Source organism: Providencia sp. UF-183 (assembly GCF_058246155.1).
Map to the genome: position 1 here is coordinate 115,343 of NZ_JBSICD010000003.1, position 115,343 is coordinate 230,685.

Consider the following 115,343-nt stretch of genomic DNA (forward strand, 5'->3'; position numbering starts at 1 on the left):
GAACTGTACCGTTTGTGTCAAAAGCAACAGGTGTGCCTTTAGCGAAAGTCGCTGCCCGTGTCATGGTTGGTCAAACATTGACTCAACAAGGTGTGACGAAAGAAGTCATTCCACCTTACTATTCAGTCAAAGAAGTGGTTCTGCCATTTAACAAGTTCCAAGGTGTTGACCCAATTCTTGGCCCTGAAATGCGTTCAACGGGTGAGGTCATGGGGGTTGGTCGTACATTTGCAGAAGCGTTTGCTAAGGCGATGTTAGGTAGCAGCTCAACCATGAAAAAATCGGGTCGTGCGCTTTTATCAGTACGTGACGGTGACAAAACTCGCGTTGTGGATTTAGCGGCGAAATTGCTAAAACACGGCTTTGAGTTAGATGCTACACATGGTACAGCGATTGTCCTTGGTGAAGCAGGGATTAACCCGCGCTTAGTCAACAAGGTGCACGAAGGTCGCCCACATATTCAGGATAGAATTAAAAATGGTGAATATGATTATATCGTGAATACAACCGCAGGGCGCCAGGCGATAGAAGACTCGAAGCTTATCCGTCGCAGTGCATTGCAGTATAAAGTTCACTATGACACGACGTTAAACGGTGGTTTTGCAACCACAATGTCACTGAGTGCAGACCCAACTGAAAAAGTGATTTCAGTCCAAGAGATGCACGCGTTGATTAAGTAATTAACGTGTATTGAATTGAGCCCCAGCGGTAATCTGCCGACTGGGGCTTTTTTTGTCATATATTGCTTGAAAGGCTGTGGCGCAAAAAATTAAAAAAATGCAAAATGCCCATTGACTCTCACGTTACGTGAGGTCGTAACCTCAGTCGCACTTACAGGAGGAACTATGCTATTTCAAGTGGGTGAAATTGCGGAAAAAACAGGATTAACCATCCGAACGCTTCATCATTATGAGGAAATTGGCTTATTGCTTCCAACTGCAAGAACCGATGCAGGTTACAGGCTCTATAATATGCAGTGCATTGAACGTTTAACTCAGATTCAATTGCTGCGCCAAGTTGGAGTCAAACTGAAAAACATCGGTGAAATACTGGATGGTCAGAGTGGGGATATGGCAAGCCTTCTGCAAGAACGGATTGCTTTGTTAACCGAACAAATGCAGCAAATAGCAACATTGCGTTTTCGGTTGGAGCAACTCCAAAAGCAAATGCAAGTGGGCGATCCCTTAACTCAGACTGATTGGTTCTCTGTATTGGAGATGATGACGATGTTTGATAAATATTTTACACCGCAAGAGCTAGAACAATTACCGCTATATACGGCTCATACGTTGAAAAACCAAGAATGGCAACAACGAGTGCTGGCGGTGAGCGAGTTAATGCAACAAGGTGTAATGCCTCAATCGATTGAAGCACAACGGCTCAGCCATGAATGGATGACTGCATTGGAAAGAGACACGGGAGGCAACCCTGATTTCTTTGCAAGGCTGAATAAAATTCATTTAACTGATAATGCGTTAGCGAATTCATCAGGTATTACTGAATCTATGATCCAATTTGTTGCGCAGGGGTTTAGTGAGTATCAATTAGCGCTATTTAGGCCTCATTTAACAGAAGAACAGTTTGCATTTGTGCGCCAACATTATTTTTCTGCAGGGCAAGTTTGGCCTGAACTTATTGCAGGTCTGAATAACGCATTAAAAATACATAAATCTCCAGATTCCCCTGAAGTACAATCATTGGCTCGTGTATGGTTAGATATGTTTAATCAATTTACGGGTGGTGACCCAGAACTTCAGGAAAGGATCCGTACGATTTATCGGGAAGAGCCTAAAATATCCCAAGGAACTTGGATGACAGCGGAAATAGGGCAATATTTGTTTTCTGCGGTGAGTATTTTGATGGAAAAATGATGCTTATGGCCGCAATGTTGCGGCCATAAATATTAGTTCTCTTTATTACCACTTAATGCTTTGCGGTGTTTCCAATACATCACAATGGAACCAATCAACCCACTGATTAATAAGATAACAGGAATGATCATTAACGCGCTAATGACAACTTGCTCATGCTCTTTCACAAAAGGAATTTGGTTCAAGGCATAACCTAAAGAAACAATAATACCAACCCATAGAAGCCCACTTAGCCAGTTGAAAAACTGAAAGCGGCGGTGGCTCAATTCGGACAGCCCTGCCAGTAACGGTAATAGGGTACGAACAAAGGCTAAAAAACGGCCAATAAGCAGAGCGTATAAACCTTGCTTATTAAACATATTGTTTGCTTTTGTATGATATTCCTCAGGAATTTGGGCTAGCCAACGCTTGACCATTTTGGTTTCACTGAGCCATCTACCTTGCATAAAGCCTAACCAGCAACCCAGACTCGCCGCTGTAGCAAGTAATAAAATGGTTGGAATAAAGTGTAAAACACCTTTGGCGATTAATGCGCCAGAAAGGATCAACAAGGTATCTCCAGGCAGAAAAGCTGCGGGAAGAACCCCATTTTCTAAAACGATAACAACAAAAAGTACGGTATAAATAACCCAAAGTACTTCGGGGTTGGAGAGTTTTAGGAAATCGTGATCCCAAAGTGCCAATACGATTTCGCGTAGGACTTCCATAATCATTCCTGTATTTGTCTAAATGCGAATTTCTTTATTTATATTACAGGAAAAAATAAGATTGGGTTTGATTTGTTTGGGGGTATTCGCTCATCAATCAATAAATTGCAGAAAATATCTCGTATTTTCTGCAATTTGGCTCCCTAACCTTTAAATCCGTTCAAAGGCCAATTGCAAATCATCAATTAAATCTTGTGGATGCTCAAGGCCAATATGCACGCGGAAAAATGTCCCTTCATTTGGATTAAAATCATATTGTCTCATACTGATTAAATCTTCTTTCTGATAACCCAAAATCAGTGATTCAAACCCACCCCATGAATACCCCATTTTAAAATGCGCTAAATTTTCGATAAAAGCAGCGAATTGTTCAGCGGATAGGCGTGACTTAAGTTGGAAAGAAAATAAGCCATTACAGCCTGAAAAATCACGGATAAAAAACGCATGACCAGGTGAAGTTGGCAAGGCAGGATGGAAAACGTGTTCCACTTCAGGGCGAGATTGCAGCCAGTTTGCCACTTGTATACTGTTTTCTTGGTGCTGTTTTAATCGAGTGGCTAAGGTATGTAATCCTCGATTGGCCATATAAACGGTATCAGGATCTGCAGTTTGCCCCAGGAGATACGAATTTTCACGTAAGGTTTCGATACAGCGCTCATTTGCTACCGCGACGCCTAACATGCCATCAGAATGCCCATTAATGTATTTCGTGGCAGATTGTATGGAAATATCCACATCGAACAATAATGGTTTGAGTAACACACCTGCCGCCCATGTATTATCAATCATAATAATGATATCAGGTGATTTATTACGTACGGCTTTCACGATAGCTGGTAAATCATGGACTTCCATCGTGATTGATCCAGGGGATTCTAAAAAAACAATACGCGTATTCGGCTGAATTAAGTCTGCGATGCCTTCACCAATTAATGGATCAAAATAGGTGGTTTCAACATTTAGCTTAGTTAAAATATGGTCGCAAAAATTCTGGGTTGGGTCATAAGCTGAGCCCGTGACGAGGATATGCTCGCCTGCAGAAATAAACGATAAGATTGCATTGGTGATGGCGGCAGCACCTGATGGGTAAAGTACAGAGCCTGCCCCACCTTCTAATTCAGTCATGGCTTCTTGAAAGGCAAAATGGGTTTGTGTACCTCGGCGACCGTAAAAAAGTACACCATTAGCACGGTGTCGCGTTGCATGACGTTTTTCTTCAAGTGTATCGAAGATGATAGAAGATGCCCGTTGAATTACAGGGTTCACGCCTTTTTGTGTAAATTTAGGGTTTCGACCAATGTGCACTAACTGGGTTTCTGGTTTTGTGTTTGCCATGCGCTTTCCTTTATCATTTTAAATTTAGCCTACCCAAAGGCGTGGATACTATGAAGTTAAAGCATTCGCAGGGAAATGTAACTTGAGTTTTCTTCAGTATTACAAAGTTCAATTAGTTCCATCGATATAGGAGAAGGGAGGTTGCATTTATCTACCAAATGCCTTCGTTGTATTAATAAGAATAAAGAAGAAATACCCGTGTAATAGACGTGGACTTCATTGTCTAAGAACAAAAAAAATGAAAAAATTCGTGAATACTAATGATAATTACTATCAATTCGCGCTGTCTTTGATATCATCAGCACCGTCTTTTTTAAAAGAGACGAACAGCGCGAGTTAAATTTCGCTTTTAAAGGTTAGTCGATGAATGGCACAATCATCGATATGAATTTTTTTATACAACACTAAAAAGAGAGTAAAGGCCAACTGATGCGTAAACTAACAGCTTCTATTCTATTGGCGTTCGGCTTGATGGGCACGGCAGTCGCTGAAACTACACCTGCAACAACACCCGCTGCGTCTCAAAATACACCATCGACACCTGCGGCTCCAACTACAACACCAAATATTGAAGCTGCTCCCGTATCTTCTGAGCCCGCAGTAAATACTGCCGTTGTGAATGAAAATATTGAAATTGCAACTGAAGTCCCAACAGGCGGCTTTGATCAGGACTTATCCGTTTGGGGGATGTACCAAAATGCGGATAATGTGGTGAAGACAGTAATGATAGGCTTGGTCATTGCATCTGTCATTACATGGGCACTCTTCTTCTCTAAAGGTCTCGAAATTTTAGTCGCACGTCGCCGTTTAAAAGACGAAACCAATGCGATTGCTGACGTGAAATCACTTGATGAAGCCGTGAAAATTGCAGAAGGTTTCAAAGGAAACAGTATTACACGCATGCTGCTTAATGAAGCGGTAACAGAAAGAGCGTTATCTGCGAACAGCACCGATTTGTCTGGTACAAAAGAGCGTACGTCATTCCGTCTTGAAAGAGCCGTCGCTGCAATCAGCCGATATATGGGCCGTGGTAATGGTTATTTAGCGACTATCGGTGCGATTTCTCCCTTTGTCGGTTTGTTTGGAACGGTATGGGGTATCATGAATAGCTTTATCGGGATTGCCCATTCGCAAACGACTAACTTAGCGGTCGTCGCACCGGGTATTGCAGAAGCACTTCTTGCAACGGCAATTGGCCTTATCGCTGCGATCCCGGCGGTTGTAATTTATAACATTTTCGCCAGAATGATTAATAACTACCGTGGTCAGGTAGGGGATGTGGCTGCACAGTCTGCGTTATTATTAGGGCGTGATCTTGATCTGGCAAATAGCAAAGCAAGGTAATTATTATGGCAATGCGTTTAGGTGACGAACAAGATGATAGCGGTGAAATGCATGAAATTAACGTGACACCGTTTATCGATGTGATGTTGGTTCTATTGATTATCTTTATGGTCGCGGCACCATTGGCTACAGTTGATATTAAAGTCGACTTACCTGCCTCAACCGCGAAGCCACAGCCACGGCCAGAAAAACCCGTGTTCTTAACGGTTAAAGCTGATAGTCAACTCTTTATTGGCGATCAAGCGGTGTCGAAAGAACAGCTTTCCGTAACTCTTGATCAAGCAACAAGTTCAAATAAAGAAACAACGATTTTCTTCCAAGCGGATAAAAGCGTTGATTATGAAACGATGATGGATGTGATGAATGCATTACGTCAGTCAGGGTATTTGAAAATTGGCTTAGTTGGGATGGAAGCAACGACCTCTAAATAGTCAGTGTTAACAGCAAAAGCCGACATAACGCGTTTTATCTTTAATGGTAAAGCGCGTTTTTTTATTAATAAAATCAAATCGCAACAAAAATTAACACTGTAGCTGTCTGATTTTTCCGCCCTATGTTATCTATCCTGCATAATGTTATATTTATTTGTATGATTTAATCATTATTAATAGATTTTTATCCTATTTTCACGCTTTTTATTGGTATTCATTTGAAGGTGGACGTCTGAATTACATACTCAATACTCTTATAAGGGGTATTGAGTGCTAATATAAGGCAATAAATCAAAATTAACATTAAGATAACTGATGTTTTATTGGTGTTTTTTCTCTAAATCGAAATAGAAGAGTTGAGTAAAGCCGCGTTTTAAGGCTACGTTTTTAACGTAAATATAAGCTCAGCTTCTTTTTTTAAATGCAATTTTTTATTAAAAATGCAGCTTAATACAGCTTGAAATAGCGGATATTTAACTATTTTTGATGCTATTGAATCGAAAAAACATAACCAAAAATAAACCATTATGTTTGAATGGTTTTGTTAATTATCACTATTTTGGCAAGATAATAATATTACCATGGAAATTATATGGATAATTTTAAAGGTAAAAATATCGACAAGATGATTGTTTTTTATGAGAAAATTTAAAATTCACAGAAAGAGTATGGTAACTGAAATAAAAAAATGATTATTTTTTTTCAGACAAAAAATAAAAACTTTATAAAGGTTTTTAATGAAAATGTCTTTTTGAGAGTGAGTTAAATAAGCTTTGCTCATAATAGGAAAAATAAAATTATATAAATATATTTAATTTAAATATAAATCAAATAGCAAATTAGAAATAAATACGTATAAATGTAAATAGTTTGTAATATCTTAACAATAGGTGTTTTATTTTGCTGTAAAATGATAACTTTTTGATTTTAATTATATTTTTGGTTTTTCTTGTACTTTTTAAGTTAAACGAAAAAACACTTGCGCAACCTAAGTCTTGGGTTATAATGCAATCAATAACATTTAGAAACACTTTTAAACACTTTATTATATCGAGTTATTTATTTTTAAAATTGATTAATACTAGGGACCTAATAAAGCCAGTTTTGATTTTCAGTATTATTTTTGAATAAGTGAAAAATCAGGCTTTATATTAAAAATAGATATAATTACGTAATTGGGTAACTCAGATAAGATATTGTGTTTTTAAGTTAACGTGAATGTTATTACTGGAGTCAAATGGGCTGACTACAGACTACGCATAGCAAGCGAAGCCGGAAACGGCAATTTCATATTATACTCCTCTATAGATAAAATAAGACTACATTTCCAGCGTTATCATTAAGATAACGCTTTTTTTTTATTGGTACATTGTGCTACGTAATGAGTGTGTTTTTTATACATAATTTGAAGAGTTCAATAAATGTATAATAAATCAGCGTTCACAACATCCTACTATGCATAAAATCAATATATCCTTCAGTTCTATACAAAAGGACTTCACGAAAAAAAATATCAGCGTATGATATTTCCACTTCGCTGTGGGGCATCGATATAACAGATTATAAAGATAATTATACAACGGCGAATTTCTCTGCCAGGATCTGGCGTGAATCAATTGGATGTTACAATGACTTGGTCTGATTTCAAATCTCACTATCTCATCGGTTTTTGGAAGCCTTTACCCGCAGTAATTGCCGCAGGTATTTTATCAACCTACTATTTCGGTTTAACGGGCACATTTTGGGCTGTTACTGGCGAATTTACTCGCTGGGGAGGGCACATTATGCAGCTGTTTGGTGCTCATCCAGAAACTTGGGGTTATTTCAAAGTGATTGGCTTTGAAGGCACACCTCTAGATCGTATTGATGGTGTCATGATTATCGGTATGTTTGCTGGTTGCTTTGCTGCTGCACTTTGGGCAAATAATATTAAATTACGTATGCCTCAACACCGTATTCGCATTTTCCAAGCCATTCTTGGCGGTATTATTGCAGGGTTTGGTGCGCGCTTAGCGATGGGATGTAATTTAGCGGCATTCTTTACTGGGATCCCTCAATTTTCTCTACACGCATGGTATTTCGCTGTTGCGACTGCGGCAGGGTCATATTTTGGTGCTAAGTTCACATTGATGCCAATGTTTAGGATCCCTGTCAAACTGAAAAAAGTCAGTGCGGCATCTCCGTTAACGCAAAATCATGATGTGGCAAAACGACGCTTTAAGTTAGGAATGGTTATTTTCACCCTCGCATTGGCGTGGGGTTTTTATACCTTACTTGACTCTCCAGTGATGGGCTTTGCTATCCTCTGCGGAATTGGCTTTGGTTTATTAATTGAGCGTGCTCAGATTTGTTTTACCTCCGCTTTTCGCGATTTGTGGATCACGGGCCGTACCCATATGGCTAAAGCCATCATTATTGGGATGGCAGTCAGTGCGATCGGTATCTTTAGTTATGTCCAGTTAGGTGCGACACCTAAAATTTTATGGGCAGGCCCAAATGCCGTGATTGGTGGCTTACTCTTTGGTTTTGGTATAGTCCTTGCTGGTGGCTGTGAAACGGGTTGGATGTACCGCGCAGTGGAAGGGCAGGTTCATTATTGGTGGGTTGGTTTTGGGAATATTATTGGCGCAACCATCCTAGCTTATTATTGGGATGATTTAGGCCCTTGGTTAGCAACCGATTTTGACAAAGTGAATTTACTCGAAACCTTTGGGCCACAAGGCGGCTTGTTGGTGACGTATGCATTATTAGCAGTGGCGTTTGTGCTGATGTTAGTTTGGGAAAAACATTTTTTCCGCAAACGTACACAAAAATCGACACAAGCATCAATGGAGGCAATATGAGTAAAAAAGACATTATTCCTGATTACCGTTTAGATATGGTCGGGGAACCTTGCCCATATCCAGCGGTAGCAACATTGGAAGCGATGCCATCCCTAAAAAGCGGCGAAATATTAGAAGTGGTAAGTGATTGCCCACAATCAATTAATAATATTCCGTTAGATGCAAAAAACTATGGCTATACGGTTTTGGATATCCAGCAAGATGGGCCGACTATACGTTATCTTATCCAAAAATAACGGATACCCGAGATACCCGTCATACTTTGCGCCGCAGCGTTGTTGACTGCACTCACAGGCTCTAGTCACATACTTTAGTATGCTCCTAGAGCCTGTTCGATTGTCGCCTAGCTGCAACACAAATTATTTAGGGTATATTGGCGGCATAATAGGTCATGTTATTGATTGATAAAATAGATTTTTGCCGCAGCGTTGTTGACTGTACTCACAGGCTCTAGCCACATACTTTAGTATGCTCCTAGAGCCTGTTCGGTTGTCGCCTAGCTGCAACACAAATTATTTAGGGTATCTTGGCGTATTGATGGATGAGAAAATTTTTGCCGCAGTGTTGTTGGCTGCACTAGAACCCCCTAGCTATGACTTAAATATAGGGCTAGGGGTTTTTAGGCTATTCGTCTTGCCAGTTCGCAATATCTAAAACTAGCTCACATTCATCATCGATATATCCGCCAGTCGGAATAAACCCCAGCTTTTTATAAAACTCAAATGGGCTTTCTTCCCCCTCACCGCAGCTATTATAGAGTCGTGGGTAACCTTTCTTTTTTAGATAACGTATAACTTGGATTAATGCTTCGCGGCCAAAGCCTAACTTTTGATAAGGTTCTGCTATCATGAAGCGCCATAGCATAATGCCATCATATTCGAGTTCGTCATCATCTAACCCAGAATGCAGCATAATGAACCCAACAGGCGTATCATCTGCATAAATCCCTCTGTACCACGCACAGTCTGAAAATTGCGCCTCTACCATAGAGTAAGCATTGTCAGCGACCATATTACGCTGCGCCTCACTCAATGTATGACTAAGTAGGCAGATTTCAGAGAAGTTATCCGCAGTGACTTTTTGTAAGGTCACTAATGAATTTTCATCCACTTCAGGTTCGATAAGCTCTTTCATGACTATTCCTTCGATAGAATATTGACCAAAACTCCAATAATGGAGGCTGCTATTTATTATTTTTATTTAACAAATTTCAAACTAACGTAAATTTGTTACAGGGTTGTAATTTAATCAACCAGAGATTTCACAACCAGTCAATGACTTAATTGTGGCTATGCAGGCGAGGTCTAAAAAGAAATGGCAACTTACTTTTTGGTAAGTTGCCATCGTGAGATAAGGAAGGAAATTCAAGATGTGTTAGTGTTCTGCTTCGCCACCCAGAACATCAATTAAGCGAGCGATTAAGGCGCTCAGTTCGCTTGTCATTAGCACATAATCTGCATCAAATTTTTGCGCATAATCTTCTTTAGCGATATCGTCGTTTTGGTCTTTTAATGTATCACTGAATTTAAGTCTTTTTAGCGAACCATCATCAGATAACATAAATTGGATACGCTCTTCCCAATCTAAAGCAAGCTTCGTGACGAGCTTACCTGCTTCAATATGGGTCGCAATTTCATCAGAGATCAGATCTTGCTTCTTACAGCGAATAATTCCGCCTTCTTCTAAGATAGCTTTTAGCTCCGCTTCATCCATCACCGCAAAGCCTTGAGGAAGTGAGCCTGAACGGATCCACTCGGTGAGAGTGAGTTCAATTGGGTCTTTGAATGTGAGAGGAACGACAGGCAGGGAGCCTAAACTCTTGCGTAATAAGGCTAGATTATCTTCAGCACGTTTCGCGCTTGCCGCATCCACAATAATGAGTTGATTGACGGTATCAATCCAAATATAGGTTTTGCTAAATTTACTGAATGCACGAGGCAATAAGGTGTGCACGACCTCATCTTTTAAGGCGTCTTTTTCAGTTTTTTTAAGTTTGCGGCCTTGGTCTGCTTCTAGTTTTTCAATTTTGTCCTGTACTTCTTGCTTGATGACAGGAGATGGCAGCATTTTTTCTTCTTTTTTAGCGCAAATTAGAATTTGGTTGCCAGCTGCATGGGTTAAGGCATCGGCACCGTTCATCGGCGCGACCCAACCTGTTTGCATCATGTCTTGGCTGCCACAAGGGTGATAGGCAAGTGCGGCAAGTTGTTTTTCCAGATCATCTGCAGAGAGTGCCAAATCCCGATTCAGGCGATAGACCAATATATTCTTGAACCACATGAAAAACCTACCTTTGTTGATAAATAGCCAGTTAGAGCAGGGGGCTATGATAACGAATTGTCGGTTATTAAGCGAAAAAAATATATTTAGCCTAAGGTGCCTATTAAGGAAGTTAAGTGATCCCTCAGTTTTTATCTCTTATACTTGAAAAAAGCGCCCTAGGCAGGTCATGATGGGAAGATAAACAATAAAATCAAAGAGAGCAGCGCAATGAGAATAGGAATTGACCTTGGTGGCACGAAAATTGAAGTGATTGCATTAGATGACGATGGTGAAACCTTATTTCGTCAGCGTGTTTCAACACCTAAAGGTGACTATATTGCAACACTCAATGCTATCGCCGGTTTAGTGAATGACGCAGAAACCGCAACAGGGCAAACGGGCAGCGTAGGGGTTGGGATCCCAGGAACTTTATCTCCTGTGACTGGAAAAGTGAAAAATGCCAACTCAACATGGCTGAATGGGCAGTTTTTTGATGCCGATTTAAGCAAGTTATTAGGGCGTGGCGTTAAAATTGCTAACGATGCCAACTGCTTAGCTGTATCTGAAGCGGTAGATGGTGCAGGTGCAGGGAAAAAGGTCGTTTTCGCAGTGATAATCGGAACAGGCTGTGGTGCAGGTATTGCACTCGATGGCCAAGTGCATTCAGGTGGAAATGGCGTCGCAGGGGAATGGGGGCATAACCCATTACCTTGGCAAGATGATTGTGACAGGAAATTCTTATCAAACGAACACTGCTATTGCGGCTTAACGGGTTGCACAGAGCTGTTCGTCTCAGGAACAGGTTTTATGGCCGATTACGCAAAGTTATCAGGTGAGAAAAAAATCGGCACAGATATCGTTAAACTGGCGCAAGAAGGAGATAGATTTGCCAAAATAGCGCTGGATAATTATTTGAATCGATTAGCTAAAGCGTTAGGGCAAGCGATCAATATGCTCGACCCAGATGTCATCGTGTTAGGGGGCGGCATGAGCAATGTGGATTGCTTGTATGAAGAACTGCCAGCGCGAATTCGTCAATGGGTATTTGGGCGTGAATGCGATACACCTATTCGTAAAGCGGTGCATGGAGATTCGAGCGGGGTGCGTGGCGCGGCTTGGCTATTTTCGTCCTAATTTGCGCTGTGGCGGTGTTGGCTTCACTCGGCTTCTCATTTTTTCGTCATACTTCAAGTTGTGGCTGCGTTGGCTTCATTCAGCCGCCTTGCCACAACTCGAATTATTTAGAAAAAGGTGCGCATGTAATAAAAAATAGAGTTTTAGTTTTCATGTTTAAATAATCATCCTTTATCACTTAAATTAAATTTATATTAATTAAAAATAAAATAATAAGCATATTTATAAAGCAAAAAATTTGAGTTAAATAAATTCTCTAATGTTAAGTGATATAAATCACAATTCTTTTTTTCCTACGAAAATTATTCACAAAACATAAAAAAAATAATTTCAGTTATTTGGCGTGAATTTGTCATGAATAATTCATTTTTGTGACAGATATAAAAATCAGACTCGATAAAAAGATGAAAACCGTGATTTAGTCACAGAAAATGGTTACTGTTTGCAGTGTATTATCATTAAAAATTGATGTCATGCACATAGTGTAAAATTTTAATGCCATTTTTGTTGGTTATTTGTTCAATGGCATAAGGTGTGTATGCGGATTCGAGAGGCAACTTTCTCTCAATAAAGGCAACTAAGGGGATCTAATGAATAAAGTATTGAAGCTCTCGACACTTGCTATGTTAGTCGCATTTAATGCGAACGCAGCAACGGTTGATTTACGTGTTATGGAAACATCAGACGTTCACAGTAACCTTGTAGACTTCGACTATTATAGAGATAAACCAACTGAACAATTTGGTTATGTTCGTACTGCGACTTTAATTAAAGCCGCAAAACAAGAGGCCACTAACTCCGTACTCGTGGATAACGGAGACTTAATCCAAGGTAGCCCACTGGCTGACTATATTGTTGGTGAAGGCCTAAAAGATGGCGAATCTCACCCAGCACACAAACTATTGAATACAATGGGTTATACCGTAGGTAACTTTGGTAACCATGAGTTTAACTTTGGATTAGATTTCCTGCATAAAGCCATTGATGGGGCAAAATTCCCTTATATCAATGCCAATATTATTGATGCAAAAACCGGTAAAAACTACTTCAACCCATACATTATTGTAGATACTCCAGTTAAAGATAGAGATGGAAAAACACATACAATTAAAGTGGGCTACATCGGTTTCGTTCCACCACAGATTCTTATTTGGGATAAACCAAATTTAGAGGGTAAAGTTTTAGTTAACGACATTACTGAAACGGCGAAAAAATTTGTACCGCAAATGAAAAAAGAGGGCGCTGACTTAGTTGTTGCAATTCCTCACTCAGGCTTCTCTCAAGAACCTTACAAGGCAATGGCGGAAAACTCCGTGTATTACCTCAGTGAAGTTCCGGGAATTGATGCAATCATGTTTGGTCACTCACACGGTGTATTCCCAAGCAAAGACTTTAGTGATATCAAAGGTGTTGATATTGCGAAAGGAACCGTCAATGGTGTTCCTGCTGTCATGCCTGGTCAATGGGGTGACCACCTAGGGGTTGTCGATTTAGTGGTAAGCAATGATGACGGTGCATGGAAAGTGGTTGATGCAACGGCTCATGCACGTCCGGTTTATGACAAGCCAAATAAAAAAGCCCTTGTTGAACGTGATGGCGACTTAGCGAAAATCATCGAAAAAGAGCACCAAGATACTCGTAAGTTTGTGGGTAAACATATTGGTAAAGCTTCTGAAAATATGTACAGCTTCTTAGCACTGGTGCAAAGCGATCCTACTGTACAAATCGTTAATGATGCACAAATCGACTACACCAAAAACTTCATTCAAGGTGACCCTGATCTGGCTGATTTACCTGTATTAGCCGCGGCGGCACCGTTTAAAGCGGGTGGTCGTAAGAACTCACCAACAGAATTTATTGAAGTTGAAAAAGGTGATTTAACGTTCCGTAATGCGGCGGACCTTTACCTGTACCCAAATACATTGGTTGTCGTTAAAGCAACGGGCGCGGATGTTGTTGAATGGTTAGAATGTTCTGCGGGTATGTATAACCAAATCGACCCACAATCAACGGCACCACAAAGCTTATTGAATTGGAGCGGTTTCAGAACGTATAACTTCGACACAATTAGCGGCGTGGATTACCAAATCGACCTGACTCAGCCAGCAAAATATGATGTTGATTGCCAAACCGTAAATAAAGATGCTAACCGAATCAAAAATGTCACTTACCAAGGTAAGCCGATTGATCCGAAAGCGACTTTCTTAGTGGCAACCAACAACTACCGTGGTTACGGCGGTAAATTCGCAGGGACAGGTGATAACAATGTTGCATTTGCTTCCCCAGATGAAAACCGTTCAATTTTAGCGGCTTACATTGCGAAAGTGTCTAAAGAAAAAGGTGAGATTTCGACTAAAGCGGCAAATAACTGGTCATTTACACCAATTAAGACAGACAAAAAACTGGATGTTCGCTTTGAAACTGCACCAAGTGAAAAAGCAGCTAACTTTATTAAAGAAAATGCACAGTATCCAATGAAAAAAGTGGGCACTGATGAAATTGGCTTCGCTATCTACCAAGTAGATTTAACCGCTAAGTAAGCATTTCCATTTTTATTGAAGTTATCCTGAGCCTGCCCAATTGGGTGGGCTTTTTTATGCCTAAAAATGAGAAAGAAATGGGGGGAGATATTTGGATGGTAAATAAATAACGCTCGGCGCATTTAACTAGCAACTTACTAAACACGTCGAGCGGTTATTGATTTTTGACGACTAATAAACTATTCATAAAACACATTCAACATAGGTAATTTACTAAACTTATCGTATTCAACTTTAACATACTCAGATTCTATTTTTTTGCCATTTTTTAAAGAGCCCGTCATTGAAATATCCTTACCATTTCGGTAGCACATAACATTGACACGTTCTTGGTTGTTGGCATTTATAACACATTGTGGTTCATACACTGAACCCGTAAATGTGATTGTCCCTCCTGATGAGTTATTACTTGCATAGGTGAAAGAACAACTTGAAATGATTATAGCAACTACGGATGTCAGTAATGATAAACGTTTCATAGTCCACCTCCGGAATAACACTGAGAACAGTGTTTTTTGCCTTCACTTTTAGTGTAGTTCAATTATTGACAATGCAAACTAAATTTTGAAAATATACTTAGATTCTAGTGTGAAAGTGGTTTAGTTCATTGATAAGCATCAAAATTTATTTGATGTTTATATCATTCGATTGATTGTTAATCATTAATTTTTTGTGAATAAATAACAAATGGGGTAGGTGTGAAATTATCTTTTTATTTAAGTTAAATTTCATTTGTAAATATGTTTTTTGAATTTTTTGTTACGTTAAATAAATTTTAAATAATAACGTATTTCGTAATTTTATTTTTTAAATGGAAGTCATCATTAGTGATGCTTTGTTTTGCGAAGGATTTTAAAAAGTGGTTAAAATAGAAATGCCCTTATAAAAAGTTTTATAAGGGCATTTCGTTTAAAATCTTACTGTTTCATTTTATTTGAAAACTTTGAAACGTACATCATCATCCATAAAGGCTTTATCACCCGCTGGTGAATTAATGGAACCAAATACCATTTGAGCGCGTAATATCCAATTTGCAGGGATGTTCCACGTCTTTTGTACATCATTATCCACTAAAGGATTGTAGTGTTGTAATGAAGCTCCGATATTTTCTTGTGATAATGCAGTCCATACTGCAAATTGTGCAATCCCGCTGGCTTGCTCAGACCAAATAGGGAAGTTATCTGCATATAAAGGAAATTGTTCTTGCAGACCTTTTACAATGTCTTGGTCTTCAAAAAACAGGATAGAACCTGCGCCTGCTGCAAAACTATCAATTTTTTGTTCTGTAGCAGCAAAAGCTTGCTCAGGTACGATTTTGCGCAGAGCTTCTTTGGTCATATTCCATAATTTCTTATGTTCAGCACCAAACAAAATTACCACACGTGAGGTTTGCGAGTTAAACGACGATGGTGAGTGTTTTACGGCTTCTTTAATTAGTTTTGTAACGTGTTCTTCAGATACAGGTAAAGCATCGCCTAGATTATAAATAGTACGACGGTTTTTAATCATTTCGATAAATGCGTTAGACATTTTAGTCTCCTAGATCTTCATTAGCGCACGGCATTTTATAGAATATATCTTAGAAGCCGCAGTTCGTTTCAATGGTTATTACTATAGCGGGGGAAAGTTAAAATCATAGAAAAAAAATTTAACCGTAAGGTTCAAAATTTTACGCTAAGATTGATTTTTTAAAATTATCAATAATTTCAATTTGTTGTATTTGTTAATTTATGATATCTAGTTTTTGATTATTCCAAATAGGGCGCTATGCATAAAATGGAGAGAAAAAAATTGAGGGTATTAAGGCGTAGAGTAGAGGTTAAAGAGTCTAGCGGGGGGCGTAATCCCGCTAGACAAGAATGATAACCAGTTTTACTTAATTGAGTTCATTAACATCTTTGGTAATTTCAATTTTAGTCCCACCAAAGTTATCAATGATATATTTTCTGACAGTTTCAGTGTGGTACAACTGCGCTAATTTTGCAAATTTAGGGTCGTCTTTATTATCTGTTTTTACGACTAATAAATTAATATTATTTTTAATGGAATCATCATTTTGCTCTCTAAATAAAGAGTCGTTTAATACATTAAGTCCACCTTCTTGCGCCGCGGTGTTACCAATAACAGCGATATCGACATCGGGTAAAGCCCTTGGGCCATGTGCATATTTTATTTGCCTAAAGACCAAATCTTTTGGGTTGGCAATAATATCGTTGGTTGACCCAGTTGCTTGGTTAAAGTCAGGCTTTAGTGTAATTAACTGGGCCTTTTCAAGTAATTTTAGGGCACGTATATGGTTAGCTGCATCATTAGGTATGGCCACAATGGCTTGCTTCGGTAAATCTGCAAGGTTTTTATGTTTTACCGAATAAACGCCCATCGGCTCAAAATAAGTGGTGGAGATTGCCGCCAATTTATTATTATGACTTTTATTAAAATCTTTTAAAAACCCCCAGGACTGAAATGCATTGACATCAACATCCCCATCAATCGTTGCCACATTAAGGGTGATCCCGTCATCAATGATTTTGACATCAATATCTAAGTTTGCTTCTTTCGCACTTGGAGACTGCGCAATAAACTTCCATATATCGGCATCACTGCCATGGCTGCCAATAATAATTTTTTGCGATGCTTGCCCTTGTTGATTTGATTTCTCTGTTGAACTTTCCTCTTGTGAACAAGCGGTTAGCGTAGAAAATGACAAAGCCAATAATAATGCAGGTATTTTTTTCATTTGATTATCTCTAATATTTTTTTGTTGATGATATCTAACCAAACAAAAATGACTTTTTATAAATAATATTTTATTCACCCTATAGTTTTTTAGTTATATACAGAAAATACACGTAGTCTCATTCGAAATTGTTATATCGATATAGTTTAAAATTATTTTTAGCAATATTTATTGTGGTATCTAATCAAGCATTAAATATAAACGTGAAAATTCTTCACTATCTAAAAAATAATTTAAAAGGTTGATTCATTATGTCTTTAACACAATTGCCTATTATTGATTTAAGTGAACTTGATAACCCTGAAACCAGAGATGACTTTTATAAAAAGCTACGTTTTATTGCTCGTGAAATTGGCTTCTTTTATTTAGTCGGTCATAACATTACACCCGAATCTCGAGAGCAGTTATTAACCACGACAAAACAGTTTTTTGCCTTACCAAAGGCGGAAAAAGAAGCCATTTCTATGGAGCACTCGCGCCATTTTCGTGGTTATACGGCTTCTACCGAAGAAAGCACACGAAACCAGCCTGATTACCGTGAACAAATAGATATTGGCGAAGAATTACCCGCACTCGAACTGACCGATAATGACCCTATTTGGTTTAACTTACATGGACCAAACCAATGGCCGCAAGCCTTGCCTGAATTGAAAAATCAAGCGCTTGCATGGCAAAGTGAGATGCGTGATATTGCCGTGAAACTCATCAAAGCGTTTTTAGTGGCTTTAGATCTTCCTGAAAACAGCTTCGAACACATTATCGCTGAACCTGCTCAACATTTATTGAAACTTATACATTATCCAGCGAGAGAAGATAATAACGATGGAGAACAGGGCGTTGGCGCTCATAAAGATGCCGGTATTTTGACCCTATTATGGCAAGACAACAGTGGTGGTCTGCAAGTCGAGACGGATAATGGCTGGATTGATGTCGCGCCACTGGAAAATGCATTTGTGGTGAATATTGGTGAGGTTTTTGAATTAGCGACGAACGGATATTTGCGTGCAAACGTGCACCAAGTGGTGAGAAAGAAAAATAGCGATTCCCGTTATTCTATTGCTTATTTCATTACCCCAAGTGTTTTTGCCGATGAAGTACCATTATTAACCTTACCGAGTTATTTAGCGCAGCAAGCTTTAGGGCCAGATAGTGATCCTCTCAATCCGTTATTTACTAACTTAGGAAAAAATGTGATTAAAGGCCGTTTACGTTCACATTTAGCAGTAACACGCAGATTTTACCCTACGGAATATGCGCAAATAATAAATAACAGTAATATCCTATAACGAATAGAATAAATTGATATTGATAAAAGAAAATCAGTTGGAGCCAAGTATGTCAGATCAAAGTTATAAAAAGGACTTAAATGGAAAGGCATTATCGCCTGAAACCTTGATGATGAGTTATGGGTATGACCCACAGCTTTCAGAGGGGTCGATTAAGCCTCCCGTTTTTCTGACATCAACGTTTGTCTTTAAAACGGCTCAGGAAGGAAAAGACTTCTTTAATTTAGTGAGTGGGCGCACACAAGCGCCAAGTGGCCAGAAGCAGGGGCTTGTCTATTCTCGGTTTAATCATCCAAACAGTGAAATTGTTGAGGATAGACTAGCATTGTACGAGGGGGCACAAAGTGCCGCACTGTTTTCATCGGGCATGTCAGCAATTACGACGTGTTTGATGGCGGTGTTACAACCGGGGGATGTATTGCTGCATTCACAACCCCTTTATGGCGGAACAGAAACCTTGTTTCTCAATACGTTAAAGCGATTTGGGATTACGTCAGTGCCTTTCCAAAACGGCTGTGATTTAGCGGCCGTCTTAGATGTGGCAAATAGCGTCGAACAAGGCCAAAAAATTGCGGCGATTTATATTGAAACGCCGTCAAACCCGTTAAATACATTGGTTGATATTGAATTACTCAGCCAAGCAGCGAAACAAATTGGGCAAAAACAAGGTGGGGAAGCGCCATTACTGATTTGTGATAATACGTTGCTGGGACCTGTATTTCAAAAACCACTCGCTTTAGGTGCAGATTTAAGTGTGTACTCACTAACTAAATACGTGGGTGGGCATTCAGACTTAGTGGCTGGGGCGGTTGCTGGCAGCCATGAATTGGTGAAAAAAGTTAAAGCACAACGTAATGCTATTGGAACGCAATTAGACCCACATTCAAGTTGGATGTTAGGGCGCTCTTTGGAGACGCTACAGTTACGGATGGAGCGGGCTAATGACAGCGCTCAAACGCTGGCGGAATTTTTACACCAGCACCCAAAAGTGAGCAAAGTGCATTTCCCTGCATTTTTTCCGAAAGACAGTGTGGAATACCAAGTTTATCAAAAACAGTGTACTGGTGCGGGTTCTACTTTCTCCATTAATGTCGGAAATAACGAAGAAGATGCGTTTCGTTTTTTAGATAATCTCGCGATTTTTAAACTTGCGGTGAGCTTGGGGGGGACGGAATCATTAGCTAGTCATCCTGCATCGACAACGCATTCAGGCGTTGCACAAGCAGTACGTGAGAAAATTGGTATCAGTGATAACTTAGTGCGTTTATCTATTGGTATTGAGAATGTAAACGACCTAAAACATGCGTTAGAACTCGCATTAGACGCTATCTAAGTACTTAATGTTGTGGAGAGGAAGCGGTTTATTCCTCTCCATTTCCTTGATTAATTGAGCCGATATTGAGTTGGAAGTTCGCTAAAACCTAGCCCATTGGCTTTTTTCACATTAATTTGCACTGGGATGCGCTCTTTCATTGCTTCCACATGGCTGATAACACCGATCATTTTTCCTGATGCATTCAGGCTCTCAAGGGCATCAAGGGCAATATCGAGCGTTTCGGCATCCAACGTGCCAAACCCTTCATCTAAAAATAATGATTCTAATTGTGTGCGGTTGCTGACCATGTCAGAAAGTGCCAGTGCTAACGCTAAACTAACGAGGAAGCTTTCCCCTCCAGATAACGTTTTGATATCCCTGACAGAATCTGCCTGCCAGCTATCGATAACTTGTAACTCTAAGTTAGCTTGATGACTACGTTGCAATATATAGCGGCCATGCAGTTTATCGAGCTGTTGGTTGGCTAATGTCACCAAACAATCTAGGGTTAGGCCCTGTGCATAGCGGCGGAATTTGTCCCCTTCAGCGGAACCAATTAAGGCGTTTAAATAGCTCCAATCATCGTAACTGAGTTGGCTTTTTTCTATTTCTTGCAGTAAATCTTGTTGCTGATAGCGCTGTTGTTTATCGGTATCTAAGCGATTAATAATCTGCCCTTGCTGCTGGTTGCGCTGTTTGATTTCTTCGTCGAGGGCGGTGACGGCTTCATGTAATTGTGCCTCAGAAAGTGATGAGAAGCCTGTGGCACGTTGCTGATTGAGGGCTTCGAGTGATTGTAAGCCTTCTTGATGGCGAGTTTCACTTTGCAATAGTTTTTGGCTTACACCTTGTTTTAATGCCTCTAATTGTTGTTTTTCTTCGAGGGTTAATAGAGCCTCAAGGAAGATTTTTTGCGTGCTAAATGGGCTTTGTGCCAGAGCATCGTTAAATTGACCTTGCACTTGTTGATGTTCGAATGTGGCTTTATTAATTGCTTCGATGATTTCTTGCAAGCTACCAGTCAGTGAGGCAATCATTTTATCAGTTTCATTAAGCTGCTTACTGAGTTGTTCTTGAGCTTGCGAAAGCACCTCTTGTTGAGTGTTAAGCTGTTGAATAAATTGAGGGACTGATAACCCTGAAAGCAGTGTTTTGCGTTCAGTTGTTTTTTGTTCAAGGGTAATATGTGCCTGTTGAAACTGTTTTTTTTCTTTCTCAAGCTGCTGATTAAGTTGGTTTAATTGTTCAGTTTCAGATTTAAGCGAAGCACTCGATACCTCGATTTTTTGACTCAGTGTTTGTGCTGTTGTTTTTTGAGTATTATAAAACTCACCACGTTGAGTGGTGTCACTCACCCATTTATCAAAGTCTTCGCTTTCAGGTAATTTTAGTTCAAAAGGCGCTAAAGCTGTTTGAAGTTGCTCAGTTTGTTCATTTTTGCGTTGCTGTAATTGAGCTAGTTCTTTTTGTGATTCATCAAATAATTGAGTTTGATATTTTAATCGCTCCTCAACGAGTGAAAGGTCTGCTTGTTGTTGATTTAAATGGGTTTGTTTTTCATGCTGTAACTGCCTAGCCTGCTGATAATCACGTTCTAATATCGTAAATTCATTGATGATTTTTTGTTGTTCTGTGAGCTTTGTCGTTAGCTCATTGATAAACGCAGTGGTGGCCTGTTCGTTCAGTGCTAATTCAGGTGTAAGTGCTTGCTCACATGTTGTTTTCCAGTTGTGATTTAAGCTATCTAGGTGTGCAGTGGCTTGCTGTAATTGTTGTGCTTGTTCTTTTTGGCGCAGTTGTTGTGTTTCGGATAGCGTGGTTAGTTTTGCCTGTTGCTGTTTAAGGTGATCAAGTTGCTCAGTTAATTGAATGAGTTGTTGTTGTGTCTCGCTCAGATGAATGGATTGGTATGCCTGTACGGCTGGGTGCTCGGTTGAACCGCATAATGGGCACGGTTTCCCTGAAACAAGTTGCTGGCGCTCTTGCTCTAAACTGACGATTTTCTGTTCTAATTGAAACTTTTCATTGATGAGTTTGGTGCGTGGCGCCAATTCATTGATTTGAAATTCGGCCAGTTCGCGCTCTTTTTGTGTTTGGGCGCTCTGTTGTTGCAAATCAGTGTATTGCTGGCTGAATTGCTGCAATTGGGTTTGTGCACTAAGGTACTGAGACAAAATTAACGGCAAAAGTTTGGCATGCTGTAAACGTGTTTGTAGTTGCTCAATTTGTTGATTAACAACATAAATATCATATTTTTCTTGGTTGACTTTGCATTGTTGTTCTTGTTGTTTAAACGCGAGGGTGTGCTTTTCTAAAGCAGAGCGAGTTTGTGTGAGTTCTGTTGTGCGTTGTTGTTTATCCGCTTGCAGTTGCTCAATTGTGTTTGAGTGGTTTTTCTGTTTTTGTGACAGACTATTGAGCTTGTCTGTCAGTTCAAAAATAAAGCGCCCTTGCTGCTTCCAGCCCCCTATTTGAGCACTTATCTGTGCATCTTTTTGCTTTTCTTCTAAGAAAACATTCAACTGATAAAGTTGATGATTAGCCAGCTGGATCTGGTTTTGTGTTTCATTCACCCATTGCTGTTTTTGTTCAAAAACCGCCTGTTTTTCTGCTATTTGTTGTTTTAATTCATGTTGCTGCTGCGCTAACTGAAAAATTTGGTTATCGAGGGGGCGAACAGTTTCATCAATCAGCTGGTTTTGTTGTTTTACAAAATCAATGTGTTTGCGGTAATCATCCTGCGATTGAATGAGCGCTGCTTGTAGCGGAGTTAGCTCAGCCTGTTGTTTTTCCAGATTGCGTTGCAACTGTTGCTGTTTTTCTGTGTATTCAGTAAGTTGCCGCTGTAGGCGTTCAATATTTTGCCAAAGCGGGCGTAGAGATTCCGCCGGTTCGCTATCCGACAGTTTTTTCAGTTGAGGTTGCGCCGCGTGGTATTCAAGCTGGGCATTTTTGAGTTCATTTTCAAGGGATTGTACCCGCAGTGTGAGCTGGCGGTGCTGCTGCCACCAATTGAGTTCGTGTTGATGTTGCGTGCGTTTTTGTTTTATTTCAGTTTCTTGTTTTTGTAGCGTACTTTGTTGCTCTATCAGTGCTTGGTGTTCGGATTCTGTGAGTAAATTAATGCTCTGTGCTCTAGCTTTTAGCAGGTCTAAATCCGTTTTTGCTTGCTTGTGCTGATTAAAAATATATTTGGAGATTTGGCTATAAATTTCGGTGCCTGTAATTTCTTCAAGCAGATCTGCACGCTCTTTCTCTGAGGCATTTAAAAAAGCCGCAAAATCCCCTTGTGATAACAAAATTGATTTTGTAAAACGGCCGAAATCTAACCCTGTAATTTTGGCAATTTGGTCGCGAATTTCAGAGACCTTAACGGTAATGATTTTACCATCAGCGACTTGGGCTAGCTCAGCTTTCGGTGATTGCAAATTGCCATCGGGTTTATTCCCCGCGCGGCGTTGGCTCCAAAATGTGCGATAGGCCGTACCTTTAACTTCAAATTCTACTTCAGCAAGACAGTCACCTGTGTGGCGGGTCATCAATTCATTTTGGCTTGCGGAAATTGAATCTAACCGTGGTGTACGGTGATATAACGCGAGGCAAATGGCATCCAATAAGGTGGTTTTTCCTGCCCCTGTCGCACCGGTGATGGCAAATAACCCCTGACTGGCAAACGGTTCTTGCGTAAAATCGATTTTCCATTCGCCTTTGAGAGAGTTAATGTTTTTTAGGCGTAAGCTTAAGATTTTCATGTCAATTACCCTTGCTCGTGGCGTAATGCGTCATAGGACTGTTGGAAAAGTTGGGTTAGACGCTGTTCACGTTCAGGGTCTTCAAGGGTTTCTTCACTTAGGCGGCGTAGGAAAACCTCTTCTACGGTAAGTTCATTCAGGGTTTCATTCGCTAGCGCAAGGTTTTGCCCTTGTTTTTGTTTTCTTGCACGGCGCAGTAATACGACTTCAACGGGAAGGTTTTGTGTGAGTGTTTCGATGCGCTGTTGAATATCCGCCAGATAATCTTGAGACGCGACTTCGATATCTAACCAAACCGCATTTTCACCTTGGTAGTCCTGCCATACAGTAAGTTGTTGCTCTATCTCTTTTAATGAGCCTTTAAGCGTTTGTAAAGGCTGAAAAATAGGGATCGCTAACGGGGTTATTTTGCTTAATTTGCTACCTGTAAACTCAACTAAACAGACACTTTTATGTTGGGCAGTTTCATCAAAACTGAGGGCAATAGGGGAGCCGCAATAACGAATCTGTTGTTTTCCACCAATGACTTGAGGGCGATGAATATGACCAAGTGCAATATAATCCGCAGGGGGAAATGCCCCTGAAGGGAAGGCTTCTAATGTGCCGATATAAATATCGCGTACGGAATCTGTGAGTTCCGCTCCAATCACCGTTAAATGCCCTGTGGCAATAATCGGAATATCCAGGCCGAGCATTGCCCGTTGCTCGAGGGCGAGTTGATAGCTGGCTTGGTAGTGATCATGAATGGCAGTTTGGAGGGAAAGTTGTTTTTCTTCAACACTTTGCCCTGCAACACTCTGTTGGATATCTCGAGGACGCAAGAAAGGGATCGCGCACACGAGACCAATGGGTTGCGCTTGTTTATTGTGCAGAGTGATAACATTCGGCTCACTGCCAGAGGTGACCACTTGGGTATTAAGGTAGCTTAATAATGAGCTTGATTCATTCAGAACAGAGACGGAATCGTGATTGCCGCTCAAAATGACCAACTGGCAACCGGTTTTTTGCAAATCTACAATAAATTTATTATATAACTCGCGGGCATAGCTTGGCGGTGACCCTGTATCGAAAATATCCCCTGCCACAATGACGGCATCGACTTGATGAATTTCGACTTGGTTCACTAGCCAATTTAAAAAGTGTTGGTGCTCAGGCGCACGGCTTTTGGTAAAAAAGTATTGGCCAAGATGCCAGTCAGAGGTGTGAATAATGCGCATGAGCCATCAGTTCCTGTCTTCGATAAAGGGCATAAATTACTGCTATCCAGTATACCTTATCCTATCAAAACCTCGTGTTTTTCTCGTGTTATGGCGGAATTATTTCACTTAGATGACATTTACCCGCTAATATAAGGAGAAATATTTGATTTGCGAATAGACATTCATAATTCTGTCATAAAAGTGACGCATAATGCGTTCACATTAACAATGTCTTCTTATTTACAGGAACAATCATGGCAAGACGCATTCTAGTGGTTGAAGATGAAGCGCCCATCCGAGAAATGGTTTGTTTTGTATTAGAACAGAATGGTTTCCAGCCGATTGAAGCTGATGATTATGACAGCGCAATTGCACAGTTAGTCGACCCTCTACCCGATTTGGTGTTATTAGATTGGATGATCCCCGGTGGGTCAGGGCTCCAAGTGATTAAACATATGAAGCGTGATAGCGCCACTCGCGATGTCCCAGTGATGATGCTAACGGCTCGTGGGGAAGAAGAGGATCGCGTGAAAGGCCTAGAGGTCGGTGCGGATGATTATTTGATTAAGCCGTTTTCCCCGAAAGAATTAATTGCTCGTGTTAAAGCGATTCTCCGTCGAATCTCTCCAATGTCGACGGAAGATATCATCGAAATGAATGGGTTAACCTTAGACCCAACCTCCCACCGTGTAACCAGTAACGAAACCCCAATTGATATGGGGCCAACGGAATATAAACTTCTGCATTTCTTTATGACGCACCCTGAACGTGTTTACAGCCGTGAACAGCTCTTGAATTATGTCTGGGGCGCGAACGTTTATGTTGAAGACAGAACGGTGGATGTACACATTCGGCGTTTAAGAAAGGCGCTAGAAACTGAAGGTCATGATAAAATGGTGCAAACAGTACGCGGTACAGGTTACCGTTTCTCTGTTCGTTATTAACGACACACTAGGGAGAGACATGCGTGCTTGAACGCTTATCGATTAAACAGCTGATTTGGGGGCTGTTTTTATTTATCTTACCCGCGCTGATTTTGTCCGTTTTTATCGGGCACTTACCTTGGCTGCTAGTGGTTTCTTTACTGGCCGCCTTAGTGTGGCATGCGTATAACTTGCTGAAATTGTCTTATTGGCTTTGGTTGGATAAAAGCATGTTACCACCCGAGGGGCGAGGGGGCTGGGAGCCGATATTTTACGGCATTTACCAGATGCAGCAACGTAACCGTAAACGCCGTCGCGAATTAGGGCAACTGATTAAGCGCTTTCGTAGTGGGGCTGAATCTTTACCGGATGCCGTCGTGATGATGACCACGGAGGGCAATATTTTCTGGTGTAACCGCCATGCGCAGGCGTTGTTAGGTTTTCGCTGGCCAGAAGATAACGGCCAACATATTTTCAATCTATTGCGTTACCCTGATTTTAGCCGCTATTTTTCAATCAAAAGTTATGACCAAGCATTAACCATTGAGCTTAATAGTGGGGAAATTGTTGAGTTTCGTATTTTGCCTTATACGGAAGGGCAATTATTGATGGTGGCGCGAGATGTCACTGAAAAACGTCGGTTGGAGAAAGCGCGTAGAGATTTTTTTGCCAATGTGAGTCATGAACTACGCACGCCACTTACCGTTATTCAGGGATATCTTGAGGTGATGGATGACCAAGAAGGTATGCCTGCTGTCAATAAAAAAGCGCTGAATGTGATGCAAGAGCAAGCTCACCGAATGGATAATTTAGTGAAACAACTTTTGCAGTTATCCCGCATCGAAATTGCCCCGCAAATCAACCTTGATGAGCAAGTAAATATTCCCGTGATCCTCAAAATGATTGAGCAAGAGGCGTTAAGTTTAAGCCACGGTCGCCAGCAATTTGAGTTTAACATCGATGAATCACTGCGGGTGCATGGCAATGAAGAGCAATTGCGCAGTGCGGTGGCGAACTTAGTGTATAACGCCATTAATCATACGCCAGAAGGCACAAAAATTTGTGTTGATTGGCAAAGAACCAGCAATGGCGCGCGGTTTAGTGTGAAGGATAATGGCCCCGGGATCCCGTCGGAACATCTTCCTCGCTTAACTGAGCGTTTTTATCGTGTGGATAAAGCGCGTTCACGCCAAGGTGGCGGCGGTACAGGGCTTGGGTTGGCTATTGTAAAACATGCCGTTCAACACCATAGCAGCCAGCTGGTGGTTACTAGCCAAGTGGGGAAAGGGAGTGAGTTCTCATTTACCTTGCCGCCAGTGCTAATTGTTGATGATAAAAAACTCAAAAAAGCTTAGAAAATTCCACTTTATTAATAGAATCAATTTATTAATAAAGTGGATCCTGCTTCTATTTCGATTAATTAATTCTATTAATGCATTGTTTTTTTATATTATCCCACCAACTAATAATTTTAAAATAATATATCCTACCTGTTATCAAAAAAAGTGAATGATAAAATGAGGAGTTGATTAATTTTCAAGCAAATCATATAACGGGTATTGTGATTTTACTGAAATGAATCACTGGTTCTGAAAATTAGTTTAGTTATTTCCTCTTGTTTTCGGGTTTGCTATTGCCTTTTTGCCCTATAAAAGTTCTACTTGTTGTCAGTTATTGGCGATTTTTTCTGTTTTTTGATTTTTCGTTTTGTCATCGGCAAGCAAGCATACTTTTTATATTGTTAACAGTATGTTTATCAGAATTCTATCTCGCTATATATATTTCAAAGGGTTGCTAGGTGCATACCCGTAATTTTCTATTTCCGCTACTAAAAATTAACATAATATGGCTCATCGTTTATCATCAAGAGATATCATCGCATTAGGTTTTATGACCTTTGCGTTATTTGTCGGGGCAGGAAATATCATTTTCCCTCCGATGGTTGGCTTACAGGCAGGGGAACAAGTTTGGACCGCCGCACTTGGCTTTTTAGTCACAGGTGTAGGTCTACCCGTATTAACCGTTATCGCATTAGCGAAAGTTGGGGGCGGAATTGAAGCCCTGAGCACACCAGTGGGGAAAACCGCGGGTTTACTGCTCGCGGTTGTCGCTTACTTATCTGTTGGCCCATTATTCGCAACGCCTAGAACCGCAACCGTATCGTATAAAGTGGGTATCGCCCCGTTATTTGGTGGCGAGTCTGACATGTTACTGCTTATCTATAGCGCAGTTTATTTTGTGCTAGTGATAGGTATTTCGCTGTATCCGGGCAAATTACTGGATAGCGTAGGGCACATATTGGCGCCTGTAAAAATGCTCGCACTGGCTATTTTAGGCGTCGCAGCCGTAATGTGGCCAGCAGGTGACCCAATTCCATCAACGGTAGAATACCGCGATATGGCCTTCTCAAATGGCTTTATTAACGGCTACCTCACAATGGATACCCTTGGGGCGATGGTGTTTGGTATTGTTATCGTGAATGCAGCGCGTTCACGGGGTATCGAAAATTCATCATTACTCACTCGCTATACCATGTGGGCTGGCTTAATTGCTGGGGTACTGTTGACGCTGGTGTATCTATCCTTATTCAAACTGGGTGAAAATAGCGGTTCACTGATCCCGAATCCAGAAGATGGCGCGGATATCCTGCACACTTATGTTCAGTATACGTTTGGTGGCTACGGCAGTTTCTTCCTTGCGGTATTGATTTTTGTGGCTTGTATGGTGACTGCTGTTGGGTTGACTTGTGCTTGCGCTGAGTTCTTTAGCCGCTATGTGCCGATTTCTTACCGTAAGCTTGTGCTGATCTTAGGGGTTTTCTCCATGATCATCTCAAACTTAGGTTTAAGTAAGTTAATCGCCTTCTCATTACCTGTGTTGGTTTCAATTTATCCACCTTGTATTGTCTTGATATTAATGAGCTTTACATTGAAATGGTGGAAAAATCCAACAGTGGTAATTGCGCCAACAATGCTAGTCAGCTTTGTCGTAGGCTTAATCGGCGCGGTGAAAGCGTCCGATCATTTGAAGGTCTATATCCCAGAGTGGATGACGGCGATGCCATTGTATAAACAAGATTTAGTTTGGGTATTGCCAACACTTGTTGTTTTGGTCGTCGCGATTGTCTGTGACAAAGTGGTGTCACCATCAGTGCAGCATAAACAAGCTTAATTATCTGAATTATCAAACAAAAGGGAGCCAATTGGCTCCCTTTTTCTTTTTGAGTGTTTTCAAAACTGAAATGTATTTATCAGATAAATATCGAGTTTTTTTGGTTGAAATTAGTACTTGGTACGAATAAAGTGGTGATGTGCGCAAGGAGGTGCAGATGAACTACTTAGAGCTTATTGAAACGACGGTATTTAGCCGTGAGCGACAGTTATTAATGGACGATGATGAGTTTCAATTATTTCAGACATTTTTGTTAGAAAACTATGAGTATGGCGATACGGTAAGTTGTACTGGTGGATGTAAAAAAATACGTTGGAGCCTATTAAATAAAGGCAAACGTAGTGGTATTAGAGTGATTTATTATACAAGAGCAATCAGTGGTAGGCTGTACCTGCTTCTGATTTACGCTAAAAATGGAAAGGATGATTTAAAAGAGCAAGAAAAAACAGTCTTAAGGTCTATTATTCAAAAGCTTGCTTAATTTGAGACTAAATGGAATTAAACCTTTCTATCATGGGAATAACGGTATGGAAAAAAAACTTTTTGATGACTTAGTGAGTAGTTTGGAAGAAATGGTCGCTATTGAAAATGGCGAACTGATTCCAGATAGCGAAAATGTTCATCGTCTCGAATTACCTGATGTCAAAGCGATTCGTAAGCATGCTGGAATGAAGCAACAAGAGTTTGCTGAGGCGATTGGCTCAAGTGTGGATTTAGTTCGTAGTTGGGAGCAAAAGCGAAGATTCCCATCGGGCATGGCACTCAAAATTTTATTTCTTATTGAAAAGAAACCCAGCATTATTGATGAGTTAAGGGATATTCGGGTTTAACCAAGCCCGTGGTAGTACAGGGCTTGGTTTTATTATTCTAAATTAATCCACGCCGACGGCACTACCCGCTGGTCGGCGAACATCATTAGAACCGTAAATAAAGCCTTCGCGGACTTTGCCTGAAACGGCTGAGTCATTACCCGATGATTTGGCACTGACGCCCGCACCATCAGGAATAGCAACCATAATTAGCTCAGCAGCACCCCAAGGGGTTTGCTCAACCATCTTATAACCCATCTTATCGAGAAGGGCTAAGCTGTCTTTCGACACACCGCGCTCTTCGTAATACACCTCATCAGGTAGCCATTGGTGATGAATACGAGGTGCATTGACCGCTTCTTGTGGTGGCATTCCGTGGTCAATTATGTTTAATGCGGTTTGCAACGTGATAGAAATAATACGTGACCCCCCTGGGGAGCCCAGCACTAAGAACACCTTGCCATCTTTGGTGACAATGGTTGGGCTCATTGATGAGAGTGGGCGTTTACCCGGCGCGATAGAATTTCGTTCACCTTGGACTAAACCATAAAGGTTTTTTTCGCCAACTTTTGTGGTGAAATCATCCATTTCATCATTAAGGAAGAAACCTGTTCCCGGTGGGATAACCACGGAACCAAATCGACCGTTGATCGTGTAAGTAGTTGAAACGGCGTTTCCTTTTTCATCAACAACTGAGTAATGGGTTGTTTCTGGCTTTTCATGAGGCCCCATTCCCGGCTGAACTTGGGTTGAAGGTGTGGCTTGGTTTGGTTTGATCTCTTTGCGCAGCTCTTCGGCGTAGGCTTTACTTAACAATTTTTCGGTTGGGTTATCCACAAACTCAGGATCACCAAGAAACGTATTTCTGTCCATATAGGCGTGGCGCATAGCTTCGGTTAGGGTATGAATATACTCAGCAGAATTAAAGCCCATCTTTTTAAGGTCATAACCCTCTAAAATATTTAAGGTTTGGCAGATAGTTACACCACCAGAGCTTGGCGGTGGTGCAGAAATAAATTGATAGCCTCTATAGGTACAGCTAACTGGTGCTGTGTCCGTGATAGTAAAATCAGCAAAATCTTTCGCGGTGAGTATGCCGCCATTTTTCTTTGAGGCTTCCTCGACGGCTTTCGGTATTTCCCCCTCATAGAAAGCGGATGGCCCATTTTTAGCAATTTTTTCAAGGGTATTGGCTAAATCGGTTTGCACCAATAAATCACCGGGTTGGAATGCGCTACCGTCAGGTTTTAAGAAAATACGTGCGACTTCAGGATCTTGCTTAAAGCGCTCGGTGGTTGTATCCAGTACATCCGTATCTGCACGGGTTAAGATAAAACCTTCTCTGGCAAGCTTAATTGCAGGCTCCATCACTTGTTGGCGGCTCATCGTGCCGTATTTTTCTAATGCGTAATCGAGGCCTTTAACGGTACCTGGCACACCCGAAGCGAGGTAGCCATATAAGCTTGCGTCTTTGATTAACTTACCGTCTTTATCGAGATACATGTCAGCGCTTGCTGCGGCAGGGGCGGTTTCTCTAAAATTGATGAATAGGTCTTTGCCATCAGCCAGGTGAATGGTCATAAAGCCTCCCCCGCCAATATTGCCACAACACGGGTTAACAACGGCTTGGGCATAGCCAACTGCCACTGCAGCATCCACAGCGTTTCCGCCTGATTTCAAGATATCTGCGCCAATTTGTGAGGCTAAATGTTGAGATGAAACGACCATGCCTTTTTTGGCTTCAACGGCAGGTTCTGATGCAGCAAAGAGTTGGCTTGAAAATAATAAGGAAAGCAATAATGCAGCAGGGCGTAATGATGTTCTGATCATTCGTATCTCCCAGTTAAGGTAAGGTTTGATATAACACAAATTAATAATTTGTTAATTATTTGTGTTTTTAATGTATAGCATACAATAGTGTGGAGTGTTGAATATTTGAGTTAAGAAGTGTTAACTGGGTAGGGTTATTTATGAATAAGCAGGCGTTAAATATGGGTAGGGAAAGGGCTCAAAAAGAGCCCGTAAAGTATATTATTTTTTATTAAACAATGACATGTGAACCCAACCATTATTGGTTAAAATGAGAGGGCTTTGCTGTGCACGTTCAGCATGTGTTTGTGCTGATTGAATTTGAGGATAAGCCGCAATCACTTTTTCATTTTTCGCCCACGCAGCAATATCTTCCAGTTTTTGCGTGTAGTTGGCGATAGAAATTTGTTGCCCACCGCGCTCTGCTGGCTCAGTAAAATTAGTGACTTCGTTAACAACGAGCTTACCTGTGCAGAAACTGCCACGACCGGAAGATTTAGCTTGTTTCTCGTCATAAAATTTTTGCCCTTCACTGGTCAGCGTATATTCGACACCATCTCCTGTTTGTTCACCAGTCCATACGTCTTTCACCGTGATTTGTTTTTCACTTTTAGCCAGTAACCCCGCACCAACTAGCGTATCCAGCTGCTCAATATTGCGGTAGCTGAATTTAGTGATAAAGCCTGCTGGTATTGGATCTACATTGATACAAATCGCTTTTTTAGTATCGAGATAGTCTTGGATGGATTTTTTGAAGTTACTTTCTGATGCAGTTTGGCTGCTATCGCATCCAGCAAGGAATGCACTGATAATAGTCATTGAGGCGATGAGTTTTAAGTTCATTTTCCGATACCTAGCTTTGTTATTTATTTGTAATTAAATGATTCTAATTGTAACAATAATATAAATAAGGAAAGGTTTACAGTCTAAGAGAAATGATAAGGGGGATATATTGTGTTGTTTGGGATGTTTCTTAAAGGGGGAGAAGGTGAAAAGAAAAAAGCGGGCAATAAGCCCGCTTTCGAAAAACTAAATCGATTGATTACAGTTTTGCAGAGTTTTTGGTCAGGTAGTCAGCAACGCCTTTTGGAGATGCGTTCATACCTTCTTTTCCTTTTTCCCACTGAGCTGGGCAAACATCACCGTGCTCTTCGTGGAATTGCAGTGCGTCAACCATACGCAGCATTTCGTCGATGTTACGGCCTAATGGCAGGTCGTTAACGACTTGGTGACGAACAACGCCGTTTTTGTCAACGAGGAAAGAACCACGCAGTGCAACGCCTGCTTCTGGGTGTTCAATACCGTAAGCTTTCATGATTTCGCGTTTGATATCAGCAACCATCGGGTATTTAACTTCACCGATACCGCCGTTATCAACAGGGGTTTTACGCCATGCGTTATGAACAAACTCAGAGTCAAAAGAAACACCAACAATTTCAACACCGCGTTTTTTGAATTCTTCATAGCGGTGGTCAAATGCGATCAGCTCTGAAGGACAAACGAAAGTGAAGTCCATTGGCCAGAAAAAGATCACAGCTGGACGGCCGTTCAGGTGGGTTTTCAGGTTGAAGTTTTCAACAATTTCACCGTTACCTAAAACAGCAGCAGCAGTAAAGTCAGGGGCTTGACGTGTTACCAGAACCATAATTTACTCCTATGAGTTTGATTTTTGTCCGAGAGATTTCACAAAAATTGTGTATTTTCGAACATAGACTTCCAAAAGGATAAAAAATTATCTTTTGATAATAAAGACATTTAAACCAATTATTGTGATAGGTTTTAACTATCAATTATACTGATTTAATAAATTAATATCAATAAGATAGTTTTATTCTGCCAAAGTGCAAGCATTAATTTATCCCTTTGCCTGTATTGTGACATCTTGTGCAAAAATTTGTTGCAGCGCATTCGCCATCATTTGTGGGTAAAATTGAAAGAAAATATTTTCCAGCGCATCATACTGCAATAAAAAATCATCAAATGAACCACTTAGCGCACTGAGCCTTGGTCTTCTTTTGGCCATTCCATTCAGGGATTTACCAATATAGTTTTTATCTGCATAACGAATTAACCACTGTTGCGGCCAGAGAAACTCATTTAACTCCTGAAATTTTTCAGGGGTATGATAAAGCTGAGGTTCGATAATATTTCGGCAATAACGCACGAATTCAGGCAGTGAAGTGTCGGGCTCAATTGTCGACCAATGCAAAGACAAAAAATGATCCCACACTAAATCCAATGTAATCGGGGCAACGCGGCGATATTCCTCACGAAACAGTAACTTGGCCTCTTTGACCAAAGGGTGAGTGTCAGTAATACGATCAACTGCGCGGTGCATCATAATGCCAGAGACGACTTCAGGCGAGTAAAGGCCCGCAGGGTTGCCGCGAACGTAGTCAGCCATTGTGTTGCCGAGCAGGGAGCTGTCAGCGAGGTGGGCTAGGTGGAGGTGTGCTAGATAATTCATTCTTTTATAGTATACCTGATGCCTTTCAAATTATAGCTGTGTTAGCGGCGCAAACCGACCCTAGTCACATACTTATGTATGCTCCTAGGGCTCAATTTGCTTGCTGCCTTGCTCTAATTCGAAATTCATGAGGTATCAGTATTGAGATGAAAACCAAAATAATAGAAATCAATTTGTCATGAAAGGTAAGTAAAATTGAAATAATTTATTCATCGAATGGATAAATAGCGTACAGAATTTTTTGCTAACAAAATATTTGTTAAATAATGGTGGTTTTTTGTGCGATTTTGCGCTTATTTCTTGCGCCAAAGGCGGTGCGGCACTAGACTAGTTGCCTGTTTTTTTTAGATTGATGTCAATACAATGCGTGTTTCTGATTTTACTTTTGAATTACCTGAAGAACTGATTGCTCACTACCCACAGGCTGAACGTAGCGCTTGCCGCTTATTAAGTCTGGATGGTGGATCGGGGCAGCTAACGCATGGTGTTTTTACGGATGTCCTAGAAAAATTGGAGAAAGGGGATTTACTGGTATTCAACAATACCCGCGTGATCCCTGCAAGGCTATTTGGTCGCAAAGTTAGTGGCGGCAAAATTGAAGTTCTTATCGAACGTATGTTGGACGAACACCGTGTATTAGCACATGTTCGTGCCTCAAAAGCACCGAAAGAAGGCACTGAATTGTTACTGGGCGAAGATGAAAGCGTCAACGCCACGATGGTCGCGCGTCATGGTGCTTTATTTGAGCTGCGTTTTGATGATGAACGGGATGTGTTGAGCATTTTGAATCAAATTGGTCATATGCCATTGCCACCTTACATCGACCGACCTGATGAGGAAGCAGATAAAGAGCTTTATCAAACGGTGTATAGCGAAAAACCGGGGGCTGTCGCAGCGCCAACGGCGGGCCTACACTTTGATGAGCCTTTGCTTGACGCTTTGCGCCAAAAAGGTGTCGAAATGGCGTTTGTTACGTTACATGTTGGCGCGGGGACATTCCAACCTGTTCGTGTTGATACCATCGAAGACCACATCATGCACTCCGAATATGCGGAAGTGCCACAAGATGTGGTTGATGCGGTATTAGCGTGTAAAGCGCGTGGTAATCGTGTTGTTGCTGTGGGAACAACGTCAGTTCGTTCATTAGAAAGCGCAGCTAAAGCCAGCCAAGATGCCTTAATTGCTCCATTTTTTGATGATACCCAAATTTTTATTTATCCAGGTTATGAATATCAGGTGATTGATGCATTAATCACTAACTTCCATCTGCCTGAATCGACATTAATTATGTTGGTTTCTGCATTTGCTGGATATAAAAACACAATGAATGCGTACAAAGCGGCGGTTGCTGAGCAATACCGTTTCTTTAGCTATGGTGATGCGATGTTTATCACCCCCAATGCGAATGCAAAATTCGAAAAAATTGGCGAATAATCAGTGATAAGCGGTGGCATCGGCTGCTTGCTTAGCAAATTAATACTATCGATAACATCAGACTGTTTTTCTGATGTTTGGAGGCAAACGTGAAATATGAATTACAAACGACCGATGGCAATGCACGCCGCGGCCGTTTAGTATTTGAGCGCGGTGTGGTTGAAACCCCTGCATTTATGCCAGTGGGCACCTACGGTACCGTAAAAGGTATGACCCCAGAAGAAGTGAAAGAGACGGGCGCTCAAATCCTGTTAGGCAATACTTTCCACCTGTGGTTACGTCCTGGGCAAGAAATTATGAAGTTACATGGTGACCTCCATGATTTTATGCAATGGCAAGGCCCGATTTTAACGGACTCTGGCGGTTTCCAAGTCTTTAGTCTTGGCGCGATGCGTAAAATTAAAGAAGAAGGCGTACATTTTCGTAACCCAATTAACGGTGAGAAAGTTTTCTTAAGCCCTGAAAAATCGATGGAAATTCAGTACGACCTCGGTTCAGATATCGTGATGATATTTGACGAATGTACACCATATCCAGCAGATTGGGACTATGCAAAGACCTCAATGGAAATGTCGCTGCGTTGGGCAGCACGTAGCCGCCAACGTTTTGACGAGTTAAACAATAAAAATGCCCTGTTTGGTATCATCCAAGGCAGTGTTTACGAAGATTTACGTGATATTTCGGTTAAGGGACTGGTGGAAATCGGCTTTGATGGTTACGCTGTAGGCGGCCTTGCCGTTGGCGAACCGAAAGAAGACATGCACCGTATTTTAGAGCATGTTTGCCCACAAATTCCGGCAGAAAAACCGCGTTATTTAATGGGTGTCGGTAAGCCGGAAGATTTAGTGGAAGGCGTTCGTCGTGGTATCGACATGTTCGACTGTGTGATGCCAACACGAAATGCACGAAACGGCCATTTATTTGTCACGAATGGCGTGGTAAAAATCCGTAATGCGAAGTATAAATCTGACACATCAACGCTCGATGCGGATTGTGACTGCTATACTTGTCGTCATTATAGTCGTGCTTATTTGCATCATCTTGATAGATGTAATGAAATTCTTGGCGCAAGGCTCAATACCATCCATAATTTACGTTACTATCAGCGTTTAATGGCGGGTATCCGACAAGCCATTGAAGATGGTAATTTCGAAGAGTTTGCGAAAGATTTCTATCAAAAGATTGGAAAACCTGAACCTTCGTTAAATATCGAATGAATTTAAGTGCGAAATCACGCTAATCTGTGTAGCATAGTTAGCTTGGTAAACGCACTGAATTAGTTAGAGTCTGTACTTAAAAATTGCTTTCAATAAAACAATGAGGAAAGTTTAATGAGTTTTTTTATTTCTGAAGCAGCGGCATCAGCAGGCGCACCAGCGCAGGGTAGCCCATACACTATGGTTATCATGCTTGTTGTTTTTGCGCTGATCTTCTATTTCATGATTTTGCGTCCACAGCAAAAACGTGCGAAAGAACACCGTAAATTGATGGAATCTATCACGAAAGGTGATGAAGTTTTAACAACTGGCGGTTTAATCGGACGTGTTACTAAAGTGTCTGAAACAGGTTATGTTGTTCTTGAACTGAGTGAGAACACTGAAGTAACCATCAAACGTGATTTCGTTGCTGCTGTTTTACCTAAAGGCACAATGAAAGCAATTTAATTCTGATTTTCCCGAAGGGAACTGCCGTGCTAAACCGTTATCCTTTGTGGAAGTATCTGATGTTGATCGTTGCGATCCTCATCGGTCTGCTTTATGCACTTCCAAACCTATATGGTGAGGATCCGGCTGTTCAGATCACTGGCGTGCGGGGAACCGCCGCCAATGAACAAACGCTGGTCCAAGTCCAAAAATCGTTACAAGATGACAAAATTGAGAGTAAGTCTATCTCTCTGGAAAATGGGGCAATTTTAGCCCGTTTCAACAACTCTGATGTTCAGTTACGTGCTCGTGAAGTCATCATGAATGCACTGGGTGACCAGTATGTTGTTGCATTAAACCTTGCACCTGCGACGCCTAAATGGCTCGAAGCTGTCGGCGGTGAGCCGATGAAGCTGGGTCTTGACCTGCGTGGTGGGGTTCACTTCCTGATGGAAGTTGATATGGACACTGCATTAGGTAAATTGCAGGAACAAAACATGGATGGTTTGCGTAATGACCTGCGTCAAGAAGGCATTGCGTACTCTTCTATTCGTAAAGGCAATGATTACAGCGTCGAAGTTCGCTTCCGTAACGCTGACGATCGTAGCCAAGCAGAAAAAGCACTAGCACGTAAATACCCAGACCTCGTGTTTAGTGATGGCAGCGACAACACCATGATCGCTGTGATGACCGACGAGCGCTTACGTGAAGCTCGTAACTATGCTGTTTCTCAGAACATTACCATCATTCGTAACCGTGTAAACCAATTAGGTGTTGCCGAACCTTTAGTTCAACGCCAAGGTGCAGACCGCATTGTGGTTGAGTTACCGGGTATTCAAGATACAGCACGCGCTAAAGAAATCTTAGGCGCAACCGCGACATTAGAATTCCGCCTTGTGAATACTAGCGTGGATTCATCCGCCGCAGAAAGTGGCCGTGTTCCGGGTGACTCTGAAGTTAAATACGACCGTGAAGGGGCGCCGTATGTCCTGTATAAACGCGTTATTTTAACCGGTGACCACATCACTGACTCCACCTCTGAAGCCGATGAAAACGGCGCACCGCAAGTGAGCATCAGCCTTGATAGTTCTGGTGGTTCTATCATGTCTGACTTTACACGTGATAACCAAGACAAGTTGATGGCAACGCTGTTTGTTGAATATAAAGACAGCGGCAAAAAAGATGCGACAGGCCGTTCAATTTTGGTGAAAGACGAAAAAGTTATCAACGCTGCACGTATTTCTGCACGTTTTGGTAGCAAGTTCCGTATCACTGGTATCAATAATGGTAATGAGGCACGCCAGCTTTCATTATTATTACGTGCGGGTGCGTTGATTGCGCCAATTCAAATCGTTGAAGAACGTACTATCGGTCCAACGCTGGGTATGCAAAATATCGAGCAAGGTCTGAAGGCGTGTATCGCGGGTCTGTTAGCGTCTATCCTGTTTATGATTATCTACTATCGTAAATTTGGTTTGATTGCGAGTAGCGCGCTGTTAGCGAACTTGGTGTTAATCGTGGGTGTGATGTCGTTGTTGCCGGGTGCAACACTCACCATGCCAGGTATTGCAGGTATCGTACTAACCCTTGCGGTTGCGGTCGATGCTAACGTACTTATCAACGAACGTATCAAAGAAGAGCTGAAAAACGGGCGATCCGTTCAGCAAGCGATTCATGAAGGTTATAAAGGCGCCTTCTCAAGTATTACCGATGCAAACTTAACGACATTGATCACCGCTATCATTCTATATGCAGTGGGTACAGGGTCGATTAAAGGCTTTGCGATTACGACAGCGATTGGTGTCGCAACCTCTATGTTTACAGCGATTGTAGGTACACGTGCGATTGTGAACCTGCTGTACGGCGGTAAACGTATTAACAAGCTGTCAATTTAAGGAGCACGTTGTGGCACAGGATTATACTGTTGAACAATTGAACTATGGCCGTAAAGTCTATGACTTTATGCGCTGGGACAACGTTGCCTTCACGATTTCAGCTCTGTTATTGGTTGCATCGGTTGTCATTATCGGACTAAAAGGTTTTAACTGGGGTCTGGATTTCACAGGGGGGACGGTTATTGAGATTAGCCTAAGCCAACCTGCTGATTTGGACAAAATTCGTGATAGCTTGTCTAACTCGAACCATAAAGACCCATTGATTCAAAACTTTGGTAGCAGCCGTGACATCATGATCCGTATTCCGCCAATTGAAGGCACTGCGGGTCAAGAAGTTGGCAAAGAGATTATTACGGTTATCAACCAAAACGTGGATGATAAAGCCACTGTTAAACGAATCGAATTCGTGGGGCCGAGTGTTGGTGCAGAATTGGCGCAAACGGGGGCATTAGCCCTGTTAACTGCGCTTATCTGTATCTTAATTTACGTTGGTTTTCGTTTCGAATGGCGTTTGGCGGCGGGTGCCGTGTTATCGCTTGCCCATGACGTGGTGATTACCTTGGGTATTCTGTCTCTGTTCCATATTGAGATAGATATGACCATCGTAGCATCATTGATGTCGGTTATTGGTTACTCGCTGAACGACAGTATCGTTGTTTCCGACCGTATCCGTGAAAACTTCCGTAAAATTCGTCGTGGTACACCGTACGAAATCATGAACGTCTCTTTGACGCAAACATTGAGCCGTACCATCATGACATCAGCCACCACATTATTAGTGGTTCTGATGCTGTACCTGTTCGGTGGCGCGATGCTGGAAGGCTTCTCACTGGTTATGTTAATCGGTGTAACTATCGGTACTATCTCATCTATTTACGTGGCTTCTGCATTAGCACTGAAGATGGGAATGAAACGCGAGCACTTGATGCAAGCGAAAGTCGAGAAAGAAGGCGCAGACCAAGAGTCATTACTGCCTTAGTGTTGTAGCCCAGCGGCAAGTGTTATTAATCTCTAGAGGCATTCAACAATATGTCACTAAGGTGAATAAACTAAGCGAACACCTCTACAGCGCGGAATATGCAGCGTTACAAGCACCCTAGAAGGCATCTTCTAGGGTGTTTTTTATTGCATAGTAGGGTAAACTATCCCTCCGTAAATAGGACTCAGGAAACGCTATGCATTGCCCATTTTGCTCAGCTGTAGATACGAAAGTCATCGACTCGCGTCTGGTTGGTGAAGGTGCTCAAGTCCGTAGACGCCGCCAATGTTTACTTTGCCATGAACGTTTTACCACATTTGAAGTGGCGGAACTGGTCATGCCTAGGGTCATTAAAAGTGATGAAGTGCGTGAGCCGTTTGATGAAGAAAAACTCAATCGCGGTATGCAAAAAGCGTTGGAAAAACGCCCTGTTAGCTCTGATGATATTGAGCAAGCTATCATTTCCATTAAGTCCCAACTCCGAGCAACGGGGGAACGTGAAGTTCCGTCAAAACTGATCGGTAGCTTGGTGATGGATGAGCTGAAAAAGCTCGATAAAGTTGCCTATATTCGTTTTGCCTCGGTTTACCGTAGTTTTGAAGATGTGCGTGAATTTGGCGAAGAAATCGCGAAATTACAGGATTAGCACCAATGATTGAACAAGATAACATTTACATGGCTCGTGCCTTTGAATTGGCACATCTCGGCCGATTTACCACATCACCAAACCCGAATGTCGGGTGTGTGATTGTGCGTGATGGCGAAATTGTAGGTGAAGGCTACCACCAAAAAGCCGGTGAACCCCATGCAGAAGTGCATGCACTGCGAATGGCAGGCGAGAAAGCAAAAGGGGCAACGGCGTATGTCACCCTTGAGCCTTGCAGCCACCATGGGCGCACGCCGCCTTGCGCAGAAGCGTTAATTAACGCTGGCGTGAGCCGTGTTGTTGCGGCGATGCAAGACCCTAATCCGCAAGTTGCTGGTCGTGGTCTGTACATGTTGTCTCAAGCGGGAATTGAAACTCGCAGCAATGTTTTATTAGACGAAGCCGAAGCGGCAAACCGCGGTTTCTTAAAACGCATGCGTACGGGCTTCCCGTATATTCAGTTAAAACTTGCCGCCTCATTGGATGGCAAGACGGCATTAGCGTCAGGTGAAAGCAAGTGGATCACCAGTGCTGCGGCGCGTAAAGATGTCCAAGAATTCCGTGCGCAGGCCAGCGCTATTCTAAGCACCAGTAGCACCGTGATTGCGGATGACCCTTCACTGACGGTGCGTTGGAACGAGCTCCCCGCGGATATCCAACATGTTTATCCAGAAAGCCAAGTACGCCAGCCAATTCGTATTGTGCTGGATAATCATAACCGTGTGACGGCTGACCATAAAGTCACTCAGCTTGATGGTGAGTGTTGGTTAGTTCGTGCAAACCCAGATGCAAGCGCATCATGGCTAGGGAAGGTTGAGCAAATTGCTGTTCCTGCTGATGATAACGGCACTGACTTGGTTATTTTGATGATGCAACTGGCGAAACGTAACGTCAACAGTATCTGGGTAGAAGCAGGGGCTAAATTAGCAGGCTCGTTACTCAAACTGGGTATTGTTGATGAACTGATTGTGTATATCGCCCCTAAATTACTGGGCAATAGTGCACGCGGTTTGGTTGATTTCCCTGCATTAAGTGCTTTAGTTGATGCACCACGATTTGAATTTACAGATGTGACGAAAGTCGGTGATGACCTGCGTGTCAGGCTGCGTCCTGTCTGGTAAGTGCGTTTTTTTGAAATTCGCGCATACGATAAACGAAAGAATGTGATAAAATCCGCGCCCCGCGGGTTATAATTAATATTAGAGGAAGACTATGAACGTAATTAAAGGTGTTGTTGCTGCGCCAAAAGCGCGTGTTGCTATCGCTATTGCTCGTTTTAACAACTTTATTAATGATAGTCTGCTGGAAGGTGCTGTTGATGCGTTAGAGCGCATTGGTCAGGTTTCAAACGACAACATTACTATCGTTTGGGTACCGGGTGCCTATGAACTGCCATTAACCGCGAAAGCGCTGGTTGAAACCAAAAAATATGATGCTGTTATCGCATTAGGTACGGTTATCCGTGGTGGTACTGCTCACTTTGAATATGTTGCAGGTGAGTGCAGCTCTGGTCTGTCCCACGTTGCAATGAATAGCGAAGTGCCTGTAACTTTCGGTGTATTAACCACTGAAAACATCGAACAAGCTATCGAACGTGCGGGTACTAAAGCGGGTAACAAAGGTGCTGAAGCTGCATTAACGGCACTTGAAATGATTAATGTAATTAAAGCCATCAAAGGCAAATAATACACAAATAATTGGATGTCGCATGATGAGAGTATCAATCTCCATGCGGCAAAATTGTTTTGTGTATAGTTTTTAAATTTAAGGGGAATCTTGTGAAACCTGCTGCTCGTCGCCGCGCTCGTGAGTGTGCTGTACAGGCCATTTATTCATGGCAATTATCTGGCAATCCAATTGCTGAAGTCGAATATGAGTTTATTGCTGAACAGGACATGTCAGACGTTGACGTAAACTATTTTCGTGAACTGTTATCAGGCGTTGCGACTAATGCAACCAAGCTTGATCAACTGATGACGCCTTATTTATCTCGTCAACTCGAAGAGCTGGGTCAGGTAGAAAAAGCGATTTTACGTGTCTCCATGTTTGAATTAAGTTTCCGTGAAGATGTGCCTTATAAAGTCGCAATTAATGAAGGCATTGAATTAGCGAAAGTTTTTGGTGCAGAAGATAGCCATAAATTCGTTAACGGTGTATTAGATAAAGCGGCACCTGCGGTTCGCCGTAAAAAATAATAATATCAGGGTTCCCTCCTGTAACACTACAGTAGTCGAGAGGTAGGCTGGGTTCCAGTCTACCTTTGTACTTATAGGCTCGTCATACTTTAAGTTACAGGTGTATTGGCTAAAATAGCTTCAGATGTAGGTTTTAGTCGACTCTAGGTAGGGCAGTCATTTGCCGCCTATTTGTAGCTTGAATTATTCAGAGTATAAATTATTTATTTCGTTTAAAACGAAAATAGAGATAGCGAAAACGGAAAATCTACCATGTCATATGGCGAATTTGACCTCATCGCACGTTACTTTAACCGTCAAACCACTAACCGACGTGATGTGAATATCGGTATTGGCGATGACTGTGCGTTGATGACCATCCCAGAAAAACAGCAACTTGCTGTGAGTACTGATACTCTTGTTTCCGGTATTCATTTCCTACCTACGATTTCTCCCGCTGATCTTGCGTATAAATCATTAGCCTCTAATTTAAGTGACCTTGCTGCAATGGGCGCTGATCCTGCTTGGGTTTCTTTAGCCATTACATTGCCTTGTGTTGATTGTGAGTGGTTGCAGTCCTTTAGTGATAGCTTGTTTGAACAGCTAAATTATTATGGAATGCAATTAATTGGCGGTGATACCACGCGTGGGCCAATGAGCTTAACGTATACAGTGCATGGCCTAGTGCCAGTTGGCAAAGCGATGTCCCGTTCCGGTGCGCGTAATGGCGATTGGATTTATGTGACGGGTACCTTGGGGGATAGTGCAGCGGGGCTCGCTATTTTGCAAGATAGGCTGCATGTCGCGAATACCGAAGACAAAACGTGGTTAGTTGCACGACATTTGCGTCCTCAACCGCGCATTTTACAAGGGCAAGCCCTACGTAATTTAGCCTCTTCAGCGATTGATATCTCTGATGGGTTGGTTTCCGATTTAAATCATATTTTGAAAGCCAGTGGCTGCGGTGCGCGAATCAACTTAGATTCGTTGCCACAATCGGAAGCGCTAAAGCAAAGCTGTAGCGTAGAGCAAGGGCGTTTATGGTCGCTTAGTGGCGGTGAAGATTATGAGCTGTGCTTTACGGTGCCTGAAATGAATCGTGGTGCGCTAGAAATGGCATTAGCACATACAGGGTCTGGTTTTACCTGCATTGGGCAGATCAAACCTCAGTCCGAAGGGATCAGCTACTTTTGCAATAACCAAGAAGTTGATGTAAACCTTAAAGGTTTCGATCACTTTGTTTCGGAAGGTGTCTATGGCGACTAGCCAAGAAAAAGCAGAAGCCAAAAAGCGGTTAAACATGCGTGATCCGTGGCACTTACTTGCTACAGGGTTTGGCAGTGGGTTATCGCCAATTGTTCCCGGCACAATGGGGTCACTCGCTGCGATCCCATTCTGGTTATTGATGATCAACCTGCCAGTATGGTTATGTTGGGCTATTATTGTGGTTGGTTTTATTATTGGTTGTTATATTTGCCAGCGTACGTCGGACGACATGAAAATTCATGATCACGGCAGTATTGTGTGGGATGAGTTTATCGGTATGTGGATCACACTGATGGCAATTCCTGTGGTAAATGTAGCGTGGGTTCTTACTGCATTTGTTGTTTTTCGTATTTACGACATGTGGAAGCCTTGGCCGATCCGTATTTTTGACCGTAAAGTCAGCGGTGGTTTTGGCATTATGATCGACGATATTATCGCGGCTATTTTTGCTTATTTCACCGTTTGGTTATGCGTTTGGTATAAGCTCCTGCCCTTTTAATCAACAAAATGAGAAAGGCCACCAATCGATGGCCTTTTTTGTATTCATGAGTATTTTAAGAACGCTATTTTTTTCGACGGCTAATTCCCATTACTGATGTTTGTGCTAACGTTAAGCCTTTGGTTTCTGGTGCAAACAGTATCGAAACAACTAAGCCTAATAATGACACGCCCGCCCCCATCAACACCACATTGCTAATACCATATTCACTGATAAACACGGGCAGAGCCCACGTAGAAAAGATGGTTCCGATACGGCTAATCGACATGATCACACCCACGGCGGAAGCTCGGATATCGGTTGGGAACAGTTCATTTGGGTAAAGCCATTGCAAGATCCCAGGCCCGCCAGAGAAAAAGGCGTAGATCCCAAACATAATGATCACCAGACAGATCCCAAGGTTGGAGAATAACCCGAGGATCGCCAATGCAAGGGTCATAATGGCAAAGCTACCAATAAGTAAGGGGCGTCTGCCCATTTTATTAAGCCAATACATCGCAGGGACGCAGCCTAACATAAAGAATAGGCTGATCACGACATTGCCAAGCGCAGCGTTTTTACCTTGATCCCAACCGAGTTGCCCAACGATTTGTGGGCCAAAGGTGTAGATAGCGAACATTGGGATCACTTGGCAAGTCCAAATAATCGCGGTAAATAAGACAAAAGAAAAATGACGTTTAGTGAATAATTGCAGGAAATGGGTTTTTTTCTGTTCTTCAGCTTCAAAAATCACTGGCTGGCCAAAGAGCTTTTCCATCATTTTTTCGCATTCTTTAATTCGCCCTTTGCGTATTAACCATAGTGGAGACTCTGGCAAATCAAAGCGACCAATCAAAATAATGATACAGGGGATCACTGCACTGCCTAACATCCAGCGCCAGCCGCCTTCAACATCATACAGCGCGTAGCCTACAAGGTTGGCGCAAGTCGCACCCACGTACCACATCGCAGCAATAAAGCCGACAGCAAATGCCCGCTGCTTGGTGTTTGAAAATTCGGTGATCATTGAGGTGGCGATGGGGTAGTCTGCACCAATTACGATACCAATTAAAAAGCGCATGAGAAGTAGCTGCAATGGCGTAGAGACAAACATGGTTGCGACAGAAATAACGCCGATAGCCACAATATCAATGAGGAACATTTTACGCCGACCGACTTGATCGCATATATAGCCAAAGAGCGATGTACCGATAAATAACCCAGCAAGGGTTGCTGCGCCCAGTAAGCCTATCCACTCGCTGCTTAAATTGAGCACGGGGGTGAGTTGTTCAAGTGCGACACCGATGAGGACCAATACATAACCATCAAGAAAAGGCCCGCCGCTGCCCCATAGCATGATCCGCCGATGCACGGAGGAGAATTGAATATCATCAAAACTTTTCGGTTTCATTGTGTATCCCAGTGTCAGCGTAAAATACGCTATAAAACTCTCGAAGCTTTTGAAACTCCGAGAGTAATGCTAATCAGCCGTAACGAAATTCAATGCCGAAAGTGCCGCGTGGGTATTCCCACTTTTCGAGTGCACCCTCTAAACCTAAAATACGGCAGGTACCGCACTCAAGGCATCCGGCATAGTCAAAACGGACTGAGCCATCTTCTTGTTTTTTATATAAACCTGCGGGGCAGGCCTTTGTTAAAGTATCGAGCACTTGCATATCTGGGTGCTCTTTGATGACAATATGTGGGTTTTCTTCATCGACATTAAATTTATTAATGCCAAGTTTGACGTCCACGTTAACTGGCTGGCTCATATTGCTCTCACTCCTTTAATTCCATCCTTGATTAAATTCATGAAGCCCACTTTTTTCGCATGTTGCAGCATGGTTTTACGCAGTGGAACAGGTGCTTCATCAGAGATGGTAAACAGCTTTTTCGCAATCCCCACCGCCATTTCAGGGTAAGCCGTAAACATGCGTGGGTTATCTAAGAATTCAGGCATTTTTTGGTACATTTTCATGTCCCTAAGTGGCCCTTCATTTAACAATGTGAGGTATTCACTTAACCCCTGTTTGCTAAAGTCTTCTTTTTTCATTGCGTTAAGTACGGTTTTAGCTGCGGCTTCTCCAGAAGCAACTGCTAAATCCATGCCGCGAATGGTAAAGCCAAGATTCATACACATACCTGCGGCATCACCCGCAATTAACACGCCATCACGGACAAGCTCTGACTGCATTTTTAAGCCTGCTTCTGGCACAACGTGAGCTGCGTATTCAATCATTTTGCCACCTTCAATTAACGGGGCGACTGCGGGGTGCTGCTTGAAATCTTCTAACATTTGTGGAACGGACTTTTTGGCATCTTTGATATGATGCAGGCCACAAACCAGGCCTAAAGAAACCGTGTCCTCATTGGTATATAAAAATCCACCGCCCATTAGCCCATCAGTTGGTGAGCCCGCAAACAACCATGCAACACCTTCATTATCTTTAATATTGAAGCGGTTACATAAAACATCCTTAGGGAGTTCGATTAACTCTTTAACCCCAACGGCGACATGTTCAGCACTCACACGCTTGGTCATGCCAATTTGCTCAGCGAGCAGTGAGTTTACCCCATCAGCCAAAATGACAACTTTGGCTTCAAGTACATCGCCATCTGCTTCGACTCCAACGATTTTGCCATCTCGTTCGACCAGTTTATCAACTCGGATACCTGTAATGCATTGCGCTCCCGCATTTTCTGCTTGTTCTACCAGCCATGGGTCGAGTTTACCGCGTAAAACAGACCAAGACGTTTCATCAGGACTTTGCTCTGCGCTATTTTGGAAGTCGACAGTGACAGCACCTGTGTCGGTCATAAATGACAGTCTTTCACGGGTGATCATGCGCTCGATAGGCGCTTCTTGGGTGAATCCAGGAATAATGCGTTCTAAACTGTGGGCATACATTCGCCCACCTGTAACATTTTTCCCGCCGGCGTAGTTTCCTCTTTCAATTAGGAGAACTTGCGCACCTTCACGGGCAAGCACCAGTGCAGCGACAGAACCCGCTAGGCCTGCACCAACAATGATTGCATCAAAAATATCATCGGACATAGTTTCTCCAAATCTTACAAAGCAGTGGAGCCAATGCCCCACTGCGATAGGCTTATTTCGCCAATTGCTGCGTTAAAGCAGGTAGAATTTTGAATAAATCACCGACAATCCCATAGTCTGCAAATTGGAAGATTGGCGCGTTTTTATCTTTGTTGATGGCGACGATAGTTTGTGCGCCATTTGCCCCGACCATGTGCTGGATTTGCCCTGAAATACCGACAGCAAGGTACAGTTCAGGTTTGATCATCAGGTTGGAAATTCCAACGTAGCGCTCGTGTTCCATCCATTTTTCATTTTCAGCGACAGGACGAGAACAGGCGATTTCAGCGCCAATGGCATCTGCAAGGCTTTTCGCAATCGCAATATTCTCTTGGCTGCCAATCCCACGACCGACACTCACTACAAGGCGAGCTTTGTCTAATTCCACGGAGTTACCTGCTTTTTTCTGAACCGAGGTACGTACAACAGATTGTTTTGGTTCGACCCATTGTGCAGCTTGAGCCGCGCCGCTACGTGATGCATCACTTGCAGCGGCTTCAAAGGTGCCGGTGGTAACGGTTGCAATGGAAAATATGCTATTTAAGGTTTCTTGACCAAAAGCTAAACCGCCATAAACCATATGTTTAATAACCGCTTTGTCAGCTTCGACCGTAATCGATGCTGCATCATTCGAAACAGCAGCTTGTAGCCTTGCCCCTAAACGAGCAGCCAGTAATTTTCCACGACGTGTGTTCGGTAGTAGCAACAGACCTTTATCGCCATGTTGTTTGATGGTCGCAACGATGGTGTCAGCGTAGTCTTCCAAAATACGGTCATCTGGTTTGCCCGTTAATTGAAAAACTTGTGTTGCACCTAATTGAAATGCATGGGAACTTTGTGCTTCATCTAATGCTAATACATTTACTTGCTCACCGAGAGTGAGTGCTCCGCCAATCAGTTCGGGTAGGCGAGATGTCATATCACTAAAGACCCAAACGGTTGATAATTTGCTCATAACGCCTCCGATTAAATAATTTTTCTTAAATGTTCAGCAAACTGTGCAATTTGGTCGTCGCCATCACCTTCAATAATGATGCGCTGACGTACTTTTTGCTTCGGTGCTGCAATCGATTGAGCCGATAAAGCGGCGATGTCAGTGAGGGCAATATCTGCAATGCTCCAAGCTTGAACGGGTTTTTTCGCAGCGCCTAAAATTGCTTTCATAGACGGAATAACAGGGACGTTAATATCGGAGGTCACAGCAATAATGGCTGGCAGCGGGAGCGACAATGTTTCAATTTCATCTTCAAGTTCACGCTCAACCACAATGTTATCTGCCCCAAGAGACACAATCTTCTTCACGCCATTAATGGCAGGAACTTGCAGGCTTTCACCCAGTAGAATGCTGACTTGTTGCGCGTTGAGGTCAGCAGAGCCGTCACCACAAATGATTAAGTCAAAACCTATTTTCTGTGCTGCTGCACCAAGGGCGATCGCACTTTGATTAGGAAGGGCATGTTCGAATTGGTCATCAATAACCACGACTAATTCATCTGGGCCGCGAGATAGTACGTCTTTACGGCCTTTCATGTTGGTCAGCGCTTTGCCACCAATACTTAACGCTGTAATTTTGCTATCGGGTTGTTGTGCTTTAATTTGATTAGCCGCTTCGATGGCATTTAAATCATATTGACTAATTTTGGTATCCGCACGGGAAAAGTCTAAAGAGCCATCTGAGCTATTAATAATAATATCTTGTTCATCAGGAACAGATTTATAGCATGTAATAATATTCATTACATCTCCTAAAATATATTTAATAAATATGATCCGTTTTGGTTTCGGATTATATAATTATCATGAACTGGATATTTAAAAATAAAACCTGGGTCACCAATATTGAAAACTTGAAATTAAACGTGACTTAAATATTCATACTGCTACCTTACTCACCAATATTGTAAAAATCATCAACTTAGCGACGAAATGTTCAATATTGCTACCCTAATCACCAATACTGAAGGTATTTAATAACATCGTCGTTACACTATATTTTATCCTTTTGTATTTATTAAGAATTTTAATTATTAAAACGCATAAAAATAGTAACAAATATTTATCACGAATAATATTGTGACCTTAATAACAGAATTGTTAATGACGAGCCGACATGATTTGAATAGTGATTGGATTAATAATTAATTAAATTTATGGGAATTAAATAATAAATAAGTGGTGAGGTATTGAGAATAATATCTATTTTAAAACTTATGTATTAAATAATAAATTGGGATCGAACTATGAGCAAAGAAAATAAAAAGGGTGGGATAGAACCTAAAGTGTTTTTTCCTCCATTGATCATTGTTGGACTATTGTGCTGGTTAACCGTCCGTGACCTTGATGCTTCAAATGAAGTGATCAACCAAGTGTTTAGCTACGTGACAAACGTGTGGGGCTGGGCATTTGAATGGTATATGGTCGTGATGTTTGGTGGCTGGTTTTGGTTGATTTTAGGACCATACGCTAAAAAACGCCTTGGGGAAGAGAAGCCTGAATTTAGCCGCGCGAGCTGGATTTTCATGATGTTCGCGTCGTGTACATCGGCAGCAGTGCTTTTCTGGGGGTCTATTGAAATTTATTATTATATTTCAACACCACCTTTTGAATTTGCACCATATTCAACTCAGGCGAAAAGTATTGGGTTAGCCTATAGCTTATTCCACTGGGGGCCGTTACCGTGGGCAACTTACAGCTTCTTATCGGTTGCGTTTGGTTACTTCTTCTTTGTGCGCAAAATGGATGTTATCCGCCCAAGTAGTACGTTAGTACCGCTGGTAGGTGAAAAACGTGTTAATGGTTGGTTCGGGACAATCGTTGATAACTTCTATTTAGTCGCGTTAATTCTAGCAATGGGTACCAGTTTAGGGCTAGCAACACCGCTAGTCACTGAGTGTATTCAGTATTTATTTGGGATCCCTCATACCTTACAGCTCGATGCGATCATTATTTTCTGTTGGATCATTTTGAACGCAATTTGTGTGGCATTTGGTTTGCAAAAAGGGGTGAAAATTGCCAGTGATGTGCGTAGCTACTTGAGCTTCTTAATGCTTGGGTGGGTGTTCATTGTCGGCGGTGCAAGTTTTATCGTTAACTACTTTACCGATTCTATCGGGGTATTAATGATGTATATGCCGCGCATGCTGTTCTATACAGATGCGGTCGGTAAAAGCGGTTTCCCACAAGGCTGGACAGTATTCTATTGGGCTTGGTGGGTTATCTATGCTATCCAAATGTGTATTTTCCTCGCACGTATCTCTAAAGGTCGTACCGTTCGTGAACTGTGTATTGGTATGGTTGCGGGTCTGACCGCAGGTACCACGCTGATTTGGACGATTTTAGGCAGTAACACACTGCAACTTGTCGACCAAAATATTATTAACATTCCAAAACTGATTGATGAGTTTGGCGTTCCACGCGCCATCATTGAGACATGGGCTGCCTTACCTTTGAGCACTGTAACAATTTGGGGCTTCTTCATCCTCTGCTTTATCGCCACTGTGACACTAATTAATGCCTGTTCCTACACCCTCGCTATGTCGACTTGTCGCGCAGTGAAAGATGGTGATGAGCCGCCATTGTTAGTGCGCATCGGTTGGTCTGTCTTAGTGGGTGTCATCGGCATTGTTTTACTGGCACTCGGCGGATTGAAACCAATTCAAACAGCGATAATTGCCGGAGGATGCCCACTTTTTTTCGTCAACATTATGGTAACGCTCTCGTTTATTAAAGATGCCAAAGTGCATTGGAAAGATGACTAATTTACTCAGAAACAACATTTAAGAGGTTATTGATATGGATTTTAGATTGAATGATGAGCAGGAACTGTTTGTCGCAGGGATCCGTGAACTGATGGCCAGTGAAAACTGGGAAAGCTACTTCGCACAATGTGACCGTGACAGCCAATATCCTGAACGTTTTGTCAAAGCGTTAGCGGATATGGAAATTGATAACCTGCTGATCCCAGAAGAACATGGTGGTTTAGATGCAGGCTTTATCACCGTTGCAGCGGTATGGATGGAACTGGGTCGTTTAGGTGCGCCAACTTACGTGCTGTATCAACTGCCGGGTGGTTTCAATACCGTGCTTCGTGAAGGGACACAAGAGCAGATTGATAAAATCATGGCGTTCCGCGGCACAGGGAAGCAAATGTGGAACTCGGCAATTACTGAGCCGGGCGCGGGTTCTGACGTGGGTAGCCTGCAAACCACTTATCAGCGCCGTAACGGTAAAGTTTACCTGAACGGAAGCAAATGTTTTATCACCAGTAGCGCTTACACCCCATACATTGTGGTGATGAGCCGCGATGCAGACTCACCGGATAAACCGGTCTTTACTGAGTGGTTCTTAGATATGAGCAAACCGGGTATCAAGGTTAACAAACTTGAGAAACTCGGTCTGCGTATGGATAGCTGCTGTGAAATTACCTTTGATAACGTCGAACTGGATGAAAAAGACATGTTCGGTCGCGAAGGAAACGGCTTTAACCGCGTAAAAGAAGAGTTTGACCACGAGCGTTTCTTAGTGGCGTTGACTAACTACGGTACCGCAATGTGCGCATTTGAAGATGCGGCGCGTTATGCCAACCAACGTGTTCAATTCGGTGAAGCAATTGGTCGTTATCAATTAATTCAAGAAAAATTTGCACATATGGCGATCAAGCTCAATTCAATGCGCAACATGTTATACGAAACTGCATGGAAGAGTGATAACGGGCTGATCACCTCAGGTGATGCAGCTATGTGTAAATACTTCTGTGCAAATGCCGCATTCGAAGTGGTGGACTCTGCGATGCAAGTACTGGGTGGCGTTGGTATCGCGGGTGAACATCGGATCGCACGTTTCTGGCGCGACCTGCGTGTTGACCGCGTATCGGGTGGTTCAGATGAAATGCAAATACTGACACTAGGCCGCAGTGTACTGAAACAGTACCGCTAATGACGTAACCGTCGTGGATTGGCCCTTTAACCAAAGTTAGAGGGTCAACCGAGTTTCACAGGAGAATCGAACATGGCAGCGCATTTACCTATGCCTGAATTTGGCCCGCTTTCAGGGGTTAAAGTCGTATTTTCAGGAATTGAAATTGCAGGCCCATTCGCGGGACAAATGTTTGCGGAGTGGGGCGCAGAAGTTATTTGGATTGAGAACGTGGCATGGGCTGACACTATCCGTGTCCAGCCAAATTACCCGCAGCTTTCGCGACGTAATTTACGGGCGCTCTCATTGAATATCTTTAAGGATGAAGGACGAGAAGCATTTCTCAAGTTGATGGAAACGACGGATATATTTATTGAAGCAAGTAAAGGCCCTGCATTTGCTCGCCGTGGGATCACGGATGAAGTGCTGTGGGAGCACAATCCAAAATTGGTTATCGCTCACTTATCGGGCTTTGGCCAGTATGGTGATCCGCAATATACCAACCTTGCTGCATATAACACCATCGCTCAAGCCTTCAGTGGCTACCTCATTCAAAACGGTGATAAAGACCAACCAATGCCAGCATTCCCATACACGGCAGACTATTTCTCTGGCATGACCGCCACAACCGCGGCATTAGCGGCGTTATATAAAGCGCGCGAAACAGGAAAAGGGGAAAGCATCGACGTAGCAATGTATGAAGTTATGCTGCGCATGGGGCAGTACTTCATGATGGATTATTTCAATGGGGGTGAAGTTTGCCCACGTATGACCAAAGGGAAAGACCCGTATTACGCAGGTTGCGGCCTGTATAGCTGTAATGATGGCTATATTGTCATGGAAATTGTCGGTATTACACAAATTCAAGAAATCTTTAAAGATATCGGCCTAGCGCATTTATTGGGTACGCCTGAAATTCCAGAAGGCACACAACTGATTCACCGTGTTGAATGCCCATATGGGCCACTGGTTGAAGAAAAATTAGATGAGTGGTTAGGCGCACGTTCTATCGAAGAGGTACTTGCAAGGTTAGCCGAGCTAAATATTGCAAGCGCCAAAGTGTTAACCATTCCTGAGTTAGAAACTAACCCACAATATATTGCCCGTGAATCTATCACCAGTTGGCAAACCATGGATGGCGAAACCTGTCGTGGCCCAAATGTGATGCCAAAATTCAAAAACAATCCAGGGCAAATTTGGCGCGGTATGCCATCTCACGGCATGGATACCACTGAAATACTAAAAAACATTGGCTACAACGAAAATGATATTCGGGAGCTAGTCGATAAAGGGCTAGCCAAAATTGTTGAGTAATTAAATGATTATTCAGGTCAATCTTTCCTGTTGGCCTGAATGTTCATTGGGGAAATAGAGGGAAAATAATTAATGGATGTAATCGGTAGACAAAATTTGCGTCAAATGTGGGACGACCTTGCGTTGACTCACCAAGACAATAAGGCGCTTATCTTTGAGTCTTGTGATGGAAATATTCGCGAATTCAGTTATTTAGATATGAATGCGCAAATTAATCGCACAGCGAATCTCTTTTTAGCCTATGGCATTCAAAAAGGGGATAAAGTTGCCTTACATCTGGATAATTGCCCTGAATTTTTCTTTTGCTGGTTTGGTTTAGCGAAAATCGGCGCAATTATGGTGCCCATCAATGCACGGTATAAATATAACGAAAGTGCGTGGATTATGCAGAACTGCCAACCTCGTATGGTGGTGACCTGCACGCCGTTTTTAGATATTTATCAACGTGTTTTAGCGGATGAAAGCACTTGTCTCGAACATATTTTTTTAATTGCAGATACATCCATCCCACAACAAGACGGTATTTCAGACTTTTTATCAGAACAGGCGCATCAACCTATCGAACTCACACAAATTGTGGAACTGAGTGTGAGCGATACAGCGGAAATTTTATTTACCTCAGGGACAACTTCAAAACCCAAAGGGGTGATTATCACTCACTATAACTTACGTTTTGCGGGGTATTACTCTTCATGGCAAAACGCGTTACGCGCCGATGATGTGTATTTAACCGTGATGCCCGCTTTTCACATTGACTGCCAGTGTACGGCATCGATGGCAGCTTTCTCTGTAGGTGCCACGTTTGTCTTAATCGAAAAATACAGTGCGCGCCGTTTTTGGCAGCAAGTTGTCAGGCACCGTGCCACTGTCACCGAGCTGATCCCAATGATGATCCGAACGTTATTAAGCCAACCGCTGGCGGATAACGAAAAAGACCATTGCCTGCGAGAAGCGATGTTTTATCTCAATTTAAGCGATGAAGAAAAAGAGCAGTTTATGGCGCGTTTTGGCGTAAAACGCTTTTTGACCTCTTATGGTATGACCGAAACAATAGTGGGGTTAATTGGAGACAGGCCGGGCGATATCCGCCGTTGGCCATCCATTGGTCGTCCAGGTTTTTGTTACCAAGCGCAAATTCGAGATAAAAATAATCAACCTGTCGAAAGTGGCGTGGTCGGCGAATTGTGTGTTAAAGGCGAACGGGGCAAAACGCTATTCAAAGCGTATTACAACAACCCTGAAGTAACGGCAAAAACCTTTGATGACGCAGGGTGGATGCACACAGGGGACTTTGCGTACCAAGATGAAGATGGCTTTTTCTATTTTGTCGATAGAAGCAGCAACATGATCAAACGCGGTGGTGAGAATGTCTCTTGCAGTGAAATCGAAAATATCATTGCCTCACACCCTGCTATCGTCGATGTGGCTGTCATAGGTGTTGCGGATGATATACGCGACGAAGCCATTAAGGCGTTTATTGTGCTGGAGGAAGGGGAAACCTTAACACAGGAAGAGTTTTTTGCCTTTTGTGAAAAACAAATGGCGAAATTCAAAGTGCCTACTTGTGTTGAAGTGCGGAAAGATTTGCCGCGAAATTGTTCTGGGAAGGTACTGAAAAAGCATCTGCAATAATCTGATCATTCTATTAATTCTGAGTGCAGCTGTGTTTATGACTCAAAACAGAGCTGCCACCCTATGATGACTAAAGGATTGCACTATGAGCGAATCATTAAAAGTTACCCGTAATGGCTCCATTTTGGAAATCGTACTCGATAGGCCTAAAGCGAATGCGATAGATGCAAAAACCAGTTTCAAAATGGGAGAAGTTTTTCTTAACTTTCGAGATGACCCATCCTTAAGAGTTGCCATTATTACCGGGGCAGGAGAGCGCTTCTTTTCTGCGGGGTGGGATCTAAAATCTGCTGCGGAAGGTGAAGCCCCTGATGCGGACTTTGGCCCTGGCGGTTTTGCTGGCTTAACCGAGATTTTTAATCTGAATAAACCGGTGATTGCGGCAGTGAACGGCTATGCATTTGGTGGCGGTTTTGAGCTTGCATTGGCGGCAGATATGATTATTTGTTCAGAAAATGCCAGTTTTGCGCTGCCTGAAGCCCAATTAGGGATTGTCCCAGACAGTGGCGGTGTTTTACGCCTGCCGAAAATTGTACCGGCACCTATTGTCAATGAAATGGTGATGACAGGCAGACGCATGGATGCTCAAGAAGCCTTACGTTGGGGGGTTGCGAATGACGTGGTGCCCATTGAAAAATTAATGGATAGAGCCCGTGAGCTAGCGGAGCAAATCACGCAAAGCGCACCATTAGCGGTTGCAGCATTAAAAGAAATTTTCCGTGCGACTGGGGAACTGACAGTAGAAGAAGGTTATAAACTGATGCGTAGTGGGGCACTAACCAACTACCCAGCGGTTTTACATTCGGAAGATGCGACAGAAGGGCCGTTAGCGTTTGCAGAAAAACGCTCACCAAGCTGGAAAGGCCGCTAGTCTAGTCATCTGAGAGGTTAATTGTGAGCTTCTATTCATTTGAAGGCGTAAGGCCCGTGGTTCACCCAACAGCGTATGTACATCCTTCCGCGGTTGTGATTGGTGATGTGATTATCAAGGAAGGGGTATTTGTTGGGCCTAATGCGTCACTTCGAGGGGACTATGGGCGCTTGGTAATTGAAAAAGGGGCCAATATTCAAGATTGTTGCATTATGCACGGTTACAGTGATGTGGAAACCATTGTGCGGGAGTGCGGGCATATTGGTCATGGCGCTATTTTACACGGATGTATCATTGGCCGTGATGCTTTAGTCGGAATGAATAGCGTCATCATGGATGGTGCTGTGATTGGTGAAGAAAGCATTGTCGCTGCGATGAGTTTTGTTAAAGCGGGCTTTCAAGGCGAACCGCGGCAGATGTTAGTGGGAAGCCCTGCGCGGTTTCTTCGTCAGGTTAGGGATGAAGAATTACATTGGAAGCAGCTAAATACCAAAGAGTATCAGGATCTTGCTGGTCGCTATCTTATTGGACTCGAAGAGACTAAGCCCCTTACTGAAATTGAAATTAATCGACCGAAATTGTTTGGCACCACAGATGTGAAGCCTAAAGGGCAATAAGTACTGGTCGGAAATAAAAAACGCGGGTTTAAAAACCTGCGTTTTTTTATTGATATAACACATTAACTAGCGGCGTTGTGCTTTGGATAACATCCATTGCCATTTCTGCTCTCTATTCAGTTCACTTGGTGGCATTGAGGCCGCTTTCACGGGGGAATCAATGGTGACTTTTTCCGATTGGTGGTTTCTTAAACGAGAATAAAGTTGGTTATCAATTTTACTCACTTTTATTAAACGCTGGCATTGGCACCCACGACCCGACAGTTTATTCGGGATCATTTTAACTTCACATTGGATCTCAGCCACATCCGATAGAATATAAGAGACAATATTAACGGCATTAGGATGCGGGATATCGAAATTGTTAGATATTTCTCTGGCTGTTGTCCAACGACCTTGCTTCATTACCCAATGTGCTATGGATAAATACAAGGGTTCGTTAATATATTGTCCACACATAAGCGCTCCCAAATCTAATTATTAAAATTGAATAAATAAAGAGAAACTATATGTAAATTGTAGTTGGAATAATGTTATTAATTTCCAGTGATAAATTAAAGGAAAATAATTAATTATTAAAGCCTGGTTAAAATTGTTAAAATAATATAGTCGTTATTAATATATTTTACTTTACTTTTAGATGGTTAAGTAATTTATAACGAATATAAGTCAGAGCCTAAATTGCGCAGTCATACAGTGACATGGTTCATAATAATAGATTTAAATATAATTTGCATGTGTTTATTTTTGAAATTTACATTCAAGGCAATAATTTTGTTTATATTCTATTTCTGGGTAAAGAGATAAACATTGTTGTTTATTAGCTGATTATATTTGGTTTTTTTATTGAAAGGGATGATATTAAATTAATGGGGATATGTGAAAGTTGTTATTTAAAATAACTATTTTTATAACAAATTAATTTATTACTCAATTTGTGTGTATTTAAAGAATGAGAGTCATTACGTGAAATAATGACTCTCATTCAATAAGGGGTTATTTATTCAGGTAGCTTGTGATTGAATTTGTAATGCCTTTAGCATCTAATCCAAGGTCAGCAATCAGCTCTTCTTGGCTACCTTGAGAGATAAAGTAGTCTGGTAGACCAAGGTTTAATACAGGGATCATTTTCTTTTCCTGCATTAAAAATTCGTTCACGCCACTGCCTGCACCACCCATGATGGCATTTTCTTCGAGTGTTACTAACACATCATGGCTATTTGCCATTTCGAGGATCAATGCTTCATCTAGTGGTTTCACAAAGCGCATATCGACAACGGTCGCATTTAATTGCTCTGCCGCTTCAAGCGCGTGAGCGAGTAAAGTACCGAAACATAAAATAGCAACCTTTTCACCTTGGCGACGGACAATGCCTTTGCCGATTGGCAATGGTGCTAAAGGCTGAAGCTCAGCCCCTGTACCTGTACCACGAGGGTAACGGATAGCACTTGGGCCATCGTTATAATGGTAGCCGGTGTGTAGCATCTGGCGGCACTCGTTTTCATCACTTGGAGCCATAATAACCATAGTTGGTATGCAGCGTAGGAATGAAATATCAAAAGACCCTTGGTGAGTTTGCCCATCGGCACCTACTATCCCCGCACGATCGATCGCAAACATTACGGGAACTTTTTGAATCGCCACATCGTGAATGACTTGGTCATAACCACGTTGTAAGAATGTTGAGTAGATGGCCACAATTGGCTTATAACCCCCAATGGCTAAACCAGCGGCAAAGGTGACTGCATGTTGCTCAGCAATTGCGACGTCGAAATATTGGTCTGGGAATTCTTTTGAAAAACGCACCATACCAGAGCCTTCACGCATAGCTGGCGTGATAGCCATCAATTTGTCATCGCCTTTTGCTTCTTCACACAGCCAATCCCCAAAAATTTTGGAGAATGTTGGGCCAGTTTCTTTGCTTTTGGGTAACGTAAAGGTGCTTGGGTCAAATTTAGGCACAGCGTGCCAGCTAATTGGGTCTTTTTCCGCAGGCTCATAACCACGACCTTTTTTCGTCATGATATGCAGGAATTGAGGCCCTTTTAAGTCGCGCATATTTTTCAATGTTTGGGTGAGCGCCACAACATCGTGACCATCGACAGGGCCGATATAATTGAAGCCAAGCTCTTCAAACATTGTACCGGGAACCACCATACCTTTGATGTGTTCTTCGGTTTTTTTCAGTAATTCTTTAATCGGTGGCATGTTAGAAAACACTTTCTTGCCACTTTCGCGTAATGTGGTGTACAGCTTGCCAGAAAGCAGGTGAGCCAAATGGTTATTTAGCGCGCCGACATTTTCAGAAATCGACATTTCATTGTCGTTAAGGATCACCAACATGTCAGGTGCAGCATCCCCCGCGTGGTTCATGGCTTCAAATGCCATACCCGCCGTGATTGCACCATCGCCAATCACACACACAGTTTTACGGTTTTGTTTCTCTTTTTCTGCCGCAATGGCCATACCTAAACCGGCACTAATGGATGTTGAGGAATGGCCAACGCTTAAAATGTCATACTCACTTTCATCACGCCAAGGGAATGGGTGTAAGCCATTTTTTTGGCGAATAGTATCAATGCGGTCACGGCGTCCCGTTAATATTTTGTGGGGATACGCTTGGTGGCCTACGTCCCAAACTAGGTTATCAAACGGTGTTTTGTAGACATAATGCAAGGCAACAGTCAGTTCTACTGCACCAAGACCAGAGGCAAAATGACCGCTAGAGCGACCCACGCTACTCAGTAAAAATTGTCTGAGTTCATCACAAAGCTTAGGCAAGCTTTCTTTGGGCAGCAGACGAAGCTCATCTGGCGTCTCTGCCAATGCTAGCGTTGGATATTTAGCGATATCAATACTCATTAGGTGCTCACTTATAATTAATCAAAAATACCCGTCCTATTTTCAGTGACAGTAAGGGGCTGTATTTTCTTACGCTAACCAGACATAAAAGCCGATGTTTCGCGATTTGTTCTATTAGCCTCTGGCCTGTCACATCAAATATTTAAGGTAAAGCCCGTTTTACAGCTTAAACTACGTCGGGTAATCAATGCCGTAATTATCAGTCTTCTTAATGCCTAAAGGCAAAGCATATTGTCAGCTTTTACGCTCAATAATAAAATTAGCTAAAGCACTTAGCATATCTATATTATACCCATGGGATTGGATCGTCTCTAAAGCGTCTATCGCATCATGATATAGCTCACGCGCTTTTTTCTGTGCAGCCTCAAGGCCAAGTAGAGATGGATAGGTACTTTTTTCATGCTCGGCATCCGCGCCTTGACGCTTGCCCGTTACTGCGCTGTCACCAATGACGTCTAGGATATCGTCTTGTACTTGAAAGGCAAGGCCAATGGATTCAGCGTATTTATCTAAGGCTGGTAACAATTGATGGCCTTTATTGCCCGCGGCATATGCCCCAAGGCGAATGGCTGCACGGATCAGCGCGCCAGTTTTATGTTGATGAATACGTTCTAACGAAGCAAGGTCAACACGTTTGCCTTCTGCATCTAGATCAAGGGCTTGGCCGCCACACATCCCCGCAAGACCACTGGCATATGCGAGTTCAGCTATCATCGCAATGCGGTCTTTATCAGAGACATTAGGCATTTTTGCTGATGCAAGTAATTGAAATGCTAAGGTTTGTAAGGCATCGCCCGCTAAAATGGCATTACCTTCACCATACTTAATATGACAAGTTGGCTGACCGCGACGCAAATCATCATCGTCCATTGCGGGTAAATCATCATGAATCAATGAATAAGCATGAATACATTCAACCGCTGATGCAGGTGCATCAAGGTTTTCTTCACTGACACCCAGCATGGAACCGACTGCGTAAGTTAGAAAGGGGCGTAAACGCTTTCCACCTAATAATGCGCCGTAACGCATGGCATTGGCCAGCGGCAGTTCGGCAAAAGGGAGCGAATTTAGCGTATCTAATAGGTATTGGTTAACTCTGTCGTAGGCGTATTTTTGTTGCAGCGCGAAGCTATCTGGAAGTTGTTCAGACATAATTTATTCAGTTTCAGGTGAAAAATCGGCAAGGGGTTTATTTTCATCATCGCTAAGCAAGATTTGTACGCGCTGCTCGGCTTGTTGCAGGACTTTTTGGCCTTGTTTGGCGATTTGAACACCACGCTCGAATTCGTTGAGCGCATCTTCTAATGGAAGAGATCCAGATTCGAGGCGAGCAACAATTTGCTCCAGCTCTTGAAGTGAATTTTCGAAACTAACCGTTGGAACTTGCTGAGATTTTTCTTTAGCCATGTTGTTTAGCCACTAATGTTAAATCAATATATTTGGGGTATTTTAAATATTTAGCAGACTAACGCAGTCTTGCTACGGTTACAATTTATTATTGGTGTTTTTAGATTCAGTCCGCAAGATAGTGTTATAATACGCCTCTTTATTGACAATTGGTAACGTGCAGATGTGTCACTGTTAGATACATTCGTTTGCCCCAACAACCATGAACATGCAGCTATTATGAAGTTTATCATTAAGTTATTCCCAGAAATTACCATTAAAAGCCAAACTGTTAGGCTACGTTTTATTAAAATTTTGACCAGCAATATTCGTAACGTGCTTAAGTCACTTGGCGAAGAAATTTCGGTTGTCCGTAATTGGGATAACATAGAAGTGCGTGTGAAAGGGGAAACGAAGCATGACGAAATTTGTGACATGCTGGGCCGTATTCCCGGTATTCACCATATTCTTGAAGTCGAAGAAAAACCGTTTACCAGTTTGCACCATATCTTTGAAATGGCCCATGAAGCTTATGGCCCATCATTAGAAAATAAAACGTTCTGTGTGCGTGTAAAGCGTCGCGGTAAGCACGAGTTTTCCTCTATTGAAGCCGAGCGCTACATTGGCGGCGGGTTAAATCAACACATTGCTTCTGCGAAAGTGAAGCTTAAAGACCCTGATACCACGGTGCATTTAGAAATTGAAGATGACAAACTCATCTTAGTTAAAGCACGCATTGAAGGGATCGGTGGTTTCCCTATTGGGACTCAAGAAGACGTTTTATCATTGATTTCAGGCGGTTTTGACTCTGGCGTTTCTAGCTACATGTTAATGCGTCGTGGTTGCCGTGTGCATTATTGTTTCTTCAATTTAGGGGGCGCAGCCCATGAAATTGGTGTGAAACAAATTGCTCACTATTTATGGAACCGCTTTGGTAGCTCTCATAAAGTTCGCTTTATTGCCGTTAATTTTGAACCCGTTGTCGCGGAAATTTTAGAAAAAATCGACGATGGCCAAATGGGTGTCGTATTAAAACGCATGATGGTGCGTGCAGCGTCTAAAGTCGCAGAGCGTTATGGCGTGCAAGCGATTGTGACGGGTGAAGCGCTTGGGCAAGTTTCTAGCCAAACCTTAACAAACTTACGTTTGATTGATAATGCGTCTGATACCTTAGTATTAAGGCCGCTGATATCCCATGATAAAGAACACATTATCAAATTGGCTCGCCAAATTGGTACCGAAGATTTTGCGAAAACCATGCCGGAATATTGTGGTGTAATTTCGAAAAGCCCAACGGTGAAAGCAGTAAAAGCGCGCATCGAAGCGGAAGAAGAAAACTTTGACTTTGGTATTTTAGAGTCTGTTGTTGAGCAGGCACAAAATATTGATATTCGCCAAATCGCACAAGAAAGTCTGGAGAAAGTCCCTGAGATTGAAATGGTCAGTGAGCTTTCAGTCGAAAATGAAGTGATTGTGGATATCCGCTCTATTGATGAGTTCGAAGATAAGCCTTTGAAAGTTGAAGGTATGGAAATCAAACATATTCCATTCTACAAACTCAGCACACAATTTGGTGACTTACCCAAAGATAAAACCTATCTATTATATTGTGACCGTGGGGTAATGAGCCGTTTACAGGCACTATACCTCAAAGAACAAGGGTTTGATAATATTAAGGTTTATCGACCATAAATTAAAGTAGGGTGCTTGTATCATCCAAACCAATCAAAGAGAAATGTGGGGGAGATAACTCCCCCACAAGACTACTTACCGCACAATAAAGTAGCTTGAACCAGAGTGTTTCCGCTACTGATGCTTAACGAACACAACCTTTCTTGCATCATGCCTGAAAAACTCAATACCGTAAGACACACGGTAATTAACCCTACAAGGGCAAATTTGGCCATTCCTCTTGACTCCTTTTCTAAAAGGAGACAGAATCAAACTGTTAGGTTTTTGAGACTGCCTCGGATTAAGATTAACATCTAAATTCGGGGCTTTTATCTTTTTGGCTCTAGTTCATGCTTGAACCAAAAATGATCCAAGCACCCGTCGCAATCATAACAAAAAGCCGTGAGTGTCAAAGGCTTTTCTTGTCATTATTTGTAAAATAAATTCTTTTAATTCAGTGTGTTAATTGGTTCTTAACCATTTATTCATGGTAGGAATGAATCTGGAGTTTATCTTCCAAATAGTCGTTAATTCTATTGGGAAAAACCAATGATAGTGGTATGCCATATGAGTGATAAATAAGGTAGGGTGCTTGTATCATCCAAACCAATCAAAGAGAAATGTGGGGGAGATAACTCCCCCACAAGACTACTTACCGCACAATAAAGTAGCTTGAACCAGAGTGTTTCCGCTACTGATGCTTAACGAACACAACCTTTCTTGCATCATGCCTGAAAAACTCAATACCGTAAGACACACGGTAATTAACCCTACAAGGGCAAATTTGGCCATTCCTCTTGACTCCTTTTCTAAAAGGAGACAGAATCAAACTGTTAGGTTTTTGAGACTGCCTCGGATTAAGATTAACATCTAAATTCGGGGCTTTTATCTTTTTGGCTCTAGTTCATGCTTGAACCAAAAATGATCCAAGCACCCGTCGCAATCATAACAAAAAGCCGTGAGTGTCAAAGGCTTTTCTTGTCATTATTTGTAAAATAAATTCTTTTAATTCAGTGTGTTAATTGGTTCTTAACCATTTATTCATGGTGGGAATGAATCTGGAGTTTATCTTCCAAATAGTCGTTAATTCCATTCGGTAAAACTAGCTGTCCGGCAACCATTCCTGCCGTTTCTCGACCGACTAATAACTCGATAAGCTTCAAGGCAAAATCAAAGGACGTAGCGGGTCCTTGGCTTGTCAGCAAATTGACGCGTTCATCAAAGTAAACACGGCGATCTACCCATTTTTCGGCTGGAATTTGATTTTTCATCGTTGGGTAGCCAGTCATATTTCCGAGTGGAAATAGCTGGTGATATTCTAAAACGACGGCGGGGGCAGCGCAGATAGCTGCAACAATTTTACCATCAAGGTGCATGCGGCGTACTTTTTCAACCACTAATGGGCTATCACGAAATGTTTCAGCACCTTGAATGCCACCTGGAAGGACGATGGCATCAAAAGGCTCATCTGCAACCTTAATAAGTGAGGTATCAGCGATGAGTTTCATACCGCGAGAAGCTGTAATTTGCAGGGAGCCGTCTTCATTTGCACTGGCAAGAGTGACTTGAATACCTGCTCTGACTAATAAATCTGCGGTAGTGACAGTTTCAATTTCCTCACTACCATGGGTGATGCAAATTAGAACGGAAGTCGTCATATTGTTGTTCTCTATTTTTGACTAAATGATACAAACGGTCATTTTCAGGAGTGCTTAAGCCATGAGCTCTGGCTTGCTTAATTAAAAATCCAGTTATGTAATCAATTTCAGTACGGCGATTATTGCGAATATCCTGCAACATGGATGAGTAGTTATTGGCGGTATTTTGAATGATGCCATTAATATACTCAGTTAGCTCTGTTTTATCGGTGTGCAACCCTTCAGCAGCCATCACGCGGCAGATTTCATCAATAATCCGTGAAATTTGTTCAGTATGGTGCACTAATTCACCATTCTTACAATCGTGTTCCACAGTTAGTGGGTTGATGGCGCAATTAGCGATCAGTTTTCGCCAACAGGTCGTCAAAATTTGATTGTGCCAAGCGACATCAGGAAGTGCTTCATGCAGAACATCTGCAATAGGGTAATAGGTTTGTGCCTGTGAATTGATCGCCCCAATGTGTGTCATTCCGTGAGCAACATGAAATACTTGGTTGTTTTCTTGCCAAGCGGCATGGGTTGTCACACCGGCTAAAATAGGATGTCGTAAAGGTACCAATTCTTCTATTGTTCCCATTCCATTATGGAGTAGTAAAATCGGTGTTTTTTCGGGAATGTTGCCAAGTAGAGGTAATAAGGCATCGGAAACTTGCCATGCTTTTAAGCAGACAATCACGAGCTCACTGGTTTGTAGGTGATTGATATTGTTACAGGGAATGAGTTCGCGAAAAGTACGTCCATCAGGCTCATTCACATCGACAAACAAATCAGGCTGAGCCACACGTAGCCAGCCTTGAGTATCATGGCCTTGTAAGGTGAGTGCAGCAAGCCACAGCTTACCGATAGCACCACAACCGATCAGGGTTATTTTCATAGTGTCCCTCTGAAATATGTGCTCTAACACCTTGTCATCTCTGACATTGGCTATCTAACCAGTATATACCTTAGTGTGGGGTAATTATAGCGTAGGGAAGGGCTTATACCCTGATAACTTGAAGTACAGTGGCTAAAAACGTTATTATGCACGTAACAAAAAATATCCTTAGAGGTCTGAACAATGCCATCATTTGATATTGTGTCTGAAGTTGAAATGAATGAAGTGCGTAATGCGGTAGAAAATGCGCAGCGCGAGTTAACGAGCCGCTGGGACTTTAAAAATGTCGAAGCGAGCTTTGAACTGAACGATAAAAATGAATCAGTGAAAATCACCAGTGAATCGGATTTCCAAGTTCTTCAACTGGTTGATATTTTGAGAGAAAAAATGGCAAAGCGTGGTATTGATGGCGCAGTGCTAAATGTCCCTGACGATATTGTTCATAGCGGGAAAACCTACAGTGTTGAAGTGACGTTCAAACAGGGTATCGATGCGGCGATTGCAAAAAAAATTATTAAGCTAATCAAAGACAGTAAGCTGAAAGTTCAAGCGCAAATTCAGGGCGATCAAGTGCGTGTGACGGGCAAAGCGCGTGATGACTTACAATCAGTCATGGCATTAGTTCGTGGCGGAAATTTAGGCCAGCCTTTCCAATTTAATAATTTCCGTGATTAATCACGGCGAGTAAGTTATCAATAAAAATAGGCCTGCAATTTTGCAGGCCTATTTTTTTACTGCTGAATAATGGCTTCCAGTTGCTCGCGATTAATGATTTTTCGATCAACTTTAACGTAGACACTGAGTTCTTCATCGACAACCAAGGCTTCCATGACGCCATTTTGAGCTCGTAGCTTTTGCTCCAGCACTTGAGTGTTTTTTAGGTGTGCAGGCAATTCGATGCGAATGCTGCTGACGTATGGCGGTTGTTTCATGGTTAAGCTAACGACAAACCAAAGGATTGTCAGGATCAACCCACCAATAAAGACGGTATCTGCCCCTTCGAAGTTATATAACCAGCCACCGACAATCCCCCCAAGGGCAACACCTAAAAATTGGCTAGTGGAATAAACCCCCATCGCGGTTCCTTTATAGCCTGCAGGTGCTTCCTTGCTAATCAACGATGGCAAAATGGCCTCCATAATATTGAAGCCAATAAAAAATATCTGTAAGCCAAGGATGATGGCCCATAACTGGCTACCAGAGAACCATAATGTAATTTCTGCAACTGCCAATAGCGCGATGCAGAACAGGAAGACTTGCTTCATTTTGCGGTATTTTTCTGCGTAGATAATAAAAGGCAAAACAGCCACAAAGGAAATTAGCATGGTGACTAAATAGGCTTTCCAATGATCTTGGGCGAGAAAACCCGCTTTTGTCATGATGAGGGGCAGGGCAACAAAGCTCGACATCAGCAAAGTGTGCAGGCACAAAATACCGATATTTAATTTTAATAATTGAGGCTGGGCTAAAACGGTTTTTAAATTGCCTTTCACAAAGGCGGATTCACGGTTCAATACATGGGTGTTGGTGTTTGGCACAACAAAAATAGTGAGTGCAATCGCGCCAACGGCAAGCAGGGCAATTCCCCAAAATAGCCCATTTAACCCAATTAGATGGGTAATGATAGGCCCTAAAACAAGCGCAATCGCGAAAGTTAGCCCAAAGCTTATCCCTAAAAATGCCATCGCTTTGGTACGGTTTTGTTCACGGGTTAAATCAGACAGTAGCGCCATTACTGCAGCGGATATCGCACCAGCGCCTTGCAATGCGCGGCCAATAATAATGCCCCAAATGGAGTCACTGAGCGCAGCAACGATACTACCTATAATAAAAATGATTAAACCAATAACTATGAGTGGCTTACGACCGATTTTGTCTGACATCAAACCAAAAGGGATCTGAAAAAGTGCTTGGCTCAGACCATAAATGCCAATGGCAACGCCCACTAAAAATTCATTTGCCCCTTGTAAGTGCATTCCGTAGCTGGTCAAAATGGGTAAAACCATAAACATGCCAAGCATTCGCAAGGAGAATACAGAGCCTAAACCCCATGTGGATCTGAGCTCTGCGGATGTCATTTTGTTATCGTTCATTTTTATTCGTCATATTTCAAGCTGTAGCTGTGTTGGCTTCGTTCGGCCACACAGGTCACATACTTATGTATGCTCCCTGCGATGTCCTCACTTTGCCGCCTTGCTACAACTCGAACTATTTTGAATAAATTCATTTTATGTTGTAGCAAAATTATTTAAATCCAATTGCTAGTAATTGGAGCTGTAGCGGTGTTGGCTTCTCTTAGCTACTTAGGTCATCCCTAAAATATCTTCGTTTGCCGTCTTGCTACAACTCGAACTATTTTGAATCTTTATGGGAGATATTTATCTTTAATTTTTAAATTCAACGAGTTATAGCTTTTAATGGTGCATTTTATATCTAGCTTATAATAGCAAGCGGCTATTTAACCATAAAATAGATTCATAAGGATAGGCAGAATGCGTAAAAGTGAGTTGTAAAAGCAATCAGAGACAAATAAAAACGGCGGGGAAAGCCCGCCGTTTAAACATTGTTGTCATCAGAGAACAGATGGGTTATCTGACGAGAGCTATAACAGTATCGCTTGAAACTGTAGGATCAACAGACATCATCACACTCAATGCAGTAATTGCTACGATTGAGAAAATGAATAGTTTTCTTGCCCAGACTCGGTCGTCGTTTTCGGTTTTGAAACCTGAAATCGCCATACCCAGCCACCACAAGCTAACTGCTGCACCCACGACCAAATACTTATAGCCCGCGTATCCGCTGATAGCTAACATTAACGTTGCAACCATAAACGCAAGGATATACAGGAAGATGTGTGTCTTAGCGACAGAAATCCCTTTAATCACCGGTAACACAGGAATGTTCGCGGCTTTGTAATCCTTAAAGCGGAAAATAGCAATGGCATACGAGTGAGGCATCTGCCACAGACTGAAAATTAATAACAGGATCAGAGCCCCAGTATCAAATTCATTTGTGACAGCGCAGTAACCGATAACCGGTGGTGCTGCGCCAGACAGGCTGCCAATTAGCGTGCCATAGACTGACTTACGTTTCATATACAGGCTATAGACGCCCACATAAACAATGAAACCAATGACTGCAAGTAGCATTGCCAAGGCATTGGCTGCTACGAGTAGCAGCACCATACCAGCAATACCTAATGCAGCGGCGTAAATCAGGCTAACTTTCGGGTCAATCAGCCCTTTAACTAAAGGGCGATTCTTAGTTCTTTCCATGATACGGTCGATATCACGGTCGATGTAGTTGTTAAAAACACAACCAGAAGCCACGACCAGTGATACACCCAGCAAAGTCGCAACGAACAGCGGGTAGTCAATTGACCCTTTTGAAGCCAAGAGAAAACCGCCGATCACAGAAATCAAGTTTCCGAATATAATTCCTGGTTTGGTCACTTGCAGGTATTGCTTAAACATATCGGCAACTCTTTAGTCGAGCATCATATTGATGTTCAGGTTGTACATAATCCACAGCGAGCCGACAACTACGATGCCGACAATAAGCATGGTGAACAGAAATGCAACCAAGTTCCAACGCTCATCAGATGAGGTATTCATATGTAAGAAACATACTAAGTGAACGAAGATTTGCACGACTGCCATACCGACAACAGTCCAAAGGATTGTTGCCGTCGTCGCTGTGCCTTCCATCACCATCCAGAACGGGATAACCGTTAGAATGACTGACAGAATAAAGCCAATCAGGTATGTCTTAACGCTACCGTGGCTTGCTCCAGTGTGAGCATCTTTTGCATGACTCATTTAAATAGCCCCCAGAAGATAAACAACGGTAAATACACAGATCCAAACCACGTCTAAGAAGTGCCAGAACAGACTCAGGCAGTTCAAACGCGTTTTGTTAACATCAGTCAGACCGCGACGAGTGACTTGAATCATCATGATGACAATCCAGATCAGACCCGCAGAAACGTGCAGACCGTGTGTTGCAACCAGTGCAAAGAAGCCAGATAAGAAACCACTACGATCAGGGCCGAAGCCTTCAGCGATCAGTTCGTGGAACTCATAGACTTCCATGATAACGAAGCCAAGACCTAGCAGGAATGTCGCGAACAGCCATAAGTTAACCGCCGCGATTTTGCCTTTATGCATCGCAATCATTGCGAAGCCGTAGGTTATACTACTCACTAACAGTAAGAAGGTTTCGCCTAATACGAACTTCAGACTGAAGATATCTTTACCAGCAGGACCGCCAGCAGTTCCATCGGCCAAAACAACATAGGTTGCAAACAAACAAGCAAACAGAATCAAGTCGCTCATGATATAGAGCCAGAAACCGAATACTTTCGTGCCACCTGCATCGTGGTGCCCATGCTCTGCATGGGCGATATTTTGGTTAGTCATTGTATTAGTTGACATCGTTCACACCTGCCTTACGCAATTCTTCAAAGTGCTTATTCTCGATTTCTTCGATTTCAGCCACAGGTACGTAGTAATCAACATCTTCGTCGAAGCTTTTTGCAATCCAAGTGACGATCATTCCACCGAAACCAACGATTGCGAGCCACCAGATGTGCCAGATCATTGCGAAACCTAAAACCAAGCTAAATGCTGCGATGATCACGCCAGCGCCGGTATTTTTCGGCATATGAATTTCTTCATATGAAGTTGGTTTCTTATGAGCAAGACCTTTTTCTTTCAGATCCCACCAAGCATCACGAGTTTGAACGTGTGGTTCAATCGCAAAGTTATAGAATGGTGGTGGTGAAGAAGTTGCCCACTCAAGAGTACGTCCACCCCATGGATCTCCCGTTAAATCACGGTTTTCATGGCGGTCACGAATACTCACAATGATTTGGATAACTTGGCATGCAATACCGATTGCGATTAACGCAGCACCGAATGCAGCCGCAACTAACATTGAGTGATAAGCAGGGTCAATATTCTGGCTTAAACGACGGGTCATACCCATAAAGCCTAGAATATATAATGGCATGAATGCTAAGAAGAAACCGATGATCCAGAACCAGAATGCACGGACACCCCATTTCTCATTCAGCGTAAAGCCGTAAGCTTTCGGGAACCAGTAAGTCATACCTGCGAAACATCCGAATACCACACCACCAATGATAACGTTATGGAAGTGAGCAATCAGGAACAAGCTGTTGTGCAGAACGAAGTTCGCACCAGGTACGGCTAACAGAACACCCGTCATACCACCCACAGAGAAGGTGATGATGAAACCGATAGTCCACAGCATCGGTGATTTAAACTCGATGCGACCTTGGTACATCGTAAACAACCAGTTGAAGATCTTAACCCCTGTTGGGATTGCGATGATCATTGTGGCGATACCGAAGAAGGCGTTGACGTTCGCACCTGAACCCATCGTAAAGAAGTGGTGCAGCCATACGATGAAGGACATAACGGTGATAACGATTGTCGCCCAAACTAATGAGGTATAACCGAATAAACGTTTTTTCGAGAAAGTTGCTGCAACTTCAGAGAATACACCGAACACTGGCAGAACAAGGATATACACCTCAGGGTGACCCCATGCCCAAATCAGGTTGATGTACATCATCATGTTGCCGCCCATATCGTTAGTGAAGAAATGGGTACCTAAATAACGGTCTAACGTCAGAAGCGTCAGAGTAACAGTTAAAATAGGGAAAGCAGCAACAATCAATACGTTAGTACATAACGCAGCCCAGCTGAATACAGGCATTTTCATCATCGACATACCCGGCGTACGCATACGGATAATCGTGGCGATGAAGTTAACCCCTGTTAATAACGTACCAATACCGGATATCTGGAGACTCCAGAGCCAGTAATCGACCCCGACCCCCGGATTGTACTCCAAGCCTGATAATGGCGGATATGCTAACCAACCTGTTTGCGCAAATTCACCTACCCCTAAAGAGATGTTGATTAAGACAACACCAACTACAAAGAACCAGAAGCTCAATGAGTTAAGGAATGGGAAGGCAACGTCGCGGGCACCAATTTGCAGAGGTACAACGAGGTTCATCAAACCGACAACAAATGGGGTTGCCATGAAGAAAATCATGATAACGCCGTGCGCGGTAAAGATTTGGTCATAGTGATGAGGGTTTAAGAAGCCCTCTTGGCCAGCAGAAGCGAGAACTTGCTGACCACGCATCATGACAGCATCCGCGAAGCCACGGAACAACATGACCATCGCAACAATGATGTACATGACACCAATTTTTTTATGGTCAACCGAGGTTAACCACTCTTTCCACAGCCATTTCCATTTACCGAAATAGGAGATCACACCGACTAAGCCAAGCCCACCAAGGACAATAGCAATCAGTGTGACAACGATGATCGGCTCATGGAGCGGAACTGCATCTAGTGTTAATTTTCCGAACATGCCCTTATTCCTCAGCGCCTGCTGCATGAGCGTTATGGCTCATATGCATAGAATGACCTGTAGATTCTTCTTTGGTTTCTACAGGAGCGTGACCTTTATGGTGCTCATGACCAAACTTCAGAACGATGTCGTTATAAAGGTTAGGTTTCACGCTAGAGAAGTAGGTAACAGGAACATTTGTGCTTGGCTTAGCGACTTCGTCGAATGCCTGCATTGTATCCATTGTCTTAGGAGACGCTTTTACCTTTTGTACCCACTCATCAAAGCCTTGGCGGTCAGGGGTTGCAATTGCGTTGAACTTCATATCAGAGAAGCCGTGGCCACTATAGCTTGCTGAAAAGCCTTTGTAAGTACCAGGTTCATTCGCGATTAAATGAAGTTTAGTTTGCATACCCGCCATCGCGTAGATTTGGCCACCTAAAGATGGAATGAAGAACGAGTTCATCACCGAATCAGACGTGATTTTGAAGTTAACTGGCACACCAGTAGGGAATGCGATTTCGTTAACTGTCGCAATGCCTTGCTCTGGATAGATAAAGATCCATTTCCAGTCAGCCGAAATAACTTCGATTGTGACAGGTTCCTGATCACTCACTAATGGCTGATACGGGTCCAGCTCATGTGTCGTCTTCCAAGTGATAGCACCCAGAATGATGATAATGATGATAGGAACAGTCCAGCAGACTAACTCAATTTTATTTGAGTGAGCCCAGTTTGGACGGTATGTAGCAGACGTGTTGGATTCACGATATTTTCTGGCGAAGATAATCGTCATAAAAATAACAGGAATAACAACAAGCAGCATTAAGCCAATTGCAATAAGAATTAGCTCTTTTTGTTTCACGCCTACGGCGCCTTTTGGATCCATCAACACCATATCACAACCGCCTAATAATAAGGCTGCTGCAACTAGCGAGATTGCTCCGATACTTTTTTTGTAGTTCATAAGTCTCATCCACGACCCCAAATGACAAGATTCTAATTGTCGTTTCATCAGTGCGGGCATTTTACGGTAAGGTTATGCGAGTGTAAATGATTGTAAGGCAAAGAAACGGAATTGTTAGCTCTTTATGTTAATATGATCACATGTAAAGAACTTATAAAGAAAAAGTTAAAATTGATACGGGTTATAAGTATATATTGATAAAAGCCCTTTAATACTAAATTATCTTAGTAATTTTTCAAAGGAAAATATATACAAAAGAACTGAAAAAATGACAAAACTGATATGAATGATAAGCAATACGGTAAGGGAAATTACGTTTTTTCTTGCCGATAAAGCTATTTTATCCACTTTATCGGCAGAATTGTTAAGAAAAATTATTATTGATTTGATTTAAAAAGAAAAAAATTAAATCTCGATACAATTTTCTATAACGCATTAGAACACTTTTAGAACGTATACTTTAATGTATAAATGATTGCGTCTTGATAAAAAGTATCGCCTAATTTATTGTCAGCATAGCGATATTGTATACCCGCAGCTAAATGTGGTGTCGCATTCCACCAAAAAGCCATGGCACCATTAATGCCATTTCGCTTACCGCCGTTGTAGCGCTTATTGCGTGCAAATTCCATTTCATGCCAGTTGGTTATCATGAAGTTTTCTTCAAATGCGCTGAAATTATATCCAGCTACCCACCCTGCGGTATAACCATTATTACCTGAATAGAATGTTTGATCAGTATAGTTTAGGGCAATAAAAGGCTTAAACCATAAATCGCCAAAAGCGGTATTGTAACCAATGCCATATAATGTGTTGACATCATGGAAATTACCGCCATATTTTGTTCCAGGTAATGACCATGTGCCATAAACGTGGCCGTACAGATTAAAACCTGTATCACCTAAATAAAAACGGCCTGTCGTTTTGATGGTATAGCGCTTATTACGCCCTGAATCGGTATGTTGTGTATGGAGCGGGTTTTCCACATCAAAGAAGCCGTAAAGTTCACCCCAATTAAAATTAGCACCACCTTCTAATTCAATATACGCGAAATCTTTCTTACGAGTCGTTTTCTCCGTTTTGGTCTCAGTACGGTGCGACCAATCTAAATAGTTAATATTGATATCAGCAAAACCATTTTGATAGCCCAAAAGATCATCAGAATATGCCGTACCTGCCACAGAAGCTAAGGCGGCAATACAAAGGAGTTTTTTCATAATAGATTATTTTCGTTAATTAATTAATGGGATTGAGTAGTGCACTATTCGTTAACGTGTTATCTAGCTAGTCTCTAACATGTGATATATTAAGCTTAAAAATTGCAATTAAGAAATATTTTTCATTGGTTGGGTGATCAAAGTCACGATCAAAAAGTGATTTAAGTGTATTTTGTGCGAAAGGGCTATTTTTCTGAAATGATCAGATTCCCTAAACTAATAAGTTAGTCTTAGGGAATCAGCTAAATAGATAAGTAAGAATGAAAGGAAAACCAATTATTGCTTATTGCTTGACGGTTTTGCGAACAGCGAGGAAATCTAAACTACCACCGATAATTAAACTGATAGCACCGATGCTAATGCCAGTATTAAATAGGATGTTTTGATAACTTGGGATAGCTAACCAAAATTCAATTTGTGTGGTGAATAGATATATTTTCATTCCACTAAAAGAAAATGCTAATAGAGAAAGTAGCCAAATCGCAAGGCAAGTTACCGCAGCAAGTAGGGCGTAAACAGCGAAACGATAGCCATTTGCGTATAGCTCGCGGCGCTGGAATAGCCCTGTGGCTTGCGTGTAGAGTAAAGAACTTCGGCAGGCTAATAACAGTAAGATCCCCGGAACGGCAACGCCAATGGAGATCAAATAAAATAGAGGCCAGCCATAGTTACTAACGAAAATACTGGCGACTGGGCCAATGTACACTCGCCCTACAGCTGAAAGCGCGGAAAGAAGTGCAAATTGCGTTGCGGATAAGGATTTATTACACAACGTCATTAAGAGTGCGACAAACGCCGCTGTGCCCATTCCTGAAAAGATATTCTCAAGGAAAATAATGGAGCCCATCGTCATGATATTAGGCGGCGTGACGGCGAGGAACCAATAACCAATATTAGACCCACCTTGGAGTAAGCCAAAAAGAAACAGAGCCTTAAATAAGCTCATGTTTTTCATTAGATAACCACCCAAGAGTGCACCAATAATAGTGGCAGCCATTCCGACGGTTTTATTCACGGTACCAACTTCACTAAGGCTAAAGCCCAGTGCATTCAGTAAAAAGTTGGTATTGAGCGCCATCACAAAGGCATCACCTAATTTATAAAATACCAATAATAATAAGACGAGCCATGCGTTGTTACGGCTGAAAAACTCCGCTAACGGGTCATAAATCGCTTTTCTTAATGAGGTAGGCGGCGCGCTGTTTTCTTCAGGTTCTTTTGCTAGCAAAGTGGCGATTACACCGATAATCATTAACCCGGCCATGACGAGATAAAGCTGTTTCCATGTCAGGAACTTATCTGCGAGCCAAAGGGCTAATCCACCAGAAACTAACATACTGATCCGGTACCCCATCACTGAGGTTGCGGCCCCAATTCCCCTTTCTTCAGCAGTCAATAAATCCGTTTTATAGGCATCAAATACAATATCTTGGGATGCAGAACAAAAGGCGACGGTGACAGCTAATGCGGCGAGATACCACAAATGTTCGGAAGGATTCATGAACCCCATTGCGGCGATACTAATAATAAGAAGGATTTGTGTGGTTAACAGCCAGCCTCTACGGCGACCGAGAAATGGTGGGGTATAGCGGTCCATCATGGGTGACCACAAAAACTTCAAAACATAAGCTTGACCAACTAAGGAAAAAAAGCCAATCGTCTTGATATCAACATTTTCGACGGTTAACCAAGCTTGCAATGTCCCCGCAGTCAGCGCTAAAGGTAAGCCTGAGACGAAGCCTAAAAGGATTAAGGTAATATTATTCGGAAGTGTGAAACGAGGCATTATTCCCTCTAAGCCTAAAGTGATTTTGCTGCAATACATAGCGCTGTAGAGGTATTGACCGCGCAACGCTATCCAAGAGTTAACTTGGACAGCTTAATACTAAATTGGGATATTCGCCCGCTTAATAGCGTGAATTTTGTCTGATAAAATCGGTGATTTCTTGGTCGGATGCCATGTCCGCAATTAAATCAGATAATGCACTGTTAATTGCCGCTTCGATTTTTGCATTATTCGCTGCTAACAATTCTTGGGTATTGAAATTGCGGGTGAATGAGCGAGTTTTTGTTGAGCCATTTGGCGCAGTTGCTGTAATACTGACGCTAGAGTTCACGGTAATATTGTGGCGCAGACTTCCCTCAGCCACTTTCGTATCTAATTTGTTTAATTGAACGACTAAATTAACGTTGGCAGGTGATGTAACCATAAAACCACGTGCAGCCATTTGTTTTTCAACAGCTTCTTGCATTAAATAGCGCGGATCACGGGATGGATTGAGCACGACTAGGCTACCATTACGATTGACTTCGGCTAATGATTTATTGGTGCGATTGTCTACACTGCTCACACTAATTGAAGTTGCATTAAGAGTTGGATTTTTAGCAGGTAAAGCAATTTTTGGCTCAAGTGAGAGCGTGTTGCTGCTAGTTGCACATCCAGCAAGTAGAAACAACGCAAAAAGTGGAAAACACAGTTTTTTTAACATAATTTTTTCCAGTTCATCTTTCCTAATTGAAAATGTTTCGTTATGGTGCGGGTAGCCGCCACACGATGTGAAATCCAGTGGCTAAATTATCCTGAACTATTAGACAACAGTTTTTGAAAAAATTCGCACGAACGTGTCGATATCATAACATTGTCAGGTCATTATCGGATATTTCTATAATAAGAAGATAGCAATAATCGAGATGTGCAATATAGTTTACTGCACTTATCAATACTAGTGTGAGCCGCAAATTAAGGAGTATTTTATGGTCGCCAATGCATCACAAAGTATGCAGTCGCGTGTGAGCCAAAAATTACAAAATGCTTTCGAGCCAAGTCATTTGGATGTCATTAATGAAAGCCATCAACATAATGTATTGCCGGGCTCTGAAAGCCACTTCAAAGTTATTTTAGTCACTGATAAATTTGAAAATAAACGAATGCTTGGCCGTCATCGCGAAATCTATGCTATTTTAGCGGATGAATTAGCGGGGGGCATTCATGCTCTTGCACTGCATACCTATACACCAAAAGAATGGGACGAACTGGCTGATACAGCGTTAAAATCACCTGCTTGTCGTGGTGTTGGCGGCGTTAACCGCTAATTAGTACTGCCAATTGACCTTGATGGGTGATTATTGGCATTATCCTTCGAGCTCAAAACGAGTTTGCTGGGTGTTTTTTCTTCAATTTTGGTGAAGAAATAAAAATTTTAGTCAGAAAAGTCACAAATAAAGAGGAAAAATCGCTTCTTTTCTCGGCTTTTCTCGACTCAGGGCGCTGGCATCGGTATAATGCTGCGTCTAATTTTCAGTAAGGTTTCGGGACGCTTCTGATATCAGGGATTGACCGTTATGAAAGTAACGCCCCCCGGTTCTGGAAGGGAGAACGCCATTAATTGCTTAATGGCATAACTCTGGAGTAGACCGATCACTAAGATTTATTTTGAGGTAAGAAGATGCAAGTTTCTGTTGAAACGACTCAAGGCCTTGGGCGTCGTGTAACAATCACCGTTCCTGCCACTGATATTGAAAAAGCAATAAATAGCGAGCTGGTTAGCGTTGCTAAGAAAGTACGTGTTGATGGTTTCCGTAAAGGGAAAGTACCACTGAACATCGTTAAACAACGCTACGGCGCGTCTGTTATGCAAGACGTTCTGGGCGATGTGATGCAACGTAACTTCATCAACGCAATCATTGAAAACAAAATCAACCCAGCGGGTGCGCCTAGCTACAAGCCAGAGCAAATCGAAGACGGTAAAGATTTCGTTTACGCGGTTGAGTTTGAAGTTTACCCAGAAATCGAATTAACCGGTTTAGACACTATCGAAGTTGAAAAACCAGCGGTTTCAGTTAAAGACGAAGACCTGGAAAACATGCTAGATACTCTGCGTAAACAACAAGCAGAGTGGAAAGAAGTTGATGCGGCAGCAGCAGCTGATTCACGCATCACTATCAACTTCACTGGTTCTATCGACGGCGAAGAGTTCGAAGGCGGTAAAGCTGAAGACTTCGCACTGGTTATGGGTGAAGGCCGCATGATCCCTGGCTTTGAAGAAGGCGTTGTTGGCCACAAAGCAGGTGAAGAATTCGATATCGAAGTTAACTTCCCAGAAGATTACCACGCTGAAAACCTGAAAGGTAAAGCAGCGAAATTCGCTATCGTTCTGAAGAAAGTAGAACAACGTGAACTGCCAGAATTTACTGAAGAATTCATCAAGCGTTTCGGTATCGCTGATGGTACTTTAGACGGCCTGCGTGCTGAAGTACGTAAAAACATGGAACGTGAGCTGAAAAATGCCATTCGTAACCGTGTTAAAGCACAAGTTCTTGATGGTCTGATCAAAGCGAACGACATCGAAGTTCCAGTTGCTGTTATTGATGGTGAAATCGATGTTCTGCGTCGTCAAGCGGCACAGCGTTTTGGTGGCAACGAACAGCAAGCGATGGAATTACCACGTGAACTGTTTGAAGAACAAGCTAAACGTCGCGTTGTTATCGGTCTACTGTTAGGTGAAGTGATCAATAAAAACGAACTGAAAGCTGACGAAGATCGTGTTAAAACACTGATCGAAGAAATGGCATCTGCATACGAAGATCCAGCTGAAGTTATCGAATACTACAGCAAAAACGAAGAGCTGATGAACAGCGTTCGTAACTTAGCATTAGAAGAACAAGCGGTTGAGACTGTTCTGGCGGTTGCTAAAGTCACTGAAAAAGAAACTAATTTCACTGAGCTGATGAACCAAGTTCAAGCTGGTTAATTTATTTCTTGCTGTACAAAATAAAACCCGTGGTGCTCTACTGCGGGTTTTTTTGCAATTAAAGCTTTTAAATAACGACTTTTTTGTGAATTAAGATAGGGTGACCTTGAAAATCACATTTAAACCCTAATTATATCCCTAACACTTCAATTAGCATGTATTCAGTTTCGCTTGCGATTTGAACTATTTTGAAGAGCAAATATCATAGAAATAGGCGAATTCAACCAAAAGAGTTATTTCGCCACTTTTGAAAATCAGTTATGGTTTTCTAATGGGATAATACCGTGTAAGTAAACAGGCTTGTGTTAAACTCGTTAAAAGAGAGTCTTATTGATTTCAGCACAGTTTGCGGCATTTTCTTCTTATTTCACATGTAATCAGCCAATATAGGCTAAAATAGAGAAATAAGCAGTTCGTGCAAGCTTGCCGCTAGAGGTATTTTTAAAACACGTTGTTATGCCACACTCTTTTTGCTCAATATGATGGTTAGTAGATAGCAATTAGGCGCAAGCACCAGAAAGTTTTTAATAGGAGATTTCGATGTCACATTTTGGCGGTCAGGAACAGTTAGCATCCCAAATGGCTCTTGTGCCAATGGTCATTGAGCAAACCTCTCGAGGCGAGCGCTCATATGATATTTATTCACGTCTATTAAAAGAACGTATTATTTTCCTGACGGGTCAAGTGGAAGATCATATGGCGAACTTAATTGTCGCTCAAATGTTATTCCTTGAAGCAGAAAACCCTGAAAAAGATATCCAGCTGTATATCAACTCACCGGGTGGTGTGATTACGGCAGGTATGTCTATTTATGATACCATGCAATTTATTAAGCCAGATGTTAGTACCATTTGTATGGGGCAAGCATGCTCTATGGGTGCATTTTTGTTGACAGCTGGTACAAAAGGTAAGCGTTTTTGCTTGCCAAATTCTCGTGTGATGATCCACCAACCGTTAGGTGGCTATCAAGGCCAAGCGACAGATATCGAAATCCACGCACAAGAAATTTTAAAAGTGAAAACACGCATGAATGAACTCATGGCTCACCACACAGGGAAGTCCATTGAAGAAATCAGCCGTGATACTGAGCGCGACCGTTTCTTGTCGGCAAATGAAGCGAAAGAGTACGGTTTAGTCGACCAAATTTATAGTAGCCGTTAATTGGTTAACTTTTGGTATAATTAATTCATACCATAAACTATTTTAAGAAAATCGTTGCTGTGTTTACTGTTTTAGTTAAACAAAACAAGGCAATATGAATAAAAGTGAGGTCAACTGATGACAGAGAAACGCAAAGAGGGAACGGGCAAACTGCTTTACTGTTCTTTCTGCGGAAAAAGTCAGCATGAAGTACGTAAGCTGATTGCCGGTCCGTCAGTCTATATTTGTGATGAATGTGTAGACTTATGTCTCGATATCATCCGTGAAGAAATTAAAGAACTTGCGCCACATCGTGAGCGTAGTGAATTGCCTACGCCACATGAAATTAGGCAGCACCTTGATGACTACGTCATCGGCCAAGAAAAAGCGAAAAAAGTCTTGGCGGTTGCGGTTTATAACCATTATAAACGTTTACGTAATGGTGATAAAACTAGCGATGGTGTTGAATTAGGCAAAAGTAATATCCTGTTAATCGGCCCAACGGGTAGCGGTAAAACCCTGCTGGCTGAAACCTTAGCACGTTATTTGGATGTGCCATTTACGATGGCAGATGCGACCACACTAACCGAAGCAGGTTATGTGGGGGAAGACGTTGAAAACATCATCCAAAAATTACTGCAAAAATGTGATTACGATGTCGAAAAAGCACAACGTGGTATCGTGTATATCGATGAGATTGATAAGATTTCTCGTAAATCTGATAACCCATCCATTACCCGTGACGTGTCGGGTGAAGGTGTGCAGCAAGCGCTTTTGAAACTTATCGAAGGTACGGTTGCAGCTGTTCCTCCACAAGGTGGGCGTAAGCATCCACAACAAGAATTTTTACAGGTAGATACCTCGAAAATTCTGTTTATTTGTGGTGGTGCATTTGCTGGCTTAGATAAAGTGATTGGCCAGCGTCTAAATACCCGTTCAGGTATTGGTTTCGCTGCTGAAGTCAAAGGTGAGTCAGATAAAGCAACAGAAGGTGAATTGCTCACGCAAGCTGAGCCAGAAGATTTAATTAAATTCGGTTTAATTCCTGAGTTTATTGGTCGTCTGCCAGTCGTCGCGACTTTGACGGAGCTGAGTGAAGAAGCGCTGATTCAAATTCTACAAGAGCCAAAAAATGCGTTAACTAAACAGTATCAAGCATTGTTTAGTCTTGAGGGAACTGAGCTTGAGTTCCGTGAAGAAGCATTAAAAGCAATTGCGAAAAAAGCAATGGCACGTAAAACGGGTGCCCGTGGTTTACGTTCAATTGTTGAAGCTGCGCTGTTAAATACCATGTATGACCTCCCTTCTATGACGGATGTCGAAAAAGTTGTCGTTGATGAAAATGTGATTAACGAACAATCAGAACCTTTATTGATCTACAGCAAGCCGGATGCTCAAGCATCAGGCGATAACTAATCTTTAAGAAAGCGTTCAAGAAATAATCAAACGAAATGAGGGATATCCCTCATTTTGTTTTTTATGTTCAATTAACCATTGAATGCTAAAATCTTGTCCCCATATAGTTTATATTCTGAGGTGTGGTTTCCTTGTTTTTGAGAGTATTTTTCAAGCGAGAGACAGAAACCCTTAAACTAGCGTGAGCTAAACGAAGAGAGAGCTTTATGAATCCAGAGCGTTCCGAACGCATTGAAATACCAGTATTGCCTCTGCGTGATGTAGTGGTATACCCACATATGGTGATCCCACTGTTTGTTGGACGTGAAAAATCCATTCACAGTCTGGAAGCAGCGATGGATCATGACAAACAAGTGATGCTGGTTGCGCAAAAAGAAGCCTCAACTGATGAGCCTGGGGTGAATGATTTATTTGCTGTTGGTACGGTTGCATCTGTTATTCAGATGCTAAAACTGCCAGACGGCACAGTGAAAGTCTTGGTTGAAGGCCTAAGACGTGCACGTATAACTAGTTTGACAGATAACGGCGAGTATTTCCTCGCGCAAGCTGAGTATTTAGCGTCTGAACAAGATAAACACGCTGAAGGTGCCGTTTACGACGAAACCACTGCTGGGGCTCCATCATCGATTCTTGATGAAAAAGAAAATGAAGTGCTGTACCGCACGATTGTGAGCCAGTTTGAAAGCTATATTAAGCTTAACAAAAAAATTCCACCGGAAGTGCTGACAGCATTGCACTCCATCGAACAAGACCAACTTGATAAACTTGCAGATACCATTGCATCCCATATGCCGCTGAAATTAGCGGATAAACAGCGCGTTCTTGAAATGGCAAATATTGCTGAACGTGTTGAATTCCTGATGGCGATGATGGAATCAGAAACTGAATTGCTGCAAGTGGAAAAACGTATCCGTAATCGCGTTAAAAAGCAGATGGAAAAAAGCCAGCGTGAGTACTATTTGAATGAGCAAATGAAAGCCATTCAAAAAGAGCTGGGTGAAATGGACGATGCGCCAGACGAATATGAATCGCTGAAACGTAAAATCGAAGAAGCGAAAATGCCAAAAGAGGCACAAGAAAAAGCAGAAGCAGAATTGCAGAAGCTGAAAATGATGTCTCCGATGTCGGCTGAAGCCACGGTGGTTCGTAGCTACATCGACTGGATGGTGCAAGTGCCATGGCATGCACGTAGCAAAGTTAAAAAAGATTTGGTGAAAGCGCAAGAAGTGTTGGATACCGACCATTATGGCCTTGAGCGTGTAAAAGACCGTATTTTAGAGTATCTGGCAGTGCAAAGCCGAGTAAGCAAAATAAAAGGGCCAATTCTTTGTTTGGTAGGGCCTCCAGGGGTTGGTAAAACTTCACTGGGTCAATCTATTGCGAAGGCAACAGGTCGGCAGTACACCCGTATGGCATTAGGTGGTGTACGTGATGAAGCGGAAATCCGTGGTCACCGTCGTACCTATATTGGTTCAATGCCGGGTAAACTTATCCAGAAAATGGCAAAAGTTGGGGTGAAAAACCCACTGTTCCTGCTGGATGAAATAGACAAAATGTCTTCAGACATGCGTGGCGATCCTGCATCAGCATTGTTGGAAGTACTTGATCCAGAACAAAACATTGCGTTTAACGACCACTATTTAGAAGTGGACTATGACTTGTCTGACGTTATGTTTGTTGCAACGTCAAACTCGATGAATATCCCTGCGCCACTGCTGGATCGTATGGAAGTTATTCGTCTTTCTGGTTATACCGAAGACGAAAAACTGAATATTGCTAAAAAACATTTATTATCGAAACAAATTGAACGTAATGCCTTGAAAAAAGGCGAGTTAACCATCGATGATAGCGCATTAATGAGCATTATTCGTTACTACACACGTGAAGCGGGTGTGCGTGGTTTAGAGCGTGAAATTTCAAAATTGTGCCGTAAAGCCGTTAAAGCATTATTAATGGATAAAAAACTTAAGCACATCGAAATCAACGCAGATAACTTAAAGGATTATCTGGGTGTTCGTCGCTTTGACTACGGCCAAGCAGATACCGAAAACCGTGTAGGCCAAGTGACTGGTTTAGCGTGGACTGAAGTAGGTGGTGATTTACTTACCATTGAAACGGCGTGTGTACCGGGTAAAGGCAAACTGACTTACACGGGTTCTTTAGGTGAAGTAATGCAAGAGTCAATCCAAACGGCATTAACCGTGGTGAGAGCTCGTGCTGAAAAACTGGGTATTAACAGCGATTTTTATGAAAAACGCGATATCCATGTTCACGTCCCTGAAGGCGCTACACCAAAAGATGGCCCAAGCGCAGGTATTGCGATGTCAACAGCGCTGGTTTCTTGTTTAACAGGTAATCCAGTCCGTGCAGACGTGGCAATGACAGGTGAAATCACATTAAGAGGGTTAGTTTTCCCAATTGGTGGGTTAAAGGAAAAATTATTAGCTGCACACCGCGGCGGAATAAAAACCGTATTAATCCCTAAAGAAAACGAACGTGACTTAGAGGAAATTCCTCAAAATGTGATCGCTGATTTGGAAATTCATCCAGTGAAAACCATTGAAGAAGTTCTTTCTTTAGCTTTAGTTAACCCGCCTTTTGGGGCTGAGGTTGTTAAAAAGAAAGCGAAAAGAGTGAGCTGAATCAAGAAGTTTGTATAAAAGTAAGGCTGACAGCTAATTTAGGGCTTGTCAGCCTTTTTTTTCATCGCTAATTTAACGATGATTCTGATAATTGTTTGTATGCAATCTGTTCTCTTGCCATTGGTAATCAGGATTGATATAACGGCTAAATCATTAATTAACTGTACGAATAGAAGCTAGCTGCTATAGTTAATTTGGTGATTTATAGTCCAACTAATAATGGGGATGATAAGAGTGAATAAAGCTCAACTGATTGATCAAATCGCTTCTGATGCGAATATTTCTAAAGCTGCGGCAGGCCGCGTTGTTGACGCGTTCGTTGCTACTGTAACGAGTTCTTTAAGTAAAGGAGACGATGTTGCTTTAGTTGGCTTTGGTAATTTCACTGTTCGTGAGCGTGCGGCACGTACAGGCCGTAACCCACAAACGGGTAAAGAGATTAAAATCGCTGCGGCGAAAGTTCCAGCTTTCCGTCCAGGCAAGGGTCTTAAAGACGCTGTTAATAGCTAATTAAGTATTTTAGTTTGTCTTTCTTGCATTTTTGCGAAAACTCAAACTGACGGAATGCCTTTAATCAGCTAATATATAAGCGCACCATGGAAATGGTGCGCTTTTTTTTCTTTCTGAGTTAAGATTAGCGTATTATTAGGAAATTGAATTCAACAAAGCGGAGTTAAGCCTTTTTATGATGGAAAATCTACGCACGAAGGCGAACAGTCCTTTTATTAAAATTTTGCTAGGGCTCATTATGCTGTCATTCGTGCTGACAGGCGTTATGATGGGCGGCTTAGGTGGCAATAGCGCCAACAAAGCAGCAGAAGTTAATGGACAGTCAATTAGCAGGGAACAGTTACAGCAGGCTTTTCAGCAGGAACGCCAATCATTGCAAGACTACTTGGGAGACAAATTCTCTGAAGTGGCTAGCAACGAAGAAAGCATGAATTTGCTGCGTCGCCAAGCGCTTGATAATTTGATTAATAATGAATTGATTAATCAATATGCTAATGAACTGAATCTCTCAGCAAGCGATCAGCAGATTGAGCAGTCCATTTTTTCTATGCCAATCTTCCAAACAGATGGTCGGTTTGATAGCGATAAATATCGTGAAATCTTAAGCCGTTACAACATCAATGCGGACAGCTTTGCGGCGCAAATTCGCCAAGATTTAACACGTGCTCAGTTAGGTAAAGCCTTCACTGGGACGGACTTCGCTTTGCCATCAGAAGTGAAAGCTTACGCTGAATTATTTATGCAAGAGCGCGAAATTCGCACTGCAACCTTGTCCTTAGCTGACATTCAAGCGAAGCAAACAGTTTCTGAAGAAGAGCTGAAAGCGTATTATGATGCTAATCAAAATAGCTTTATCTCACCTGAAAAAGTACAGGTTAGCTATGTTGAAATGGATGCAGCATCTATGCCAGAAGCTACGGTTTCTGATGAAGAAGTGAAAACGTATTATGAGCAAAACCTGAAAAATTATACTCAGGCAGAGCAAAAACAATACAGTATGATCCAAGTGGCTTCTGAAAAAGAAGCAAACGACATCATCAATGAAATCAAAGCGGGTGCAGACTTTGCAACGTTAGCCGCTGAAAAATCGACGGATAAATTCAGTGCAGGTAACAAAGGCCTGATTGGCTGGATGGAAGCAGCTTCAACGCCGAGCGAAATTATCACTGCAAACTTAACAGAAAAAGGCCAACTTTCGGCTCCTGTTAAAGCGCAGGATAACTACGTTGTTTTCCGTTTAGATGATATCAAGCCAGAGTCAACGAAGCCGTTTGAAGACGTTTCCGAAACGATTAAAGTTAGCTTGCTTCAAGATAAAAACATCAAACAGTTCTACGACTTACAACAGAAAGTTAGTGAAGCTGCAACGAGTGATATGGAATCATTAGTTTCAGTTGAATCTGTTTCAGGCTTAAAAGCCGTCACAACTGATTGGTTTGATCGTAACAATCCACCAGCAGCTCTGAATTTCCCTAAAGTTATCAATGAAGTTTTTAGTGACCGTCTGGTTGATAAAAACGGTTCTAAAGGGATTAACTCCGACGTAATTAACGTTGAAGGTGACCGTGCATTTGTTGTCCGTGTGACAGAATATAAACCAGAAAGCACTGAGCCGTTTGAAACAGTTAAACCTGCGATTGAAACATTAGTTAAGCGCCAAAAAGCAGATGCAGAACTTAAAGCAACCGCAGACAAGCTATTGGCTGACTTGAAAGCAGGTAAAGGCGAAGAGGCCTTAAATACAGCAGGTGTTAAATTTGCTGATGTGCAAACTGTTTCTCGCTTAATGCCACAAAGCGCGACGATTAACGCTGCAATGGAAATGGCTCAACCTGTTGATGGTAAGCCTGCGTACTCACTTGCGCGTGATGAGTCTGATAACTATGTGGTTATTCAGCTGGACAAAGTTACTTTAGGTCAACCAACTGAAGATGAACTGAAACAGTTATCTCGTGAATACCAAGGTGCGATGAGCTCTGCCGTGAATGAAGCGCTAATGCTCAATTTACGTGAAAACGCGAAAATTGAAGTACTGAACCTTGAATAATTGCGAGTAGCTTCGCAACTTAAGTTGTAAGCATGCTATTAAAAGGCCACCTCTGGGTGGCCTTTCGCATTTTTATTTTTCGCTAAATGCGCCAATAACTTTTCTCTGGCACTGTGATGTTTCTACACACAAAGGAGAAATACCATGTCATGGAAAACAATTGTTCAACGTAGTTTAGTCACAACATTATGCTTATTTTTATTGGGGGGATTATCACCTTTAACATGGGCGAAAAAAAATACAGCAGAAAAACCCGCCACAACACTCTCTCAACCAACCGAGTCTACTGAAAACACAAAAGGCACCGATATTAACCAATCGGGTAAAGTGAGTATTAATCACGCCAGTGCGGAAGAACTCGCTCAAAAATTGAATGGAATAGGAAAACAAAAAGCAAAAGCAATTGTTGAGTATCGGGAAAAGTACGGTGCATTTAATTCCATTGAAAATATTTTGGAAGTGCAAGGAATTGGCCCTGCATTTTTAGAGAAAAACAAAAATAAACTGATGCTTTAATAACATGGCTCCTCATTCAAATGATTGAGGAGCCACTTATGTTATGGCTACTTATTAATCACATTTATTGTTTGATGGTAAATAATTTGCGAGCTAAGTCTTATTCGTGACATTTATTCAGCATATTTTCCGTACATTTGTTATTTTTATGTTATCAGAAAATAAACTGGTCGGAGTAGTTATGGCAACAAAAATTAAAGTTCATGGTTATCATATTGATGTATTCCAGCATGTGAATAATGCACGTTATTTAGAGTTCTATGAAGCGGACCGCTGGGAATGGATGAATAAACGCAACTTTATTAGTTGGGCAATACAAAGCAATTTAACCATGGCTGCTGTGAATATCAATGTGAACTATATTCAAGGCGTATTACTGGGAGATGAGTTAACCGTTGTGACACGCATGGATAAAATTGGCTCTAAAAGTGCAGTGTGTTATCAACAAATCATTCGTACTAAAGCAGGTCAATCAGAAGTCGTATCTGATGCTTATGTCACCTTTGTGTTTATTGATAACTTAACCAACAAAGCCATTGTGATCGATGAAGAATTACGCGAGAAGCTGGGGGCGTTTAATTCGGTCGTGGATGATTTTATCAGCTAGCAAATGAAGCCTACCTCATGTTGTTTATTAGGTAGGCAGATGGAGTGGTATATTTATTTGGCTTGTAGCTGTCTTAATGAATTCATAACAGCTTCCTTTTGGCTTAAGTATTCACTTAAGCCATTGCTTCTTAAGTGGCAGGCAGCACATTCACCGCAGCCATCTCCTTGAATACCATTATAGCAAGTCAGAGTCTGTTCTCTGATGGTACCTAGGTGACCATAGCTGTCAGCCAGTGCCCATGTTTGGGCTTTATTTAACCACATAAGGGGCGTTTCAAAACGAATATCTTTTGCTAAACCAAGACTGACAGCGTGGTTAAGTGCTTTAACAAACTCATCTCGGCAATCTGGGTAACCCGAAAAGTCTGTTTCGCATACTCCGGTGATCACCGCTTCTGCTTGGACTTGATAAGCATAAATTGCCGCAAGAGTCAGAAATAAGATATTGCGCCCAGGTACGAAGGTGCTTGGTAAGCCGCTTGCCTCACTTTCTTCAAAGTCAGGAACAGGGATGTTGTCTCGCGTCAAACTACTCACCGCGAGTTCATTAAGTAGAGTGACATCTAAAACTTTATGAGCGGCTGCGCCTAGTGATGCACTGAGTTTCTGTGCAACTTCAATCTCTTGACGATGTCGTTGCCCATAATCGAAGGTGACACAATGCACCTCATCATAATTTTCTAAGGCTTGGATCAGACAAGTTGTTGAGTCTTGTCCGCCACTAAAGACGACAACGGCGCGTTTCATAGTCACTCCTTGGTGATAATTCATGTCATTCAAGAAAACGAGATTTCAGTTTTCTATGTTAGCGAGGTGATAACACAATTAACAGACTTATTTTTACAGGTTTAATCCATTTGGTGTGTTATTTATTCTATTATTGTTTAATTTGTATAAAATTATTCTATAATAAAGCGAATTGGTGACATTATTATTGTTTTTAAATGATGGTGTTTTGCATAATAAGGTTTCCAATACTAAAAACATAACAAAAGCACTCACACCTAAGCCAAGAGACCACTCATGTTAGATAAAATAGACAAAAAGCTGCTTTGCTTATTGCAAAATGACAGTAGCTTATCCCTCAATACGCTCGCTGAAGCGGTTAATTTAACCTCTACACCGTGCTGGAAGCGCCTAAAACGCCTCGAAGATGAAGGATATATTCGCGGGCGAGTCACGCTGCTTGATGGTGAAAAACTTGGTTTAGGCCTAACTGTTATCGTAACGATAAAAACACAGCATCATAATAGTGAGTGGTATGAGCAATTTGTGTCATTTGTTAGTCAGATGCCAGAGGTACTCATGTTCTACCGAATGGCGGGGGAGTATGATTACCTGATGCAAGTTGAGGTACATGACATGAAATCCTATGACCTTTTTTATAAAAAATTGGTTAATGGTGTGCATGGTTTAATTGATGTCACTTCAAGCTTTGCGATGGAAAAAATCAAATATACAACTGTTTTACCGATCCCTGATTAGCTTTTCCATGAAATGATGGAGTAAGGCAGCTTAAAGCGTATAAATTAATTAACATTATTCAAGGCAGTAATACGTGCGATTATTTTCACAACTCAAATGGTATTTTTTAAGTGAATGGCGGCGCTATCTCGGCGCTGTTTGCTTTTTGATTGTCATTGCTATCTTGCAGCTCATTCCGCCTCGCATCGTTGGGGTAGTGGTTGATGGGATTAGCAAAGAAACCATGCAGAGAAGCCAATTGGTCAACTATGTCCTGCTGATGTTATTCATTGCATTAATTGTTTACGGTTTGAGATATGTTTGGCGGCTTTGGCTATTTGGTGCTTCTTATAAGTTGGCAGTTCAATTGCGTCAGAAATTTTATCGTCAATTAAGCCTGCAAAATCAAGCGTTTTACTTGAAATATCGCACAGGGGATCTTATCGCGCGAACGACAAATGATGTTGACCGTGTCGTATTTGCGGCGGGTGAAGGGGTATTAACGTTAGTTGATTCATTGGTTATGGGATGTGCTGTTTTAATCATGATGAGTGTTGAAATTAGCTGGCAATTAACCTTGCTGGCGTTGATCCCAATGCCAATAATGGCGGTCGTTATCAAACGCTACGGGGATCAGCTTCATCATCGGTTTAAACATGCCCAAGGTGCATTTTCATCATTAAATAACCATGCACAAGAAAGCCTAACCAGCATTCGTATGATCAAAGCTTTTGGCCTTGAAGATCACCAATCTAACCAGTTTGAGCAAGTCGCGACCGAAGCTGGTCGCCGCAATATGCATGTCGCCAAAATTGATGCACGTTTTGACCCAACCATATTTATGGCTATAGGCATGGCGAATCTACTCGCCATTGCGGGTGGCAGCTGGATGGTTTTAGAAGGAACCCTCACTTTAGGTGAGCTAACCAGCTTCATTATGTATTTAGGGTTAATGATTTGGCCGATGTTAGCACTGGCTTGGATGTTTAATATTGTTGAGCGCGGTAGTGCCGCTTATAGTCGAATTTTAAGTTTATTAAATGAGCCACTGGTGATTAACGATGGCTCGCATTCATTACAGCCCGAAAAAGGTGAATTGAGTGTGAACATTACCACTTTTAGCTACCCAGAAGCAGCTAGAAACTCGCTACACAACGTGCAATTCAACTTAAAACCAGGGCAGTTTTTAGGAATTTGTGGGCCGACTGGTTCAGGGAAATCGACATTATTAACGTTATTACAGCGCCAATTTGATGTGACTGAAGGGCGTATTTGCTATCAAGGTTTGCCGTTACCTGAAATTAAATTAGATGAATGGCGCGCAAGGTTGTCAATTGTGAACCAATCTCCTTTCTTGTTTTCTGATACTGTGGCAGGAAACATCGCCCTTGGCAGGCCGAATGCCACGCAAGCTGAAATCGAAGAAGCAGCTCGAATCGCCTATGTGCATGATGATATTTTACGTTTGCCTGAAGGTTACGACACACAAGTGGGTGAGCGGGGCGTTATGCTTTCCGGTGGGCAAAAACAACGTATTTCTATTGCGCGAGCGATTTTGCAAAATGCCGAAATATTGGTGTTGGATGATTCCCTTTCCGCGGTGGATGGGCAGACAGAGTTTACTATCTTGCAAAATTTAAGCCGCTGGCGGCAAGGGCGCACGCTAATTATTAGTGCGCATCGTTTATCTGCTTTAGTGGAAGCCGACAACATTTTAGTGCTATCCCAAGGGACAATTACGGCTCAAGGTGAGCATGACTCTCTTATCGCTCAGTCAGGCTGGTATAAAGATATGTATCATTATCAACAGATTGAAGCGGCTTTGGATGGTGAATTATGAGCCAGAAAAAACCACTTTGGCCTGCACTGAAACGGCTCCTTTCATATGGAAAAGCCTATCGTGGTACGATGGGAATTGCCATTGGCATGTTATGGTTAGCGGCAATCGCGGAGGTCAGCGGTCCTCTGCTCGTTAGCTATTTTATTGATAATATGGTCGCTAAAAAAGAAATCATTATGCCATTGACCTTATACATGGCTGTTGGCTTCATATTGTTACAGGTAATTGCTGCACTACTTCACTATTACCAAATCATTTTATTCAATAAAGCGGCTGTTGGCGTGGTGCAAAACTTGCGAACCGACGTGATGAATGCGGCGCTTAGGCAGCCATTAAGTGCATTTGATAAACAACCAGTTGGGCAGTTAATTTCTCGCGTCACCAATGATACAGAGGTGATCAAAGACCTGTTTGTTATGGTTGTTCCAACTGTATTTCGTAGCTTAGCACTGATTTGTGCCATGTTAGTGGCAATGTTTTCCCTCGAATGGCGAATGGCATCCGTTGCAGTCATGATTTTCCCAGCGGTGCTTGTTGTGATGATAGCTTATCAGCGCCTAAGTACGCCGATTGTTCGTCGAGTTCGTTCGTATCTTGCGGATATTAATAACGGCTTTAACGAAGTCATTAACGGCATGACGGTTATCCAACAATTTTTACAGCAAGCTCGATTTGGTGCAAAAATGCAGGAAGTGAGCCAAAATCACTACCTAGCAAGAATGAAAGCCTTAAAGTTGGATGGCTTACTGTTACGGCCATTACTGAGTTTATTTTCTGCCTCTATTTTGTGTGGATTGCTATTTCTATTTGGGGTTGAAGGGACTACAACCATTGGTGTCGGGGTGTTATACGCCTTTATCAATTATCTAGGTCGATTAAATGAGCCACTGATTGAATTAACCTCACAGCAATCAATGTTGCAGCAGGCGGTGGTTTCTGGCGAGCGTGTTTTTGAATTAATGGATAGCCCACAGCAAGGATATGGTGAAAGTATTGCACCATTACAAGGCGGCTCAATCACGATTAAGCATCTCTCTTTTGCCTACCGTGACGACAAATTAGTCTTGAATGATATTAACCTGCATGTGCCGAATAACCATTTTATTGCGTTGGTTGGTCATACGGGTAGCGGTAAAAGCACGATTGCTAACTTGATTATGGGGTATTACCCGTGGCAAGAGGGCGAAATATTGCTTGATGGCCGTGATTTGCATACGTTATCGCATCAAGCGTTACGTAATGGAATTGCTATGGTCCAACAAGACCCTGTCGTATTAGCATCTTCATTTTTTGACAACGTAGCGTTAGGGCGTGATGTCAGCCAAGAAAAAGTATGGGAAGTGCTGGAAACTGTGCAGCTTGCGGGCTTAGTTCGCCAGCTTCCTGATGGCTTAGATACGGTACTTGGTGAGCAAGGTAACACGCTATCGGTTGGGCAGCGGCAGTTATTGGCGATGGCAAGGGTGTTAGTGGTGACACCTAAAATTCTTATTTTGGACGAAGCAACTGCAAATATCGACTCAGGTACAGAGCAAGCGATTCAAAAGGCGCTGCGTGTTATTCGTCAAAATACAACGCTGGTGGTGATTGCACATCGCTTATCAACTATTGTTGATGCCGACGAAGTGATTGTGCTACACCGTGGTGCAATTGTTGAGAAAGGTACTCACTCGCATCTTTTGCAACAAAAAGGGCGCTATTACCAAATGTACCAGTTACAACAAGTTGGTGAATCCTTAAATGCCCGTTGTGATGCTAAAATCGAGGTTGTTCCTAGCTAATTATTCTGCACGATTATGATGCATTCCATAAAACCACTCACTCGAGTGGTTTTTTATTTTGTCATTTCTATTTGAATTTTAAAGATAAATATTTTTTGGCATGGGATTTGCTCTTAAGTCAATGGCGCTCATCGAGGATGAGTGTGTCATCAGCATGACTGATAGGAGCAAGAATGAAATATATCATCGTAATTATTAAACCATTTAAGTTAGATGAAGTGCGTGAGGCGCTATCTGAAATTGGTATTCAAGGAATGACCATCACAGAAGTGCGTGGTTTTGGTCGGCAAAAAGGGCATGCGGAACTATACCGAGGCGCAGAATATACCGTCGATTTTTTACCTAAAGTGAGAATGGAGATTGCGGTTCCTGATGAGCTAGTCGAGTTAGTGATTGAAACTATAGAGAAAAAAGCACATACCGGCCAAGTTGGTGATGGGAAAATATTTATTTTGCCATTAGAGCAAGCAGTACGAATTCGTACTGGTGAAAAACAAGACGAAGCACTTTAGGAGAACGACGATGCGTAAATGGTTTCAATACATATTAATTGCAGTAAGTAGTTTTCCAATGACTGTTTTGGCTTCGCAAGGGGGATTAGATAAAGCAGACAATGCTTTTATGATGATAGCGACGGCCTTAGTGATTTTCATGATTGTTCCGGGTATCGCATTGTTTTATGGCGGGTTATTAAGAAGTAAAAACGTTCTTTCACTCATGGCGCAGACGACGGTGATCCTCGCGTTGGTTTCAGTCATTTGGATTATTTATGGGTACAGCTTAGCGTTCAGCGAAGGGAATGCATTTTTTGGCGGTTTTAGCCTTGTGATGTTAAAGGGTATTACAGTGGAAAGCTTATCTGCCACGATCCCTCAGTTTGTTCATGTGGCATTCCAAGGTGCTTTTGCCTGTTTAACTGTGGCGCTGGTGGTTGGCGCTTTAGGTGAGCGGATCAAGTTTTCAGCCGTGTTAATTTTTACGGTAATTTGGACAACTTTTGCTTATTTGCCCATGGCGCATATGGTGTGGGGGGGCGGTATTCTTTCGCAAGATGGTGCATTGGATTTTGCGGGAGGAACAGTGGTGCATATTAATGCGGCAGTTGCGGGCTTAGTTGGTGCTTACTTACTGGGGCATCGTACAGGCTTAGGAAAAGAGGCGATTAAACCTCATAACTTACCGATGGTATTTATGGGAACATCAATTCTATTTATTGGTTGGTTTGGCTTCAATGCAGGGTCTGCGGGAAGCGCAGATGGTATCGCGGCTTTAGCGTTTGTTAACACTGTTGCTGCGGCGTCTGGCGCAATTTTATCATGGACATTGGCCGAGTGGATTTTTAGAGAGAAACCTTCCTTATTAGGGGCGTGCTCAGGTTGCTTAGCTGGGCTTGTCGGTGTAACCCCTGCGGCTGGAACTGTTGGTGTAGGCGGGGCATTGGTGATTGGGTTACTTTCAGGGATTGCAGGTTTGTGGGGTGTGGTAATACTAAAACGCAAGCTGAAAGTTGATGATGTTTGTGACGTTTTTGGCGTTCATGGTGTCTGCGGGATTTTAGGCTGCTTGTTGACTGGGGTGTTTACCTCGAGTGCATTAGGAGGAAGTGGCTTTGCAGAAGGCATCACAATGCTAAAACAAGTTGGCATCCAAGCGTTTAGCATTTTGGTCTGTGTTGTTTGGACTGCCATTGTTGCGTTTATTGCCTTTATGATTGCCGCTAAGACATCAGGGCTAAGAATTGGTGTCGAAAAGGAAAGGGAAGGTTTGGATATTACTTCCCACGGTGAGAGTGCTTATAACTAAGGCAATCACATTCATCTATCTATGAATTCAGGATAAAACTGTGTTCTATTCAAATTGATAATGGCAGTATGCACGACACTGCCATTACCTTTTTAGTTAAATAAGTGAGTAATTACTTACTTCTCAATATAGGTTGTCTAGCGCGATTGCCTCTTGCGTATCACACCTTCTTGCACCGCTGTAGCAACAAGCTCACCTTGAGGATTGTAGATTTGACCTTTCACAAAACCCCTTCCACCAGATGCTGATGGGCTCTCGACAGCATAAAGTAACCAATCATCAATTTTAAAAGGTCGATGAAACCACATGGAATGGTCAATGGTGGCGACTTGTAGATCTCTTTCCATAAAGCCCCGGCCGTGAGGCTGTAAAGCTGCGGGTAGGAAATTATAGTCGGAAGCATAACCCAGTAAATAGTGGTGTAACGATGGAATATCTGGAAGTTGCCCTTTAGCCTTAAACCAAATATAACGGAATGGCTCTTGAGGTGGCGCATCGAATGGGCTGTAGAATTCTACTGGCCTAAATTCGAAAGGATTAGGCCTTAACGCATATTTTTTGACAGCTTCTGGCAATTTATCGGCTAGCGCTTGCACAATATCATCTTGAGAAATTAATTGGGAAGGTGGCGGAACGTCAGGCATCAAGTTTTGATGCGAATAACCGTCTTCTTGGGTTTGAAATGACGCCGTCATAAAGAAAATAGGTTTACCGTTTTGGATGGCGCTGATACGCCGTGCACTAAAACTTCCACCATCACGTAAAATTTCCACGTCATAGACAATTGGGCGAGAGCTATCACCGGGGCGTAAAAAATAACTGTGAAAAGAGTTAATGAAGCGATCTTCAGGAAGTGTTTGCTCGGCAGCATACATCGCTTGACCAACAACTTGGCCACCAAAAACTTGTGGTAAACCAAGGTCTTCGCTTTGCCCTCTGAAAATGCCTTCTTCAATTTTTTCTAGCTCAATGAGGCTAATTAAGTTCTGTAATTCTGGGCTCATAATTACCTTAATACAGTTAAAAATAATGAGATAGCGGTATTTTCCCATTATTTTACCAAAATAGGTAGACAGATTGTGTATGGGTAAATTGACGTTTACTTATAGTTACAATTTGAAATATTATTTTATTATTTTATTCAAATTGGTTATACTTTTTTCAATTCCCACATCAAAAAAAGATTCTCTAATTTCAATTTTTAAAAATGTTTTAATAAACATTGTCTTATAGGTAATAACTATGATGTTTTTACGCTACCTTGTTAGCCTAATAATCGTTTTTTCACTCATTGGCTGTGAAGGGAATGGCACAAAGCCAAGTGAAAAAGCACTTAATGGTAAAGCTAGCCATAATAACCAAGCCGTCGATTCTGGAAAAATTGAAGGGCGTGTTGTTATTGTGCAAAGTTCGGCTTTGCCAGCAGGCTCAACTGTGACGGTGACTTTAGCTGATACCTCTATTGCGGATTTGCCTGCGCTTATCTTGTCGCAAAAGTATTATGACTCGCTAAATAGCCGACCAACTATCCCATTTGAGTTAACCTATCATAAAAATGAGGTAAGGCCAGAAGGGAAACTAACAGTGAGTGCAACGGTTAGTGCGGATGGTAAATTACTCTATATTACTGATTCAGTTGTTGAAGTAATTAATAATGGCATAACCAAAAATGTTGAATTACTGATGGTGCCTGCTAATTAAAGGCCACAAGCTGAAACTTAATTTTTTGCGGACTAGCATAAAAAATAATTTGTTTTTTTGTGTAATAAATCAGCACTTAGCCGCTGTATTCTTGCTATTTTAGCTGCTATCAAGCATAATGCCCCTGCTTTGAAAGAAGCATTCAATGGGGGCCCTGTTGGTTCTCCCGCAACGCTAACTTGTTAACTTGGTCAGGTCCGGAAGGAAGCAGCCATAGCAGGGGTCGTGTGTGCCGGGATGTCGCTGGCAGGGTTCCCACCCAAAATTCCCCTTATGTTTTACTCTTCAAATTTTTCAATGTATTAAATCCGTAACGACTCAATAATAAAATTATTTTTAATTTATTTAACGTTTAAATTTTATATAAATGTAAAGTTAGCTTTTATTTTTTGTAGTTTCTAGTTCATAAATAGAATAACGTTAAAAATATGGCATGAATTGTTAAAATGAGAAGTGAATTAAATTAGGAATGAAAAATAAGCTGTAAAAGAAGTTATTAGCATTAAAATAATGCCAATATTTTATTGAACTAATGATTCAGTTAGCCGATAAGTTTACCTACCGGCTATAACCATTTACTATCTGCACGTGTTAAAGAAATATTATCTAACAAATTTCCAAACAGAAGCTGGGATTTTATCGTAGAGTTTATTCATAGTAAGTTCAGCAAGGCGATGATCGGCTGCTGAATAAAATAACTCTAACTCATCATCAGATAATTCATACTTATTTTTTTCAATGACTCGCTCAAGTGTTTCAAGTGTTGTGCATTTTCTTAAACGCATCAGATAATCAAATTTGGTCATAACGCCCTTTCTTTTATGAAAAATAACTCGGTAATATACAATGTTATAGTTAGACTAAAGATAAATAATATCTTTATGTTTTGCTGGTGAGACATTTTAGATCATCATCCAGCACGGCGACAAGGTTTTGATTCATTGTTTCCCAATCAATAATTTCACTCAATGTGATGACTGGGCTACCAAATAGATCATAAGTCTCGTCGAGATACTCTTCGATTAATGAGATAACAAGATTTTCTTTTGGGTATTTTATTTTAAAGCGCCAGACAAACGCAGCAATATGCTCTATGAGTTCATTAAGCGCCGCACTTTGCAGAGAACTTAAATCATTAATCCAGTGTGTATTCGTTTTTTGTAAGCTTAAAATAGCGTCTCGATTCAGGCTGTTACACAAGTACTTAAGTTCTGCTATATCATGTCTTTTGGGTGAATATTCATCCATAATCACCTCCGCAGGCGAATCTGACTTTTGCTATGTATCTTTTTATATCAATAATACTGCCATATAAACTAATTAAAAGCACTTAAGATTAATGTGAATATATAATTTGTTAATATATTGAAAAATATAAACTTATTATAGCTTCATTAAATTTTTGAAAGTTTAAACTATTAACATAAGTGATATTCGAATACAGACTAGTAGTGAAAACTGCTTTTTTTTCGAAGTAATAATATCATTATTATTACATAAGTCATCTAATATCAACTGTTTTTTCTGCTTTGATCAACTCGCGAGGTAATGCACTGACTGTTTACTCTGACTAAACGCAATTTATGGGTATATTTAAATGCTCTTCATACATGCCTTATCTTAATACAATTAGAGGTAAAAGATTATACAAAACATGTTATAAAAAGTATTACTCCATTTAGAGTATTTAAATGGTTTATGACCGGGGAGGGGATATTAAAAAGCCCCTGCAAAAAGAAGCAAAGGCTTTTCAAGGTATAAATAATTTAGAGGTAAAGGTTTAACGTAACTCCAGGTTTTAAATCTGCCATTTTGACGCCGGAATTCCAGGTCATTAAATCATTAAGCTTTATCCCGTGGCGCTTGGCAATACTGTAATAAGAATCACCTTTACGAACTTTGTATATCGTACTTTTACGGCTATTAGAAACAGGAGCTGGCTCAGACACTTTGAGGGTTTGACCCGGTTTTATCACGCTGGCAGTTTTAAGGCCATTTAGCTGTTGAATATTTTTTGCGGTCGTATTGAATTTTTTGGCAATACTGGCAATAGATTCGCCTTTACGAACTTTATATGTGGTGATCTTAGCGCGATTTTGACGAGCCGCAGAAATAGCGGTTGGTTGTGCTATTGCTTTAACTTGTTGATTTTGCACTGCAGCAAGGCGAATTGTTTCTAAAACTTCCTGATCGGTCAGTGAGGTTTTGAATTGCTCAGCTTTGGCCGTGGGTAACATAATATAGTGTGGACCCGCAGGTGCGGTAATACCACGTGTATAACCTGAGTTATAGGTTTTGACGGATTCAACGGTTAACCCTGCTAGCTCAGCGGCTTGGGATAGGGTAATTTGTTGGCCGACATCAACTTGGGTTAATGCCCTATTTTTGTTACTTTTAGGCAAGTTAACTTGGTATTGCTCAGGGTTTTTCAGTACTTTACTTAACGCTAAAATTTTAGGGACGTACTGCTTAGTTTCTTTAGGTAAAGATAATGACCAAAAATCTGTTGGCAGCCCAGCCGCCTCGTTCTTTTTAATTGCGTTTTGCACACAACCTTCACCGCAGTTGTAAGCCGCTAAGGTCAGCTCCCAGTCATGGCCAAACATAACATTCAAATTTTCAAGTAAATCAAATGCCGCATTAGTAGATGAAAGAACATCCCTACGTTCATCAACCCATTGCGTTTGTTTTAACCCATATGAACGGGCTGTAATTGGTACAATTTGCCATAAACCCGCGGCTTGTGCAGGAGAGGTCGCTTTTGGATTAAAAGAACTTTCAATAATTGGAATTAACGCTAATTCCATCGGAAGGTTACGCTCATTAATTTCGTCTACGATGAGGTACATATAAGGCTCAGCCCTTAATGCCACATCGTAGACAAAACTTTGTTTATTCATATAGCTGTTAGCCATTTCCCTAATTTGTGGGTTATCAGGGATGTCCATATTTAATTCATCACTAATATAGCCCCATAAATCATAATCAACTTTAGATTGTTGCCGGCTAGCCGCTTGGTTATGTGAAGCAATGGTTTCAATTGTATGATTTACAGGGGGTTTATTCTGCTTGGCTTTTTTTGGGGCGGTTTGACATCCCGCGAGCAGAACAATGGCGATAAGTGTCGCAATTATCTTCATTTTTTCTATTGTTCTTCATTTTAATGTTTAAAAGTCGAACAATAATACTTATCCCACCCCAAGATGACAATCAATAAACTTCAATATTGATCTTTTAATTGACGTAACAGGGTAAAAATAGCTCTCAACGGTGGGTTTTGTATATTAACCTGTAGTTTTTTCTGTAATTGTTGATTATCGCATTGAAGAAAAATATTTATCTTTCTTTCAGTTTTCAATGTGGTAGGAACTGTAGGTTGATGTTTGTCACGCATTTGCGTTATCTTTTGTAAATATTGGGTAATTGCCTCATTTTCAGGCCAAATATGATGAGCAAATTTTAGATTTGATAAAGTATATTCATGGGCACAACAAATTTGTGTGTCATCAGGAAGTGCAGCAATTTTTTGAATTGATTGGTACATTTGCTTTGGGGTACCTTCAAAGATACGACCACAACCAGCCGAAAATAAGGTATCGCCACAGAATAAGTAGGGAGCTTGGTAGAAAGCAATGTGTTCTAGCGTATGTCCTGGTAAAGAAATAATGTGAAAGTTAAATTGGTTGATAATGATGTCGTCACCATCTTCAACTAACTCAGTTGCACCTTTATTGGCTGTTTCCTTAGAACCAAATACTGGCAAGGTTGTAAACTTGTTTAAAATTTCTTCCACACCACCAGTATGGTCGTTATGGTGATGAGTAAGTAAGATGGCGACAGGGGTTAAATGCTTTTGGGTGATTATCTCGAGTACAGGCTCTGCCTCTGCAGGGTCAACGATGATACACTGTTTCTGGTTATCCGCTAAAACCCAAATGTAATTATCATTTAAAGCGGGGACTCGGATTAACTCCATAATGACCTCGAAAACTGTTTAATAGGGGAATTTCATGAAGCCTGCGCGTATTGATAAAAAAATTCAAATGCCCGTTAGTTGGTCTGATATTCCTTTTGGTGAACAATACCGACAAGCGCTGGAAAACCAACTTCGTCCTTGGTGGCCGAAAATGTTTGGTTTTCATCTCCTTAAGTTAGGGCATTTAAGCACTGAAATCCATACCGAAGAATGCCTAATCTCCCATCAGTTTAATGTGGGGGAGAATGATCCTCGTTTTCACCTTATGGCACAACCTGATGCTTTGCCCTTTGCTGCTAAGTCAATTGATGCATGCTTAATGTCTCATTGTTTAGCGTATAGCCATGATCCGCATTGGTTATTGAGAGAAGTTGATCGGGTGTTAATGGATGATGGTTGGTTGATTATTTCAGGTTTTAACCCATTTAGCCTCGCTGGGATAGCTAAATTGGTTCCTGTATTGCGAAAAAAACAGCCCTATTGTAGTCGCTTCTTTCCATCGGTTAGGGTATTTGATTGGCTGAGTTTATTAAATTATGAAGTATTATATCATCGAAATTGCCATGTCATTCCATGGATGAGTCCACAACGGCGGGTCAACAAAAATTGTGGTGGAATTGGTGTGCTGAGTGTCATCGTGGCGCGAAAGCGAACATATCCGCTTACGCCCACGCCATTAAAATTTAAACAACCAAAAGTAAAAATAGGAACGGCATTAGGTGCGGCAAAAGAGCTAAGCAAGCGTACAAAAACACCTAGCGCTTAATCTTTCGCAGGTTGATAACCCGTGTCTTCTTTGGTTGGTGCTGATGCAGCTGCGCGTGCTAATTCATCACATTTTTCATTTTCAGGATGCCCAGCATGGCCTTTAACCCAGCGCCAATCTATTGTATGACGTTGAATTGCCTCATCAAGTCGTTTCCATAAATCAACATTCACGACGGGGGACTTATCCGCTTTTCGCCACTGCTTTCGTTTCCAGCTATGGATCCATTGAGTTATCCCTTGGCGAACATATTGGCTATCCGTTGTTAGGATGATGTCACATGGCCTGTTGAGGGACTCAAGAGCAACAATAGCGGCAAGTAGCTCCATACGATTATTCGTCGTCATAAAATAACCGTCACTCAGCGTTTTCTCATGTTGTTGATAACGAAGGACAACACCGTACCCGCCTGGTCCTGGGTTACCCAAACAAGAACCGTCCGTGAAAATTTCTACCTGCTTTGTCATTTCTGGTACACTCTATATTATTCATTCACCACTAGTTTGACACAAAATACCATTATGAGCACGGCGATAACCCGACAAATTGTCCTCGATACTGAAACCACAGGTATGAATAAACTGGGTGTTCATTATGAAGGCCATAACATTATTGAAATTGGTGCAGTTGAAGTGATTAATCGGCGCTTAACTGGCCGTAATTTCCATGTGTATATTAAGCCTAACCGTTTAGTCGACCCTGAAGCTTTTGAAGTTCATGGGATCAGTGATGAATTTTTACAGGATAAACCCGTATTTGCGGACATTGCTGATGAGTTTCTTGAATTTATTCGTGGCGCAGAGCTCGTTATTCACAACGCACCCTTCGATATTGGTTTTATGGATTATGAATTTCGTAAACTCAATAAAGGTATCCCACCAACAGCCGATTTCTGTACTATCACTGATAGCTTAGTGTTAGCTCGAAAGCTTTTTCCGGGTAAACGAAATAACTTAGATGCGTTATGTGATCGCTATTTAATTGATAACTCAAAACGTATGTTGCACGGCGCGTTACTCGATGCTGAAATTTTGTCGGATGTGTACCTTGCAATGACGGGGGGGCAGACATCGTTATCATTTTCGATGGATGCCGAATCAGCAAATAATGAGCAAGCGTATGAAATTCAGCGTATTGAGCGTCCATCAAGTGGTCTGGCGGTGTTGTATGCTTCCGATGAAGAGCTTATTGCTCACGAAGCACGACTGGATATAGTTGATAAAAAAGGTGGAAAACCTTGCTTGTGGCGGCAGTCTAATGAGGAAGAAGATAGCTTACACTAAGTGTGATTGATTTGAGATAAATAAGCGTAATAAAGAAAGCATTAGTTATTACATCAATTAAAGGCTAAAAACTGCTCAACTGCGCGATTTTTCAAGAAAAAGTATTGACTGCGTAATGAAGTGTTCGTAATATGCATGCGTTCCCAACAGGGGGACATTCGGAGCGGTAGTTCAGTTGGTTAGAATACCTGCCTGTCACGCAGGGGGTCGCGGGTTCGAGTCCCGTCCGTTCCGCCAAACATTGAAAGCCCTGAGCATTAGCTCGGGGCTTTTTTTATGACTTTTATTTGTGCTAGCTCCTCAGTGTTACCATCGGCACCTCTCTTCCTGATACATTTTATTTCACTGATTCATATCGTAATGAACAGGTGATATACGCATAGAATGCGTTTATTATTTTTGTATATGACGATTTTGCAATGCATACTGCTAGTAAGGCGCCTATTTTTGATTTCGAACAGTAACTCATTTTATTTCATTATTAATATAATAGCGGTAATTAGATGCTTTTTTATGCGTTATTGTGGCGTTCAAAAATGCGTTTTTTTTATATCATTGATGAACTATTTCAGTTGGAAATGTTATTTTAGCCGTTGTTCAGATTTTTATAATGCTTCGAAAAGTTGAAAAGCAAAGAGTACATTTTACTTCCCCAAGGATAAACTTGGCGTACTCGATCTTAACACTAGATATCGAATTTTTTTCAGGTAAAAAACCTTAATACTCGTATTTGGTGTTAAATCTCCATTCAAATAATACACTTCATTCCAATTTGTAACAAAATGAAAATACCTATTAGATTAGGTGTCCGTAAAATATATTTCAAAAAATAAGTAATTATATCTATAACTTATTTTCCGTATATTAAAAACATTATTTTAACATTTAAAATTAATCTATTAATCACATAGTTACTTATTAATTGAATACTCTGATTACGTGTTTTTTGTCGTTTCTTGTCGAGGAAATGTTGCGAAAAAAATATATTGACAGACTGTGACTATTGATCTGTTTTATTTTGATAGTTTTAAACATTTTTACACGAAATTGTATCCATTTATATTATTAAGAACAAATTAGTTACGAATAATTAAATTTTGAATTATTTGGTTAATAACATAAATATATTAATAATCGCATTTTATAGTGTCATTCGCTTTATTTCACCGTTGGGAAAGTTTTGGAAATGCTTATGGAATCAAATAAGTTAAGTTATTATGCTGGTTTTTTCTTACGAAAGTCTAGGCGAGAAAAAAATTTAACCGGTAAGCAATTAGCAAAGTTAATGCACGTAAGTCAGCAACAAATCTCTCGTTATGAAACAGGGAAAACGCCATTAACACTAGACCAATTACATCAACTATTAACTTTTCTCGATAAAAGTTGGGTAGACCTTATTCTCTTTGTGCAAAATGAAAAAGAGAATGAGAATAATTTAAAAAATGAAATGGATAAAAAAGAAAACTATTCATTAAGTCGGTATTTAATGGATTTCGTTTCTAGTAAAGAAAAATAACTATCGTTATAAAATTAAAATACGTGGTCAGATTATATTTTATAAAAAACACATTTAAGTGTTTTTTATACTATGTAATTTTTTGTTTGTTATATTTTAAATATTAATTAGAGAGAACAATATGTTTAATAAAAAAATATCATCTGTATTATTATCTGGGATTATTGCTGCTTCTTTTGCGACTGTTGCAAATGCTGATACTCGTACCGCTCAAGCGACAGCAACGTGGCAAGCAACAGCAATTAAAGATACGACAAGTATGTTAGTTGTTACCCCACTGAAAAGCTTAACCTTTAATTATGCTGAAGGTCAAAAAAGCTTTAACCAACAAAATGGTGCATTTGATGTTGCTATTCAAGGCCAATCAGGTGCTACAGACTTTAAATTAACGTCTAAAATTATTGCAAATACTTTAGCAAGAACCACAGATGACTCTACATTAGAAGTGGGTGTTAAATGGAATGGCACTGATTTAAATACAGCAACTGAAACAACATTAATTGATGTTGCAGATGGGGTTACTTCTGGCTTAGATAACTTAGCTGCTGATGGCGTTTATAATAGCTCAGACCGCGCTACCGACCGTGGTGAGTTCACTTTCGTTATTGCTAATGCTAAAGCAGCAGGTGCAGCGGCAGAGTTCAAAGACCTTGATGATGGTGTTTGGGATGGTGATGTAAAAGTTCAGTTTACTGCAAACTGGGAAGGTGACTTCGTTACTCCATAAACTTTTCCATTAATTAAATAATAAATCCTATATTACGATAAAGATAATATAAGGAAATAAATCTTTATCGTTTTTATTCGAGTTAAAATAATGAAAAAAATTGCATTCGCAGTCATTTTATTATCAATGCTACCACTAAAAAATAGTTTGGCTGTTAATGTTGGTAATATTACGGAAATTATTTCTTCAAATGAAGAAACATTATCAAAAGAAATTGAAAACACCGTTGATGCGGCGAGGTTGGTTAATTTAAGTATTGAAAGAATAGACTCACCTTTAGCTGATGGGAAAACCATTCCAATTAACGATCCTAATGAAATATTGTCAACACCAGCGAATATTATTCTTCCGGGTAAAGCGACAGATCTCTTTAAAATTATTTATCAAGGCCCGAAAGATGATCAGGAACGTTATTACAGGTTAAATTGGACGGATGATCCAATTAGTGAGAGTGGAATGACGAAAAGTGCCAAGTCAGCATCGGCGACCACATCAGCAACAATTAGTACCATATTGGTTGTGGCTCCACGAGTTGAGAACTTTAAATATAAATATGATAAAAATAAAGTTGCAAATCTGGGAAACAGTTCTTTTCGTATTGTTGCATCAGGGCCTTGTTTAACTGAAAAAATAAAATTAGGAAACGATGGTATTTGTCGTGAGCGTTATTACCTAATGCCAAATTTAGCAGTTAATCTTCAATTGGTTGATATAAACAATAAAAAAACAAGTATTGGTATTTGGCACAAAGGGGAGTTTATTGTTGTCAAATAATTAGGATTGGGTCTTAATTATGCGTAAAAGTATTATTGCGTTATCAATCATGAGCTTTGTTTTTTCAAATGCACTTTCTGCTAAAGAAATTAAACGAATTAAAGTCGGTGGATATATTATTCCACCTGCTTTTGTCATGGCTTTAGAGGAAGGAATGTCTGTGCCTGTTTTCTTACGTTTGAAAGGGGAGAATGGGCAAAATCAGAGTGAAGATAAAATTGCGGATGCAATCATTATTATAGATCAAGGTAAGATTAAACTTGCGAATATTCATTTTATTGATGTCAATAAAGGCCCCAAGATACAGCCACTATTACTTGAAAGTTTAGAAAGTAAAAAAGATGCATTCTTTAACGAACTTAATAATATTGAAGTTGATAAGAACGCAATTCTACAACTGAATATTGCTTCGTTTAACTTATCTCTTGATGTTAATAAAGAGGCAATTGCACCCAATGAAAAAGTCAGGCAATTTTCATTAGGCGACTCTTCCGTTGAGTCCTTTTCTACGGTAGCTAATTATGATCTCGGGGTTTTTGAAAGTCAGGTAAAAAAAGGGAAAAACTCATCAAGTAGCTATTTTAACTTAGATACGCTATTTGCGATTGCTGAGCACCATATAAACGTAAATGCATCGGCATACAGTATTGGTAAGTCTAATTCTGAGATTGAGCTTTACCGTGCAATGTATGAGCGTGATTTTGATGGCTTGCGTTTTGCCATTGGGTTAATGAGTACGTGGAATTTGCAGTCTATTGCGAGTTTAACCACCTTAAATCGCAGCAAAATATATGCGGCATCTATTGGTAATAATGCTTCAAGTGTTGTCGTTAACAAAAAATATTCCCTGACACCAATTTATGTTTTTTTAAATAGCCCAGGTGAAGTGCGTATTTACCGTGATGAAAAATTACTCAATATCCAAAACTTTCCAATGGGAAGTTATGAGGTAGATACCAGTATTTTGCCGTTTGGTATTTATGACGTCACGATTGAAACTGTTGTAGATGGAAAGGTTGTGACTTCACAACGGCAAACAATTAATAAGTCATTTAGCTCAAGTGGCGCTGATTTTGACAAGCTTAACTGGGAAGTTTATGGCGGATATATCGACTTTGATAAAAAGCGTTATGTCAGAGGGAAACAAGCAGATCGCCAACCACTAGAAAAAAGTTATTTATTAGGGGCGTCTGTTGCAAAAAGCTTCCCTGTATTATCTGGGTTAAATGTTCAAATGTCGAACTACGGTTATGACAATTTTTTAATTAATGAAAGCAGTATTAACCTTTCATTAAACCAATATATTTCTATTTCTTGGCAAGGCATGGTTGAAAATCATGGGAGCTTTAGGAATATTGCTACAGTATCTACCAGCGTACCTGACGGTTATGGTTCTGTTTGGGCTTCAAAAGAAAAAGCGGTTATTAAAGGGGATCTGCCAGTTTATGATTCAAATAGTTACTCTTATGGTGCGACGCTGAACCTTGATAAGGTTGTTGAGCGTTCGGGGGCATTTACCATTAGCAGTACAACAGATAAACGTATTGGCAGTGACTCAATTAACTATGAGTATTCCAATACCTTATTTTCAGGCCGCTATGGTACGGTTGGTTTGAGAACGGGCGTCCAGCGTTACCACTATGATGACCAAAAAAGTATCAATGAAAAATTTATTAGCCTTGATTTTTCATTGCCGTTATCGACTTGGTTGAGCACCGGCCTATCGTCAAGTAATGGCAATATGAAAGCCAATATTTACGCGAATAAACGCTTTGAAGATTCGGTGATTACCGATATTGGTGGATCTGTTTCTAAATTGGTGCGCGATAAAAATAATGGTGAGTCTGATTTCTCAACGATGGGGTATGCCTCCTATGAGACAAAATATAACTCAGGGATGCTGACGGTTAATCGCCCTGATAACCAGAGATTAAATGGTAATTTTACGTCTCGCGGCTCTTTAGCCTATAGCGATGGCACAATTATGCCTAGCGGGCAGCAAGGGAAGTCGGGCGTCATCATTAATTCGGATATTTATGGGGCAGGGAGTATGACCGCACGAGTTAATGGGCAAAGTTACCCAATTAGTGGAAAAAATACGTTTATTCCTTTATCGCCTTATTCAGATTATGACATCCAATTAATGAATGATGCGAAGTCTAAAGACAGTTTTGACATTGTGTCTGGGCGAAATAAGTCAGTCACTTTATACCCTGGGAATATTGCAATATATAAGCCAGAGGTTAGGCAGTTAGTAACGGTATTTGGCCGTTTAAAATCGCCTAATGGTGAATTTATTAAATATGCGTCTATTCGTAACCATATTGGTCGAACCAAAACTGACCACAATGGTGAGTTTTCAATGGATGTGGATGTGCGTTATCCGGTTATTTCATTGTTACAAGAAGATGAGCAAACCATTTGCGAGGCCGATTTAAATTTAGAGGGAGCTCGCGGCGCATTGTGGTTGGGTGATGTGACTTGTGACCCGCAGCGCACAGTCGCATTGAGGCAATGAGAATTTTATGATGATGAAACCGATTTCTTTTTTTTCTCTTAGTAGCATTATTTTCAGTATGTTATTCAGTTCAACGGCGGGTGCCGTTGCACTGAGTAACTCCATTGTTTTTGTTGAGAATGGCGTGGATGATGAATATTTTGTCACGCCGAGGTCGTTAGACCCTCGCTTTACTGGCGCGAATAAATTTTCCCGTTATTCAGCAAAAAGCCAAGAAAGTTTAGGCTATATGGGCTACACCAATACTTCGATTCGGGCAAACCAAAATGTGGATATTTGGTTTGAAAACTCGCCTATTGATGGCCCATTTATCGGCAACCGCTGTATGCGTAATTATTGCAACCGTGATACAGGGTATTGGCCTGCACAATATGTCGGCCGAAATGGCGCATATAAAATCGTTCAGGACAATACATTGGGTGAAGGGGCATACGCACGAGGCATTTTTAGCGAATCAACCTATCAATACTTTAGGCAGATGGCTGTTGGTGCGGTTGAAACCTATAGCTACCGTGCATGCATGACCGACTTGGATTATGACCCAGCGAAAGGGGAAAGTTGTCAAAGTGTCGGCGGGCGAATTATTGCATCTCACGAATTTACTATCACCAAATCCGCCCATATTAAGCTTAGCTCAACAGGGGCAATGCAAGAGGTTTACATTGACAGTAATGGGAACCCAAGCTTAGGGCCAGGGGAGCAATTTTGCCGAATTGGCGTTGTTGATAAAGTGAATGGTTTGATTTGCCAAGTCGTGAAACATGAAACATCAGGGGATGTTTTTGCCAACGTGTTACTGAGCTTAAAAGTAAACTCAACCCTGATCCCATTTACGGTTGCGGGAGCATCAATAAAAATTGGGCCTGATGATGGCTCGAATATTTGGCGTAATTATAATTCAACCTATGCTGCGAATACGTATTTTAAAAGTTCGAACCAATATGTTTCTATCTTTTTTTCCAATACGTTTTTTAAGCAGCTCGTGACGAATAATGTGGATTTTACCAATAGCCAAGACTTTTTTACCTTTTCGTTTACTAACCCTGCGGCTGCCCCACAATCAGGGTACTATGAATTTACACCATCAAACCAGTTAGTGATCAAGCCTCGGGATTACAGCATCAGCATTGTGCCAGCGGATTATATTCCAAACCCGTCAAAGACAGGTAAAATTGGCCCTGAAGAACCGCCGATTGAGTTTAATTATATTGTGACGACCAGTGGCCCTCGGCAGGCTGACTCTATTACGGCTAGGGTCGAAGGCCCAACCGTTAATGTCAGCGGGCAAAACTTCTGTTTGTTCAGTTCTGACGATGATAAATTTCGCGTGCCATTCTCAGCTTACCTGTCATTTAAAAATGCATCAGGCGCCGAAGAGTCTTATCGTTCAAGTTGTGATGGTACGGAAATATCGATGAATAATGCCTTATGGGCAGAAACGCCGTGGGATATTCCTAACCAAGACTTAGGGTCATTTTATCGGACTTATTTAGATTTACGCTTTCCAATGAATGAGTCTAATTCGTTGTTTACTTTGGATGGCATTGATTGGTTGGGTACGGTGTCTGCTAGTGGAACTGTCGTTGTGAAGGCGATTTGGACGGGGCCCGATGTGCATCTATAAGCGATTTTACGAGTTCATATTATTTGGGGTGATATTGTTATTCTTTGGGAAGGCGCATGCGTTATATCTAAGCTCGGATATTTCAGCACTTGAACCAAATAAAAGCTTTTTCTCAAAGTCCTATATCAATGATACAAAAAAGGTCAATTTATATACCTTTAGTGCTTATCAAATAGATAAGCCAGAGAGCAAAGAACAAGGAAAGCCAATAGAAGAGGGGGAAATTATTTTTACTCCCTTAAAAAAAATCTTATTACCCGGGGAGCAAGAATATTTTAAGATTTTTTATCGCGGTAAAGAAGACGATAAAGAGCGTTATTATAAAATTGTGATTAGTGAAACGGCGCTGGATGTTGAAACTGATCCGGCTTCGAATCAACAATCGTTATTTTACCCCACGGTGAGTTTAGAAACCTATTTTGTGGTTAGACCGAAAAAAGTTGATTTCCAATATGCCATGGATGGAAATGCGGGCGTATTAAAAAATACGGGAAATACCTATTTTAGGGTGTTAGTCCACGAAAGTTGCGAGGTGAACGACGATGAGCAGCCATTAGTTCTTCACCTTTTACCTCAACAAGAATTTCGCAATACGGCTTTAAAGAAAAAAAGCCGTAAGTACATTGTTATTTTTGATAAATACCATTCTATAGGCAACTGCGATTAGCCTGTTTAAAATTTCATATTATATGATTAGCCAGTAATGCTTATTGTTACTGGTTTTTTTTTAATTCATTAGCCTTCCATGATGTGAAGGGTTTGCGTATTTCTACTTAAATCAAAACAAAAATATTCGGGCATATTGAGGCACTTTTTTGCTTAAAAGTTTGCCAATTATCACTAATGTGGCAGCTAAATGTGCTAGATGCATAAATCACCTTGATCCCAGACAGTGAACTCAGGTTTAATAAGGTTAGTCACTTGCGCAAAAATGTAAGCCTTAAGGGATATTTTGCGCAATGGAATGGATTCAGCTTTGCGGCAGTTCAATTTATTCACGATCTGCTGCCATGAACATAGCAAATATTGCGGTATGGATAGAATTGGGTTACTTTCAATCGCGCTACATCGGTAAATTGACGTTTTTCGTTGCGGCGAAATCAAAGTAGCACTATCCGTATTGCGTTGTAAAAATTGGTTTAAGTACGTTTTTATCCTACCTGGAGTATACTGATGACGACTCGTAAAACCCTTGCTAATGCTATCCGCTTTCTAAGTATGGATGCGGTTCAAAAAGCAAAATCAGGGCATCCTGGCGCGCCAATGGGCATGGCTGATATTGCTGAAGTACTGTGGCGTGACCATATGAATCATAACCCAGCAAACCCACACTGGGCAGATCGTGACCGTTTTGTACTGTCAAACGGCCATGGTTCAATGCTGATTTATAGCTTGCTGCACCTCACTGGTTATGACTTATCTATCGAAGAGTTAAAAAACTTCCGCCAATTACACTCTAAAACACCGGGCCACCCAGAATATGGCTATACTCCAGGTGTTGAAACAACAACCGGTCCATTAGGCCAAGGTATTGCAAACGCAGTCGGTTTTGCGATTGCAGAACGCACATTAGCGGCGCAATTCAACCGTCCTGGCCATGATGTTGTTGACCACCACACTTATGTCTTCATGGGTGATGGTTGTATGATGGAAGGTATCTCGCACGAAGCATGTTCTTTAGCGGGTACACTGAAATTAAATAAACTGATCGCATTCTATGATGACAACGGCATCTCTATCGATGGTGAAGTTGAAGGTTGGTTTACTGATGATACCGCTGCACGCTTTGAGTCTTATGGCTGGCATGTTATTCGTGACATCGATGGTCACGATGCATCGCAAATCAATGCTGCGGTAAATGAAGCTAAAAAAGCAGACAAACCAACGCTGATTATGTGCAAAACCATCATTGGTTTTGGCTCACCAAACAAAGCGGGTTCTGAATCTGTTCACGGTGCACCATTAGGTGATGCTGAAATTGCAGCAACACGTGAAGCACTGGGCTGGAAATTTGGTCCGTTCGAAATTCCACAAGATATTTATGAAGCTTGGAATGCACGTAAAGCGGGCGAAGCGAAACAAAAAGCGTGGGATGAGAAATTTGCTGCTTATACCGCGGAATTCCCTGAGCTAGCGGCTGAGTTTACCCGTCGTATGAACGGTGAATTACCAGCAAACTTTGATGCAGAAGCGAAAAAATTCGTTGAAACCCTGCAACAAAACCCTGCCAACATCGCTAGCCGTAAAGCATCACAAAACGCACTGGAAGCTTTCGGTAAAGTATTACCTGAGTTTATGGGCGGTTCAGCTGACTTAGCACCAAGTAACTTAACCATGTGGTCAGGCTCTAAAGCGCTGAACGTAGACCCAGCGGGTAACTACATCCATTACGGTGTACGTGAATTTGGTATGTCAGCCATCATGAATGGTATCGCATTACACGGCGGTTTCATTCCTTACGGTGCAACCTTCCTGATGTTCGTTGAATACGCGCGTAATGCTGTGCGTATGGCTGCGCTGATGAAAATTCGCAGCATCTTCGTTTATACTCATGACTCTATCGGTCTGGGTGAAGATGGCCCAACTCACCAACCGGTTGAGCAACTGGCAAGCCTGCGTGTGACACCAAACGTCAGCACATGGCGTCCGTGTGACCAAGTTGAGTCTGCGGTTGCATGGAAATATGCGGTTGAGCGTAAAGATGGTCCAAGCGCACTGATTTTCTCTCGTCAGAATTTAGAGCAACAACCTCGTACCGCTGAGCAATTAGCGAATATCGAGAAAGGGGCTTACGTTCTGAAAGATTGCGCAGGTACACCTGAGCTTATCTTCATCGCAACAGGTTCTGAAGTTGAATTAGCGGTTAAAGCTGCTGACCAACTGGCAGCCGAAGGCCGCAAAGTTCGCGTTGTTTCTATGCCATCTACGGATGCATTTGATAAACAAGACGCTGCTTACCGCGAAGCTGTTTTACCTGCAAATGTTAGCGCTCGTGTGGCTATCGAAGCAGGTATTGCTGATTACTGGTTCAAATACACTGGCTTAAACGGTGCTATCATCGGTATGCATACCTTTGGTGAATCTGCGCCAGCGGAAGAGCTGTACAAAGAGTTCGGCATCACGGTAGAAAAAGCCGTTGAAGCAGCGAAATCGCTTCTGAAATAAGTGATTTAATGATGGGGTATTCATGTGTTGAATGCTCCGCATAATCTTATTTTGCTGAACAACGCCTAGCAGATCGTTAGGCGTTGTTTTTTTGTGCATCCATCGATGATTTTCTATTGCGTTCTATCACTTTATCCCTTAATCTAATTCTAGATTAGCTGAACCGTTTCAGTGAAATAAAATTCAATGAAAAAATTTTTTAAAAGTGTCGACTACAGCACACTTTTGATGTTTAACAGCTAAAATGAGCAGTAGAGTGAGTGTGAGTCAGTTATCCTTAGCAACCGTGTGATTTTGCTCATATACAAGGTGTGGAATGGCAATCAGGGTGGCAATAAATGGCTTTGGTCGAATAGGTCGAAGCGTTTTAAGAGCGTTATATGAATCGAGCCGTCGGGCAGAGATAGTCGTCGTTGCAATTAACGAACTTGCTGAACCGGAAGGCATCGCGCATTTGCTGAAGTATGATTCCAGTCATGGGCGCTTTGCGTGGGATGTGAGACTGAATGGCTCACTCTTACAAGTCGGCGACGATAACATTCGTTTATTTCACCAAACCGATATCACGGGGTTACCGTGGAAAGAACTCGGTATTGATATTGTCCTTGATTGCAGTGGTGCTTATGGCTCGCGAGATGATGGCTTAATGCACATCGCGGCAGGCGCTAAAAAAGTGCTATTCTCCCACCCAGGCACTGATGACCTTGATGCCACAGTTGTCTATGGCGTTAATCACGAAAACTTAACGGCCAAAGACAAGATTGTATCAAACGCATCTTGTACCACTAACTGCATTATCCCAATTATTAAATTACTTGATGAAGCATTTACGATTGAGTCAGGGACTGTTACGACTATCCACGCGTCAATGAATGACCAACCCGTTATCGATGCTTATCATAAAGATTTACGAAGAACGCGTGCTGCCAGCCAATCTATTATTCCGGTTGATACCAAATTAGCGGCGGGTATTACGCGAATTTTTCCGAAATTCAAAGATCATTTTGAAGCTATCTCTGTCCGTGTGCCGACAACCAATGTGACAGCGATTGATTTGAGTGTTACCGTACATGACGATGTCTGTGTTGAAAAAGTGAACCAACTACTGCGAAGCGCCGCACAGGGGCATTTTCGTGGTATAGTGGACTACACAGAATTGCCGTTAGTCTCGATGGATTTTAATCATGATCCACACAGTGCTATTATAGATGGTACGCAAACGCGAGTTAGCGGAAAACATTTAATAAAAACCCTGGTTTGGTGTGATAACGAATGGGGGTTTGCTAACCGGATGCTAGATACAACGCTAGCGATGGCAGCTGTCGGTTTCGACGAACAGGTTTAAACTAATTAGCTACTGACAGACAGCAGGGCATGATAACCTTTTCGCCTCTGCCCAGTAGTTGATGGAAACTTTATAGAGAATCAACAAGAGGATTCACCATGTCTGTAATTAAGATGACCGATTTAGACTTAGCGGGTAAACGTGTTTTTATTCGTTCTGACTTAAACGTTCCTGTAAAAGATGGCAAAGTTACTTCTGATGCACGTATCCGTGCTTCATTACCAACAATCGAAGCTGCTCTGAAGCAAGGCGCTAAAGTTATGGTCACTTCTCACCTCGGTCGTCCGACTGAAGGCGAGTACAACGAAGAGTTTTCACTGCAACCTGTTGTTGACTACCTGACAGATAAAATCGATTACCCAGTTCGTTTAGTCAAAGACTACTTAAATGGCGTTGATATTGCCGCTGGCGAGTTAGTCGTTCTGGAAAACGTTCGCTTTAATAAAGGCGAGAAAAAAGACGACGAAACACTGTCAAAACAATACGCTGCATTATGTGACGTGTATGTGATGGATGCGTTTGGTACGGCTCACCGTGCTCAAGCATCGACCCATGGCGTGGCAAAATTCTCACCGGTTGCGTGCGCAGGTCCATTGTTAAGTAATGAGTTAGAAGCATTAGGCAAAGCACTGGGTAACCCAGCGCGCCCAATGGTTGCGATTGTGGGTGGTTCTAAAGTCTCCACAAAACTGACTGTGTTAGATTCACTGTCTAAGATCGCTGACCAACTGATTGTTGGTGGTGGTATCGCAAATACCTTTATCGCAGCAGAAGGCAACAATGTTGGTCGTTCATTATATGAAGCTGACTTAATCCCTGAAGCGAAAAAATTACTGGCTAACTGCCAAATTCCAGTACCGACAGATGTTCGTGTTGCCACTGAGTTCTCTGAAACTGCAGAAGCAACTCTGAAATCAAGTACTGAAATCAAAGACGACGAGCAAATTCTGGACTTAGGTGATGAATCAGCGGAACGCCTGGCTGAAATCCTGAAAAACGCCAAAACCATTCTGTGGAATGGCCCAGTTGGTGTATTCGAATTCCCTAACTTCCGTAAAGGAACAGAGATCGTTGCAAAAGCTATCGCCGAAAGTGATGCATTCTCTATCGCGGGTGGTGGTGACACATTAGCCGCTATCGATTTATTCGGTATTGCAGACAAAATTTCATATATCTCTACGGGTGGCGGTGCTTTCCTTGAGTTCGTTGAAGGCAAAAAGCTCCCTGCCGTTGTGATGCTAGAAGAACGTGCTAAAGCGTAATTAATTGTTCATACACAACAGGCAGCGTAGGCTGCCTGTTTACCACAGGACCTTTTCACATGTCTAAAATTTTTGATTTTGTTAAACCGGGTGTTATCACGGGTGATGATGTACAGAAAGTTTTCGCAGTTGCCAAAGAAAATAACTTTGCATTGCCAGCGGTGAACTGTGTTGGTACGGATTCAATTAACGCCGTACTCGAAACGGCTGCAAAAGTGCGTGCGCCAGTTATTGTTCAGTTTTC

Annotated in this window: 103 protein-coding genes, 1 tRNA gene and 1 other RNA gene (2 of these 105 running past the window's edge); 63 read left to right on the top strand and 42 right to left on the bottom strand. The window is 41.7% G+C overall.

What is annotated here, in order from left to right; all coding sequences use genetic code 11:
• On the top strand, positions 1-680 hold the 3' end of the coding sequence (gene carB, locus AC4IFT_RS03470; RefSeq protein ID WP_490750637.1) for a carbamoyl-phosphate synthase large subunit. 2,542 nt of this gene lie to the left of the window's left edge; 680 of the gene's 3,222 nt are visible here — the last part of the coding sequence; its start codon lies beyond the left edge, outside the window; its stop codon occupies positions 678-680.
• 165 nt (positions 681-845) lie between these two features.
• A complete protein-coding gene (locus AC4IFT_RS03475) occupies positions 846-1,871 on the top strand; it encodes a MerR family transcriptional regulator (protein ID WP_490750638.1) in 1,026 nt (341 codons plus the stop codon).
• A gap of 32 nt (positions 1,872-1,903) precedes the next feature.
• On the opposite strand, the gene AC4IFT_RS03480 is transcribed toward AC4IFT_RS03475, so the two are convergent.
• Together AC4IFT_RS03480 and metC are read right to left on the bottom strand one after the other, a co-directional pair.
• Positions 1,904-2,578, bottom strand: a complete 675-nt coding sequence (locus AC4IFT_RS03480) for a DedA family protein (RefSeq protein WP_490731677.1) — start codon at positions 2,576-2,578, stop codon at positions 1,904-1,906.
• 150 nt (positions 2,579-2,728) lie between these two features.
• Positions 2,729-3,913, bottom strand: coding sequence for a cystathionine beta-lyase (metC, locus tag AC4IFT_RS03485; RefSeq protein ID WP_490731679.1), 1,185 nt, complete (start codon positions 3,911-3,913; stop codon positions 2,729-2,731).
• 429 nt (positions 3,914-4,342) lie between these two features.
• Between metC and exbB the strand changes: the two genes are divergently transcribed.
• The 4 genes from exbB (at position 4,343) to yedF (ending at position 8,767) form a co-directional block, all read left to right on the top strand.
• On the top strand, positions 4,343-5,257 hold the full coding sequence (exbB, locus tag AC4IFT_RS03490; RefSeq protein ID WP_490750639.1) for a tonB-system energizer ExbB: 915 nt from the start codon (positions 4,343-4,345) through the stop codon (positions 5,255-5,257).
• 5 nt (positions 5,258-5,262) lie between these two features.
• Positions 5,263-5,688 carry a TonB system transport protein ExbD gene (exbD, locus tag AC4IFT_RS03495; protein WP_490731683.1) on the top strand — a complete coding sequence of 142 codons (426 nt, stop codon included), beginning with the start codon at positions 5,263-5,265 and terminating at the stop codon, positions 5,686-5,688.
• 1,628 nt (positions 5,689-7,316) lie between these two features.
• Positions 7,317-8,531, top strand: a complete 1,215-nt coding sequence (yedE, locus tag AC4IFT_RS03500; RefSeq protein WP_273804520.1) for a selenium metabolism membrane protein YedE/FdhT — start codon at positions 7,317-7,319, stop codon at positions 8,529-8,531.
• On the top strand, positions 8,528-8,767 hold the full coding sequence (yedF, locus tag AC4IFT_RS03505) for a sulfurtransferase-like selenium metabolism protein YedF (protein WP_353244313.1): 240 nt from the start codon (positions 8,528-8,530) through the stop codon (positions 8,765-8,767). The genes yedE and yedF overlap by 4 nt, the downstream gene beginning before the upstream one ends.
• Before the next feature lie 388 nt (positions 8,768-9,155).
• On the opposite strand, the gene AC4IFT_RS03510 is transcribed toward yedF, so the two are convergent.
• Together AC4IFT_RS03510 and rdgC are read right to left on the bottom strand one after the other, a co-directional pair.
• Positions 9,156-9,665, bottom strand: a complete 510-nt coding sequence (locus tag AC4IFT_RS03510; protein WP_490731686.1) for a GNAT family N-acetyltransferase — start codon at positions 9,663-9,665, stop codon at positions 9,156-9,158.
• A 240-nt stretch (positions 9,666-9,905) separates the two neighbouring features.
• Positions 9,906-10,811 carry a recombination-associated protein RdgC gene (rdgC, locus tag AC4IFT_RS03515; RefSeq protein WP_430255761.1) on the bottom strand — a complete coding sequence of 302 codons (906 nt, stop codon included), beginning with the start codon at positions 10,809-10,811 and terminating at the stop codon, positions 9,906-9,908.
• Positions 10,812-11,021: 210 nt separating this feature from the next.
• Between rdgC and mak the strand changes: the two genes are divergently transcribed.
• Together mak and AC4IFT_RS03525 are read left to right on the top strand one after the other, a co-directional pair.
• Entirely contained in the window at positions 11,022-11,927 is a 906-nt protein-coding gene (gene mak / locus AC4IFT_RS03520; protein ID WP_490750640.1) for a fructokinase, read from the top strand.
• Between the two features lie 590 nt (positions 11,928-12,517).
• Positions 12,518-14,467 carry a bifunctional 2',3'-cyclic-nucleotide 2'-phosphodiesterase/3'-nucleotidase gene (locus AC4IFT_RS03525; RefSeq protein ID WP_490750641.1) on the top strand — a complete coding sequence of 650 codons (1,950 nt, stop codon included), beginning with the start codon at positions 12,518-12,520 and terminating at the stop codon, positions 14,465-14,467.
• 179 nt (positions 14,468-14,646) lie between these two features.
• Here the strand turns inward: AC4IFT_RS03525 and AC4IFT_RS03530 are convergent, their stop codons facing one another.
• The 3 genes from AC4IFT_RS03530 to AC4IFT_RS03540 all read right to left on the bottom strand — a co-directional run bounded on the left by AC4IFT_RS03530 (position 14,647) and on the right by AC4IFT_RS03540 (position 17,204).
• Positions 14,647-14,946 carry a YmdA family protein gene (locus tag AC4IFT_RS03530; protein WP_490731693.1) on the bottom strand — a complete coding sequence of 100 codons (300 nt, stop codon included), beginning with the start codon at positions 14,944-14,946 and terminating at the stop codon, positions 14,647-14,649.
• Between the two features lie 451 nt (positions 14,947-15,397).
• The gene (locus AC4IFT_RS03535; RefSeq protein ID WP_219245711.1) at positions 15,398-15,997 is read right to left on the bottom strand and encodes a nitroreductase family protein; all 600 of its coding nucleotides are present in this window, start codon (positions 15,995-15,997) and stop codon (positions 15,398-15,400) included.
• Between the two features lie 346 nt (positions 15,998-16,343).
• Positions 16,344-17,204 (bottom strand): MetQ/NlpA family ABC transporter substrate-binding protein, encoded by an 861-nt coding sequence (locus AC4IFT_RS03540; RefSeq protein ID WP_490731696.1) that lies wholly within the window; start codon positions 17,202-17,204, stop codon positions 16,344-16,346.
• A 251-nt stretch (positions 17,205-17,455) separates the two neighbouring features.
• Here AC4IFT_RS03540 and AC4IFT_RS03545 point away from each other — a divergent pair, with 251 nt between their 5' ends.
• Both AC4IFT_RS03545 and AC4IFT_RS03550 read left to right on the top strand, forming a co-directional pair.
• A complete protein-coding gene (locus AC4IFT_RS03545; protein WP_490731698.1) occupies positions 17,456-18,490 on the top strand; it encodes an isopenicillin N synthase family dioxygenase in 1,035 nt (344 codons plus the stop codon).
• Positions 18,491-18,539: 49 nt separating this feature from the next.
• Positions 18,540-19,823 (top strand): cystathionine gamma-synthase family protein, encoded by a 1,284-nt coding sequence (locus AC4IFT_RS03550; protein ID WP_490731700.1) that lies wholly within the window; start codon positions 18,540-18,542, stop codon positions 19,821-19,823.
• Positions 19,824-19,873: 50 nt separating this feature from the next.
• On the opposite strand, the gene AC4IFT_RS03555 is transcribed toward AC4IFT_RS03550, so the two are convergent.
• Together AC4IFT_RS03555 and sbcD are read right to left on the bottom strand one after the other, a co-directional pair.
• A complete protein-coding gene (locus AC4IFT_RS03555) occupies positions 19,874-23,557 on the bottom strand; it encodes an AAA family ATPase (RefSeq protein WP_490750642.1) in 3,684 nt (1,227 codons plus the stop codon).
• Positions 23,558-23,562: 5 nt separating this feature from the next.
• Positions 23,563-24,774 carry an exonuclease subunit SbcD gene (sbcD, locus tag AC4IFT_RS03560; RefSeq protein WP_490750643.1) on the bottom strand — a complete coding sequence of 404 codons (1,212 nt, stop codon included), beginning with the start codon at positions 24,772-24,774 and terminating at the stop codon, positions 23,563-23,565.
• 236 nt (positions 24,775-25,010) lie between these two features.
• Here sbcD and phoB point away from each other — a divergent pair, with 236 nt between their 5' ends.
• From phoB to nadS, 5 genes are all read left to right on the top strand, one after another.
• Complete coding sequence (gene phoB / locus AC4IFT_RS03565; RefSeq protein ID WP_219245717.1) at positions 25,011-25,700, top strand: phosphate regulon transcriptional regulator PhoB; 690 nt, start codon at positions 25,011-25,013, stop codon at positions 25,698-25,700.
• Positions 25,701-25,723: 23 nt separating this feature from the next.
• Complete coding sequence (gene phoR, locus AC4IFT_RS03570) at positions 25,724-27,034, top strand: phosphate regulon sensor histidine kinase PhoR (protein ID WP_490731707.1); 1,311 nt, start codon at positions 25,724-25,726, stop codon at positions 27,032-27,034.
• Between the two features lie 490 nt (positions 27,035-27,524).
• Positions 27,525-28,850 (top strand): branched-chain amino acid transport system II carrier protein, encoded by a 1,326-nt coding sequence (gene brnQ / locus AC4IFT_RS03575; protein WP_490731709.1) that lies wholly within the window; start codon positions 27,525-27,527, stop codon positions 28,848-28,850.
• Positions 28,851-29,007: 157 nt separating this feature from the next.
• The gene (locus AC4IFT_RS03580) at positions 29,008-29,331 is read left to right on the top strand and encodes a type II toxin-antitoxin system RelE/ParE family toxin (protein WP_490750644.1); all 324 of its coding nucleotides are present in this window, start codon (positions 29,008-29,010) and stop codon (positions 29,329-29,331) included.
• Positions 29,332-29,377: 46 nt separating this feature from the next.
• The gene (gene nadS, locus AC4IFT_RS03585) at positions 29,378-29,680 is read left to right on the top strand and encodes a NadS family protein (protein ID WP_490731713.1); all 303 of its coding nucleotides are present in this window, start codon (positions 29,378-29,380) and stop codon (positions 29,678-29,680) included.
• 42 nt (positions 29,681-29,722) lie between these two features.
• On the opposite strand, the gene ggt is transcribed toward nadS, so the two are convergent.
• The 4 genes from ggt to AC4IFT_RS03605 all read right to left on the bottom strand — a co-directional run bounded on the left by ggt (position 29,723) and on the right by AC4IFT_RS03605 (position 33,935).
• Positions 29,723-31,489 (bottom strand): gamma-glutamyltransferase, encoded by a 1,767-nt coding sequence (gene ggt / locus AC4IFT_RS03590; RefSeq protein ID WP_490750645.1) that lies wholly within the window; start codon positions 31,487-31,489, stop codon positions 29,723-29,725.
• Positions 31,490-31,690: 201 nt separating this feature from the next.
• Positions 31,691-32,311, bottom strand: coding sequence for a hypothetical protein (locus AC4IFT_RS03595; protein WP_490731717.1), 621 nt, complete (start codon positions 32,309-32,311; stop codon positions 31,691-31,693).
• A gap of 199 nt (positions 32,312-32,510) precedes the next feature.
• The gene (locus tag AC4IFT_RS03600; protein WP_219245721.1) at positions 32,511-33,113 is read right to left on the bottom strand and encodes a peroxiredoxin C; all 603 of its coding nucleotides are present in this window, start codon (positions 33,111-33,113) and stop codon (positions 32,511-32,513) included.
• Positions 33,114-33,323: 210 nt separating this feature from the next.
• The gene (locus AC4IFT_RS03605) at positions 33,324-33,935 is read right to left on the bottom strand and encodes an acyl carrier protein phosphodiesterase (protein WP_490750646.1); all 612 of its coding nucleotides are present in this window, start codon (positions 33,933-33,935) and stop codon (positions 33,324-33,326) included.
• A 363-nt stretch (positions 33,936-34,298) separates the two neighbouring features.
• Here AC4IFT_RS03605 and queA point away from each other — a divergent pair, with 363 nt between their 5' ends.
• From queA to pgpA, 11 genes are all read left to right on the top strand, one after another.
• On the top strand, positions 34,299-35,369 hold the full coding sequence (gene queA / locus AC4IFT_RS03610) for a tRNA preQ1(34) S-adenosylmethionine ribosyltransferase-isomerase QueA (RefSeq protein ID WP_490731721.1): 1,071 nt from the start codon (positions 34,299-34,301) through the stop codon (positions 35,367-35,369).
• A gap of 89 nt (positions 35,370-35,458) precedes the next feature.
• Positions 35,459-36,586 (top strand): tRNA guanosine(34) transglycosylase Tgt, encoded by a 1,128-nt coding sequence (gene tgt, locus AC4IFT_RS03615; protein ID WP_219245724.1) that lies wholly within the window; start codon positions 35,459-35,461, stop codon positions 36,584-36,586.
• Between the two features lie 114 nt (positions 36,587-36,700).
• Positions 36,701-37,033 (top strand): preprotein translocase subunit YajC, encoded by a 333-nt coding sequence (gene yajC / locus AC4IFT_RS03620; protein WP_004905542.1) that lies wholly within the window; start codon positions 36,701-36,703, stop codon positions 37,031-37,033.
• A gap of 26 nt (positions 37,034-37,059) precedes the next feature.
• On the top strand, positions 37,060-38,907 hold the full coding sequence (gene secD, locus AC4IFT_RS03625) for a protein translocase subunit SecD (RefSeq protein ID WP_219245725.1): 1,848 nt from the start codon (positions 37,060-37,062) through the stop codon (positions 38,905-38,907).
• A 10-nt stretch (positions 38,908-38,917) separates the two neighbouring features.
• Positions 38,918-39,886 carry a protein translocase subunit SecF gene (gene secF, locus AC4IFT_RS03630; protein WP_219245726.1) on the top strand — a complete coding sequence of 323 codons (969 nt, stop codon included), beginning with the start codon at positions 38,918-38,920 and terminating at the stop codon, positions 39,884-39,886.
• Positions 39,887-40,082: 196 nt separating this feature from the next.
• Complete coding sequence (nrdR, locus tag AC4IFT_RS03635) at positions 40,083-40,532, top strand: transcriptional regulator NrdR (RefSeq protein WP_206084569.1); 450 nt, start codon at positions 40,083-40,085, stop codon at positions 40,530-40,532.
• An 8-nt stretch (positions 40,533-40,540) separates the two neighbouring features.
• A complete protein-coding gene (gene ribD / locus AC4IFT_RS03640; protein ID WP_490750696.1) occupies positions 40,541-41,653 on the top strand; it encodes a bifunctional diaminohydroxyphosphoribosylaminopyrimidine deaminase/5-amino-6-(5-phosphoribosylamino)uracil reductase RibD in 1,113 nt (370 codons plus the stop codon).
• 91 nt (positions 41,654-41,744) lie between these two features.
• The gene (ribH, locus tag AC4IFT_RS03645; protein ID WP_206084570.1) at positions 41,745-42,218 is read left to right on the top strand and encodes a 6,7-dimethyl-8-ribityllumazine synthase; all 474 of its coding nucleotides are present in this window, start codon (positions 41,745-41,747) and stop codon (positions 42,216-42,218) included.
• A 92-nt stretch (positions 42,219-42,310) separates the two neighbouring features.
• Positions 42,311-42,727 (top strand): transcription antitermination factor NusB, encoded by a 417-nt coding sequence (nusB, locus tag AC4IFT_RS03650; protein ID WP_219245727.1) that lies wholly within the window; start codon positions 42,311-42,313, stop codon positions 42,725-42,727.
• Positions 42,728-42,979: 252 nt separating this feature from the next.
• Positions 42,980-43,972, top strand: coding sequence for a thiamine-phosphate kinase (thiL, locus tag AC4IFT_RS03655; protein WP_490731725.1), 993 nt, complete (start codon positions 42,980-42,982; stop codon positions 43,970-43,972).
• Positions 43,962-44,471, top strand: a complete 510-nt coding sequence (gene pgpA / locus AC4IFT_RS03660) for a phosphatidylglycerophosphatase A (RefSeq protein WP_219245729.1) — start codon at positions 43,962-43,964, stop codon at positions 44,469-44,471. Before thiL ends, pgpA begins: the two co-directional genes overlap by 11 nt.
• A gap of 64 nt (positions 44,472-44,535) precedes the next feature.
• Here pgpA and AC4IFT_RS03665 read toward each other — a convergent pair whose 3' ends face one another.
• The 5 genes from AC4IFT_RS03665 to fixA form a co-directional block, all read right to left on the bottom strand.
• Positions 44,536-45,861 (bottom strand): MFS transporter, encoded by a 1,326-nt coding sequence (locus tag AC4IFT_RS03665; protein ID WP_490731728.1) that lies wholly within the window; start codon positions 45,859-45,861, stop codon positions 44,536-44,538.
• Between the two features lie 73 nt (positions 45,862-45,934).
• Positions 45,935-46,222, bottom strand: coding sequence for a ferredoxin-like protein FixX (fixX, locus tag AC4IFT_RS03670; RefSeq protein WP_219245730.1), 288 nt, complete (start codon positions 46,220-46,222; stop codon positions 45,935-45,937).
• Positions 46,219-47,505 (bottom strand): FAD-dependent oxidoreductase FixC, encoded by a 1,287-nt coding sequence (fixC, locus tag AC4IFT_RS03675; protein WP_273839288.1) that lies wholly within the window; start codon positions 47,503-47,505, stop codon positions 46,219-46,221. Before fixC ends, fixX begins: the two co-directional genes overlap by 4 nt.
• Before the next feature lie 52 nt (positions 47,506-47,557).
• Positions 47,558-48,499: an FAD-binding protein gene (locus tag AC4IFT_RS03680; RefSeq protein ID WP_490731730.1), complete on the bottom strand. Its 942-nt coding sequence runs from the start codon at positions 48,497-48,499 to the stop codon at positions 47,558-47,560.
• A gap of 11 nt (positions 48,500-48,510) precedes the next feature.
• On the bottom strand, positions 48,511-49,281 hold the full coding sequence (gene fixA / locus AC4IFT_RS03685) for a putative electron transfer flavoprotein FixA (RefSeq protein WP_490731732.1): 771 nt from the start codon (positions 49,279-49,281) through the stop codon (positions 48,511-48,513).
• A gap of 503 nt (positions 49,282-49,784) precedes the next feature.
• Here fixA and caiT point away from each other — a divergent pair.
• The 6 genes from caiT to caiE all read left to right on the top strand — a co-directional run bounded on the left by caiT (position 49,785) and on the right by caiE (position 56,892).
• Entirely contained in the window at positions 49,785-51,302 is a 1,518-nt protein-coding gene (gene caiT, locus AC4IFT_RS03690; protein ID WP_273803196.1) for an L-carnitine/gamma-butyrobetaine antiporter, read from the top strand.
• Positions 51,303-51,336: 34 nt separating this feature from the next.
• Positions 51,337-52,479 carry a crotonobetainyl-CoA dehydrogenase gene (caiA, locus tag AC4IFT_RS03695; RefSeq protein WP_102139025.1) on the top strand — a complete coding sequence of 381 codons (1,143 nt, stop codon included), beginning with the start codon at positions 51,337-51,339 and terminating at the stop codon, positions 52,477-52,479.
• Positions 52,480-52,551: 72 nt separating this feature from the next.
• Positions 52,552-53,772: an L-carnitine CoA-transferase gene (caiB, locus tag AC4IFT_RS03700; RefSeq protein WP_206084579.1), complete on the top strand. Its 1,221-nt coding sequence runs from the start codon at positions 52,552-52,554 to the stop codon at positions 53,770-53,772.
• A 72-nt stretch (positions 53,773-53,844) separates the two neighbouring features.
• Positions 53,845-55,404, top strand: a complete 1,560-nt coding sequence (caiC, locus tag AC4IFT_RS03705) for a crotonobetaine/carnitine-CoA ligase (RefSeq protein WP_490731735.1) — start codon at positions 53,845-53,847, stop codon at positions 55,402-55,404.
• An 85-nt stretch (positions 55,405-55,489) separates the two neighbouring features.
• Complete coding sequence (gene caiD / locus AC4IFT_RS03710; protein WP_490750647.1) at positions 55,490-56,275, top strand: crotonobetainyl-CoA hydratase; 786 nt, start codon at positions 55,490-55,492, stop codon at positions 56,273-56,275.
• 23 nt (positions 56,276-56,298) lie between these two features.
• Entirely contained in the window at positions 56,299-56,892 is a 594-nt protein-coding gene (gene caiE / locus AC4IFT_RS03715; RefSeq protein WP_490750648.1) for a carnitine operon protein CaiE, read from the top strand.
• A 66-nt stretch (positions 56,893-56,958) separates the two neighbouring features.
• Here caiE and caiF read toward each other — a convergent pair whose 3' ends face one another.
• The 4 genes from caiF to xseB form a co-directional block, all read right to left on the bottom strand.
• Positions 56,959-57,351, bottom strand: coding sequence for a carnitine metabolism transcriptional regulator CaiF (gene caiF / locus AC4IFT_RS03720; RefSeq protein WP_206084583.1), 393 nt, complete (start codon positions 57,349-57,351; stop codon positions 56,959-56,961).
• 537 nt (positions 57,352-57,888) lie between these two features.
• Positions 57,889-59,754 carry a 1-deoxy-D-xylulose-5-phosphate synthase gene (gene dxs, locus AC4IFT_RS03725; RefSeq protein WP_490731741.1) on the bottom strand — a complete coding sequence of 622 codons (1,866 nt, stop codon included), beginning with the start codon at positions 59,752-59,754 and terminating at the stop codon, positions 57,889-57,891.
• Positions 59,755-59,988: 234 nt separating this feature from the next.
• The gene (gene ispA, locus AC4IFT_RS03730; protein ID WP_490750649.1) at positions 59,989-60,906 is read right to left on the bottom strand and encodes a (2E,6E)-farnesyl diphosphate synthase; all 918 of its coding nucleotides are present in this window, start codon (positions 60,904-60,906) and stop codon (positions 59,989-59,991) included.
• Between the two features lie 3 nt (positions 60,907-60,909).
• Positions 60,910-61,161, bottom strand: a complete 252-nt coding sequence (xseB, locus tag AC4IFT_RS03735; protein ID WP_219245742.1) for an exodeoxyribonuclease VII small subunit — start codon at positions 61,159-61,161, stop codon at positions 60,910-60,912.
• 219 nt (positions 61,162-61,380) lie between these two features.
• Between xseB and thiI the strand changes: the two genes are divergently transcribed.
• Complete coding sequence (gene thiI / locus AC4IFT_RS03740) at positions 61,381-62,832, top strand: tRNA uracil 4-sulfurtransferase ThiI (RefSeq protein ID WP_490731745.1); 1,452 nt, start codon at positions 61,381-61,383, stop codon at positions 62,830-62,832.
• Positions 62,833-62,903: 71 nt separating this feature from the next.
• Here the strand turns inward: thiI and AC4IFT_RS03745 are convergent, their stop codons facing one another.
• The 4 genes from AC4IFT_RS03745 to panE form a co-directional block, all read right to left on the bottom strand.
• Positions 62,904-63,047 carry a Hok/Gef family protein gene (locus AC4IFT_RS03745; RefSeq protein WP_490731747.1) on the bottom strand — a complete coding sequence of 48 codons (144 nt, stop codon included), beginning with the start codon at positions 63,045-63,047 and terminating at the stop codon, positions 62,904-62,906.
• Positions 63,048-63,459: 412 nt separating this feature from the next.
• Positions 63,460-63,603, bottom strand: coding sequence for a Hok/Gef family protein (locus AC4IFT_RS03750; protein ID WP_490731747.1), 144 nt, complete (start codon positions 63,601-63,603; stop codon positions 63,460-63,462).
• 245 nt (positions 63,604-63,848) lie between these two features.
• Positions 63,849-64,469 (bottom strand): protein deglycase YajL, encoded by a 621-nt coding sequence (gene yajL / locus AC4IFT_RS03755; protein WP_490750650.1) that lies wholly within the window; start codon positions 64,467-64,469, stop codon positions 63,849-63,851.
• On the bottom strand, positions 64,432-65,343 hold the full coding sequence (gene panE / locus AC4IFT_RS03760) for a 2-dehydropantoate 2-reductase (protein WP_490750651.1): 912 nt from the start codon (positions 65,341-65,343) through the stop codon (positions 64,432-64,434). Before panE ends, yajL begins: the two co-directional genes overlap by 38 nt.
• 183 nt (positions 65,344-65,526) lie before the next feature.
• Between panE and AC4IFT_RS03765 the strand changes: the two genes are divergently transcribed.
• Positions 65,527-66,018, top strand: coding sequence for a YajQ family cyclic di-GMP-binding protein (locus tag AC4IFT_RS03765; RefSeq protein WP_042846924.1), 492 nt, complete (start codon positions 65,527-65,529; stop codon positions 66,016-66,018).
• Between the two features lie 56 nt (positions 66,019-66,074).
• Here the strand turns inward: AC4IFT_RS03765 and AC4IFT_RS03770 are convergent, their stop codons facing one another.
• From AC4IFT_RS03770 to AC4IFT_RS03810, 9 genes are all read right to left on the bottom strand, one after another.
• On the bottom strand, positions 66,075-67,436 hold the full coding sequence (locus AC4IFT_RS03770; protein WP_490750652.1) for an MFS transporter: 1,362 nt from the start codon (positions 67,434-67,436) through the stop codon (positions 66,075-66,077).
• A gap of 495 nt (positions 67,437-67,931) precedes the next feature.
• The gene (gene cyoE, locus AC4IFT_RS03775; protein ID WP_219245748.1) at positions 67,932-68,819 is read right to left on the bottom strand and encodes a heme o synthase; all 888 of its coding nucleotides are present in this window, start codon (positions 68,817-68,819) and stop codon (positions 67,932-67,934) included.
• A gap of 12 nt (positions 68,820-68,831) precedes the next feature.
• A complete protein-coding gene (locus AC4IFT_RS03780; RefSeq protein WP_219245749.1) occupies positions 68,832-69,164 on the bottom strand; it encodes a cytochrome o ubiquinol oxidase subunit IV in 333 nt (110 codons plus the stop codon).
• On the bottom strand, positions 69,165-69,779 hold the full coding sequence (locus AC4IFT_RS03785) for a cytochrome o ubiquinol oxidase subunit III (RefSeq protein WP_219245750.1): 615 nt from the start codon (positions 69,777-69,779) through the stop codon (positions 69,165-69,167).
• Positions 69,769-71,760, bottom strand: coding sequence for a cytochrome o ubiquinol oxidase subunit I (gene cyoB / locus AC4IFT_RS03790; protein WP_219245751.1), 1,992 nt, complete (start codon positions 71,758-71,760; stop codon positions 69,769-69,771). Before cyoB ends, AC4IFT_RS03785 begins: the two co-directional genes overlap by 11 nt.
• Before the next feature lie 4 nt (positions 71,761-71,764).
• Entirely contained in the window at positions 71,765-72,715 is a 951-nt protein-coding gene (gene cyoA / locus AC4IFT_RS03795; RefSeq protein WP_219245752.1) for a cytochrome o ubiquinol oxidase subunit II, read from the bottom strand.
• Positions 72,716-73,152: 437 nt separating this feature from the next.
• Positions 73,153-73,923, bottom strand: a complete 771-nt coding sequence (locus tag AC4IFT_RS03800; RefSeq protein WP_490750653.1) for a nucleoside-specific channel-forming Tsx family protein — start codon at positions 73,921-73,923, stop codon at positions 73,153-73,155.
• 283 nt (positions 73,924-74,206) lie between these two features.
• The gene (ampG, locus tag AC4IFT_RS03805; protein ID WP_490750654.1) at positions 74,207-75,709 is read right to left on the bottom strand and encodes a muropeptide MFS transporter AmpG; all 1,503 of its coding nucleotides are present in this window, start codon (positions 75,707-75,709) and stop codon (positions 74,207-74,209) included.
• A 121-nt stretch (positions 75,710-75,830) separates the two neighbouring features.
• On the bottom strand, positions 75,831-76,412 hold the full coding sequence (locus tag AC4IFT_RS03810) for a YajG family lipoprotein (protein ID WP_490731761.1): 582 nt from the start codon (positions 76,410-76,412) through the stop codon (positions 75,831-75,833).
• 265 nt (positions 76,413-76,677) lie between these two features.
• On the opposite strand from AC4IFT_RS03810, the gene bolA reads away from it, so the two are divergent.
• From bolA to AC4IFT_RS03855, 9 genes are all read left to right on the top strand, one after another.
• Positions 76,678-77,016 carry a transcriptional regulator BolA gene (gene bolA, locus AC4IFT_RS03815; RefSeq protein WP_490731763.1) on the top strand — a complete coding sequence of 113 codons (339 nt, stop codon included), beginning with the start codon at positions 76,678-76,680 and terminating at the stop codon, positions 77,014-77,016.
• 353 nt (positions 77,017-77,369) lie between these two features.
• On the top strand, positions 77,370-78,674 hold the full coding sequence (gene tig, locus AC4IFT_RS03820) for a trigger factor (protein ID WP_490750655.1): 1,305 nt from the start codon (positions 77,370-77,372) through the stop codon (positions 78,672-78,674).
• 540 nt (positions 78,675-79,214) lie between these two features.
• A complete protein-coding gene (gene clpP / locus AC4IFT_RS03825) occupies positions 79,215-79,835 on the top strand; it encodes an ATP-dependent Clp endopeptidase proteolytic subunit ClpP (RefSeq protein ID WP_206084602.1) in 621 nt (206 codons plus the stop codon).
• 117 nt (positions 79,836-79,952) lie between these two features.
• A complete protein-coding gene (gene clpX / locus AC4IFT_RS03830; RefSeq protein ID WP_206084603.1) occupies positions 79,953-81,230 on the top strand; it encodes an ATP-dependent protease ATP-binding subunit ClpX in 1,278 nt (425 codons plus the stop codon).
• A gap of 206 nt (positions 81,231-81,436) precedes the next feature.
• Positions 81,437-83,872: an endopeptidase La gene (gene lon, locus AC4IFT_RS03835; protein ID WP_490731766.1), complete on the top strand. Its 2,436-nt coding sequence runs from the start codon at positions 81,437-81,439 to the stop codon at positions 83,870-83,872.
• Between the two features lie 234 nt (positions 83,873-84,106).
• Positions 84,107-84,382 (top strand): nucleoid-associated protein HU-beta, encoded by a 276-nt coding sequence (gene hupB, locus AC4IFT_RS03840; RefSeq protein WP_206084605.1) that lies wholly within the window; start codon positions 84,107-84,109, stop codon positions 84,380-84,382.
• A 175-nt stretch (positions 84,383-84,557) separates the two neighbouring features.
• Positions 84,558-86,429 (top strand): peptidylprolyl isomerase, encoded by a 1,872-nt coding sequence (ppiD, locus tag AC4IFT_RS03845; RefSeq protein ID WP_490750656.1) that lies wholly within the window; start codon positions 84,558-84,560, stop codon positions 86,427-86,429.
• A gap of 144 nt (positions 86,430-86,573) precedes the next feature.
• Positions 86,574-86,945, top strand: coding sequence for a ComEA family DNA-binding protein (locus AC4IFT_RS03850; protein ID WP_490731770.1), 372 nt, complete (start codon positions 86,574-86,576; stop codon positions 86,943-86,945).
• A gap of 181 nt (positions 86,946-87,126) precedes the next feature.
• The gene (locus tag AC4IFT_RS03855) at positions 87,127-87,552 is read left to right on the top strand and encodes an acyl-CoA thioesterase (RefSeq protein WP_273803208.1); all 426 of its coding nucleotides are present in this window, start codon (positions 87,127-87,129) and stop codon (positions 87,550-87,552) included.
• Between the two features lie 53 nt (positions 87,553-87,605).
• Here the strand turns inward: AC4IFT_RS03855 and queC are convergent, their stop codons facing one another.
• A complete protein-coding gene (gene queC, locus AC4IFT_RS03860; RefSeq protein WP_490750657.1) occupies positions 87,606-88,301 on the bottom strand; it encodes a 7-cyano-7-deazaguanine synthase QueC in 696 nt (231 codons plus the stop codon).
• Positions 88,302-88,577: 276 nt separating this feature from the next.
• Between queC and AC4IFT_RS03865 the strand changes: the two genes are divergently transcribed.
• The 5 genes from AC4IFT_RS03865 (at position 88,578) to amtB (ending at position 94,442) form a co-directional block, all read left to right on the top strand.
• Positions 88,578-89,039, top strand: a complete 462-nt coding sequence (locus AC4IFT_RS03865) for an Lrp/AsnC family transcriptional regulator (protein ID WP_219245763.1) — start codon at positions 88,578-88,580, stop codon at positions 89,037-89,039.
• 73 nt (positions 89,040-89,112) lie between these two features.
• A complete protein-coding gene (locus AC4IFT_RS03870; protein ID WP_490750658.1) occupies positions 89,113-90,858 on the top strand; it encodes a SmdA family multidrug ABC transporter permease/ATP-binding protein in 1,746 nt (581 codons plus the stop codon).
• Complete coding sequence (locus AC4IFT_RS03875) at positions 90,855-92,639, top strand: SmdB family multidrug efflux ABC transporter permease/ATP-binding protein (protein WP_490750659.1); 1,785 nt, start codon at positions 90,855-90,857, stop codon at positions 92,637-92,639. The genes AC4IFT_RS03870 and AC4IFT_RS03875 overlap by 4 nt, the downstream gene beginning before the upstream one ends.
• Before the next feature lie 173 nt (positions 92,640-92,812).
• Positions 92,813-93,151 (top strand): P-II family nitrogen regulator, encoded by a 339-nt coding sequence (locus tag AC4IFT_RS03880; protein WP_490750660.1) that lies wholly within the window; start codon positions 92,813-92,815, stop codon positions 93,149-93,151.
• A gap of 10 nt (positions 93,152-93,161) precedes the next feature.
• Positions 93,162-94,442, top strand: a complete 1,281-nt coding sequence (amtB, locus tag AC4IFT_RS03885) for an ammonium transporter AmtB (protein WP_490731779.1) — start codon at positions 93,162-93,164, stop codon at positions 94,440-94,442.
• 137 nt (positions 94,443-94,579) lie between these two features.
• Here the strand turns inward: amtB and tesB are convergent, their stop codons facing one another.
• Positions 94,580-95,446: an acyl-CoA thioesterase II gene (gene tesB, locus AC4IFT_RS03890; RefSeq protein WP_490750661.1), complete on the bottom strand. Its 867-nt coding sequence runs from the start codon at positions 95,444-95,446 to the stop codon at positions 94,580-94,582.
• Between the two features lie 238 nt (positions 95,447-95,684).
• Between tesB and AC4IFT_RS03895 the strand changes: the two genes are divergently transcribed.
• Positions 95,685-96,143 (top strand): YbaY family lipoprotein, encoded by a 459-nt coding sequence (locus AC4IFT_RS03895; protein WP_490731783.1) that lies wholly within the window; start codon positions 95,685-95,687, stop codon positions 96,141-96,143.
• A gap of 155 nt (positions 96,144-96,298) precedes the next feature.
• An RNA gene (ffs, locus tag AC4IFT_RS03900) (signal recognition particle sRNA small type) lies at positions 96,299-96,395 on the top strand.
• Positions 96,396-96,745: 350 nt separating this feature from the next.
• Here the strand turns inward: ffs and AC4IFT_RS03905 are convergent.
• The 4 genes from AC4IFT_RS03905 to gloB form a co-directional block, all read right to left on the bottom strand.
• Positions 96,746-96,949 carry an HHA domain-containing protein gene (locus AC4IFT_RS03905; protein ID WP_490731785.1) on the bottom strand — a complete coding sequence of 68 codons (204 nt, stop codon included), beginning with the start codon at positions 96,947-96,949 and terminating at the stop codon, positions 96,746-96,748.
• 73 nt (positions 96,950-97,022) lie between these two features.
• Positions 97,023-97,391, bottom strand: a complete 369-nt coding sequence (gene tomB / locus AC4IFT_RS03910; protein ID WP_490731787.1) for an Hha toxicity modulator TomB — start codon at positions 97,389-97,391, stop codon at positions 97,023-97,025.
• A gap of 518 nt (positions 97,392-97,909) precedes the next feature.
• The gene (mltD, locus tag AC4IFT_RS03915) at positions 97,910-99,283 is read right to left on the bottom strand and encodes a murein transglycosylase D (protein WP_490731789.1); all 1,374 of its coding nucleotides are present in this window, start codon (positions 99,281-99,283) and stop codon (positions 97,910-97,912) included.
• 80 nt (positions 99,284-99,363) lie between these two features.
• The gene (gene gloB / locus AC4IFT_RS03920; protein ID WP_490731791.1) at positions 99,364-100,119 is read right to left on the bottom strand and encodes a hydroxyacylglutathione hydrolase; all 756 of its coding nucleotides are present in this window, start codon (positions 100,117-100,119) and stop codon (positions 99,364-99,366) included.
• Positions 100,120-100,153: 34 nt separating this feature from the next.
• Between gloB and AC4IFT_RS03925 the strand changes: the two genes are divergently transcribed.
• Complete coding sequence (locus AC4IFT_RS03925; RefSeq protein WP_490750662.1) at positions 100,154-100,885, top strand: class I SAM-dependent methyltransferase; 732 nt, start codon at positions 100,154-100,156, stop codon at positions 100,883-100,885.
• Here the strand turns inward: AC4IFT_RS03925 and rnhA are convergent.
• Positions 100,882-101,352 carry a ribonuclease HI gene (gene rnhA, locus AC4IFT_RS03930; protein ID WP_490750663.1) on the bottom strand — a complete coding sequence of 157 codons (471 nt, stop codon included), beginning with the start codon at positions 101,350-101,352 and terminating at the stop codon, positions 100,882-100,884. The two genes, AC4IFT_RS03925 and rnhA, sit on opposite strands and share 4 nt — an antisense overlap.
• 54 nt (positions 101,353-101,406) lie before the next feature.
• Between rnhA and dnaQ the strand changes: the two genes are divergently transcribed.
• From dnaQ to fbaA, 12 genes are all read left to right on the top strand, one after another.
• The gene (gene dnaQ, locus AC4IFT_RS03935) at positions 101,407-102,168 is read left to right on the top strand and encodes a DNA polymerase III subunit epsilon (protein WP_490731797.1); all 762 of its coding nucleotides are present in this window, start codon (positions 101,407-101,409) and stop codon (positions 102,166-102,168) included.
• A gap of 160 nt (positions 102,169-102,328) precedes the next feature.
• Positions 102,329-102,405, top strand: a tRNA-Asp gene (locus tag AC4IFT_RS03940).
• Positions 102,406-103,360: 955 nt separating this feature from the next.
• Entirely contained in the window at positions 103,361-103,684 is a 324-nt protein-coding gene (locus AC4IFT_RS03945; protein WP_490731799.1) for a helix-turn-helix domain-containing protein, read from the top strand.
• A 121-nt stretch (positions 103,685-103,805) separates the two neighbouring features.
• The gene (ecpA, locus tag AC4IFT_RS03950; RefSeq protein WP_490731801.1) at positions 103,806-104,411 is read left to right on the top strand and encodes a common pilus major fimbrillin subunit EcpA; all 606 of its coding nucleotides are present in this window, start codon (positions 103,806-103,808) and stop codon (positions 104,409-104,411) included.
• A 90-nt stretch (positions 104,412-104,501) separates the two neighbouring features.
• Positions 104,502-105,185, top strand: a complete 684-nt coding sequence (locus AC4IFT_RS03955; RefSeq protein ID WP_490731803.1) for an EcpB family pilus assembly chaperone — start codon at positions 104,502-104,504, stop codon at positions 105,183-105,185.
• Positions 105,186-105,204: 19 nt separating this feature from the next.
• The gene (locus AC4IFT_RS03960; RefSeq protein ID WP_490731805.1) at positions 105,205-107,703 is read left to right on the top strand and encodes a TcfC E-set like domain-containing protein; all 2,499 of its coding nucleotides are present in this window, start codon (positions 105,205-105,207) and stop codon (positions 107,701-107,703) included.
• 58 nt (positions 107,704-107,761) lie between these two features.
• Complete coding sequence (locus tag AC4IFT_RS03965) at positions 107,762-109,327, top strand: fimbrial protein (RefSeq protein WP_490732048.1); 1,566 nt, start codon at positions 107,762-107,764, stop codon at positions 109,325-109,327.
• On the top strand, positions 109,314-109,994 hold the full coding sequence (locus tag AC4IFT_RS03970; protein ID WP_490750664.1) for a fimbria/pilus periplasmic chaperone: 681 nt from the start codon (positions 109,314-109,316) through the stop codon (positions 109,992-109,994). Before AC4IFT_RS03965 ends, AC4IFT_RS03970 begins: the two co-directional genes overlap by 14 nt.
• A 506-nt stretch (positions 109,995-110,500) precedes the next feature.
• Complete coding sequence (gene tkt, locus AC4IFT_RS03975) at positions 110,501-112,492, top strand: transketolase (protein ID WP_490731809.1); 1,992 nt, start codon at positions 110,501-110,503, stop codon at positions 112,490-112,492.
• A gap of 316 nt (positions 112,493-112,808) precedes the next feature.
• Positions 112,809-113,837 carry an erythrose-4-phosphate dehydrogenase gene (gene epd, locus AC4IFT_RS03980; RefSeq protein ID WP_490731811.1) on the top strand — a complete coding sequence of 343 codons (1,029 nt, stop codon included), beginning with the start codon at positions 112,809-112,811 and terminating at the stop codon, positions 113,835-113,837.
• A 98-nt stretch (positions 113,838-113,935) separates the two neighbouring features.
• Positions 113,936-115,099 carry a phosphoglycerate kinase gene (gene pgk, locus AC4IFT_RS03985; RefSeq protein ID WP_219245784.1) on the top strand — a complete coding sequence of 388 codons (1,164 nt, stop codon included), beginning with the start codon at positions 113,936-113,938 and terminating at the stop codon, positions 115,097-115,099.
• 59 nt (positions 115,100-115,158) lie between these two features.
• Positions 115,159-115,343, top strand: partial view of a class II fructose-bisphosphate aldolase gene (fbaA, locus tag AC4IFT_RS03990; protein ID WP_219245785.1) — the start only. The gene runs 892 nt beyond the window's last position; only the first 185 of its 1,077 coding nucleotides appear in the window; the start codon lies at positions 115,159-115,161; the stop codon falls past the right edge of the window.

Coding starts and splice junctions, on each gene's coding strand:
- AC4IFT_RS03475 (WP_490750638.1), top strand. CDS start 846: ATGCTATTTCAAGTGGGTGAAATTGCGGAAAAAACAGGATTAACCATC.
- AC4IFT_RS03480 (WP_490731677.1), bottom strand. CDS start 2,578: ATGGAAGTCCTACGCGAAATCGTATTGGCACTTTGGGATCACGATTTC.
- metC (WP_490731679.1), bottom strand. CDS start 3,913: ATGGCAAACACAAAACCAGAAACCCAGTTAGTGCACATTGGTCGAAAC.
- exbB (WP_490750639.1), top strand. CDS start 4,343: ATGCGTAAACTAACAGCTTCTATTCTATTGGCGTTCGGCTTGATGGGC.
- exbD (WP_490731683.1), top strand. CDS start 5,263: ATGGCAATGCGTTTAGGTGACGAACAAGATGATAGCGGTGAAATGCAT.
- yedE (WP_273804520.1), top strand. CDS start 7,317: ATGACTTGGTCTGATTTCAAATCTCACTATCTCATCGGTTTTTGGAAG.
- yedF (WP_353244313.1), top strand. CDS start 8,528: ATGAGTAAAAAAGACATTATTCCTGATTACCGTTTAGATATGGTCGGG.
- AC4IFT_RS03510 (WP_490731686.1), bottom strand. CDS start 9,665: ATGAAAGAGCTTATCGAACCTGAAGTGGATGAAAATTCATTAGTGACC.
- rdgC (WP_430255761.1), bottom strand. CDS start 10,811: ATGTGGTTCAAGAATATATTGGTCTATCGCCTGAATCGGGATTTGGCA.
- mak (WP_490750640.1), top strand. CDS start 11,022: ATGAGAATAGGAATTGACCTTGGTGGCACGAAAATTGAAGTGATTGCA.
- AC4IFT_RS03525 (WP_490750641.1), top strand. CDS start 12,518: ATGAATAAAGTATTGAAGCTCTCGACACTTGCTATGTTAGTCGCATTT.
- AC4IFT_RS03530 (WP_490731693.1), bottom strand. CDS start 14,946: ATGAAACGTTTATCATTACTGACATCCGTAGTTGCTATAATCATTTCA.
- AC4IFT_RS03535 (WP_219245711.1), bottom strand. CDS start 15,997: ATGTCTAACGCATTTATCGAAATGATTAAAAACCGTCGTACTATTTAT.
- AC4IFT_RS03540 (WP_490731696.1), bottom strand. CDS start 17,204: ATGAAAAAAATACCTGCATTATTATTGGCTTTGTCATTTTCTACGCTA.
- AC4IFT_RS03545 (WP_490731698.1), top strand. CDS start 17,456: ATGTCTTTAACACAATTGCCTATTATTGATTTAAGTGAACTTGATAAC.
- AC4IFT_RS03550 (WP_490731700.1), top strand. CDS start 18,540: ATGTCAGATCAAAGTTATAAAAAGGACTTAAATGGAAAGGCATTATCG.
- AC4IFT_RS03555 (WP_490750642.1), bottom strand. CDS start 23,557: ATGAAAATCTTAAGCTTACGCCTAAAAAACATTAACTCTCTCAAAGGC.
- sbcD (WP_490750643.1), bottom strand. CDS start 24,774: ATGCGCATTATTCACACCTCTGACTGGCATCTTGGCCAATACTTTTTT.
- phoB (WP_219245717.1), top strand. CDS start 25,011: ATGGCAAGACGCATTCTAGTGGTTGAAGATGAAGCGCCCATCCGAGAA.
- brnQ (WP_490731709.1), top strand. CDS start 27,525: ATGGCTCATCGTTTATCATCAAGAGATATCATCGCATTAGGTTTTATG.
- AC4IFT_RS03580 (WP_490750644.1), top strand. CDS start 29,008: ATGAACTACTTAGAGCTTATTGAAACGACGGTATTTAGCCGTGAGCGA.
- nadS (WP_490731713.1), top strand. CDS start 29,378: ATGGAAAAAAAACTTTTTGATGACTTAGTGAGTAGTTTGGAAGAAATG.
- ggt (WP_490750645.1), bottom strand. CDS start 31,489: ATGATCAGAACATCATTACGCCCTGCTGCATTATTGCTTTCCTTATTA.
- AC4IFT_RS03595 (WP_490731717.1), bottom strand. CDS start 32,311: ATGAACTTAAAACTCATCGCCTCAATGACTATTATCAGTGCATTCCTT.
- AC4IFT_RS03600 (WP_219245721.1), bottom strand. CDS start 33,113: ATGGTTCTGGTAACACGTCAAGCCCCTGACTTTACTGCTGCTGCTGTT.
- AC4IFT_RS03605 (WP_490750646.1), bottom strand. CDS start 33,935: ATGAATTATCTAGCACACCTCCACCTAGCCCACCTCGCTGACAGCTCC.
- queA (WP_490731721.1), top strand. CDS start 34,299: ATGCGTGTTTCTGATTTTACTTTTGAATTACCTGAAGAACTGATTGCT.
- yajC (WP_004905542.1), top strand. CDS start 36,701: ATGAGTTTTTTTATTTCTGAAGCAGCGGCATCAGCAGGCGCACCAGCG.
- nrdR (WP_206084569.1), top strand. CDS start 40,083: ATGCATTGCCCATTTTGCTCAGCTGTAGATACGAAAGTCATCGACTCG.
- ribH (WP_206084570.1), top strand. CDS start 41,745: ATGAACGTAATTAAAGGTGTTGTTGCTGCGCCAAAAGCGCGTGTTGCT.
- thiL (WP_490731725.1), top strand. CDS start 42,980: ATGTCATATGGCGAATTTGACCTCATCGCACGTTACTTTAACCGTCAA.
- pgpA (WP_219245729.1), top strand. CDS start 43,962: ATGGCGACTAGCCAAGAAAAAGCAGAAGCCAAAAAGCGGTTAAACATG.
- AC4IFT_RS03665 (WP_490731728.1), bottom strand. CDS start 45,861: ATGAAACCGAAAAGTTTTGATGATATTCAATTCTCCTCCGTGCATCGG.
- fixX (WP_219245730.1), bottom strand. CDS start 46,222: ATGAGCCAGCCAGTTAACGTGGACGTCAAACTTGGCATTAATAAATTT.
- fixC (WP_273839288.1), bottom strand. CDS start 47,505: ATGTCCGATGATATTTTTGATGCAATCATTGTTGGTGCAGGCCTAGCG.
- AC4IFT_RS03680 (WP_490731730.1), bottom strand. CDS start 48,499: ATGAGCAAATTATCAACCGTTTGGGTCTTTAGTGATATGACATCTCGC.
- fixA (WP_490731732.1), bottom strand. CDS start 49,281: ATGAATATTATTACATGCTATAAATCTGTTCCTGATGAACAAGATATT.
- caiT (WP_273803196.1), top strand. CDS start 49,785: ATGAGCAAAGAAAATAAAAAGGGTGGGATAGAACCTAAAGTGTTTTTT.
- caiA (WP_102139025.1), top strand. CDS start 51,337: ATGGATTTTAGATTGAATGATGAGCAGGAACTGTTTGTCGCAGGGATC.
- caiB (WP_206084579.1), top strand. CDS start 52,552: ATGGCAGCGCATTTACCTATGCCTGAATTTGGCCCGCTTTCAGGGGTT.
- caiC (WP_490731735.1), top strand. CDS start 53,845: ATGGATGTAATCGGTAGACAAAATTTGCGTCAAATGTGGGACGACCTT.
- caiD (WP_490750647.1), top strand. CDS start 55,490: ATGAGCGAATCATTAAAAGTTACCCGTAATGGCTCCATTTTGGAAATC.
- caiF (WP_206084583.1), bottom strand. CDS start 57,351: ATGTGTGGACAATATATTAACGAACCCTTGTATTTATCCATAGCACAT.
- dxs (WP_490731741.1), bottom strand. CDS start 59,754: ATGAGTATTGATATCGCTAAATATCCAACGCTAGCATTGGCAGAGACG.
- ispA (WP_490750649.1), bottom strand. CDS start 60,906: ATGTCTGAACAACTTCCAGATAGCTTCGCGCTGCAACAAAAATACGCC.
- xseB (WP_219245742.1), bottom strand. CDS start 61,161: ATGGCTAAAGAAAAATCTCAGCAAGTTCCAACGGTTAGTTTCGAAAAT.
- thiI (WP_490731745.1), top strand. CDS start 61,381: ATGAAGTTTATCATTAAGTTATTCCCAGAAATTACCATTAAAAGCCAA.
- AC4IFT_RS03745 (WP_490731747.1), bottom strand. CDS start 63,047: ATGGCCAAATTTGCCCTTGTAGGGTTAATTACCGTGTGTCTTACGGTA.
- AC4IFT_RS03750 (WP_490731747.1), bottom strand. CDS start 63,603: ATGGCCAAATTTGCCCTTGTAGGGTTAATTACCGTGTGTCTTACGGTA.
- yajL (WP_490750650.1), bottom strand. CDS start 64,469: ATGACGACTTCCGTTCTAATTTGCATCACCCATGGTAGTGAGGAAATT.
- panE (WP_490750651.1), bottom strand. CDS start 65,343: ATGAAAATAACCCTGATCGGTTGTGGTGCTATCGGTAAGCTGTGGCTT.
- AC4IFT_RS03765 (WP_042846924.1), top strand. CDS start 65,527: ATGCCATCATTTGATATTGTGTCTGAAGTTGAAATGAATGAAGTGCGT.
- AC4IFT_RS03770 (WP_490750652.1), bottom strand. CDS start 67,436: ATGAACGATAACAAAATGACATCCGCAGAGCTCAGATCCACATGGGGT.
- cyoE (WP_219245748.1), bottom strand. CDS start 68,819: ATGTTTAAGCAATACCTGCAAGTGACCAAACCAGGAATTATATTCGGA.
- AC4IFT_RS03780 (WP_219245749.1), bottom strand. CDS start 69,164: ATGAGTCATGCAAAAGATGCTCACACTGGAGCAAGCCACGGTAGCGTT.
- AC4IFT_RS03785 (WP_219245750.1), bottom strand. CDS start 69,779: ATGTCAACTAATACAATGACTAACCAAAATATCGCCCATGCAGAGCAT.
- cyoB (WP_219245751.1), bottom strand. CDS start 71,760: ATGTTCGGAAAATTAACACTAGATGCAGTTCCGCTCCATGAGCCGATC.
- cyoA (WP_219245752.1), bottom strand. CDS start 72,715: ATGAGACTTATGAACTACAAAAAAAGTATCGGAGCAATCTCGCTAGTT.
- AC4IFT_RS03800 (WP_490750653.1), bottom strand. CDS start 73,923: ATGAAAAAACTCCTTTGTATTGCCGCCTTAGCTTCTGTGGCAGGTACG.
- ampG (WP_490750654.1), bottom strand. CDS start 75,709: ATGCCTCGTTTCACACTTCCGAATAATATTACCTTAATCCTTTTAGGC.
- AC4IFT_RS03810 (WP_490731761.1), bottom strand. CDS start 76,412: ATGTTAAAAAAACTGTGTTTTCCACTTTTTGCGTTGTTTCTACTTGCT.
- bolA (WP_490731763.1), top strand. CDS start 76,678: ATGGTCGCCAATGCATCACAAAGTATGCAGTCGCGTGTGAGCCAAAAA.
- tig (WP_490750655.1), top strand. CDS start 77,370: ATGCAAGTTTCTGTTGAAACGACTCAAGGCCTTGGGCGTCGTGTAACA.
- clpP (WP_206084602.1), top strand. CDS start 79,215: ATGTCACATTTTGGCGGTCAGGAACAGTTAGCATCCCAAATGGCTCTT.
- clpX (WP_206084603.1), top strand. CDS start 79,953: ATGACAGAGAAACGCAAAGAGGGAACGGGCAAACTGCTTTACTGTTCT.
- lon (WP_490731766.1), top strand. CDS start 81,437: ATGAATCCAGAGCGTTCCGAACGCATTGAAATACCAGTATTGCCTCTG.
- ppiD (WP_490750656.1), top strand. CDS start 84,558: ATGATGGAAAATCTACGCACGAAGGCGAACAGTCCTTTTATTAAAATT.
- AC4IFT_RS03850 (WP_490731770.1), top strand. CDS start 86,574: ATGTCATGGAAAACAATTGTTCAACGTAGTTTAGTCACAACATTATGC.
- AC4IFT_RS03855 (WP_273803208.1), top strand. CDS start 87,127: ATGGCAACAAAAATTAAAGTTCATGGTTATCATATTGATGTATTCCAG.
- queC (WP_490750657.1), bottom strand. CDS start 88,301: ATGAAACGCGCCGTTGTCGTCTTTAGTGGCGGACAAGACTCAACAACT.
- AC4IFT_RS03865 (WP_219245763.1), top strand. CDS start 88,578: ATGTTAGATAAAATAGACAAAAAGCTGCTTTGCTTATTGCAAAATGAC.
- AC4IFT_RS03875 (WP_490750659.1), top strand. CDS start 90,855: ATGAGCCAGAAAAAACCACTTTGGCCTGCACTGAAACGGCTCCTTTCA.
- AC4IFT_RS03880 (WP_490750660.1), top strand. CDS start 92,813: ATGAAATATATCATCGTAATTATTAAACCATTTAAGTTAGATGAAGTG.
- amtB (WP_490731779.1), top strand. CDS start 93,162: ATGCGTAAATGGTTTCAATACATATTAATTGCAGTAAGTAGTTTTCCA.
- tesB (WP_490750661.1), bottom strand. CDS start 95,446: ATGAGCCCAGAATTACAGAACTTAATTAGCCTCATTGAGCTAGAAAAA.
- AC4IFT_RS03895 (WP_490731783.1), top strand. CDS start 95,685: ATGATGTTTTTACGCTACCTTGTTAGCCTAATAATCGTTTTTTCACTC.
- AC4IFT_RS03905 (WP_490731785.1), bottom strand. CDS start 96,949: ATGACCAAATTTGATTATCTGATGCGTTTAAGAAAATGCACAACACTT.
- tomB (WP_490731787.1), bottom strand. CDS start 97,391: ATGGATGAATATTCACCCAAAAGACATGATATAGCAGAACTTAAGTAC.
- mltD (WP_490731789.1), bottom strand. CDS start 99,283: ATGAAGATAATTGCGACACTTATCGCCATTGTTCTGCTCGCGGGATGT.
- gloB (WP_490731791.1), bottom strand. CDS start 100,119: ATGGAGTTAATCCGAGTCCCCGCTTTAAATGATAATTACATTTGGGTT.
- AC4IFT_RS03925 (WP_490750662.1), top strand. CDS start 100,154: ATGAAGCCTGCGCGTATTGATAAAAAAATTCAAATGCCCGTTAGTTGG.
- rnhA (WP_490750663.1), bottom strand. CDS start 101,352: ATGACAAAGCAGGTAGAAATTTTCACGGACGGTTCTTGTTTGGGTAAC.
- dnaQ (WP_490731797.1), top strand. CDS start 101,407: ATGAGCACGGCGATAACCCGACAAATTGTCCTCGATACTGAAACCACA.
- AC4IFT_RS03945 (WP_490731799.1), top strand. CDS start 103,361: ATGGAATCAAATAAGTTAAGTTATTATGCTGGTTTTTTCTTACGAAAG.
- ecpA (WP_490731801.1), top strand. CDS start 103,806: ATGTTTAATAAAAAAATATCATCTGTATTATTATCTGGGATTATTGCT.
- AC4IFT_RS03955 (WP_490731803.1), top strand. CDS start 104,502: ATGAAAAAAATTGCATTCGCAGTCATTTTATTATCAATGCTACCACTA.
- AC4IFT_RS03960 (WP_490731805.1), top strand. CDS start 105,205: ATGCGTAAAAGTATTATTGCGTTATCAATCATGAGCTTTGTTTTTTCA.
- AC4IFT_RS03965 (WP_490732048.1), top strand. CDS start 107,762: ATGTTATTCAGTTCAACGGCGGGTGCCGTTGCACTGAGTAACTCCATT.
- AC4IFT_RS03970 (WP_490750664.1), top strand. CDS start 109,314: ATGTGCATCTATAAGCGATTTTACGAGTTCATATTATTTGGGGTGATA.
- tkt (WP_490731809.1), top strand. CDS start 110,501: ATGACGACTCGTAAAACCCTTGCTAATGCTATCCGCTTTCTAAGTATG.
- epd (WP_490731811.1), top strand. CDS start 112,809: ATGGCAATCAGGGTGGCAATAAATGGCTTTGGTCGAATAGGTCGAAGC.
- pgk (WP_219245784.1), top strand. CDS start 113,936: ATGTCTGTAATTAAGATGACCGATTTAGACTTAGCGGGTAAACGTGTT.